This window comes from Ornithinimicrobium carbonis (assembly GCF_050703245.1).
Classification (GTDB): domain Bacteria; phylum Actinomycetota; class Actinomycetes; order Actinomycetales; family Dermatophilaceae; genus Ornithinicoccus.
The window spans coordinates 3,561,344-3,675,890 of sequence record NZ_CP192647.1 but is presented as its reverse complement, the minus strand read 5'-3'; the positions used below and the strand labels follow the sequence as shown (position 1 = coordinate 3,675,890).

At 73.6% G+C, this 114,547-nt stretch carries 92 protein-coding genes and 9 pseudogenes (1 of these 101 only partly in view); 60 read left to right on the top strand and 41 right to left on the bottom strand.

Annotated features, from left to right (window positions below; translation table 11 throughout):
- Both fdhF and ACQ95T_RS18405 read left to right on the top strand, forming a co-directional pair.
- Window positions 1-1,338: the end of a formate dehydrogenase subunit alpha gene (fdhF, locus tag ACQ95T_RS18410; protein ID WP_431473255.1), read on the top strand. It extends 1,590 nt beyond the left edge of the window; the window shows 1,338 of its 2,928 coding nt (coding positions 1,591-2,928); its start codon lies off the left edge, out of view; its stop codon occupies window positions 1,336-1,338.
- The gene (locus ACQ95T_RS18405; RefSeq protein WP_431473254.1) at window positions 1,295-1,690 is read left to right on the top strand and encodes a formate dehydrogenase subunit delta; all 396 of its coding nucleotides are present in this window, start codon (window positions 1,295-1,297) and stop codon (window positions 1,688-1,690) included. Before fdhF ends, ACQ95T_RS18405 begins: the two co-directional genes overlap by 44 nt.
- An 85-nt stretch (window positions 1,691-1,775) precedes the next feature.
- Here the strand turns inward: ACQ95T_RS18405 and ACQ95T_RS18400 are convergent, their stop codons facing one another.
- Together ACQ95T_RS18400 and ACQ95T_RS18395 are read right to left on the bottom strand one after the other, a co-directional pair.
- Window positions 1,776-3,029, bottom strand: coding sequence for a multidrug effflux MFS transporter (locus tag ACQ95T_RS18400; RefSeq protein WP_425942455.1), 1,254 nt, complete (start codon window positions 3,027-3,029; stop codon window positions 1,776-1,778).
- 22 nt (window positions 3,030-3,051) lie between these two features.
- A complete protein-coding gene (locus ACQ95T_RS18395) occupies window positions 3,052-3,741 on the bottom strand; it encodes a YczE/YyaS/YitT family protein (RefSeq protein ID WP_425942453.1) in 690 nt (229 codons plus the stop codon).
- Window positions 3,742-3,928: 187 nt separating this feature from the next.
- Here ACQ95T_RS18395 and ACQ95T_RS18390 point away from each other — a divergent pair, with 187 nt between their 5' ends.
- Genes ACQ95T_RS18390 through ACQ95T_RS18380 form a run of 3 tightly spaced genes read left to right on the top strand, consistent with a single transcriptional unit; the run spans window position 3,929 to window position 5,673 of the window.
- Window positions 3,929-4,990, top strand: a complete 1,062-nt coding sequence (locus ACQ95T_RS18390; protein WP_431473253.1) for an alpha-amylase family glycosyl hydrolase — start codon at window positions 3,929-3,931, stop codon at window positions 4,988-4,990.
- Entirely contained in the window at window positions 4,947-5,381 is a 435-nt protein-coding gene (locus ACQ95T_RS18385) for a hypothetical protein (RefSeq protein WP_431473924.1), read from the top strand. Before ACQ95T_RS18390 ends, ACQ95T_RS18385 begins: the two co-directional genes overlap by 44 nt.
- Window positions 5,287-5,673 (top strand): alpha amylase C-terminal domain-containing protein, encoded by a 387-nt coding sequence (locus ACQ95T_RS18380; protein ID WP_431473858.1) that lies wholly within the window; start codon window positions 5,287-5,289, stop codon window positions 5,671-5,673. The genes ACQ95T_RS18385 and ACQ95T_RS18380 overlap by 95 nt, the downstream gene beginning before the upstream one ends.
- Before the next feature lies 1 nt (window position 5,674).
- Here ACQ95T_RS18380 and ACQ95T_RS18375 read toward each other — a convergent pair whose 3' ends face one another.
- Window positions 5,675-6,406 carry a DNA-binding response regulator gene (locus ACQ95T_RS18375; RefSeq protein ID WP_425942449.1) on the bottom strand — a complete coding sequence of 244 codons (732 nt, stop codon included), beginning with the start codon at window positions 6,404-6,406 and terminating at the stop codon, window positions 5,675-5,677.
- A 92-nt stretch (window positions 6,407-6,498) separates the two neighbouring features.
- Here ACQ95T_RS18375 and ACQ95T_RS18370 point away from each other — a divergent pair, with 92 nt between their 5' ends.
- Window positions 6,499-7,368: a glycosyltransferase family 2 protein gene (locus ACQ95T_RS18370; RefSeq protein WP_425942447.1), complete on the top strand. Its 870-nt coding sequence runs from the start codon at window positions 6,499-6,501 to the stop codon at window positions 7,366-7,368.
- A gap of 197 nt (window positions 7,369-7,565) precedes the next feature.
- Here ACQ95T_RS18370 and ACQ95T_RS18365 read toward each other — a convergent pair whose 3' ends face one another.
- The 3 genes from ACQ95T_RS18365 to ACQ95T_RS18355 form a co-directional block, all read right to left on the bottom strand.
- Window positions 7,566-8,867, bottom strand: a complete 1,302-nt coding sequence (locus ACQ95T_RS18365; RefSeq protein ID WP_431473252.1) for a multicopper oxidase domain-containing protein — start codon at window positions 8,865-8,867, stop codon at window positions 7,566-7,568.
- Window positions 8,807-10,318 (bottom strand): hypothetical protein, encoded by a 1,512-nt coding sequence (locus tag ACQ95T_RS18360; protein WP_431473251.1) that lies wholly within the window; start codon window positions 10,316-10,318, stop codon window positions 8,807-8,809. Before ACQ95T_RS18360 ends, ACQ95T_RS18365 begins: the two co-directional genes overlap by 61 nt.
- Window positions 10,319-10,469: 151 nt before the next feature.
- A complete protein-coding gene (locus tag ACQ95T_RS18355; protein ID WP_431473250.1) occupies window positions 10,470-10,895 on the bottom strand; it encodes a hypothetical protein in 426 nt (141 codons plus the stop codon).
- An 82-nt stretch (window positions 10,896-10,977) separates the two neighbouring features.
- Between ACQ95T_RS18355 and ACQ95T_RS18350 the strand changes: the two genes are divergently transcribed.
- Entirely contained in the window at window positions 10,978-11,490 is a 513-nt protein-coding gene (locus ACQ95T_RS18350) for a hypothetical protein (RefSeq protein WP_431473249.1), read from the top strand.
- A gap of 126 nt (window positions 11,491-11,616) precedes the next feature.
- Here ACQ95T_RS18350 and ACQ95T_RS18345 read toward each other — a convergent pair whose 3' ends face one another.
- The 4 genes from ACQ95T_RS18345 to ACQ95T_RS18330 all read right to left on the bottom strand — a co-directional run bounded on the left by ACQ95T_RS18345 (window position 11,617) and on the right by ACQ95T_RS18330 (window position 15,300).
- The gene (locus ACQ95T_RS18345) at window positions 11,617-12,051 is read right to left on the bottom strand and encodes a hemerythrin domain-containing protein (RefSeq protein ID WP_425942441.1); all 435 of its coding nucleotides are present in this window, start codon (window positions 12,049-12,051) and stop codon (window positions 11,617-11,619) included.
- Window positions 12,051-12,359 carry a DUF2249 domain-containing protein gene (locus ACQ95T_RS18340; protein WP_425942439.1) on the bottom strand — a complete coding sequence of 103 codons (309 nt, stop codon included), beginning with the start codon at window positions 12,357-12,359 and terminating at the stop codon, window positions 12,051-12,053. Before ACQ95T_RS18340 ends, ACQ95T_RS18345 begins: the two co-directional genes overlap by 1 nt.
- A gap of 182 nt (window positions 12,360-12,541) precedes the next feature.
- Entirely contained in the window at window positions 12,542-13,939 is a 1,398-nt protein-coding gene (locus tag ACQ95T_RS18335) for an MFS transporter (RefSeq protein ID WP_431473248.1), read from the bottom strand.
- Window positions 13,936-15,300, bottom strand: a complete 1,365-nt coding sequence (locus ACQ95T_RS18330) for an MFS transporter (protein ID WP_425942435.1) — start codon at window positions 15,298-15,300, stop codon at window positions 13,936-13,938. The genes ACQ95T_RS18335 and ACQ95T_RS18330 overlap by 4 nt, the downstream gene beginning before the upstream one ends.
- Window positions 15,301-15,565: 265 nt before the next feature.
- Between ACQ95T_RS18330 and ACQ95T_RS18325 the strand changes: the two genes are divergently transcribed.
- The 10 genes and pseudogenes from ACQ95T_RS18325 (at window position 15,566) to ACQ95T_RS18280 (ending at window position 27,595) form a co-directional block, all read left to right on the top strand.
- Window positions 15,566-16,555 carry a helix-turn-helix transcriptional regulator gene (locus tag ACQ95T_RS18325; protein ID WP_425942433.1) on the top strand — a complete coding sequence of 330 codons (990 nt, stop codon included), beginning with the start codon at window positions 15,566-15,568 and terminating at the stop codon, window positions 16,553-16,555.
- Window positions 16,552-20,281: pseudogene (locus ACQ95T_RS18320) on the top strand (nitrate reductase subunit alpha). Before ACQ95T_RS18325 ends, ACQ95T_RS18320 begins: the two are co-directional and overlap by 4 nt.
- 73 nt (window positions 20,282-20,354) lie before the next feature.
- Window positions 20,355-22,071, top strand: a pseudogene (gene narH, locus ACQ95T_RS18315) (nitrate reductase subunit beta).
- Window positions 22,071-22,850, top strand: coding sequence for a nitrate reductase molybdenum cofactor assembly chaperone (gene narJ / locus ACQ95T_RS18310; RefSeq protein WP_425942427.1), 780 nt, complete (start codon window positions 22,071-22,073; stop codon window positions 22,848-22,850). Before narH ends, narJ begins: the two are co-directional and overlap by 1 nt.
- Window positions 22,847-23,594 (top strand): annotated as a pseudogene (gene narI / locus ACQ95T_RS18305) (respiratory nitrate reductase subunit gamma). The gene narJ and the pseudogene narI overlap by 4 nt, the downstream one beginning before the upstream one ends.
- Window positions 23,576-24,091 carry a hypothetical protein gene (locus tag ACQ95T_RS18300; protein WP_431473247.1) on the top strand — a complete coding sequence of 172 codons (516 nt, stop codon included), beginning with the start codon at window positions 23,576-23,578 and terminating at the stop codon, window positions 24,089-24,091. The pseudogene narI and the gene ACQ95T_RS18300 overlap by 19 nt, the downstream one beginning before the upstream one ends.
- 10 nt (window positions 24,092-24,101) lie before the next feature.
- A complete protein-coding gene (locus ACQ95T_RS18295) occupies window positions 24,102-25,235 on the top strand; it encodes a ThiF family adenylyltransferase (RefSeq protein ID WP_425942421.1) in 1,134 nt (377 codons plus the stop codon).
- Window positions 25,236-25,311: 76 nt separating this feature from the next.
- Entirely contained in the window at window positions 25,312-25,968 is a 657-nt protein-coding gene (mobA, locus tag ACQ95T_RS18290) for a molybdenum cofactor guanylyltransferase (RefSeq protein ID WP_425942419.1), read from the top strand.
- A 181-nt stretch (window positions 25,969-26,149) separates the two neighbouring features.
- Window positions 26,150-27,304 (top strand): cell wall-binding repeat-containing protein, encoded by a 1,155-nt coding sequence (locus ACQ95T_RS18285; RefSeq protein ID WP_425942417.1) that lies wholly within the window; start codon window positions 26,150-26,152, stop codon window positions 27,302-27,304.
- A gap of 51 nt (window positions 27,305-27,355) precedes the next feature.
- On the top strand, window positions 27,356-27,595 hold the full coding sequence (locus tag ACQ95T_RS18280) for a MoaD/ThiS family protein (protein ID WP_425942415.1): 240 nt from the start codon (window positions 27,356-27,358) through the stop codon (window positions 27,593-27,595).
- Window positions 27,596-27,632: 37 nt separating this feature from the next.
- Here the strand turns inward: ACQ95T_RS18280 and moaA are convergent, their stop codons facing one another.
- The 4 genes and pseudogenes from moaA to ACQ95T_RS18260 all read right to left on the bottom strand — a co-directional run bounded on the left by moaA (window position 27,633) and on the right by ACQ95T_RS18260 (window position 30,242).
- Window positions 27,633-28,631: a GTP 3',8-cyclase MoaA gene (gene moaA / locus ACQ95T_RS18275; RefSeq protein WP_425942413.1), complete on the bottom strand. Its 999-nt coding sequence runs from the start codon at window positions 28,629-28,631 to the stop codon at window positions 27,633-27,635.
- Between the two features lie 213 nt (window positions 28,632-28,844).
- A pseudogene (locus ACQ95T_RS18270) lies at window positions 28,845-29,150 on the bottom strand (MogA/MoaB family molybdenum cofactor biosynthesis protein); the annotation flags it as partial.
- A 106-nt stretch (window positions 29,151-29,256) separates the two neighbouring features.
- A complete protein-coding gene (locus ACQ95T_RS18265; protein ID WP_431473246.1) occupies window positions 29,257-29,694 on the bottom strand; it encodes a MarR family winged helix-turn-helix transcriptional regulator in 438 nt (145 codons plus the stop codon).
- Window positions 29,695-30,059: 365 nt separating this feature from the next.
- Complete coding sequence (locus ACQ95T_RS18260) at window positions 30,060-30,242, bottom strand: hypothetical protein (protein WP_431473245.1); 183 nt, start codon at window positions 30,240-30,242, stop codon at window positions 30,060-30,062.
- Window positions 30,243-30,397: 155 nt separating this feature from the next.
- On the opposite strand from ACQ95T_RS18260, the gene ACQ95T_RS18255 reads away from it, so the two are divergent.
- Window positions 30,398-32,266, top strand: a complete 1,869-nt coding sequence (locus ACQ95T_RS18255) for an MMPL family transporter (RefSeq protein WP_431473244.1) — start codon at window positions 30,398-30,400, stop codon at window positions 32,264-32,266.
- Between the two features lie 217 nt (window positions 32,267-32,483).
- Here the strand turns inward: ACQ95T_RS18255 and ACQ95T_RS18250 are convergent, their stop codons facing one another.
- The 4 genes from ACQ95T_RS18250 to ACQ95T_RS18235 form a co-directional block, all read right to left on the bottom strand.
- Window positions 32,484-33,869: an MFS transporter gene (locus ACQ95T_RS18250; RefSeq protein WP_425942405.1), complete on the bottom strand. Its 1,386-nt coding sequence runs from the start codon at window positions 33,867-33,869 to the stop codon at window positions 32,484-32,486.
- Between the two features lie 67 nt (window positions 33,870-33,936).
- Entirely contained in the window at window positions 33,937-35,226 is a 1,290-nt protein-coding gene (gene ilvA, locus ACQ95T_RS18245; RefSeq protein WP_425942403.1) for a threonine ammonia-lyase IlvA, read from the bottom strand.
- On the bottom strand, window positions 35,223-36,413 hold the full coding sequence (locus ACQ95T_RS18240) for a M20 metallopeptidase family protein (RefSeq protein ID WP_425942402.1): 1,191 nt from the start codon (window positions 36,411-36,413) through the stop codon (window positions 35,223-35,225). Before ACQ95T_RS18240 ends, ilvA begins: the two co-directional genes overlap by 4 nt.
- 100 nt (window positions 36,414-36,513) lie before the next feature.
- Window positions 36,514-37,533, bottom strand: a complete 1,020-nt coding sequence (locus tag ACQ95T_RS18235) for a 6-phosphofructokinase (RefSeq protein ID WP_425942400.1) — start codon at window positions 37,531-37,533, stop codon at window positions 36,514-36,516.
- Between the two features lie 336 nt (window positions 37,534-37,869).
- Between ACQ95T_RS18235 and ACQ95T_RS18230 the strand changes: the two genes are divergently transcribed.
- Complete coding sequence (locus ACQ95T_RS18230) at window positions 37,870-38,484, top strand: biotin transporter BioY (RefSeq protein ID WP_425942398.1); 615 nt, start codon at window positions 37,870-37,872, stop codon at window positions 38,482-38,484.
- A gap of 75 nt (window positions 38,485-38,559) precedes the next feature.
- Here ACQ95T_RS18230 and ACQ95T_RS18225 read toward each other — a convergent pair whose 3' ends face one another.
- Window positions 38,560-39,681, bottom strand: a complete 1,122-nt coding sequence (locus tag ACQ95T_RS18225; protein ID WP_425942396.1) for a hypothetical protein — start codon at window positions 39,679-39,681, stop codon at window positions 38,560-38,562.
- Window positions 39,682-39,990: 309 nt separating this feature from the next.
- On the opposite strand from ACQ95T_RS18225, the gene ACQ95T_RS18220 reads away from it, so the two are divergent.
- From ACQ95T_RS18220 to ACQ95T_RS18185, 8 genes and pseudogenes are all read left to right on the top strand, one after another.
- Window positions 39,991-40,668: a hypothetical protein gene (locus ACQ95T_RS18220; protein WP_431473243.1), complete on the top strand. Its 678-nt coding sequence runs from the start codon at window positions 39,991-39,993 to the stop codon at window positions 40,666-40,668.
- Window positions 40,669-40,694: 26 nt separating this feature from the next.
- Complete coding sequence (locus ACQ95T_RS18215) at window positions 40,695-40,991, top strand: hypothetical protein (protein ID WP_425942392.1); 297 nt, start codon at window positions 40,695-40,697, stop codon at window positions 40,989-40,991.
- Between the two features lie 58 nt (window positions 40,992-41,049).
- Window positions 41,050-43,220: pseudogene (locus ACQ95T_RS18210) on the top strand (cation:proton antiporter).
- A 329-nt stretch (window positions 43,221-43,549) separates the two neighbouring features.
- Window positions 43,550-44,221, top strand: coding sequence for a hypothetical protein (locus tag ACQ95T_RS18205; protein ID WP_425942388.1), 672 nt, complete (start codon window positions 43,550-43,552; stop codon window positions 44,219-44,221).
- A gap of 47 nt (window positions 44,222-44,268) precedes the next feature.
- Entirely contained in the window at window positions 44,269-44,418 is a 150-nt protein-coding gene (locus ACQ95T_RS18200) for a hypothetical protein (protein ID WP_431473242.1), read from the top strand.
- Window positions 44,419-44,505: 87 nt separating this feature from the next.
- Window positions 44,506-44,856 carry a class F sortase gene (locus ACQ95T_RS18195; protein ID WP_431473241.1) on the top strand — a complete coding sequence of 117 codons (351 nt, stop codon included), beginning with the start codon at window positions 44,506-44,508 and terminating at the stop codon, window positions 44,854-44,856.
- A gap of 227 nt (window positions 44,857-45,083) precedes the next feature.
- Complete coding sequence (locus tag ACQ95T_RS18190) at window positions 45,084-46,271, top strand: MFS transporter (RefSeq protein ID WP_431473240.1); 1,188 nt, start codon at window positions 45,084-45,086, stop codon at window positions 46,269-46,271.
- A gap of 34 nt (window positions 46,272-46,305) precedes the next feature.
- Window positions 46,306-47,367, top strand: a complete 1,062-nt coding sequence (locus ACQ95T_RS18185; RefSeq protein ID WP_425942384.1) for a lactonase family protein — start codon at window positions 46,306-46,308, stop codon at window positions 47,365-47,367.
- A 196-nt stretch (window positions 47,368-47,563) separates the two neighbouring features.
- Here ACQ95T_RS18185 and ACQ95T_RS18180 read toward each other — a convergent pair whose 3' ends face one another.
- Window positions 47,564-48,121 (bottom strand): DedA family protein, encoded by a 558-nt coding sequence (locus ACQ95T_RS18180; RefSeq protein ID WP_425942382.1) that lies wholly within the window; start codon window positions 48,119-48,121, stop codon window positions 47,564-47,566.
- A 62-nt stretch (window positions 48,122-48,183) separates the two neighbouring features.
- Here ACQ95T_RS18180 and ACQ95T_RS18175 point away from each other — a divergent pair, with 62 nt between their 5' ends.
- The 3 genes and pseudogenes from ACQ95T_RS18175 (at window position 48,184) to ACQ95T_RS18165 (ending at window position 51,436) form a co-directional block, all read left to right on the top strand.
- Window positions 48,184-49,569 carry a glucose-6-phosphate dehydrogenase gene (locus tag ACQ95T_RS18175; RefSeq protein ID WP_425942380.1) on the top strand — a complete coding sequence of 462 codons (1,386 nt, stop codon included), beginning with the start codon at window positions 48,184-48,186 and terminating at the stop codon, window positions 49,567-49,569.
- Between the two features lie 135 nt (window positions 49,570-49,704).
- Window positions 49,705-50,886, top strand: a pseudogene (locus tag ACQ95T_RS18170) (BCCT family transporter); the annotation flags it as partial.
- Between the two features lie 31 nt (window positions 50,887-50,917).
- Window positions 50,918-51,436, top strand: coding sequence for a BCCT family transporter (locus tag ACQ95T_RS18165; RefSeq protein ID WP_431473857.1), 519 nt, complete (start codon window positions 50,918-50,920; stop codon window positions 51,434-51,436).
- An 89-nt stretch (window positions 51,437-51,525) separates the two neighbouring features.
- Here ACQ95T_RS18165 and ACQ95T_RS18160 read toward each other — a convergent pair whose 3' ends face one another.
- Window positions 51,526-54,846 carry an efflux RND transporter permease subunit gene (locus ACQ95T_RS18160; RefSeq protein ID WP_425942376.1) on the bottom strand — a complete coding sequence of 1,107 codons (3,321 nt, stop codon included), beginning with the start codon at window positions 54,844-54,846 and terminating at the stop codon, window positions 51,526-51,528.
- A gap of 128 nt (window positions 54,847-54,974) precedes the next feature.
- On the opposite strand from ACQ95T_RS18160, the gene ACQ95T_RS18155 reads away from it, so the two are divergent.
- From ACQ95T_RS18155 to ACQ95T_RS18145, 3 genes are all read left to right on the top strand, one after another.
- The gene (locus ACQ95T_RS18155; protein WP_425942374.1) at window positions 54,975-55,490 is read left to right on the top strand and encodes a MarR family winged helix-turn-helix transcriptional regulator; all 516 of its coding nucleotides are present in this window, start codon (window positions 54,975-54,977) and stop codon (window positions 55,488-55,490) included.
- 174 nt (window positions 55,491-55,664) lie between these two features.
- The gene (locus ACQ95T_RS18150) at window positions 55,665-57,038 is read left to right on the top strand and encodes a choice-of-anchor B family protein (protein ID WP_425942372.1); all 1,374 of its coding nucleotides are present in this window, start codon (window positions 55,665-55,667) and stop codon (window positions 57,036-57,038) included.
- A 90-nt stretch (window positions 57,039-57,128) separates the two neighbouring features.
- Complete coding sequence (locus tag ACQ95T_RS18145) at window positions 57,129-59,210, top strand: elongation factor G (protein WP_425942370.1); 2,082 nt, start codon at window positions 57,129-57,131, stop codon at window positions 59,208-59,210.
- Window positions 59,211-59,478: 268 nt separating this feature from the next.
- On the opposite strand, the gene ACQ95T_RS18140 is transcribed toward ACQ95T_RS18145, so the two are convergent.
- The 4 genes from ACQ95T_RS18140 to ACQ95T_RS18125 are packed head-to-tail and all read right to left on the bottom strand — an operon-like array spanning window position 59,479 to window position 65,090.
- The gene (locus ACQ95T_RS18140; protein WP_425942368.1) at window positions 59,479-59,724 is read right to left on the bottom strand and encodes a hypothetical protein; all 246 of its coding nucleotides are present in this window, start codon (window positions 59,722-59,724) and stop codon (window positions 59,479-59,481) included.
- Window positions 59,725-59,755: 31 nt separating this feature from the next.
- Window positions 59,756-59,974, bottom strand: coding sequence for a hypothetical protein (locus ACQ95T_RS18135; RefSeq protein ID WP_425942366.1), 219 nt, complete (start codon window positions 59,972-59,974; stop codon window positions 59,756-59,758).
- Window positions 59,971-62,055, bottom strand: a complete 2,085-nt coding sequence (locus ACQ95T_RS18130; protein ID WP_425942364.1) for a M3 family metallopeptidase — start codon at window positions 62,053-62,055, stop codon at window positions 59,971-59,973. Before ACQ95T_RS18130 ends, ACQ95T_RS18135 begins: the two co-directional genes overlap by 4 nt.
- A 26-nt stretch (window positions 62,056-62,081) precedes the next feature.
- Window positions 62,082-65,090 (bottom strand): lipase maturation factor family protein, encoded by a 3,009-nt coding sequence (locus tag ACQ95T_RS18125; RefSeq protein ID WP_431473239.1) that lies wholly within the window; start codon window positions 65,088-65,090, stop codon window positions 62,082-62,084.
- Between the two features lie 55 nt (window positions 65,091-65,145).
- Between ACQ95T_RS18125 and ACQ95T_RS18120 the strand changes: the two genes are divergently transcribed.
- The 6 genes from ACQ95T_RS18120 (at window position 65,146) to ptsP (ending at window position 72,971) form a co-directional block, all read left to right on the top strand.
- Window positions 65,146-66,687, top strand: coding sequence for a S10 family peptidase (locus tag ACQ95T_RS18120; RefSeq protein WP_425942358.1), 1,542 nt, complete (start codon window positions 65,146-65,148; stop codon window positions 66,685-66,687).
- A gap of 126 nt (window positions 66,688-66,813) precedes the next feature.
- Window positions 66,814-67,584, top strand: coding sequence for a DeoR/GlpR family DNA-binding transcription regulator (locus ACQ95T_RS18115; protein WP_431473238.1), 771 nt, complete (start codon window positions 66,814-66,816; stop codon window positions 67,582-67,584).
- Window positions 67,581-68,528: a 1-phosphofructokinase gene (gene pfkB / locus ACQ95T_RS18110; protein ID WP_425942355.1), complete on the top strand. Its 948-nt coding sequence runs from the start codon at window positions 67,581-67,583 to the stop codon at window positions 68,526-68,528. The genes ACQ95T_RS18115 and pfkB overlap by 4 nt, the downstream gene beginning before the upstream one ends.
- 42 nt (window positions 68,529-68,570) lie before the next feature.
- Complete coding sequence (locus tag ACQ95T_RS18105; RefSeq protein WP_425942353.1) at window positions 68,571-70,742, top strand: PTS fructose transporter subunit IIABC; 2,172 nt, start codon at window positions 68,571-68,573, stop codon at window positions 70,740-70,742.
- A gap of 215 nt (window positions 70,743-70,957) precedes the next feature.
- Window positions 70,958-71,227 carry an HPr family phosphocarrier protein gene (locus ACQ95T_RS18100; RefSeq protein ID WP_425942351.1) on the top strand — a complete coding sequence of 90 codons (270 nt, stop codon included), beginning with the start codon at window positions 70,958-70,960 and terminating at the stop codon, window positions 71,225-71,227.
- A 193-nt stretch (window positions 71,228-71,420) separates the two neighbouring features.
- Entirely contained in the window at window positions 71,421-72,971 is a 1,551-nt protein-coding gene (ptsP, locus tag ACQ95T_RS18095) for a phosphoenolpyruvate--protein phosphotransferase (RefSeq protein WP_431473237.1), read from the top strand.
- A gap of 54 nt (window positions 72,972-73,025) precedes the next feature.
- On the opposite strand, the gene ACQ95T_RS18090 is transcribed toward ptsP, so the two are convergent.
- Together ACQ95T_RS18090 and ACQ95T_RS18085 are read right to left on the bottom strand one after the other, a co-directional pair.
- Window positions 73,026-73,397 carry an EamA family transporter gene (locus tag ACQ95T_RS18090; RefSeq protein ID WP_431473236.1) on the bottom strand — a complete coding sequence of 124 codons (372 nt, stop codon included), beginning with the start codon at window positions 73,395-73,397 and terminating at the stop codon, window positions 73,026-73,028.
- Window positions 73,310-74,161, bottom strand: coding sequence for an EamA family transporter (locus ACQ95T_RS18085; RefSeq protein ID WP_431473235.1), 852 nt, complete (start codon window positions 74,159-74,161; stop codon window positions 73,310-73,312). Before ACQ95T_RS18085 ends, ACQ95T_RS18090 begins: the two co-directional genes overlap by 88 nt.
- Before the next feature lie 83 nt (window positions 74,162-74,244).
- On the opposite strand from ACQ95T_RS18085, the gene ACQ95T_RS18080 reads away from it, so the two are divergent.
- The 3 genes from ACQ95T_RS18080 to ACQ95T_RS18070 are packed head-to-tail and all read left to right on the top strand — an operon-like array spanning window position 74,245 to window position 76,355.
- On the top strand, window positions 74,245-74,793 hold the full coding sequence (locus tag ACQ95T_RS18080; RefSeq protein ID WP_425942345.1) for a CGNR zinc finger domain-containing protein: 549 nt from the start codon (window positions 74,245-74,247) through the stop codon (window positions 74,791-74,793).
- A complete protein-coding gene (locus ACQ95T_RS18075) occupies window positions 74,790-75,965 on the top strand; it encodes a trans-sulfuration enzyme family protein (RefSeq protein WP_431473234.1) in 1,176 nt (391 codons plus the stop codon). Before ACQ95T_RS18080 ends, ACQ95T_RS18075 begins: the two co-directional genes overlap by 4 nt.
- 12 nt (window positions 75,966-75,977) lie before the next feature.
- Window positions 75,978-76,355 (top strand): YciI family protein, encoded by a 378-nt coding sequence (locus tag ACQ95T_RS18070; protein WP_425942341.1) that lies wholly within the window; start codon window positions 75,978-75,980, stop codon window positions 76,353-76,355.
- Window positions 76,356-76,361: 6 nt separating this feature from the next.
- On the opposite strand, the gene ACQ95T_RS18065 is transcribed toward ACQ95T_RS18070, so the two are convergent.
- Window positions 76,362-77,285 carry a carbamate kinase gene (locus ACQ95T_RS18065; protein WP_425942339.1) on the bottom strand — a complete coding sequence of 308 codons (924 nt, stop codon included), beginning with the start codon at window positions 77,283-77,285 and terminating at the stop codon, window positions 76,362-76,364.
- Between the two features lie 157 nt (window positions 77,286-77,442).
- Here ACQ95T_RS18065 and ACQ95T_RS18060 point away from each other — a divergent pair, with 157 nt between their 5' ends.
- The gene (locus ACQ95T_RS18060) at window positions 77,443-78,381 is read left to right on the top strand and encodes a DsbA family protein (protein WP_425942337.1); all 939 of its coding nucleotides are present in this window, start codon (window positions 77,443-77,445) and stop codon (window positions 78,379-78,381) included.
- Between the two features lie 266 nt (window positions 78,382-78,647).
- Complete coding sequence (gene thpR, locus ACQ95T_RS18055) at window positions 78,648-79,238, top strand: RNA 2',3'-cyclic phosphodiesterase (protein ID WP_425942335.1); 591 nt, start codon at window positions 78,648-78,650, stop codon at window positions 79,236-79,238.
- A 3-nt stretch (window positions 79,239-79,241) separates the two neighbouring features.
- Here thpR and ACQ95T_RS18050 read toward each other — a convergent pair whose 3' ends face one another.
- Window positions 79,242-79,475 carry a hypothetical protein gene (locus tag ACQ95T_RS18050; RefSeq protein WP_431473233.1) on the bottom strand — a complete coding sequence of 78 codons (234 nt, stop codon included), beginning with the start codon at window positions 79,473-79,475 and terminating at the stop codon, window positions 79,242-79,244.
- Window positions 79,468-80,685 carry a metallophosphoesterase gene (locus ACQ95T_RS18045; protein ID WP_431473232.1) on the bottom strand — a complete coding sequence of 406 codons (1,218 nt, stop codon included), beginning with the start codon at window positions 80,683-80,685 and terminating at the stop codon, window positions 79,468-79,470. Before ACQ95T_RS18045 ends, ACQ95T_RS18050 begins: the two co-directional genes overlap by 8 nt.
- A gap of 449 nt (window positions 80,686-81,134) precedes the next feature.
- Between ACQ95T_RS18045 and ACQ95T_RS18040 the strand changes: the two genes are divergently transcribed.
- Window positions 81,135-82,931 (top strand): FAD-binding dehydrogenase, encoded by a 1,797-nt coding sequence (locus ACQ95T_RS18040; protein ID WP_431473231.1) that lies wholly within the window; start codon window positions 81,135-81,137, stop codon window positions 82,929-82,931.
- 116 nt (window positions 82,932-83,047) lie between these two features.
- Complete coding sequence (locus ACQ95T_RS18035) at window positions 83,048-83,413, top strand: NUDIX domain-containing protein (protein WP_431473230.1); 366 nt, start codon at window positions 83,048-83,050, stop codon at window positions 83,411-83,413.
- Between the two features lie 300 nt (window positions 83,414-83,713).
- Here the strand turns inward: ACQ95T_RS18035 and ACQ95T_RS18030 are convergent.
- The 3 genes and pseudogenes from ACQ95T_RS18030 to ACQ95T_RS18020 all read right to left on the bottom strand — a co-directional run bounded on the left by ACQ95T_RS18030 (window position 83,714) and on the right by ACQ95T_RS18020 (window position 86,977).
- Window positions 83,714-84,705, bottom strand: a pseudogene (locus ACQ95T_RS18030) (NAD(P)H-quinone oxidoreductase).
- A 121-nt stretch (window positions 84,706-84,826) separates the two neighbouring features.
- Window positions 84,827-86,200, bottom strand: a complete 1,374-nt coding sequence (locus tag ACQ95T_RS18025; RefSeq protein ID WP_425942327.1) for a NupC/NupG family nucleoside CNT transporter — start codon at window positions 86,198-86,200, stop codon at window positions 84,827-84,829.
- Between the two features lie 9 nt (window positions 86,201-86,209).
- Complete coding sequence (locus ACQ95T_RS18020) at window positions 86,210-86,977, bottom strand: IclR family transcriptional regulator (protein ID WP_431473229.1); 768 nt, start codon at window positions 86,975-86,977, stop codon at window positions 86,210-86,212.
- Between the two features lie 158 nt (window positions 86,978-87,135).
- Here ACQ95T_RS18020 and ACQ95T_RS18015 point away from each other — a divergent pair, with 158 nt between their 5' ends.
- From ACQ95T_RS18015 to ACQ95T_RS17990, 6 genes and pseudogenes are all read left to right on the top strand, one after another.
- Complete coding sequence (locus tag ACQ95T_RS18015; protein WP_431473228.1) at window positions 87,136-87,741, top strand: ASCH domain-containing protein; 606 nt, start codon at window positions 87,136-87,138, stop codon at window positions 87,739-87,741.
- A gap of 219 nt (window positions 87,742-87,960) precedes the next feature.
- Window positions 87,961-89,612: pseudogene (gene hutH, locus ACQ95T_RS18010) on the top strand (histidine ammonia-lyase).
- A gap of 181 nt (window positions 89,613-89,793) precedes the next feature.
- On the top strand, window positions 89,794-91,518 hold the full coding sequence (gene hutU, locus ACQ95T_RS18005; protein WP_425942320.1) for a urocanate hydratase: 1,725 nt from the start codon (window positions 89,794-89,796) through the stop codon (window positions 91,516-91,518).
- A 101-nt stretch (window positions 91,519-91,619) separates the two neighbouring features.
- A complete protein-coding gene (locus ACQ95T_RS18000) occupies window positions 91,620-92,894 on the top strand; it encodes a YjiH family protein (RefSeq protein WP_425942318.1) in 1,275 nt (424 codons plus the stop codon).
- A 22-nt stretch (window positions 92,895-92,916) separates the two neighbouring features.
- A complete protein-coding gene (locus tag ACQ95T_RS17995) occupies window positions 92,917-93,927 on the top strand; it encodes a DMT family transporter (RefSeq protein WP_425942316.1) in 1,011 nt (336 codons plus the stop codon).
- A 28-nt stretch (window positions 93,928-93,955) separates the two neighbouring features.
- The gene (locus ACQ95T_RS17990) at window positions 93,956-94,423 is read left to right on the top strand and encodes a hypothetical protein (protein ID WP_425942314.1); all 468 of its coding nucleotides are present in this window, start codon (window positions 93,956-93,958) and stop codon (window positions 94,421-94,423) included.
- 8 nt (window positions 94,424-94,431) lie between these two features.
- Here ACQ95T_RS17990 and ACQ95T_RS17985 read toward each other — a convergent pair whose 3' ends face one another.
- From ACQ95T_RS17985 to ACQ95T_RS17960, 6 genes are all read right to left on the bottom strand, one after another.
- Window positions 94,432-96,552 (bottom strand): copper resistance protein CopC, encoded by a 2,121-nt coding sequence (locus ACQ95T_RS17985; RefSeq protein ID WP_431473227.1) that lies wholly within the window; start codon window positions 96,550-96,552, stop codon window positions 94,432-94,434.
- Window positions 96,512-97,117 (bottom strand): hypothetical protein, encoded by a 606-nt coding sequence (locus ACQ95T_RS17980; RefSeq protein ID WP_425942310.1) that lies wholly within the window; start codon window positions 97,115-97,117, stop codon window positions 96,512-96,514. The genes ACQ95T_RS17985 and ACQ95T_RS17980 overlap by 41 nt, the downstream gene beginning before the upstream one ends.
- Window positions 97,114-98,397 (bottom strand): cell wall-binding repeat-containing protein, encoded by a 1,284-nt coding sequence (locus ACQ95T_RS17975; protein WP_431473856.1) that lies wholly within the window; start codon window positions 98,395-98,397, stop codon window positions 97,114-97,116. Before ACQ95T_RS17975 ends, ACQ95T_RS17980 begins: the two co-directional genes overlap by 4 nt.
- Before the next feature lie 2,126 nt (window positions 98,398-100,523).
- Window positions 100,524-101,801 (bottom strand): hypothetical protein, encoded by a 1,278-nt coding sequence (locus ACQ95T_RS17970; RefSeq protein ID WP_431473226.1) that lies wholly within the window; start codon window positions 101,799-101,801, stop codon window positions 100,524-100,526.
- A gap of 62 nt (window positions 101,802-101,863) precedes the next feature.
- Complete coding sequence (locus tag ACQ95T_RS17965) at window positions 101,864-104,569, bottom strand: multicopper oxidase domain-containing protein (RefSeq protein ID WP_431473225.1); 2,706 nt, start codon at window positions 104,567-104,569, stop codon at window positions 101,864-101,866.
- Between the two features lie 141 nt (window positions 104,570-104,710).
- Window positions 104,711-105,199, bottom strand: a complete 489-nt coding sequence (locus ACQ95T_RS17960; protein ID WP_425942306.1) for an aminoacyl-tRNA deacylase — start codon at window positions 105,197-105,199, stop codon at window positions 104,711-104,713.
- A 167-nt stretch (window positions 105,200-105,366) separates the two neighbouring features.
- Between ACQ95T_RS17960 and ACQ95T_RS17955 the strand changes: the two genes are divergently transcribed.
- From ACQ95T_RS17955 to ACQ95T_RS17930, 6 genes and pseudogenes are all read left to right on the top strand, one after another.
- A complete protein-coding gene (locus ACQ95T_RS17955) occupies window positions 105,367-105,909 on the top strand; it encodes a DUF4395 domain-containing protein (protein WP_425942304.1) in 543 nt (180 codons plus the stop codon).
- 32 nt (window positions 105,910-105,941) lie between these two features.
- A pseudogene (locus tag ACQ95T_RS17950) lies at window positions 105,942-107,233 on the top strand (allantoate amidohydrolase); the annotation flags it as partial.
- Window positions 107,234-107,345: 112 nt separating this feature from the next.
- A complete protein-coding gene (locus ACQ95T_RS17945; protein WP_431473224.1) occupies window positions 107,346-108,764 on the top strand; it encodes a formimidoylglutamate deiminase in 1,419 nt (472 codons plus the stop codon).
- A 1-nt stretch (window position 108,765) separates the two neighbouring features.
- Entirely contained in the window at window positions 108,766-109,971 is a 1,206-nt protein-coding gene (gene hutI, locus ACQ95T_RS17940; RefSeq protein ID WP_425942298.1) for an imidazolonepropionase, read from the top strand.
- A gap of 35 nt (window positions 109,972-110,006) precedes the next feature.
- Window positions 110,007-110,237: a type II toxin-antitoxin system VapB family antitoxin gene (locus ACQ95T_RS17935; protein WP_431473223.1), complete on the top strand. Its 231-nt coding sequence runs from the start codon at window positions 110,007-110,009 to the stop codon at window positions 110,235-110,237.
- Window positions 110,237-110,566 carry a type II toxin-antitoxin system PemK/MazF family toxin gene (locus ACQ95T_RS17930; protein WP_425942511.1) on the top strand — a complete coding sequence of 110 codons (330 nt, stop codon included), beginning with the start codon at window positions 110,237-110,239 and terminating at the stop codon, window positions 110,564-110,566. The genes ACQ95T_RS17935 and ACQ95T_RS17930 overlap by 1 nt, the downstream gene beginning before the upstream one ends.
- Window positions 110,567-110,578: 12 nt before the next feature.
- On the opposite strand, the gene ACQ95T_RS17925 is transcribed toward ACQ95T_RS17930, so the two are convergent.
- Together ACQ95T_RS17925 and ACQ95T_RS17920 are read right to left on the bottom strand one after the other, a co-directional pair.
- Entirely contained in the window at window positions 110,579-111,598 is a 1,020-nt protein-coding gene (locus ACQ95T_RS17925) for an LLM class flavin-dependent oxidoreductase (RefSeq protein WP_425942294.1), read from the bottom strand.
- 42 nt (window positions 111,599-111,640) lie between these two features.
- Entirely contained in the window at window positions 111,641-112,669 is a 1,029-nt protein-coding gene (locus tag ACQ95T_RS17920; RefSeq protein ID WP_431473222.1) for a S66 family peptidase, read from the bottom strand.
- 26 nt (window positions 112,670-112,695) lie between these two features.
- On the opposite strand from ACQ95T_RS17920, the gene ACQ95T_RS17915 reads away from it, so the two are divergent.
- Together ACQ95T_RS17915 and ACQ95T_RS17910 are read left to right on the top strand one after the other, a co-directional pair.
- A complete protein-coding gene (locus ACQ95T_RS17915; RefSeq protein WP_425942290.1) occupies window positions 112,696-113,667 on the top strand; it encodes a DUF308 domain-containing protein in 972 nt (323 codons plus the stop codon).
- Window positions 113,668-113,670: 3 nt separating this feature from the next.
- Entirely contained in the window at window positions 113,671-114,546 is an 876-nt protein-coding gene (locus ACQ95T_RS17910) for an aldo/keto reductase (RefSeq protein ID WP_425942288.1), read from the top strand.
- Window position 114,547: the final 1 nt, after the last annotated feature.

The window sequence follows — 114,547 nt, the reverse complement described above, 5'->3', positions numbered from 1 at the left end:
CGGCCGGAGAACTCCCCGGAGGCCACCGCGGAGGCGACCGGGCTGGACCCCGACCAGCTGCGCGCGGCCGCCCGGCTCTACGCGACGGCGCCGAACGGGTCGATCTACTACGGGCTGGGGGTCACCGAGCACAGCCAGGGCTCGACGATGGTCATGGGCCTGGCCAACCTGGCCATGCTCACCGGCAACATCGGCCGCAAGGGCGTCGGCGTCAACCCGCTGCGCGGGCAGAACAACGTGCAGGGCTCCTGCGACATGGGCTCCTTCCCGCACGAGCTGCCCGGCTATCGGCACATCTCCCGGCCCGAGGTGCGGGCGATCTACGAGGACCTGTGGGGCGTCCACCTCGACCCCGAGCCGGGGCTGCGGATCCCCAACATGTTCGACGCCGCCGTCGGCGGGACCTTCAAGGGCCTCTACGTCCAGGGCGAGGACATCGCCCAGTCCGACCCCAACCTGACGCACGTGCGGGCGGCGCTGACCTCGATGGAGCTGGTCGTCGTCCAGGACCTCTTCCTCAACGAGACGGCCCGCTACGCCCACGTCTTCCTCCCGGGCAGCAGCTTCCTGGAGAAGGACGGCACCTTCACCAACGCCGAACGACGCCTGGGCCGGGTCCGCCCGATCATGCCCTCGACGGTGGGCAAGGACGAGTGGCAGGTCGTCTGCGAGATCGCGACCGCGATGGGCTACCCGATGCACTACGACGACCCGGCCCAGATCATGGACGAGATCGCCGCGACGACCCCCACGTTCGCCGGGGTGAGCTTCGCCCGGCTCGACGCCGAGGGCAGCATGCAGTGGCCGGTGGACGACGCGTCGCCGACCGGGACGCCGACGATGCACGTGGAGACCTTCGTCCGCGGGCGTGGGCGGTTGGTGCCCACGGTGTTCGTGCCGACGACGGAGACGACGAACCGACGCTTCCCGCTGATCCTGACGACGGGGCGGATCCTCACGCAGTACAACGTGGGTGCCCAGACGCGGCGCACGGCCAACAGCACGTGGCACCCCGAGGACGTGCTGGAGATCCATCCCTCCGACGCCGAGCTGCGCGGCATCCGCACCGGCGACCGGGTGGAGCTGTCCAGCCGCGTCGGCACCACCTCCCTGACCGCGCAGGTGTCCGAGCGGATGCAGCCGGGCGTGGTCTACACGACCTTCCACCACCCCGTGACCGGTGCCAACGTGGTGACGACGGAGAACTCGGACTGGGCGACCAACTGCCCGGAGTACAAGGTCACCGCCGTCCAGGTCGCCGTCGCCAACGCCGCGCGGTCCGAGGACGAGCTGGGTGCGGACGCTGCCGGCCGCCAGCCGGCCGGGGCGTCGCGATGAGCGGGCTGCCGACGGGCGGTCCGGACCTGGACGCCCCGACCGACGCCGACCCGGTGCCCGACCAGGGGCCACCGACCGTGAGGACGTCGACGCCGAGGAGCGTCAGCACCAGCCGGCCGACGTGCGGATGGGGCACGACATCGCCCGGGCGATGGCCCACCACCCGCCCGAGCGGGCCGCGGAGGAGATCGCCACCCACCTGCGCAAGTTCTGGGACCCCAGCATGCGGGCCACGATCCTGGCCCGCGTCGACCGCGGCGAGCCGATGGACGACCTGCTCCGGGCAGGGGTCGTGCTGCTGCGCGAGGGTGAGATCGACCCCGCCGAGGTGCGCAAGCCCTCCGGCGGATGACGTGGGCAGGGCCCGCGGGGGGAGTGCCGGCGGGTGACGTGGGGAGTGGCTGGCCGACGGAAGCGGACCCTCGGGGGCCCGGCCCTCACGCGCGCTCCACCGACCGGTGCCACAGCCACATCCCGGCCCCCGCCAGCCCCAGCGCCCCGCTGGCCAGGGCCGTCGTCAGCAGCGAGGCCGTCACCAGCGGGATGATCGCCCCGGCCAGGAGCGCGTTGAACACCAGCGTCGCGAACGAGGCCACCGACGCCGCCGAGCCCCGGTGCCGGGGGAACAGGTCCAGCATCTCCAGCTGCAGCAGGGGGAAGACGACGCCGATGACGACCCCCATGAGCGTGGGGCCCACGACCGCCCAGGGCAGGGAGGGCGCGACGGCCGCGATCAGGACGTTCACGGCGACCGCCAGCACCAGTCCGCCCATCGCCACGTCCACCAGCCGTCGCTCGTGCACCCGCCCGGCCAGTCGGCCGGTCAGCCAGGACCCGAGGACGAACCCGCCGATCTGGGGCACGAACAGCACCCAGAAGTCCTGCTCGCCCAGACCCAGCAGGTCGAGCACGACGATCGGCGCGCCCACGACGTAGACGAAGTAGCCGGACATCGCGAACGCCGCCGCCAGCGCCAGCCGCTGGAAGGCCCACGACCGCGCGACGTGCAGCAGCCCCCCGACGACCGACCCCAGCCGCAGCGGCTGCCGGTCCTGCGGCGGCAGGCTCTCGGGCAGCACGAGCACGACGAGGAGCGCGGCCCCCACCCCGTAGGCCCCCACGAACCAGAAGATCCACGGCCACGGGCCCCACTGCAGGATCCACCCGCCCACGACCGGGGCCAGGGCCGGCGCGGCCGCGAAGATCATCATCACCTGGCTCATCAGGCGCTGCGCCTCGGCACCTTCGAAGAGGTCCCTGATCACCGCCCGGCTGACGATCGTCGCAGCACCGGCGAACAGGCCCTGGACCACGCGGCCCACGAGCAGCCAGCCCAGGGTCGGGGCGAGCGCGCAGGCGGCGGAGGCCACGACATACCCACCCAGACCCACGAGCATGACCGGACGCCGGCCGAGCGCGTCGGAGAGCGGTCCGTGCACGACGCTCATCAGCGCGAACGCCAGCAGGTAGACGCTCGTCACCTGCTGCAACGCCGCCGGGCCGGCCTCGAAGTCCGCCCCCATCTGCGCGAACCCGGGGAAGATCGTGTCGATCGTGAAGGGACCGATCATCGACAGCGTCGCCAGGGTCAGGGTCAGGACCCGCACCGAGGGGGTATGCCGCGCCGCACCGGTCCCGTCGGGCCCACCGGTCCGTCCGGGGCGCGCGTCGTCGCGGCCGGCGGGCCTCACCGTCCCGGTCCCGCGGTGGCCCTCACCGGGCCGGTTCCCGGGCGGGCAGCTCGACGGTGAAGAGCGGCAGGAACAGTTGGGCGAGGGGCCCGATGAGGACGGCGTAGAGCACGGTGCCCACCCCGACGATCCCGCCGAGCAGCCAGCCGACCGCGACGACGGAGACCTCGAGCACGGTGCGGACCAGTCGGATGGACCGCCCGCTCACCCGGGCCAGCCCGGTCATCAGGCCGTCGCGGGGACCGGGGCCGAACTGGGAGCCGATGTACATCCCGGTGGCCACGCCGTTGAGCAGGATGCCGCCCAGCAGCAGGACGGTCCGCCAGCCGAGGTGGTCGGTCTGCGGGACGACGGCGAGCACGAGGTCGGCCGAGGGCCCGATGAGGAAGGCGTTGGCCAGCGTGCCCAGACCGGGCTTCTGCCGCAGCGGGATCCACGCCAGCAGCACGAGCACCGAGGTGCCCACGACGATGGTGCCGAAGGAGAGCGGCACGTGCTGCTGGATCCCCACGTGCAGCACGTCCCAGGGGATGAGGCCCAGGACGCTGCGCACGACCAGCGCCATCGAGGCGCCGTAGAGGAACAGCCCCACCAGCAGCAGGGTCAGGCGGGGGGCCAGCCGGCCCGCCCGCAGCTGCTCGATCGGTCCGATGTCGGCCAGCTCGCGCCGGGGACGGGCGGGTCCACGGGGGGAGCGGGGAAGGTCGCGCACCCCCGCAGTGTGCCCCACGCGCCGCCCCGGGTCGGCCCCGGAGCGGGCGCAGGACCCGCCGTGGAGCGGGCGCGGGACTTCGGCGGAGGGGGCGCAGGACTCCGCCCGAGCGGGGCGCGGGGCGTTCCGCGGGACCCTCACCCCCTACGATGTCGCTGGTCCCTGCCCCTCGCCCTGGAGGTCTTCCGTGAGCTCGTCCCACCCCGGTATGGGTGCCATCGCCGTCGACGGGGGCTTCGCCTTCCGGGTCTGGGCCCCGCACGCGACGGCCGTGGCGGTCGTCGGCGACTTCAACGGCTGGGACGAGCAGGCGCACCCGATGGAGTCCGAGGGCAACGGCAACTGGTACGTCGAGGTGCCCGGCGCCGAGCACGGCCAGGAGTACAAGCTGCTGCTGACCAACGGCGAGCACACCTTCCACCGGATCGACCCCCGCGCCTACGCGGTGACCAACTCGGTCGGCAACGGCATCCTCTACGACCAGGGCCGCTTCGAGTGGGAGGGGGACGAGCAGTTCCAGACCCCCGGCCAGCACGAGCTGGTGCTCTACGAGACGCACATCGGGTCCTTCGTGGACGCGGCCGACGGACCGGCCGACCTGCACGACCTCACCGGCAAGCTGGACTACCTCGTGGGCCTGGGCGTCAACGCGATCGAGCTGATGCCGCTCATGGAGTTCGCGGGCGACTACTCCTGGGGCTACAACCCGGCGCACATCTTCGCCGTGGAGCACACCTACGGCGGGCCGGACGCCCTCAAGACGTTCGTCAAGGAGGCCCACCGCCGCGGGATCGCGGTCCTCGTCGACGTGGTCTACAACCACTTCGGTCCCAGCGACCTGCCCACCTGGCAGTTCGACGGCTGGAGCGAGAACGGCAAGGGCGGGATCTACTTCTACAACGACTGGCGCTCGAACACCCCGTGGGGCGACACCCGCCCCGACTACGGGCGGCAGGAGGTGCGTGACTTCATCCTGGACAACGCCCGGATGTGGCTGCACGACTACCACGTCGACGGCCTGCGGCTGGACATGACGCCCTACATGCGCCACGTGGACGGGTTCTCCGGGGACATCCCGGAAGGCTGGGAGATGATGCGGCGGGTGGGCGAGCTCGTGCGCACGGACTTCCCCGGGCGGATCGTCATCGCCGAGGACCTGCACAACGATCCCCGCGGTCACCTCCACCCAGGAGGGCGGGGCGGCGATGCACGCCCAGTGGGACAACCAGTTCGTGCACCCGGTGCGTGAGGTGCTCACCGCCCCCGGCGACGAGCACCGGTCGATCCCGGCGGTGGCCAAGGCGGTCATGCACCGCTACCACCACGCCTTCGACCGGGTGATCTACACCGAGTCCCACGATGAGGTCGCCAACGGCAAGGCCCGGATCACCTCCGAGGTCCAGGGTGAGAACCCCTCCGGCTGGGACGCGCAGAAGATGGCCACCCTGGGGGCTGCCCTGGTCCTCACGGCGCCGGGGATGCCGATGCTCTTCCAGGGCAGGAGTTCCTCGAGGACGAGTGGTTCCGCGACACCGTGCCGCTGGACTGGGAGCGGGCCTGGTCCTTCCGGGACATCACCCAGCTCTTCCGCGACCTGGTGCGGATGCGCCGCAACCTCGACGGCGAGACGGCCGGGTTGAGGGGGCCCAACACGACGCTGGTCACCCTCGACGCGACGCCAACGTCATCGCCTACGTCCGCTCCTCCGACGACGGCCGGCACGTCCTGGTCGCCCTCAACCTCACCGCGCACGCCGTGCAGCGCGAGGTCAAGCTGCCCGGTGGCCGCTGGCGGGTGCGCTTCAACAGCGACGCACGCCGCTACAGCCAGCTCTTCGGCGACCACGCCACCCCCGACCTGGAGGTCTCCCACGGGACCGGGGTGCTCGACCTGGGCCCCTACTCCTGCGTGATCTACCTGCCGGAGGACTGACCTACGCGCCGGCCCGCTGCGGCACGTCCGGCTGGGTGTCGCGCAGGGTGTCCGGCGCCAGGCCGTTCTGCATCCCCCACCGCACCGCCTGCGAACGCCGGGACACCCCGATCTTGCGGTAGGCGCTGCGGATGTAGGTCTTGACCGAGTTGATCGACAGGAACGCCCTGGCGGCGATGTCGACGTTGGTCATCCCCTGGGTGATGAGCGCGACGACCTCGGCCTCCCGCGGAGACAGCCCGTGGGAGCGGCCGGGCCAGTCGCCCGGCACCAGCTCGACCCGACGGTCCTGCGGGTCCTGGTCGGCCGCGAGACCGGCCTGCGGCCCGATCGGCACCACGTGGGAGCGGGAGGGGGAGACCACTAGCTCGCCCGCGGCGACCCGCTCCACGGCCGTGACGAGCTCCTCGGCCTCCAGCCCCTTGTCGAGATATCCCCGGCAGCCCTTGCTGAGGGCGATCTCGACGAGCCTGGGGTCGGTGTCCCAGGAGTAGACGCAGACCGCGGCGAACTCCTCCGCGGCGACGGCCAGGTCGAAGTCGGCGGAGTCGACCTGCGGGGCCGAGAAGGTGTCGTACAGGACGACGTCGACGGGGCTGCGGACCGGGAGTCCGGCCGCCACCTCGACCACCTGGACCCGGTCGGCGAAGGGCTCGAGCATGGCGTGGACACCCCGCACGACCACCTCGTAGTCGTTGAGGATGGCCACCGTCACGGGCGCGGGCACAGTCACGCACGGAGTGTACGCCCCCGACCTGCACCCGTCGCCGTGAATCACCCCTCAGGGTGTAGTCGCAGGTCAGTGCCGTCACTAGGGTCACAGGTGTGACCCCGACCCTGGCCGTGCTGACGATGACCCGCGGCAACCACGAGCAGCTGCTGGGCCAGGTCGACGGTATCTCCGTCGGATCCAGGCCCACCGACCTGCACGTGGTGGTCTCGATGGGCGACCGCGACCTCACCCGCAACCGGCTGCCGCTGGGCACCGACCGCTGGCGCACCATCGTGCGCCCCGTGCAGACCGACCGCCGCGCGCTGCCCTACGCCGCGGCCCGCAACCTCGCCGCCCGGACCGCGATCGAGGAGGGTGCCGAGGTCCTCGTGTTCCTCAGCGCCTCGGCGATCCCGGGAGGACGGACCCTGCAGAGGTATGCCGATGCCGTCACCGGGAGCGGCGCAGGCGCGGGCGAGAGGCCCGACGTGGACGGCCCTGCGATGTGGTGCGGCCCGGTGCTCGAGCTCCCGCCGCCGGAGAACCCCGTGGTCGGCTACCCCTTTGGCCAGCTGCGCGACGTCGCCGTGCCCACGCCCGGCGTCCCGGCCCTCACGCCGGGGCAGTTCGAGGTGGACCGGCGCTGGGAGCTGTGCTCCGGGTGCTCGTTCGCGATGAGCGCGCAGGACTGGGAGACGGTCGGCGGCTACAGCACGGACTACGTCGGTCACGGCCTGGAGGACGTGGACTTCGCCCGCGCGGTGCACGAGGCGGGCGGTGCCAGGGTCTGGGTGGGCGGGGCGACGGCCTACCAGCAGCTGGTGCCGGACGTCCCCCTCGCCGACGAGGTGCGCGTCGCCCTGCGGCACGCGGCCGTCTGGCGCGAGCGCTGGGGCGCCGAGCCCGACGTCCCGTGGCTGCAGCGGCTGCAGGGCCAGGGCCACGTGCGGCGGGACCCCTCCGGTCGGTTCACCGCGGCGTAGCCGCAGCGCAGCTTCCCTGGGTGCCGTGACCATGGCGGGGACGGCACCGAGGGATCAGGGGGCGGGGGACGGTCGGGGCGTCGTTCGCACGACGCCCCGGCCGGCCGCCGACCTGGCCGCCCGCCGTCCCTCGGCCGCCCGCCGCCCCTCGGCCGGTCGCCAGACCGCCCGCCGTTCCAGCCTGTGTGCTGCCGTCCTCAGTCGGTGACCCGGACGTAGCCGTGCGCGCCCCGCTCGGCGTCGACCATGATGTGCGACACGAGCGGGTAGTGCCCCGCCTCGGGGAAGGTCAGCTCCACGAACCCACCCTGGGCCGCCTGCAGGCCGAGCGTCTGGGCGCCCGCGTCCTGCGCCGGACCGTCGGCGTCGCCCAGGGTCCAGGCCCCCTCGAGGTAGGTCCGGTCGAACTGGCCCCCGACCACGTGGAAGCTGCTCGGTCGGCTGGGTCCGGCGTCCAGGACCCAGATCCGCACGCGCTCACCGACGCGGGCGTCGAGCATCCGGCCGGCGGTGCCGTACTGGTTGGCGATGCCGTTGAAGGTGACGAAGGCCGGCCGCTCGGCGGCGATGGCGTCCATGTCCACCTCGGCCGGCCCGGAGGCGTCAGCGCTGCCGCTGCCGCCCGTGCCCGGCTCCAGGTAGACCTCGGACTGGACCAGCAGGTACTCCCGGTCGACCTCCGGCAGCCCCTCCTCCGGCTCGATGACGACGGCTCCGTGCATGCCGGCCGCGATGTGCGCGCTCATCGGCATCGTGGAGCAGTGGTACATCCAGATCCCGGCCCGCTCGGCGGTGAACCGGTACTCCAGCGACTCGCCCGGTGCGATCGTGCGCATCGGCCGGTCGGGCGCGAGCGCCCCGGCGTGGAAGTCGATCGAGTGGCCCATCGTGCCGTCGTTGACCAGCGTGATCTCGAAGACGTCGCCGACCCGCCCGCGCAATGTCGGCCCCGGCGCCCGACCGTTGAACGTCCACCGGGTCTGGGTGATCCCGGGCGCGACCTCCAGCTCGACCTCCTCGGCGGTGAGGGTGAGCCGGTGGACGCGCTCCTCGGGCAGGGGCGGCAGCACCGGGTCGACCACGTCCTGCACGCGGGCGTCCGGGTCGATCGCCGGCGTGGCCGGAGCGGGGTATGCCGTGCCCGCTCCGGGCGCGCCCCCCGCCGCGTCGCTGCCGTGCGCGGCGGGGCCCTCGCCGGCCTGGGCGCCGTCGGCCGCGCCGTCCGCCCCGCTCGCGACGTTCCCGCCGGCCGCGTCCCCTCCGGTGACCACGACGTCGAGGACCATCCCCATCTGACGGTGGCCCACGATCGTGCACCACCCCTGGGTCGGCCCGGTGACGACGCCGACGTCGAGGGTCGCCGACTCGCCGGTGGCGAGCCGGGGGGTGCGCTCGTCGAAGAGCTGCAGGTCGTGGACGTTGGTGGGGTCGGTGTTGGTCAGCTCGACGACGAGGCGGTCGCCGAGGGGCACCTCGACGGTCGCGGGCTCGAACCGCATGCCGACCGCCTCCACCTGCACGGTCGTCGTGCGCCCGGTGGGGGCGCGACCTGCCCGGCGGCTCCGCCCGACCCTGCGGTCCCGCCCGTGCCCGCCGCCGTCCCGGACGCGGTCGGGCCCAGCCCGGCCGCCGCCGGGTCCACCGCCACGCCGACGGAGACCGCGAGCAGCAGGGCCGACACGGCGGCGACCAGCTGGCCCCCGGACCAGACCGAGGGCAGACGGTCGGCGGCACCGGCGGCCAGGCCCGGCGTCGGGGTGGCACCGGCGGGCCGTTCCCCCCGCGCCCGGGCTCCCTCGACCTCCCGCTTCGCCCGGACGGTGGCCCGGATGGCGCCGACCATGAGCGGCACGAAGACGGCCAGCGCTGCGAGCACGAGCACCGAGACCACGACCCGCACCCAGCTGGGCACCGGCAGCAGGCAGAGCGCCAGCCCGACGTTGATGAGCACGAGGCGGGCCGTGCCCCACCGGTCGAACCACGCCTGTCCCGCGCGGACGACCGTCTTGCCGCCGCCCATGACCGAGGGGATGAGGTAGGACAGCGCTCCCGTCAGCAGCTGCGCGGCGAAGCCGACCACGACCACGGCGCTGACGGTGCCGATGCCCTGGGCGAACTCCGCCCAGGTCGACGTCGTCGCGAGCCGCCACAGCACCAGCCCGATGCCCAGCAGCCACCACAGCAGCGCCAGCCCGACCGAGGCGGGGGCGAACTCCCGGGGCGGGGCCGTGCGCACCGGGGCGAGGGTCGCCGAGGCCCACCACAGCAGGGCGAGCGCGTACCCCGCCAGGGCGGCGAGGGTCACCCAGCGCAGGTCGGCCAGCGAGGCGAGGACCAGCACCCCGAGCGCGCCGGCCAGGCCGGGCAGGGCCTGGCGGGCCCGCTGCTCGGCGCGGGGCCCGATCGGGGTGCGCAGCATCGTGGGCCAGAGGGTGAGCAGGGTGCCGGTGACGGTCAGCCCGACCCAGCCGAGCACGTTGACGGTGATGTGGGCCAGCAGGAACCGTCCGTGCAGCGCGTCACCCAGACCGAGCGCGAGGGTGGCGCCCAGGGCGGCTCCGACGGGCAGGCAGACGGCCGCCGCGAGGTAGTAGCGCACCGTCACCCGGAACCGCCCCGGCAGCGCGGCGCGCAGCCGGCGCCACAGCTGGACGCCGTGCCAGCCGACCGCGACGCTCACCAGCGACGCGCCGACCACGGTCACCTCCCAGGTCGACGTCGGGACGCCGACGAGCGTGACGGTGGTCCCGACGAGCAGCAGGGTCAGCCGTCGGCTCTGGTCGCGCCGGTCGTCCAGGCCGGGCCGCGTCTTCAGCAGCGCCTGGGTGAAGTGGGTGCTCCACACCATGATCGAGTGGGTCAGAGCGCCGAGCAGCACCAGGTGCACCATCAGCCAGCGCGACCCGGGCAGGAAGGGGTGCACGAGCGTGAGCAGCACCGCCAGCGTCATCCACAGCAGCCCCGGGTAGTCCCGCAGCGGCCACCGCCCGCGCGCCCCGCCGGGTCGGCCGGGAGAGGGCGGGGAGGGGTATGCCGCCGCGCCGGCGGGTGCGCGCCCGGCACCGGGCCGGGGCGGGCGGGGTCGGAGCTCTGCGTGGTGGTCATGGTCCTTCGACGGTTCGGGACAGGGTCCGGGCGGGCGGACGGACGGGGCGGCGGGCGGGACGGACGGGGCGGCGGGCGGCCGCCAGCGCCGTGGCCACCGCGGTGAGGACGAAGAGGAGCAGTGCGGCCACGTTGCCACCGGCGGCGCCGGTCCAGGTCGCGACGGTGCCGTCGGGGGCGGACGCGACGCCGGACAGGAGGGCGGCCACCACCCGCACGAGCAGGGTGGCGTGCAGCAGGGCGAGGGGGGCCCACATCCAGGGGGTGTAGGGCAGCCGGACCCGCAGCACCGCCGGCAGGATGACCGGGGCGTGGGCCAGCACCATGGACATGGCGTACCCGAGGAAGACCGAGTGGACGACCACGTCGTAGACCACCCCCTGCGGTCGGCCGGTGGCCAGGAGCAGGAGGCCGGCGACCATCAGCCAGGCGTACCCGGCCCAGCAGCGCGGCGGCGGCGAAGCGCGGCAGTCCGGTGGCGTTGATCGTGCGGCGGGCCACGTCGTGACGCAGCAGCCACAGGGTCAGGGCCAGCAGCAGGACGGCCGTGATCCGACCGGCGGCCGTCGGCCACAGCAGGGTGGCCAGGGCGGCGAGCGAGAGCGGGACCGTCAGGGCCACCAGCCGGCCGCCCGCCCCCGGGGGCATGGCGAGGCGGGCCAGCTCGACCCGCTCGGCGGCGATCGTCAGGACCACGAACCCGACGAGGAGGGCGAGCACGTCGGCCACCGGGACCCGGGTGAGGAGCAGGGCCGCGCCGGTGGCGAGGACCGCTCCCAGGGCCTGCACGGCGACGGTGGGGTCCTCGTTGCGGCGCCAGAGCACGGCATACACGAGCACGAGGACCAGCATCCCCTGGGTCAGCAGCAGGCGGCCGAGCAGCGGGTCGGGCAGGACGACGAGGGCGAGCGCACCCGCGCCGAGCAGGCCGGGGGCGAGCGAGCAGACCCCACGGGCGGCGCAGGGCCACGGCCCGCTCGAGTGCGATCACCGTCCCGAGGAAGCCGAGCACCATGAGGGACCCGTGGATCGAGGCCAGCCGGGCGCTGCCGGCGGGGGCGGGCAGCCCGGCCAGGGTGAGGGCGGCGTCCAGCCCGGCCAGCAGCGCCAGGCCGCCGGGTAGCAGGAGCAGCGGTGCGAACCTCACGGGGCGGGAGTGGCCGCGTCGACCTCGTCCCAGTCCGGGCCGTCCAGGGCGATCGCCGAGGCGGGGAAGAGCCCGTTGTCCTCGCGGTCGATGTGGTGGCGCAGGTCGTCCAGGAACTGCGGGAACCGGCCGTGGTCGCCGGCGCGGACGGCGGCCAGCTGCTCGTCGAGGGTGGTGTGCTCGGCGCAGAGGCTGTCGACGTGCTCGGTGAACTCCTCCTGGCGGCGCATCACCGAGAAGAGGCCGACCTCCTCGGCCTGCGTGTGCGGGGTGAGCAGCGCGGCGACCTCGTCGCACGCGCGCTCCACCTCCGCGTGGTCGCCGCCGTCCACGGCCCGGCGCAGCCGGCCTGCGGCGTTGACGATCTCGGTGTGCTCGGCCATGAACCGGCCGATCACCTCGATCGACTCGCAGCCGCAGTAGGTGCACATCAGGCGTGACGGGTGAAGCGCAGCGCCCACGCCTCCGGGCCGCGCTCGAGGTACTCGTGCGTGAAGGTCTCGCCCTCGCGCTCGGCCAGCTGGGCCAGCAGGGGCCGCGGCTCGTGGTCGGCCACGAGGTCCATCTGCTGCCCGGGGCGCAGGCCGCCGAGGGCGCCGAAGATGGTGGCGTGCCGGATGGCGTGCGGGATCACGCGCACGTCGAGGGCCGGGATGCCCTCGTCGGCGCAGCCGCACGCGCAGCCGCCGTCGCGGACCTGGGTGACGTTCAGCTCGGTGCGGGGCTGGGTCTCGGTCATGGGGAGCTCCTCGGGTCGTCGGACGGTTCGGGTCGTGCGTGCGCGGCCCCATTTAGATGATTCAAGGGGTCGCAATCACCACTATAGGACGTCGGAGCCCGGCGGCGCACCTCGCGCTGCCGGGCTGGACGGCTCGACGGCTCGTCGGCTCGTCGGCTCGTCGGCTCGTCGACGGAGCCGGGTCAGCTCGGCTTCGGCGCGCCCGGACGGGCGTAGCGCCACCAGGTGATGCCCACGCACATCACGGCGAAGACCAGGCCGATGACGTAGAAGATGGTCGGCGTCATCAGCGTCAGGCCGATGCCGAAGAAGAACGGTCCGAAGGCGGCGATGGCCGCCGTCCAGCCGATCACACCACCGGCCTGGCGCCGCTCGAAGATCATCGGCATCTGCTTGAACGTGGAGGCGTTGCCGATGCCCGCGAACAGGAAGATCGCCAGCATGCCCCACAGGAACCGGTCGAAGCCGGCGTCCAGGGTGGCCGCCGAGGTGGTGTCCGGCGTGAGGGCGCTCAGCGTGAAGGAGATCGAGACGATGATGCCCAGACCGGAGATGAGCGTCCAGATCGCGCCGCCCATCTTGTCGGTGAGCGGGGAGAAGAGCACCCGGGCGCCAGCCCCGACGAGCGGGCCGAGGAAGACGAACTTGACGGCCTCGGGGACCTCGTAGTTCTCGATGAGCAGCTGGGCGCTCTCGCCGGCGCCCTGCACGATCTCCGGGTTGCCCGCGCCGTAGAGGTTCTTCATGAGCAGGCCGAACTGCGCCGCCAGCCCCGAGAAGGTGCCGAATGTCATGATGTAGAGCAGCGTCATGTACCAGGTGTCGGGGTTGGAGAAGATGTCGAACTGCTGGCGGACGTTGGCCTTGACCGGCACCGACTTCAGGGCCAGCCACGCCCAAGCGGCCCCGACCAGCACGAAGGGGATCCAGAAGAAGGCGGCGTTCTGGTACCAGACCTCCTGGTTGGCCTGACCGGCCAGCTCCATCATCTGGCTGTTGCCCAGGAAGCCGAGCATCGAGAAGCCGATGAGCCACGGGGTCAGCAACTGGACCAGGGACACGCCGAAGTTGCCCAGCCCCGCCTGCAGACCCAGGGCCGTGCCCTGGAGGCGTTTGGGGAAGAAGTAGGACGTGCTCGGCATGAAGCCGGAGAACGCGCCGCCGCCGATGCCGGCGAGGAAGGCCAGCACCATCAGCTCCCAGTAGGGAGCGGTGGGTTCCTGCACGCGCACGCCCCAGCCCAGGAGCGGGAAGAAGAGCAGCGCCGTGGTCAGCGCGACCATGGTGCGGGTCCCCATGAGCGGCGGCAGCACCATCCAGACGATGCGCAGCAGGCCGGCGGCCAGGCCGGGCATGGCCGCCATCCAGTAGAGCTGGGTCTGGGTGAAGGAGTAGCCGATGTCGTTGAGCTTGGGGACGATCGCGCTGGGCAGGAACCAGGTGACGAAGGCCAGCGTGAGCGTGAACGTGGTGATCCACAGCGTCTGCCAGGCGATCCTGCTGTCCCAGGTCTCCTCGTTCTCGGGGTCCCAGTCCTGCAGCCAGCGGCTGCCGGTGCGGGGGGAGTCGGCGGTGGTCATGCGCGGGCCTCCTGGAGGGGCGTGGCGGGGGCGGGGGCAGGTTCGTCGAGCTTGTCGGCGACCTCGGGGGAGCGCTCGTGCAGCATCCGCACGACCGTCAGGTGCATCCACAGCAGGCAGACGGCCACGAGGAGGAAGAGCACGAAGAAGGTGGACGTGGGGAACCCGGTCCACAGCTTGGTGTAGGCGAAGAGCGGAGGCAGGACGAAGCCGCCCAGGCCGCCGAGCATCCCGACGAGACCGCCGACCGGCCCGACGTTGCCGGGGAAGTACTCCGGGATGTGCTTGTAGACCGCGGCCTTGCCCACGCCCATGGCGCAGCCGAGCAGGAAGAGCAGCGCGGTGAACGGCACGATGTGCATGGCGTAGGCCAGGTGCTCGGTCTCCCGGCCGTCCGCGTGGTTGATGACGATGTAGCCGTTCGGCATCATGAGGATGCCCGTCGTGAGCAGCATGACGAGGAAGGTTCCGTACATCGCCTTGCGGGCGCCCCAGCGGTCGGAGAACCAGCCGCCCACCGGGCGCAGGAGCGAGGCGGGGAAGATGAACAGGGCGGTGAGCAGGCCCGCCGTGGTCAGGGACACCTCGAAGTTGTCCATGTAGTACAGCGGGAGCCAGGCCGAGAGGGCCACGTAGGCGCCGAAGACGGCGACGTAGTAGAGGCTGAAGCGCCACACCCGCAGCTGCTTGAGCGGGACGAGCATCTCGCCGAGCGTCTTGCTGGCTCCCGGCATCCGGTCCACCGAGGGGGTCAGGACCCAGACCGCCACGGCCATGAGCAGGAGCAGGACGCCGTAGACGACGGGGATCAGCCGCCAGCCCCCCTGCACCCCGAGGGCGAAGGTGGTGCCGGCCGTGGCCAGGATGATCGGGGGGCCGATGAACTTGGTCACCGAGGCGCCGACGTTGCCGGCCCCGAAGAGGCCGAGGGCGAAGCCCTGGCGCTCGCGGGGGGCCCAGGCGGCGTTCCAGGCGATGCCGACGCTGAAGGAGTTGCCGGCGAAGCCGACGAGGAAGGCCAGCACGAGCAGCATGGCGTAGCTGTCGGCCCGGCTGACGAGGAAGGCGGGGACGGCGGTGGCCGCGAGCATCGCGGTCATCACCTTGCGACCGCCGATGCGGTCGGCCAGCATGCCGGCCGGCAGCCGCCACATCGACCCGTTGAGCACCGCGACCGCGGAGACCCAGGACAGCTGGGTGTCGGTGAGCCCGAACTCGTCCTTGATCGGCTTGCCGAGGATGCCGAACATCAGCCAGACGGCGAACATGAGGGTGAACGCCACGGTGGACGTCCACATGACCCGGCTGGCTCCGGACCGCTGGGCCGAGGGGGTCCCGGTCGGCGACGCGGTGGTCGTCATCTGGTCTCCTGATTAGAGGAAAGAGTCATCGCAAAGGTGTCGACGCCGACCCTACACCCGCCCCCGACGGCGGCGGTAGCGTTCCGATGTGGCGTTCGCGACACTCCCAGAATTAGCGCATAGAACTGTGCGCTAAACCGTGCCTGGCCTGCACAAAGACCCTCCGCGACCAGGGTGCGTCCCGGGGGTCGGGGGGTCGGTTGCGCGAGGTCCGCGACGTAGGCTTAGATTAGGCGAGCCAACTCCGATAAAAGGGGGCGCCGACATGGGTGCAGCCGAGCACGTCGAACGCGGTGGTGCGTTCCTGCTCACCTCTGCCGTCCGGCGGTCGATCGTCGACCACCTCGTGGGCCTGCCGCGCCTCGCCGTCGAGGGGCGGCCCACCCGGGACGACGGGATGACGGCCGCCGAGCTGGGGACGGTCCTCGGCCTGCACAGCACGACCGTCCGCTTCCACCTCGACCAGCTCGTCTCGGCCGGTCTGGTGGGCAGCAGGTTCGTGCGCAGCGGGGGCGCGGGGCGCCCCGCCAAGCGGTACTTCGTCGTCGAGGGAGAGCTGGGTCCGGTCGCCCGCCCCGGGGTGGAGGGGCCCTACCAGGTGCTCGCCACCCTGCTCGCCGGTGCCCTGGACCCCGCCGACGAGGGTCGCCTCACGCCCGAGGAGGCCGGGGCCGAGTGGGTGCGCCACCGGCTCGAGGAGGGGGACGACCACGGGCTGCGCGAGGACGACGTCCCCCACGCGGCGTCGACGGCCGGAGAGTGGGTGGCCAAGGTCGGCGGGGTGGTCGACCTGCTCCAGGAGTGGGGCTACACGCCCGACCTGTCGGTGAGCGGACGGGAGGGGGACGTCACCCTCACGCTCCGGGACTGCCCCTTCCTCGACCTGGCCCGGATCCACCCCGAGGTCGTCTGCGGCGTCCACCGGGGGCTGCTCAGGGGCGCCCTCGAAGCGGCGGGCGAGCAGGACGCCGGCGTCAGCCTCCGTCCGTTCGTCGGTCCGACCACCTGCCACGCCGTGCTGCTGCGGCACCGCACGCCACCGGGGGAGCCGATCGACCCCGGCCCCGCCCGGTGGTCGACCCCGGGCTCCGGCTCCGCCCCCACCCCTGCGCCCGCCCCGCTCCCCGCTGCTGGCGCCACCCCCACCGGTGCCCCTGCCCCCACCTCCACCGGCGTCGCGACGTCCGCGGACGCCATACCCCCCTCCACCTCGCCCGACCGCCCAGACCGAACCGCACCAGGAGATCCTGCATGAGTGAGCGCACCACGTCCCGGCTCGACGGTCCGTTGAGCGACGCGCTGGTCGGCACCCGCCGCTTCTTCACCCGCGGGGAGGTGTCGGAGGACAAGCGCACGCTGACCCTCGAGGGCGGACGGACCGGCGACTCCTTCTACCGCGACCGGTGGGCCCACGACAAGGTCGTCCGCTCCACCCACGGGGTCAACTGCACCGGGTCCTGCTCCTGGAAGGTCTACGTCAAGGACGGGATCATCACCTGGGAGGCGCAGCAGACCGACTACCCCTCGACCGGGGCGGACAAGCCGGAGTACGAGCCGCGCGGCTGCCCGCGAGGGGCCGCCTTCTCCTGGTACACCTACAGCCCCACCCGGGTCCGCTACCCCTACGTGCGCGGGACGCTCCTGCAGATGTACCGCGAGGCGAAGCAGACCTACGGCGACCCCGTCGTCGCCTGGGCCTCGATCGTGCAGGACGAGGAGAAGACGGCCGTCTACAAGAAGGCCCGCGGCAAGGGCGGCCTGGTGCGCTCCACCTGGGAGGAGGCGGTGGAGATGATCGCCGCCGCGCACGTCTACACGGTCAAGCGCTGGGGCCCGGACCGGATCGCCGGCTTCTCCCCGATCCCCGCGATGTCCCCGGTGAGCTACGCCTCCGGCGCCCGCTTCCACGAGCTCATCGGTGCCCCGATGCTCTCCTTCTACGACTGGTACGCCGACCTGCCCAACGCCTCCCCCCAGATGTTCGGCGACCAGACCGACGTGCCGGAGTCCGGCGACTGGTGGGACGCGGGCTACCTCATCATGTGGGGCTCCAACGTCCCGCTGACCCGCACCCCCGACGCGCACTGGATGACCGAGGCGCGCTACCGCGGCCAGAAGGTCATCGCCGTGGCGCCGGACTACGCCGAGAACGTCAAGTTCGCCGACGAGTGGGTGGCCTCGGCCCCCGGCACCGACGGTGCGCTGGCGATGGGCATGGGCCACGTGGTGCTCAAGGAGTTCTTCGTCGACCGCCAGGTCGACTTCTTCACCGAGTACAACCAGCAGTTCACCGACCTGCCCTACCTGGTGACGCTGGAACCGGCGGACGGCGACGACGGAGCCTCCCGGGTGTTCCGTCCGGGCAAGTTCCTCGTGGCCGGCGACCTCGAGGGCCACCCCGAGCAGTCCAGCGAGAACGCCATGTGGAAGCCGGCGCTCCTCGACGGCGTGACCGGCGAGGTCGCGATCCCCAACGGCTCGATCGGCCATCGCTACGGCGACGAGGGCGTGGGCCGCTGGAACCTGGAGCTGGGCGACATCCGCCCGGTCCTCTCGCTCTACGGCGACACCGGCGAGTCCGTGGAGGTGGAGCTGCCGCGCTTCGACAACGTCGAGGGGCACCAGGTGACCGAGCGTCGCGGCGTGCCCGTGCGCCGGGTCGGCGACCGGCTGGTCACGACCGTGCTCGACCTGCTGCTGGCCCACTACGGCGTCGGTCGGGCGGGGCTGCCGGGCACCTGGCCCCAGGGCTACGAGGACCCCTCGGTCCCGGCCACCCCGGCCTGGGCCGCGGAGATCAGCGGCGCCCCCCTGGAGCAGATCGTGCGGATCGCCCGCGAGTGGGCGCAGAACGCGATCGACACCCAGGGCCGCGGCATGATCCTCATGGGGGCCGGCACCAACCACTGGTACCACTCCGACCAGATCTACCGGGCGATGCTGCTGCTGACGACGATCTGCGGCACCCAGGGCCGCAACGGCGGCGGCTGGGCACACTACGTCGGCCAGGAGAAGATCCGGCCGATCATGGGCTTCCAGCACCTGGCGTTCGCCCTGGACTGGGTCCGCCCGCCGCGGCACATGAACCAGACCGCCTACTGGTACGTGCACACCCTCGCAGTACCGCTACGACACCTTCGGCGCCGACGGCATCAACGGCGCGACCGGGGCGTTCGAGGGCCGGTCCACCATGGACCTGCTCTCCCAGTCGGTCCGGCTGGGCTGGACCCCCTCCTACCCGCAGTTCGACCGCAGCTCCCTGCAGGTGGCCGACGACGCCGCCGCGGCGGGCCTGCCGGCGGCGGAGTATGTCGTGCAGCAGCTCAAGGAGGGCACGCTGAAGTTCGCGGTGGAGGACCCGGAGGCCCCGGACAATTACCCCCGCATCCTGTCGCTGTGGCGGGCCAACCTGCTGGGGTCCTCGGCCAAGGGCAACGAGTACTTCCTCAAGCACCTGCTCGGGACCGACAACGCGGTCAAGGCCCACCAGGCCGCCGAAGGCCAGCGCCCCGACAGCGTCGTCTGGCGCGAGGAGGCCGGCGAGGGCAAGCTCGACCTGCTGCTGACGCTCGACTTCCGGATGACCAGCTCCACGCTGTTCTCCGACGTCGTGCTGCCGGCCGCGACCTGGTACGAGAAGCACGACCTCAACACCACCGACATGCACCCGTTCATCCACTCCTTCAACCCGGCCATCGCCCCGCCCTGGCAGGCCAAGACGGACTGGGACGCGTGGAAGGCCGTGGCCAAGCGGTTCTCCGAGCTCGCGGTGGACCACCTGGGTGTGCGCAAGGACGTGGTCACCAAGCCGCTGTGGCACGACACCCCGGAGGCGATGGCCACCGTCCACGGCCGCGTGCAGGACTGGCGGACCGGCGAGGTCGAGCCGGTGCCCGGCAAGACCCTCCCGGTCATCGCCGAGGTCGAGCGGGACTACACCGCGGTCTACGACCGGATGACCTCGATCGGCCCGCTCCTGGAGAAGGTCGGCATGCTGACCAAGGGCGTCAAGTACGACGTCGGGCGGGAGGTCGGCATCCTGCGCCAGCGCAACGGCGAGGTCCACGGCGGCCCGACCGACGGCCGGCCCAAGCTGGAGACCGACATCCAGTTCGCCGACGACGCGATCATGCACCTGTCCGGGGTGAGCAACGGGCACCTGGCCACCCAGGGCTTCCGCTTCCTGGAGAAGCGCACCGGAACGCAGCTGGCCGACCTGTCCGCCGAGCACGAGGGCAAGCAGATCACCTTCGCCGACACCCAGGCCGCGCCGGTACCGGTCATCACCTCCCCGGAGTGGTCCGGATCGGAGAGCGGCGGGCGGCGCTACAGCCCGTTCACCATCAACATCGAGCGGTCCAAGCCCTTCCACACCCTCACCGGTCGCCAGCAGTTCTACCTGGACCACGACTGGATGCTCGGCATGGGCGAGGGGCTGCCGACCTACCGGCCCCCGCTCAACATGACCACCCTCTTCGGGGAGGCGCCGATCGGCCAGGAGACCGAGGACGCCGGCGGCGCGGTCGCGGTGAGCGTGCGCTACCTGACGCCGCACAACAAGTGGTCGATCCACTCCGAGTACCAGGACAACCTGTTCATGCTCTCCCTCTCCCGGGGCGGGCAGACGATCTGGATGTCCGACCAGGACGCGGCCAAGATCGGGGTGCGGGACAACGACTGGATCGAGGCGGTCAACCGCAACGGAGTCGTCGCCTGCCGCGCGATCGTCAGCCACCGGATGCCCGAGGGCACGGTCTACATGCACCACGCCCAGGACCGGCTCATCGACGTGCCGCTCACCCAGACGGACAGGAAGCGCGGCGGGATCCACAACAGCCTGACCCGGATCCTGCTCAAGCCCAGCCACCTGATCGGCGGCTACGCCCAGCACGCGTACTTCTTCAACTACATCGGCCCGACCGGCAACAACCGCGACGAAGTGACGACCATCCGCAAGCGGACGACGAAGGTGGAGTACTGACACCCGGGGGCTCCGCCCCCGTGCACCCCCGCTGGGGCTCCGCCCCAGACCCCGACGTTGGAGGAGTTTGACGATGAGAGTCATGGCACAGATGGCCATGGTCATGAACCTGGACAAGTGCATCGGGTGCCACACCTGCTCGGTCACCTGCAAGCAGGCGTGGACCAACCGCCAGGGTATGGAGTACGTCTGGTTCAACAACGTGGAGACCCGGCCGGGTCTGGGCTACCCCCGCAGCTACGAGGACCAGGAGGAGTGGAAGGGCGGCTGGGTCCGCGCCGACAACGGGCGCCTGAAGCTGCGTGCGGGTGGACGGCTCACCAAGCTCCTGAGCATCTTCTCCAACCCCAAGATGCCCAAGATCTCCGACTACTACGAGCCGTGGACCTACGACTACGAGACGCTGCTCAACGCCCCCGGCCCAGGACACCTTCCCGGTCGCCAAGCCCTACTCGCTCATCTCGGGCAAGCAGATCAACATCGAGTGGAGCGCCAACTGGGACGACGACCTGGGCGGCTCGGCCGAGCACGCCGCCAAGGACCCGATGCTCAAGGGCATCGAGGACAAGGTGAAGTTCGAGTTCGACCAGACCTTCATGTTCTACCTGCCGCGCATCTGCGAGCACTGCCTCAACCCCAGCTGCGCGGCCTCCTGCCCCTCCGGCGCCATCTACAAGCGCGAGGAGGACGGCATCGTCCTGGTCGACCAGGACAAGTGCCGCGGCTGGCGCATGTGCGTCACCGGCTGCCCCTACAAGAAGGTCTACTTCAACCACAAGACCGGCAAGGCCGAGAAGTGCACCTTCTGCTACCCCCGCGTCGAGGTCGGCATCCCCACGGTGTGCGCCGAGACCTGCGTGGGCCGGCTGCGCTACATCGGCCTCATGCTCTACGACGCGGACAAGGTGCTCGAGGCGGCCTCGGTGCAGGACGAGCACGAGCTGTACGAGGCCCAGCGCTCGGTCTTCCTGGACCCCTTCGACCCGCAGGTGCAGCGGGAGGCGGAGCGGGCCGGCATCCCCGGCGACTGGATCGAGGCGGCCAAGAAGTCCCCGGTCTACGCCCTCATCAACAGGTACAAGGTCGCGCTGCCGCTGCACCCGGAGTACCGCACGATGCCGATGCGATGGTCTGGTACATCCCGCCTGTCGCCGGTCGTGGACGTCATCAAGGAGACCGGGTACGACGCGGAGGACAAGGACAACCTCTTCGCCGCGATCGAGGCCCTGCGCATCCCGGTGGAGTACCTGGCCAACCTCTTCACCGCCGGTGACGTCCGGCCGGTCAACGAGGTCCTGCGCAAGCTCGCGGCGATGCGCTCCTACATGCGCGACATCAACCTGGGGCGCGACCCCCGGGCGGAGATCCCCGAGGCGGTCGGCATGACCGAGGAGGAGATGTACGAGATGTTCCGCCTCCTGGCGATCGCCAAGTACAACGAGCGCTACGTCATCCCGTCCGCGCACGGCGAGGACGCCCACGCCCTCGAGGAGCTGGCCACCGACTGCCCGGTGACCGGGTACGACGACGAGCTGATGGACGAGTCCGGCCCCTTCGGCGAGGGCTCGGGCCGGGGAGCCACCACCCCGGTGGCCGTCGAGAACTTCAAGATGCTCCAGCAGCGCCAGACCCAGGAGTCCCTGGTCTCCGGGGGCTCCAAGCGGGGCCGGGTCAACCTGCTCAACTGGGACGGCAAGGGCGTGCCCGCGGGCATGTTCCCCGACCGGCCCGCCGAGGGCGTCGGCCAGGCGGCCGACGGGTCCGGCGACGGCACCGGCGGGACCCGCTGATGCTGCCCTGGCGGCGCCACCGGCGCAGCGACCCGCGGCTGGAGGCGCAGGCCCAGGCCGACACCTGGCAGCTGGTCTCCCTGCTGCTCGACTACCCCGACGACGCGCTCGTGCAGCGCCTGCCGGCGATGCGCGAGATCGTCGCGGGGCTGCCGGACCGGGTCCGGACGCCCCTGGACCGGTTCCTCGACCACGTCGACGGGAGCGACCTGGCGTCGGTGCAGATCGACTACGTCGACACCTTCGACGTCACCCGCAAGTGCTGCCTGCACCTGACCTACTTCCTGCACGGCGACACCCGCAACCGCGGGGTGGCCCTCGTGCAGTTCAAGCAGGCCTACCGCCGGCACGGCGTGGAGCTGGCCGAGGGCGAGGGCGCGACCGGGGAGCTGCCCGACCACCTCTCGGTCGTGCTGGAGTTCGGGGCCACCGTGGACCCGGACGCCGCCTGGAAGATGCTCAACGACCACCGGGTCGGCATCGAGCTGCTCCACCGGGCGCTCCAGCGGCGCGGCTCGCCCTGGCTCGACGTCGTCGACGCGCTGCGCGCCACCCTGCCCCAGCTGGAGGAGAACGACGAGGCCGCGCTGGCGCGGCTCATCGCCGAGGGTCCGCCCCAGGAGTCCGTCGGTATCGATGACGCGCCCTACTCCATCGACCCCGCCCTGGACCACCTGCGCACCCCGCCCTCCTCGGGCAGCGCCTGCGGCGACGGCGGAGTTCCCGCCGGCACACCCCATACCCTCGGCCCGACCATCCCCGTAGGAGCCCCCCGATGAGCACCTTCCTCTGGGTGATCTTCCCGTACATCTGCCTGGCGGTCTTCGTCGTCGGGCACGTCTGGCGCTACCCGCTACGACAAGTTCGGGTGGACCACCCGCTCCAGCCAGCTCTACGAGGACAGGCTGCTGCGGATCGGCAGCCCGCTGTTCCACTTCGGCATGCTCTTCGTCGCCGTCGGGCACTTCATGGGCCTGATCGTGCCGCAGAGCTGGACCGAGCGGGCGGGGATCAGCCAGGAGCTCTACCACATCGTCGCGCTCGCGGGTGGGCTGCCGGCGGGCATCGCCACCCTCGTCGGCCTGGCCATCCTGGTCTACCGCCGGCGCACGACCGGGCCGGTCTTCCGGGCGACGACCGTCAACGACAAGGTCATGTACGCCCTCATGGCCGTCGTCATCGTGCTCGGCATGTGGAACACCGTGGCGGGCAGCCTGCTCAACCTCGGCATCGCCGGCGACCACTACAACTACCGCGACGGCGTCTCCCCCTGGTTCCGGCAGATCTTCTGGTTCCAGCCCGACGCCTCGCTCATGGAGGGCGCGCCGATCGGCTTCCAGCTGCACGCGCTCGTGGCGTTCCTGCTGTTCGCGATCTGGCCGTTCACCCGTCTGGTGCACGTCTTCTCCGCGCCCATCGGGTACTTCACCCGGCCCTACATCGTCTACCGCAGCCGCGACCAGCGCCCCGGCACCGCGACCGGGTCCCGCGCGCAGAAGCGCGGGTGGGAGCGGGTGCAGTGAGCGACCCCGCAGGTATGCCGCCGGGCTCGGCCGCGGGCGGGGCCGTCGCGGGCGGGGCCGTCGCCGGTGCCGGGGACGGATCAGCCGCGCGGCCGGTCCCCGGGTCCGTCCAGGACCCGTCCCACCCGGTCCTGGGCGACCTTACGCTGGCCCCGGCCGAGGAGGTCGACCCCTACCGCGTCGTCGACCTGCTCGCCGAGGGGCAGCGGCTGCTGGCCAAGGCCCGGGAGTCCGGCCGGGGGCGGGCCGTCCGCTCGGTCGTGCGCCAGCCGGGGCAGAACCTCATCGTCCTCGGCCTGCCCGCCGGCGGCGGCCTGCCCGACCACGACGCGCCCGGCCTCGCTGCTGTGCCTCTCGGGCCGCGTCGTCCTGGGGTCGGAGGGCCGGTCGTGGACCCTGCCCGCGGGGAGCGCGCACGCCATACCCCCCGCCCGGCACGACGTCGTCGCCGAGGAGGACAGCGTCTGCGTGCTGACCGTGTCGGTCGGCTGACGTAGCCTGCCCAGCATGCCGCCCCTGCCTCCCCTCGTCGCGCCCGGTCCGGAGCTGACGCCCGCGCAGGTGTCCCGCTACTCGCGCCACCTGCTGGTGCCGGGGATGGGGATCGAGGCGCAGCGCCGTCTGCTGGCCGCCCGGGTCGCGGTCGTCGGCGCCGGGGGGCTCGGCAGTCCGACGATCTCCTACCTCGCCGCCGCGGGGGTGGGGCACCTGACGATCATCGACGACGACGACGTCGACCCCACCAACCTGCAGCGCCAGGTCATCCACCGGCTGGACGCCGTGGGGCGGTCCAAGGTGGAGTCGGCCGCCGGCTTCGTCGCCGGGCTCAACCCGGACGTCTCGGTACAGGTGCGGCACGAGCGGATCACGCCGGAGAACGCCCGCGAGCTGCTCGAGGGGCACGACGTCGTCCTCGACGGCGCGGACAACTTCCCCACGCGGTATGCCGTGTCCGACGCCGCGACCGCGCTCGGGACCCCCGTCGTCTGGGCGGCGGTGCTGCGCTTCGACGCCCAGCTGTCCACGTTCGTCCCCGGACGGCCCGGCGCGGTGAGCCTGCGCGACCTCTTCCCCCGGCCACCGCGGCCCGAGGACGTGCCCTCGTGCGCGGAGGCCGGTGTGCTCGGGGCCCTCGTCGGCCAGGTGGGTTCGATCATGGCCGCCGAGGTCGTCAAGCTGGTCTGCGGGTTCGGTGAGCCCCTCGTCGACCGGGTGCTGCTCGTGGACGCGCTCACCCAGCGCACGCGCGAGGTGCCGCTGCGACCCGTCGGCGACCTCCTGCCGCCTCCCACGCACGAGCCGGTGCGTGAGCTGGTGCCGCTGCCCGAGCTGTCGGCCGAGGAGGTGCGCTCGGTCCTGCGCGGCACCGACGCCCCGCTGCTGCTCGACGTCCGCGAGCCGGCCGAGCACGCGCTCGGGACCGTGCCGGGCGCTCTGACCGTCCCGGTCGGCGAGGTGCTGACGTGGGAGCACCTGGAGACGCTGCCCGACGGCCCCGTGGTCGTCTACTGCAAGACCGGTCCGCGGGCCCGCCGGGCCGCCGCCCACCTGGTCCGTCTCGGCCATCCCGACGTGTCGGTGATGACCGGCGGGATGCTCGCGTGGATCGAACGGGTCGACCCGGGCCTGCCGAGCTACTAGCAGCGCGGGTCGCCCGACCACCGCGCCGCCGCCCGCAGGTCCGTCCCGGAACCCGCACCCACCCCGAAGGAGCCCCGTGCCGATCGTCGACCTGCTCGTGCTCGCCGGCGGGCGGGGCGAACGCCTCGGCGGGCGGGACAAGGCCGCCCTGATGGTCGGCGGGCGGAGCCTGCTTCACCGCGTCCTCGAGGGGGCGGCCCGGCTCGGCGGCTCGGTCGTCGTCGTGGGGGTCACCTCCGTCCCGGACGGCGTCGCGCGCACGACGGAGGACCCGCCGGGCGGCGGCCCGGTCGCCGGTATCGCGGCGGGGCTCCAGGCGCTGCGTCCCTCCGTCCCGGACCTTCTCGGAGACCTCTCCGTGGGGTCGGCCCCCGGGGACCGGGCGGGCGTTGCCCCCTGGGTCGCCGTCGTGGCCGTCGACCAGCCCGGTGCCGCTCGTGCGCTCGCCGCCCTGCAGGCGGTGCTTCCCAGCGTCCCGGAAGCGGTGGATGCCGTCAGCCACCAGGACGCGGAAGGTCACCGCCAGTGGCTGCTGGCCATCTATCGGCGTTCCGCCCTCGAGGCATCCCTGGCTGCTCTGGGCGAGGTGCGGAACACGTCCGTCCGCAGGCTGGTCGCGGACCTGCGCTGGCATGTCGTCGACCGCGGTGCTGAGCACCTGGGCGACGTCGACACCTGGGAGGACGCCGCCCGTTGGGAGGGTCGACTGGGCGACGGGGCCGACGGCGACTGACTCCGGCACGCGATCCACGGGAGGGCACGCCCAGCAGCGACCGGCTGCCGGCGCGTGAGCCCCCTCCGTCGGGTGTACCGACATGCTGCGTCGATCCGCTAGAGTCCCGCCGTGCAGGGCCGCCGGCTGGGTCGGGATGGTCGTGGCACACCATGGTCGATCCCGTGAGAAGGGCCCCCTCGTGTCGCCTGTCCGTCGCCTGTCCGCGCTGGTGCTGGCTGGGCTGGTCGCCGCCAGCCCTGTGGCACCTGCCGCCACTCCCGCCGCCACGGCCGCCGCCACTCCCGCCGCCGTTCTCGCCGACGGGGAGACCGTCCCGCTCCCGGATGCCGATCAGATCGCAAGGACGCGGGTCCTTCTCGAGGAGGCTCGCGAGTCAGCGACGGCCGGCCATCCTCTGGTCGAGCGGGTCTCCGGGGCGAACCGGTACGAGACGGCCGCCGAGCTCTCCAGGTTCTGGAACGAGGTGGTCTATGTCGACGATCCGCTGGCGCGACGGCTGGTCGTGGTGGCCAGCGGCGAGAACTACGCTGACGCGCTCTCGGGCGGGGCGTTCGCCGGCGCCCTCACCTCGCCCGTCCTCCTGACGAGGAAGGACTCCCTGCCGGGTGCGACCCGGGCCGCGCTCGAGCGGCTCGCGCCCCACACGATCATCCTGCTCGGCGGCCCCGGAGCGGTGAGCGACGAGGTGCAGGCCGCACTCGCCGACTACGCGCCGGGTCGCGACTGGGTGCGTCGCTTCGGTGGGCCCGACCGGTACGTCGTGTCGGCGAGCCTGGCGAACTCGTTGGGCCCCAGCGAGCTCGCGTTCGTCGCCTCCGGAGTGAACTGGCCCGACGGGCTGGCCGGCGGGGCTGCGGCCGCCTGGGAGGGCGCTCCGCTCCTCGTGACCAAACCGACCGGCGTGCCCTCCTCCGTGATGCAGTCGTTGCGGGACGAGGTCCGCCCCCGTCACATCGTCCTGCTCGGGGGTCCGGCCAGCGTCGATGACGCAGTCCTGCGCCAGCTGGAGACCGTCGCCCCGGTCACCCGGGTCGCGGGACGCAGCCGCTACGAGACCGCTGCTGCGCTCGCCCAGGCGTCACCGACCAACTACGGCGCGACCGTGGCCAGCGGGCTCGGCTGGCCGGACGCCCTGGTCGGCGCGGCCTACGCCGGTGTCCTCGGTGACAAGCTCCTGCTCCTGACCCCGACCGGTGTCCCGGCGAGCACGGCGCAGACGGTCACGGACCTGGACCTCGCGTGGATCACGGCTCTCGGCGGGGAGGCCAGCATCCCCGAGCCGGTGCTGGACCAGCTGCGCGCCCTGCCGGTCGAGGTGCCCACGGTTCCGTGATGGCGAGGTGCGGGGCGGGCCTTTTCCCACGGTGTCTGGGAGACTGGACGCATGGCCACGGTGAGATATTTCGCAGCCGCTGCAGAGGCGGCCGGTACCGAGTCCGAACAGGTGGCGGCCGACGACCTGGGCGCGCTGCTCGACCGGCTCGTCGAGCTGCACGGGGCCGAGCTGGAGCGCGTGCTGCGGCTGAGCTCGGTGCTGCACGAGGGTCAGTACGTCAACGACCGGTCCCTGCCGGTGGCGCACGACGCCGTCCTGGACGTGCTGCCGCCGTTCGCCGGCGGCTGAGCCGGGCCCTGCTGCCGCTCGTCGGCAGGCGACCTCGTCAGCCGCCGATCCGGCTCATCGGCCGCGGCGGCTGCAGGAAGCCCGGCTCGTTGATCCCGTGGCCGGGCAGCTTGGCGCCGATCGACTCGCGGAACAGGTCTGCGAGCTCCTCGTCCGAGGCCCCTGCGCGCAGCGGTCCTCGCAGGTCGGTCTCGCCGGTGGCGAACAGGCAGTTGCGGATCATCCCGTCGGCGGTCAACCGGACCCGGTCGCAGGTGCCGCAGAACGGCATCGTCACCGAGGCGATGACGCCGACCGTCGCCGGGCCGCCGTCGACGAGGAAGAGCTCGGCCGGGGCGCTGCCGCGGGTGTCGTCCGGCATGGCCGTCAGCTCGTAGCGCGTCCGCAGCTTCTCCAGGATCTCCTCACCGGTGATCATCTGGGTGCGGTCCCACTGGTGCTGGGCGTCCAGCGGCATCTGCTCGATGAACCGCAGCTGGTAGCCGTGCTCCAGAGCGAAGCCCAGCAGGTCGGGCGCCTCGGAGTCGTTGACACCGCGCATGAGCACGGTGTTGAGCTTGACCGGCACCAGACCGGCCGCGGCGGAGGCCTCGATCCCGGCGAGGGTGTCGCCCAGCCGGTCACGCTTGGCCAGGGCGATGAACGTCTCCCGGTCCAGCGTGTCGATGCTGACGTTGACGCGGGTCAGACCGGCGGCCCGCAGGTCCTCGGCGATCCGCGCCAGGCCGACGCCGTTGGTGGTCATCGAGATCTCGGGGGCCGGGTCCAGGGCCGCCAGGCCGGCGACGACGTCGACGAGGTCGCGGCGCAGCAGCGGCTCCCCGCCGGTGAGGCGGATCTCCTCGATGCCCAGGCCCACGGCCACGTCGGCGAGGCGGACGACCTCCTCGGTGGAGAGCATGGTGTCGCGTGGCAGCCACGGCACCCCCTGCTCGGGCATGCAGTAGGTGCAGCGCAGCGAGCAGCGGTCGGTCACCGAGATGCGCAGGTCGCGGTGCACCCGGCCGTAGCGGTCGACGAGCGGTCCGGCCGTCATCAGTGGTCCCCTCCGCAGATCTGGTCGAGGACGTGCCCCAGCAGCGGGGCGACGACCTCCATCCCCTCGGTCACCGCGGACGGGCGTCCGGGCAGGTTCACCACGAGTGCCGCCGGAGCCCTGCTCGGCCGGCCAGTCCACGACGCCCACGAGGCCGCGGGAGACGGCTGCGAAGGGGGTATGACGCGTCCCCTCCCTGCGGATCAGCTCGGCCAGTCCGGGGTTCTCGCGGGTGATCACCTGCCGGGTGCCCTCGGGGGTGAGGTCCTGGGGACCCATCCCGGTGCCTCCGGTGGTGACGACGAGCCGGTGGCCGGCCGCGACCTTCTCGCGCAGCACGGTGGCGACCGACTCGACGCCGTCCGGGACGACGGTCGGTCCGTCCACCTCGAAACCCGCCTCGCGCAGCGCCTCGGCCAGCAGACGACCGGAGGTGTCCTCGCGCCGCCCGTCGGAGCTGCGGTTGGAGACCGTGATCGCGGCGGCGGTGCGGGGGGGGCGGGACGGGGTGGAGCTCATCGCTCCACCCTACGTCGTGGGCCTGCGGGCGGCCTCATCCCGAGGCCCGGGCAGGCTCTCCGATCGCCGTACCGGGGACCGACGGGGCCGAAGGCGGGCCCGACGTTCAGAGGAGACGGGAGACGGCTCGGTCGGCCGCCCGCAGGAAGCGCAGCACCACCTCGCGCTCGTCCGCCGAGAGGTCCTGGTCGAGCCGGGCCAGGTCGACGAACATCGGCATCAGGTGGCCCAGCATCTCCTCCCGTCCGGAACCGGTGGCCACGACGACGACGACCGTGCGACGGCGGTCGCTTGGATGCGGTTGCCGCTCGACGTGACCCCGGGCCACGAGCCGGTCGACGATGCCGCTGGCCGCGGCCGACGTGACGCCGAGCCGTTGCGCGAGCTCGGTGGGGCCGGTGGGCTCGTCCATGATGTGCTCGAGCACGGCGGCCTCGTTGTGCGAGAGCTCGGCCCGCCGGGCGAGCGCGGGGGTGGCCCGGCGGCTGGTGTCCAGGAGGCTGCGCAGGGCGTCCAGGGTCTCGCTGCGCTCCCACGACCCCACCCACCGGCTGTGCTCTCCGCCCGGGCCGGCTTGAGCGTTGCCGTGCTCCCCGCCCGGGCTCGCATGAGCGTTGCCGTGCTCCCCGCTGCGGCCGTGGTCGCTGCCATCGACCTGCCCCGGGCGGGTCGGTGCGTGGTCTCCGTCGCGAGGTTGGACAAGGGTGTGACGAACACGTCCCTCAGTGCTACGCTCGCTCATGAACTTGCTCACTTAGTTAGACAGTTGCTTGAATGCCAAGCCTACGTTATCCCGGAAGGACCTGCCATGAACGCGAACGCCCTCGTGCGTCTGCTCACCGGCCGACGCAGCTGGATCATCGCGCTCGTCGGACTGATCCTCGGAGGCTGGATGATCGCCGGGCTCGGTCAGGCCGAGCGCACCCCCGACCCGCTCTCCACGCTGCCGGCCGGCTTCGAGAGCACGGAGGGCCAGGCCCTGCTGGGGGAGCTGCCGGACGAGGGGAGCAGCACCGCCATCGTGCTGTTCACCCGCGAGGACGGACAGATCGCCGAGGACCTCCCCGGCCTGGGCGGGGTGATGGCCGGCATCGCCGAGACCTACGACACCGGTGAGGGCGCCCCCGTCGCGGGGGCGCCGGAGGGCGGGGCCGAGGGCGGAGGCGAGGCCGGACCTCCCCCGGGCGTCGAGACCGAGGGTGAGGACGGCGCAGGTCCGCCTCCGGGCGTCGACACCGGGGCCGAGGATGCCGCGGGAGCGCCTCCGGGCGGGCGCCGACACCGGGACCGAGGGCGCGGGTGGCCCCCCGCCCGGGGTGACGGAGGGCGGCATACCCGTGATCCCGTCCGAGGACGGCACCGCGGCCCTGAGCGTGCTCACCCTGGAGGCCCCGTCGGCGAGCGAGGCGCAGGAGGTCGTGACCTCGCTGCGGGCCGACCTGGACGAGGCCGTGCCGGAGGGGGTCACCGCCCAGGTCACCGGGCCCGCCGCGATCCAGGCCGACCTCGCCTCGGTCTTCGACGGAGCCAACATCACCCTGCTCGCCGTGACCGCGTCGGTGGTCGCGCTGCTGCTGATCGTCACCTACCGCAGCCCGATCCTGTGGATCGTCCCCCTCGTGGTCGTCGGGATCGCCGACCAGGTCGCCGCGACCGTGGCGACCCGGGTGCTGGCGTGGGTCGACGTGCCGTGGGACGAGTCGACGATCGGCATCCTCTCGGTCCTGGTCTTCGGTGCCGGGACGAACTACGCGCTGCTGCTCATCTCGCGCTACCGCGACGAGCTGCGCCGCTACGCCGACCGGCACGAAGCCATGGCGGTCGCGCTGCGCCGGGCGTCCGAGGCCGTCATCGCCAGCGCCAGCACCGTGGTCGTGGGCGTGCTGAGCCTGCTGCTGTCGGTCTTCCCGAGCACCCGCGGGCTGGGGCTGGCCTCCGCCGTCGGTGTCGTCGTCGCCGTCCTGGGCGTGCTCCTGCTGCTGCCGGGCGCCCTGGTGGTCTTCGGCCGGTGGATCTTCTGGCCGCAGGTGCCCCGCGAGGGCCAGCAGCTGCTCAGCGAGTCCCGGTCCCTGTGGCGGCGGATCGGTGACACGGTGGCGCGGGCGCCCGGCGTCTCGATCCTGGTGACGCTGGGGGTGCTGGCGGCGATGGCCTTCGGGCTGACCCAGACGGTCAGCGGGCTGGCGCCGGAGGACCAGTTCCTCGAGACGCCCGAGGCCATCACCGCCTCCGAACGGCTCGGTGAGTCCTTCCCGGCCGGCACCTCGGACCCGGTGCTGGTCGTCACGAGGACCGACGACGCGGCCGTGGTCGAGGAGCTGGCCGAGCGGGTCGGGGACGTCGACGGGGTCACCTCTGCCACGGCCGTCGACCCGGTCGAGGGCATCGGTCAGGTCCAGGTCGTCCTCGAGGCCGACCCGGGCAGCGAGGCCTCCACGCGGACGGTGTCCGAGGTGCGGGCCGAACTGGAGGGTGAGGACCAGACCTACGTGACCGGCGGTGCGGCGTCGTCGGCCGACGAGAGCGCGGGCAACGTGCGCGACCGGTGGGTGGTGATGCCGCTGATCCTCGTGCTGGTGCTCGTCGCGCTCATGGGGCTGCTCCGGTCGGTGCTGGCACCGATCATCCTCGTGGCCAGCGTGGTCGCCACGTTCACCGCCGCCCTGGGTGTCTCGTGGTGGTTGTTCACCGGCATCTTCGGCTTCAGCGCGATCGACGCGAGCATGCCGCTGCTGGCGTTCCTCTTCCTCGTCGCGCTGGGGGTGGACTACAACATCTTCCTCATCACCCGGACGCTGGAGGAGGCCAGGGTCCACGGGACCCGCGAGGGAGTCCTGCGGGCGCTGGGGGCCACCGGTGGCGTCATCACGAGCGCCGGCATCCTGCTCGCCGCCGTCTTCGCGGTGCTGGGCGTCCTGCCCCTCGTGGTGCTCGCCCAGATCGGCGTGGTCATCTGCATCGGTGTGCTGATGGACACCCTGGTGGTGCGGACCGTGCTCGTGCCCGCGATCGTGCGGGTGCTGGGCCCCACGTTCTGGTGGCCGCGCAAGGTCGAGCCGGTCGAGCCGGTCGAGCGGTCCGGCGAGGCCCGGGAGCCGGTCACCGTCGGAAGCTGACGGCTGACGGGTTGATGGACTGGTCGGGTTGCCGGGGCTGGCCGGACGACCGGCTGATGGGGCCGACCGGCTGAGTGTGCGCTCGACCTGGTGGCGTCCCCGTTGCTGCGTGTCGCGTGCTGCAGGATCCGTGCTCCAGGCCGGGACACGCCGCAACGCCGTGGCACTGTGCACCACACGCCGCTGCGGACCCCCCAGTCGCTGCCGGCGCCCGCGCTCACCGGCCGCTGACCCGGAAGGCCGCCACCTCCCGGTGGGTCGCCGCCACCCAGGCGGCGAGCGCCAGGCAGGTGAGGGACCCCAGGACCGCGGTGGCCGCCGGGGTCGTGAGACCGGCGACCGCTCCCGCGCGGGCGTTGCCGACGTCCGGACCGGCGAGCCCGATGACGTGCTCGACCGCGGAGACCCGGCCGAGCTGCTCGTCCGGGGTGGCGAGCTGGACCATCGCCGCGCGGGAGGTCACCGAGACGGTGTCCGCCGCCCCCGCCACGGCCAGGAAGCCCAGGACGAGCCAGGCCTGACCGGCCCAGGCAGCGGCACCGAAGCCCAGCAGCGCCAGCCCCCAGGCGGCGACGGCACCCACCTGGATGCGCCCCAGCCGGTCGGCCCTGGTGATCAGGCCCGACGTCGCGCCGGCGGACATGCCACCGACGGCGACCGCGGACAGGAAGAGCCCCAGCGTGCGCGGATCGCCGTCGAAGAGCTCCTGGTTGACCATCGGGAAGAGGGCGACCGGGAAGGCGAGCAGCGTCGCAGCCAGGTCGAGCAGGAACGACCCGCGCAGGACCGGGTCGCCGCGCACCGTCCCGATGCCGTCCGCGAGCATCACCACCCCCCGGCGGGTGCGACGCCATACCCGGGCGGCCGTCCCCTCCGCGGCCGTCCCCTCCGCCGCCGTCCCCTCCGATGCCGCCCCCTCCGGTGCCACGGCCGACGGCGGGGCCGCAGCCGCAGCGTCTCCGGCCTCGTCCGCCACGGACTCCGTCCGGCCCCGCGCCGGGCGGGGCGGCAGCGGCGGCAGCCCCCGGATCGCCCACCACGCGACCGCCAGCGCCACCCCGTTGAACAGGAAGCACACGCCCGCCGACGTCGCACCGAGGATCAGCCCGCCCAGCGCCGGCCCCACGAGCATCGAGGCCTGGAAGGTCAGCATGAGCAGCGCGATGCCGGCCGGCACCAGCGTCCTCGGCAGCAGCCGGACGACGAAGGTCCGTCGCGACGGCGCCCCCACGGCGCTGAACGCCGACTGCACCCCGGCCAGCCCCAGCAGCACCGGCAGGGGATAGGCCCCCAGCACCAGCTGACCGGCCAGGGCCAGCCCCGCCAGCGACTGCCCACCGGTGGACCACAGCGCCACCCGCCTGCGGTCGAGCACGTCCGCCAGGGGACCCCCGACCAGCCCGAAGACGATCAGCGGCACCGCCTGCACCAGACCGATCGCGCCGACCCAGAAGGGGTTGCGGGTCAGGTCCCACACCTGGAAGAGGACCGCGACGGTGGCGACCTGGATGCCCAGCCCGGCCAGCAGCCCGTTGGCCCACACCCGCCGGTAGGTCCCGACCCGCAGCGGGCTGAGGTCGACGAGGGCCCGGCCGGCGCTCACCGGCGTCCCGGACGCAGCGACGGGGGGTGGCCGACGCGGCGGGCGCGGACCCCGCCGGCGACGCGGCTCACAGGATGAAGCGGAACAGCGGGCTGTCGGCCGGGATCGGCTCGACGTCCATCGAGCTGGCCTCCATCCGCTCCAGCAGCGAGGCGAGGTCCTCCCGGCGCCCGAGCTCGATGCCCACGAGCGCGGGGCCGGTCTCGCGGTTGTTGCGCTTGACGTACTCGAACAGCGCGATGTCGTCGTCCGGCCCCAGCACCTCGTCGAGGAACTGCCGCAGCATCCCCGGCTCCTGCGGGAAGTCGACGAGGAAGTAGTGCTTGAGCCCCTCGTGGATGAGCGAGCGCTCCATCACCTCGCCGTAGCGCAGCAGGTCGTTGTTGCCCCCGGAGACCACGACCACGACCTGCTGCCCGGGCGCCAGGTCCAGCTGGTCGAGCGCGGACGCCGCCAGCGCCCCGGCGGGCTCGGCGATGATCCCCTCGGTCTGGTAGAGCGCGATCATCTCGGTGCAGATCGCCCCCTCCGGGACGGACACCAGCTCGGGGGTGTGCCGTGCCACGACCTGATAGGTCCGGTCGCCGGCGCGGGCGACGGCGGCGCCGTCCACGAACCGGTCGATCTCCGGCAGCGTGGTGGGGCCGCCCGCCCAGGTGGCGGCGATCATGCTGGCCGCCCCGGCCGGCTCGACGCCGACGACCCGGACGCCGGGGTGGCGCTCGGAGAGCCAGGTGAGGCAGCCGGCGAGCAGCCCGCCGCCACCGACCGGCACCACGAGGACGTCCGGTGCCCCGGGCAGGTCCTCCACGACCTCCCGGGCGATCGTGCCCTGCCCGGCGATGGTGTGCGGATGGTCGAAGGCCGGGATCAGCGTGGCCCCGGTGCGCTCCACGTCGGCCAGCGCGGCCGCGGCGGCCTCGTCGTAGGTCTGACCGCCGACGACGACCTCGACCCAGTCGCCGCCGAGCGCGGCGACCCGCTCCCGCTTCTGCCGCGGGGTGTTGGCCGGCAGGTAGATCCGGGCACTGACGCCCAGCGTGGCGCAGGCGTGCGCGACGCCCTGGGCGTGGTTGCCCGCGCTCGCGCAGACGACGCCCGCCCAGATCTGCTCGCTGTCCAGCTGGGCGATGAGGTTGGCCGCGCCGCGCCCCTTGTAGGAGCGGACCGGCTGCAGGTCCTCCCGCTTGAGCCAGACCGTCGCGCCGGTCGCCGCCGAGAGGCGCTCGCTGCGCTGCAGGGGGGTGCGGGCCACCTTGCCGAGGATCCGGTCGGCCGCGGCGTCGACCTCGTCCGCCGCGGGCAGGGGTATGTCGTGCGCGCCCGCCGCGTGCGGGTGGGTGCCGGGCTGCGTCATACCTCCTCCCGGGCGAGCCGGCCCATCGCCAGCATCGCCAGGGCGGCCGCCTGGTCGCCCAGGAGCGAGTCGTCGAAGAGCACCTCGGCGGAGTGGTTGTACGGCGCGGTGGCCGGGTCGACCTCCGGCGGGCTGCACTGGAGGAAGAAGAACGTGCCGGGCACCTGCGCCAGCACGAAGGAGAAGTCCTCCGAGCCCATGTGGGGGGAGGGCCGCTCCTCCACGCGGTCCTGCCCGAAGGCCTCGACCAGCCGCTCGGCCACCCAGGCGGTCTCGTCGTGGTCGTTGACCGTGACGGGGTACTGGACCTGCAGGGACACCTCCGCGGTGCAGGCGTGCGCGGCCGCGATCCCCTCGGCCACGCGGGTGACCTCCGCGCGCACGGCGTCGACCTTGGCGTCGGAGAGCGTCCGCACGGTCGCGCCCAGGGTCGCCGAACCGGGGATCACGTTGACCGCCTCGCCCGCCCGCAGGCGGGTCACCGAGAGCACGACCGGGTCGCTGGCGTCGAAGCGGCGGGTGACCATCGTCTGCAGGGCGGTGCCGACCGCCATCAGGGCGGCGACCGGGTCGGCCGCCTTGTGCGGCTGGGATCCGTGGCCGCCGCGTCCGTGGACGGTGATCTCCAGGACGTTCGACCCCGCCATGACGGGGCCGGAGCGCTGCCAGAAGACGCCGCGCGGGCCGGGGGAGACGTGGATGGCGTAGGCGGCGACCGGCTGCTGGTCGCTGGCCTGCAGCAGCCCCTCGTCGAGCATGACCTTGGCCCCGCCGTAGCCCTCCTCGCCCGGCTGGAACATGAACAGCACCGACCCGGCGAGCTCCTCGCGGTGGGCGCTGAGCAGCCGCGCGGCGCCGACGAGGCCGGTGGTGTGCAGGTCGTGGCCGCAGGCGTGCATGGTGCCGGTGGTGGCGGCGAAGTCGAGGCCGGTGTTCTCGGTGACCGGGAGGCCGTCCATGTCGCCCCGGAGCAGGACGGTCGGGCCCGGCCGCGCGCCGCGCAGCACCGCGACCACGGAGGTCGTTCCCTCGCCGGTGGTGATCTCCAGGGGGAGCCCCTCCAGCGCCTCGAGCACCCGCTGCTGGGTGCGGGGCAGGTCCAGGCCGACCTCGGGGTCGCGGTGCAGCTCGCGGCGCAGCGCCACCAGGTCGTCCAGCAGCGCGCGTCCCTCGTCGATCAGGCTCATGCCGACCAGCCTACGACCGGGACGGCCACGGCATACCCCGTCGCGGACCCGACTCCACCCGGGGCGGACACGGCATCCCCCGCCGCGAGCGCCACACCCCTCACCCGAAGAGGATCGCGGCCTCGTCCCACTGGTCGCGCGGGACCGTCTTGAGGTGGCTGGTGGCGTCGCTGAGGTTGACGTGGGAGATGTCGATCCCGGAGAGCGCCACCATCGTGCCCCACAGCTTGTTGCTGACCGCGTCGACCGCGGCGGTGCCGAAGCGCGTCGCCAGGACCCGGTCGTACGAGCTGGGCACGCCTCCGCGCTGCAGGTGGCCGAGCGTGGTGTTGCGCGTCTCGATGCCGGTGCGCTCCTCGATCAGCCGGGTGACCTGGTCGCCGACGCCGCCGAGCAGCGGCCGGCCGAAGCTGTCCCTCTGGTCGCTCTCGACCCGGGCCTGGCCGGCGAAGGTGAACCCCTCGGCGACGACCACGGTGGGCGCGCGGCCACGGTCGTGCGCGTGCTGCACCCACTCGCACACCTGCTCGGGGGTGACGGGCACCTCGGGGATGAGGATGACGTGGGCGCCTGAGGCCATGCCGGCGTGCAGGGCGATCCAGCCGACGTGCCGGCCCATGACCTCCACGACCATGCAGCGGCTGTGCGCCTCGCCGGTGGTCCGGAGCCGGTCGATCGACTCCGTCGCCACCGACACCGCCGTGTCGAAGCCGAAGGTGCGGTCGGTGGCGGACAGGTCGTTGTCGATGGTCTTCGGCACGCCGACGACGTTGATGCCGTCGTCGTGGAACATCCGGGCCACGGTCAGCGTGCCCTCGCCGCCGATGGCGATCAGGGCCTCGATCTCGTGCTTGTCCATGACCTCCTTGACCCGCGCCGTGCCGCCGTTGGTGATCGGGCTGACCCGCGAGGTGCCCAGGATGGTGCCGCCGACCTTGGACAGGCCGCGCACGCGCTGGCGGGGGAGCGGGACGATGTCGTCCTCGACCAGCCCGCGGAAGCCGTCCTTCACGCCGACGAACTCGTGGTCGTAGATCCGGTCACCCTTGAGCACGACGCCCCGGATGACGGCGTTGAGGCCGGGGCAGTCTCCACCGGCGGTGAGCAGGGCGATCTTCATGGGGGTCCATCCTCGGCGCCGGGCGGGCGCGGGGTCGGGGGCTGGGACGGGAGACGCCGACCACCCTGGAGGGTGACCGGCGTCGGTGCACCTCCCAGGGTATGCCGTGCACGGTCGCCTCCGCGACCGCCCCGCGACCGCCCCGCGACCGCTCCGCGACCGCTCCGCGACCGCTCCGCGGCCGGCCAGCGACCGCTCCGCGGCCGTCTGCGGGGGTTACCGGCGGGTCGTGCGGGGGGTGTGGCAGGCTGTCCGCCAGACCGCGCCCGCACGGGCCGGAACGGCACCGTCCCGCACGGGCCGACGCCGCCCGCCGCACCTTCCGGAGGAATCCTCGTGACGACCGCCGCCGTGAGCACCCGCCCGGGTGCCGGAGTTCTCGCCGACCGCATCCTGCCCCGCAGCTCCACCATGACGGACGTCGCGCTGGTCGCCACCGGCGCGGCCGTCGTCGGTGTGCTGGCCCAGCTGACGGTGCCCATGTGGCCGGTGCCGATCACCGGGCAGACGCTGGCCGTGATGCTCGTCGGCGCCGCGCTGGGCATGCGCCGCGGGGCGGCCGCCCTCACCACCTACCTGGTCGTCGGACTGGCGGGGGTGCCGTGGTTCGCGGAGGGTCGTGGCGGACCGGCGATGGTGCTGGCCCCGTCGTTCGGCTACATCGTCGGGTTCATCCTCGCGGCCGCGGTCGCGGGCTGGTGCGCCGAGCGGGCCTGGGACCGTCGCCCCCTGCTGGCGATGGCCGGCTTCTGCGCCGCGACGGTCATGCCCTTCCTCGTGGGAGTGCCCTACCTGGCCGGCGTGCTGGGGCTGACCGACCTGGCGACGGTCGCCGCCTACGGCATCACGCCCTTCATCGTCCCCGGGCTGATCAAGGCGGGCATGGCCGCAGCGGCCCTCCCGCTGGCCTGGAAGCTGGTGCAGCTGCTCGACAGCCGCACCGGCCGCTGAAGCTCGCCGCACGTCACTGACGACCCGCCGGTGCCACCTTTCGTGCGCCGCGGCGGTTGACCGCGCGCAGGTTCGTCAGGCGTCCTCGGCCTCCTCGAGCGCGACCCGCGCCTCGTCCCTCCGCCGACGGGCCGCCTGCAGGGCCTCCTCCGCCTCGACGCGTCCCTGCTGCGCCTGCGTCAGCCCGTCCTGGGCGCGGGCGTGGGACTCCTCGGCGGCGGTGAGCTCCGCGCGCGCCTCCCGCAGGGCCTCCTCGGCCTGCGCGACCACCTCGGCCGCCGTCCGCACCTCGTCCTCGGCCTCCGTCTCGGCCGCAGCGGCCCGGCGGCGTTCGGCCCTGGCGGCGGCCACGACCTTCTCGGCCTCGTCCAGCTCCATCTCGAGGGCGTCGACGTCGGGGTCCGGCGGCTCATCGGCCTCGTCGTCCTGCTGCTCGTCGTCCTCCTGATCCTCCTCGACCTCGTCCTCGCCGTCCTCGCCGTCCTCGTCGCCGTCCTCGGCCCCGTCCTCGTCACCGTCGCCGTCCTCGGCCCCGTCCTCGGCGCCGTCGAGATCCTCGCCGTCGCCGTCGCCGTCGTCGGCCTCGGCCTCGGCCGCCCCGTCCTGCCCCTCCGCGTCCCCGACGCCGTCCTCCTCGTCGACCCGGCCACCCTCGATCCGGGTCAGCACCACGCCCGTGCTCGTACGGGCGACGGCGTCGGCCAGGTCGACCTCGCCGAACCCGCTGTAGGACAGGGCCCGGGTCAGGTGCCCGCTCGTGACGACCTCGGTGGCGGCGGCGTCGGCCAGCGCGGCCACGGCCGTGTCCCGGACCTCCGCCTCGACCGCGGCCGTGAGCGGTCCCTCGGCGTGCTCGGCCGCGGCCCGCACCCAGTCGCGCAGCAGCTCGTCGCGGTCGGAGCGCAGCGCGGCCAGCGCCCTCCCGTCGAAGGCGGAGGTGGCGTGCCGCATCGCCCCGCCCAGGTCGACCAGCCGGTCGACCACCGCGTCCTCGGCGCGGACGAGAGTGTTGACCGCTGCGGCGGAGACGCTCGGCTTGCGCATGGCGCCGAGCTCCTTGGCGACCTCCCGGTGCTTGGCCGCGCGCAGCTCCTTGGCCAGGGCGGTCCGGGTCGTGACGAACTCGGCCGCGGGGGCGGCATACAGCTCCTGGACGGCGTGCGCCAGGGCCTGCTGGGGGTCGGCGGGCACGTCCACACCGCGAGAGTAGCCCCGGCCTCTCGCCTACGCTGGCCCCGTGGAGGCCAGCCCGTCGGACGTCGAGCCGCCGGCCGGCCCGTCCGAACAGCCATCCTTTGTCGTGCCCCTGCACGCGCTGGGGACCGACGTCGACCTGCACGTCACCGGCCACGCCGCCCCGGAGCTCGCGGCCCAGCTGCGCGACCGGTGGCACCTCGCCCTGCGCCCGGCCGCTGCCGACGCCGCGCGCCCGACGCCGCTGCCGATGCAACCGACGCCGCCCCAGATGTCACACCCGACGCCGCGTCCGGCCCTGCGCCGGAGACCGTGGTCGTCCGCGCCCACCGGCTCGCCCCGGAGGAGACCCCGCCGCCGTGGACCCGCGGCGCGCGCACCGTCGCCGACAGCGACCCCCGCCGGCTGCTGCAGCACCTGACCCAGGCCGTGACCCATGCGGTCATCACCGCCCGGACCGGGGACCTGCTGATGCTGCACGCCGCCGCCCTGGCCGACCCGGTCACCGGCGCGACCGCCGTCTTCGTGGCCCCCGGGAACACCGGCAAGACCACGCTGTGCCGCACGCTCGGGCCGACCCGCACCTACGTCAGCGACGAGACGGTGGGCATCCGCCGCGACGGGGGCGTGACGCCATACCTGAAGCCGTTGTCCACCCGGCGCCCCGACTGGGCGGGCGTCAAGGACGAGCAGGCGCCCGGGCAGGTGGGGCTGCGAGCGCCGGTCGCCGAGCCCTGGGTGGCCGGGATCGTCGTGCTGCGCCGCGACGCCGAGCACGCGGGCCCGGTCGAGCTCGAGCCCCTCGACACCCTCGACGCGGTCGTCGCGTTGACCCCCGAGTCCTCCGGCTTCATGCGCACCGACGGGCCGCTGCGCTGGCTGGCGGACGTGCTCGAGCGCACCGGCGGCGCGCGGCGCGCGACGTACGCCGAGGTGAGCGGGCTGGAGCCCCTCGCCGCCGAGATCTGCGCCCGGAGGTCGCCGTGGTGACGCCGGCCCGGGGGACACCGCGGGGTGTGCCGTCCCCCTTCACCCGGGTGCGCACCGTCGTCGCCCACGACGAGCTGCACCGCGAGGGGGAGTCGCTCGTGCTGCTCGACGGACAGGTGCAGCGGGTCTCGGCGCTGGGGACGGTCGTCCGGGAGAGCGCCCGGGTGGCCCTGACCGTGGCCGAGCTGGCCGAGGTGCTGGAGGAGGTGTTCGGACCTCCGCCGGAGGGCGAGACCCTGGTCACGACCCTGGAGGTGGTGGCCACGCTGCTCGGCGTGGGGCTGCTGGAGCCGGTCCACGAGGAGGGCACGACCGGCGCCTGAGACCGACCGACGCACAGACCTGTGCGCCGCAGGAGGGTCATGCAGCACACTGGCACCCGTGTCTGTCGCCCCCTACCTGGCCCTGGTGCTCGGCCTGGCCTCGGCGTTCCAGCTGATCGCCTACAAGCTGAAGGTCCCCTCCATCCTGCTGCTGCTGGTCGGGGGCTTCCTGCTGGGCCAGCTGGTCTCGCCCGAGGCGGTGCTGGGACGCGACCTGCTCTTCGCCGGGGTCAACATCGCCGTCGGCATCATCCTCTTCGAGGGGTCGCTGTCGCTGCGCTTCCGGGAGCTGCGGGGCCTGGGGCAGACCGTGCTGCGGCTGTGCACCGTCACGGTCCTGCTCGCCTGGCTGCTCATCACGGCGGCCGGGATCGTGGTCGGCGTGGGGTGGCAGCTGGCGCTGCTCATCGGGGCCCTGCTCGTGTCACCGGCCCCACCGTCATCGCGCCCATCGTGCGGCAGCTGCGGCCCACCCGCCGGGTCTCCTCGATGCTGCGCTGGGAGGGGATCATCGTCGACCCGATCGGGGCGATCCTGGCGGTGCTGGTCTTCCAGGCGGTCATCATCAGCGGGCCGGAGCCGGCGCTGGGGACGGCGCTGTGGACCCTCGGTCGCACGATCCTCGTCGCGACGGTGATCACCCTCGTCCTGGGCGTCGCGCTGGAGGTGGCCCTGCGCCGCCACTGGATCCCCGACTTCCTGGAGGGGACGGTCTTCCTGGCGGTCTCCGTCGCGGCGCTGGTGATCTCCAACGAGATGCAGACCGAGAGCGGGCTGCTCACCGTCACGATGCTGGGCATCTTCCTGGCCAACCGGCCCGGGCTGCGCCTGGACCACGTCCGGGAGTTCAAGGAGCACCTGCAGGTGCTCATCGTCGGCACGCTCTTCGTCCTGCTCGCGGGCCGGCTCTCGCCCGCCGAGGTCCTGGGCGTGCTGCCCACGGCCCTCGTCTTCGTGACGATCCTCATCCTCGTGGTGCGGCCGGCCTCGATCTGGCTGGGGCTGATGGGCACGTCGGCCACCCGCGAGGAGCGCACCCTGCTGTCCTTCATGGCGCCGCGGGGCATCGTCGCGGCGGCGGTCACGAGCATCTTCGCCCTCGAGCTGGAGCACGCCTCGGAGGAGGCGCTGCTCGCCAGCCGGGAGGGCGGTCTGGACCCGACCGACCTGCTGCGCCTGGAGGCCCAGGCCGAGCGGCTGGAAGCCCTCGTCCTCGCCTCGGCGGACCTCGTCCCGCTCGTCTTCATGACGATCGTCATCACCGTGGCGGTCTACGGCCTGGGGGTGGGCCGGCTGGCGGAGCGTCTCGGCCTGGCGACCACCACCCCGCACGGGGTGCTCTTCGCCGGTGCCCCGACCTGGGCGCGGCAGTCGGCGGCCGTGCTGGAGAAGCTGAAGGTCCCGACGCTGCTGGTCTCGCTCTCCCCGGCCGAGGTGATGCAGGCCCGGCTGTCCGGCCTGCGTGTCGAGCGGACGCACATCCTGTCGGAGTACGCCGTGGAGGACATGGAGCTGGCCGGTATCGGGTCCCTGGTGGCGGGCACGTTCGACGACGAGACCAACTCGACCGCCGCCCGGGAGTTCGCCCACACGCTGGGGTCCCAGCGCACCTTCACCGTGCGGCGCCAGGCCGACCCGCTCCCCGAGGGGAGCAGCCCGCAGGAGAAGCAGCGGGCGCAGGCGGAGAAGCAGGCGGCGAAGAAGCACGGGGACCGTCGGCACGGCCAGCGGGGCAGCGCGAACCGGGGGAGCGGGAGCGGGAGCGAGCGCGACGGGGCCGGGAACGGACGGCGCCGGTCCATGGACAAGGCCCCCGTCCAGAAGGGGTCGGCGCAGGCGAAACGCCGCACGGCCACGAAGCTGAGCACCAACGTGGCCTTCTGGCCGCCGCTGTCCTCGCCCGAGCTGGAGGACCGCATCCGCGAGGGCATGCAGGTGCGCCAGACCAAGCTCACCGAGCAGCACCCTCTGGACGCCTTCCTGGAGCGGGAGCCGGACGCCGTGCTGATGTTCGTCGTCGAGGACGGGGTGGCCCGCGTGGTCACCGCGGACACGACGGTGCCGCAGACCGGTGTCGCGCTGGTCGCGCTCGTCAAGGCCCGCGGCGCCGCGACGCACCAGGTCAGGGAGCTGACCGAACGTCCGGGCGACGACGACCCGGAGCCGGAGCCGGAGCCGGAGGTGGCCGAGAGCGAAGGTGGGAGCGAGGCGCCGGACGCCGACCGCTGAGCGCACCGGGGCCGGGGCCAGGGGCGGGCCGGCCGCGAGCTGGACCCGGGGACGGGCCGACCGGGGCCGGGGGCGGGGAGGTGGCCGGGCCATCAGGGCGGAGCAGGGCCTCCGTCAGGCGGATCCGGGTGCAGGCCTGTCGTTGCATGACGGTCCCCGCGGGGCCCTCCGACGACACGCCGGACCCGGGCGTGCACGGTGGGGCGATCTCCGGCTATGGTGCCTGTGCGCCTGAAGTTACATGTGTGTTGTTTGTGACTCATGTGACTACCGAGATCAGCAGCAGGACGAGTGGGGCCCGCCCACGCGTCGCCGTGGAAAGGAACGTCATGAGCACCAGGACCCTTCGAGGGCTGGCCGCCGGTGCTGGGGCCGCCGCCGTCCTCTTCGCCGGCGCTGCCGGCGCCTCCGCCATCCCGGGCCAGCCGCAGGCCGACTTCTGGGAGGAGTACTTCGAGAACCAGAACTTCTCGAGCGTCAGCTGCCACGTATCCACCCAACCCGGCGGCTTCGACTCCAGCGACATCGAGATCTTCGAAGAGGGAGAGGGCGGCTGGGGGCCACTCCTGGAGGACGACAACGAGTGGATCGCCGTCGTGCTCAAGGTCGCTGAGGACTACCAGGTGCTCAACTGGAACGGCTACGGGGCCTATTCCTACGACGACGAGCTGCCCGGATCCTCGCCCGGCAACGTGACCCACGCCATCGTCTGCCAGGCTGTCGCCGACGACGACAACGGCGTGACCCCGGGCGACGGCGACGAGACCGACGAGCCCACCGAGACCGACGACCCGACGACCGACCCCGAGGAGCCCACCGACCCGGGCAAGGACGACGACAAGGACAAGGACGACGACAAGCCGACCGGTCCCCCCGTCGAGACCGACGGTCCTGCCACCCCCGCCGGCCCGAACATGGGCCTGATGGGTGGAGCCGCTCTCCTCCTGGGTGGCGCCGGCGCCGCGGGCTGGGCGATGCGTCGCCGGGCCGGCGAGCACTGAACCGACCCTGAACCGCCAGGTGCACCGCATACCCGGAAAGCAGTGACGTGACCCGAGGTCCCTCGTTCCTGGTCCCCACCGCCCTGCTCGTCAGCACGCTCGGTCTGAGCACGCTGACGGTGCAGGCGGTGGGGGCGCTGGCGGGGACCTCTGGCCGTGTCACGGCCGAGGGGGCGGACGCGCCGGCGCGTGGGTGAGCCCTGGCCGACGCGAACCTCGACGAGGAGCCGATCAAGCCCGAGGGGCTCACCGCGCAGGGCACGATCAACCCCGACCAGGGGGACATGATCTGGTACACCGGCACCGGCCGCGTCGTCCCCGGCCAGGTCGGCACCGCCGTCATCGCGGCGCACATGATCTACCACGACGAGCCGGACGTCTTCTACGACCTGGGGGAGGTCGAGGAGGGTGACGTCGTGGAGGTGGGCTACGCCGACGGCGACGTCCGTGAGTTCGTCGTCACGCACACCACACAGGTGTCCAAGGAGGGCCTCCAGACCAACGCGGACGTCTGGGGCGACCAGGACGACGTGGCCCGCATCGCGCTGATCACCTGCGACGACTCGCTGGGTGAGCGCTACGACGGGCACCGCAAGGCCAACTTCGTGGCCATCGCCGAGGCTGTCGAGGACTGACCGCCCCGGGGCTCGGGCGGCCCCCACCTGCGGCCGAGGGCCGACCCACCTGCGGCCGAGGGCCGACCCCCCCACCTGCGGCCGAGGGCACCCCCACCCGCGCTCAGGGCCGCCCCCACCCGCGCCCCTGAGCGCGGGGCGACCGCCGGCGGCAGGACGCGTACCCTGGAGGGGTCCCAGCCGGGACTCCCCCACCGTCGTGCTCCCCCTGGAGGGGTCCCTTGACCATGCCCGCGATCGACGCCCGCGCCCGGACGCTGGCCTTCCTGGCCCTCGTCACCGGCGGCGTCGGCATCGGCATCACCGAGTTCGTCACGATGGGCCTGCTCCCGCAGATCGCCGAGGGGGCCGGGGTCAGCATCCCCATGGCCGGGCACACCATCTCCGCGTACGCGCTGGGGGTGGTCGTCGGCTCGCCGCTCATCGCCCTCGGGACCGCCCGGATGCCGCGGCGCGCGGTGCTCATCGTCCTCATGGTCGTGTTCACCGTCGGCAACGCCCTCACCGCGCTGGCCCCGACCTACGAGCTGCTCATCGTCGCCCGCTTCCTCGCCGGCCTGCCGCACGGCGGCTTCTTCGGCCTGGCCGCCCTCGTCGCGGTCGCGCTCGCGCCGCCCGGGCAGGGAGGGCGCGCCGTGGGTACCGTGATGCTCGGCATCCCGATCGCCATGGTGCTGGGCGTCCCGCTCGGCACCCTCGCCGGCCAGGAGCTCGGCTGGCGCGCCACCTACTGGGCCGTCGCCGCCCTCGGCGCGCTCACGGCATACCTCGTGCGGGTCTGGGTGCCCTGGACCCCGGGGCGGCCGGAGCAGTCCTACCGCACCGAGCTCGCCGCGTTCGGCAACCTGCAGTTCTGGCTGTCGCTGCTCGTCGGGGCGATCGGCTTCGGCGGCATGTTCGCGATGTACTCCTACATCGCGCCCACCGTCACCGAGGTCGCCGGCTTGGACCAGCGCTGGGTGCCGGTGTTCCTCCTCGTGCACGGCGCGGTCTCGCTGCTCGGCACCTGGCTCGGCGGGCGCCTCAGCGACTGGTCGGTGCTGCGCACGCTGGTCATCAGGGGGCTGGGCTCGGCGGTCTCGCTGCTGGCCTTCTGGCAGACCTCCCGCTGGCTGGTGCCGGCGCTGCTCACGCTCGCCGTCATCGGCGTCTCCGGCTCCGCGTGGGTGGTCGCGCTCCAGCTGCGCCTGATGGCCGTCGCCGGCTCCGCGCGCACCCTCGGCGCCGCGATGAACCACTCCTCGCTCAACCTGGCCAACGCCCTCGGCGCGTGGGTGGGTGGCCTCGTCATCGCGGGCGGGTACGGCTACCGCGCGCCCTCGCTCGTCGGCGCCGCGCTCTCGGTCGGCGGGCTGGCCGTGCTGGGCGTCTCCCTGCTCGTGCACCGGCGCGGTCGCGCTGCCACGATGGGGTAGCGCGACCACCAGACCCGAGCGAGAAGGAGCCGCGATGACCCTCCACCTGGGTGGATACACGCAGGACCAGCCCACGGACCGGTCCGGCTGGGGCAGGGTCGACTACGACCCCACCACCGGCTTCGGGGACGCGGTCGCCCTCCCGGGCCCGGCCGCGCCCTCCTGGCTCGTGCGCATCGCGGGGACCGAGGAGGGGTATGCCGTCAGCGAGGCCGACGGGGGGTCCGTGGTCCGGGTGCACCCCGAGGAGGGCGTGGTCTCGTCGGTGGACAGCGGAGGGATGGGACCGGCCCACCTGGCGCTCTCGCCCGACGGCCGGTGGCTCGTCGCGAGCAACTACGTCAGCGGCAGCCTGGGGCTGGTCGCGGCGGGGGAGGAGCTGGAGCTGGTCGACGAGCTGCAGCTGGAGGGGGATGGGCCGCACGATCGGCAGGATTCGTCGCACGCCCACCAGGCCGTCTTCGTGGGGGAGGACCGGCTGCTCGTCTGCGACCTGGGCGCCGACCGGGTGCCCGAGCTGGAGGTCGTCGACGGGGCGCTGCGGCACGTGGGGGAGATCGTGCTGCCGACCGGGAGCGGGCCGCGGCACCTCGCGCTCGCCCCGGACCGGGACGACCTGCTGTGGGTGGTCGGCGAGCTGGACCAGACGGTGCACGTGGTCCGGCGGAAGGGTGGCGGCGGGGACGGCGCTGACGGGGACGGCGCTGAGCGGGGTGGCGCGGACGGGGACGGCGCTCGCCGGAGCTGGGAGGTCGTGCAGACGATGACCACCGCGCCCGAGGGTCCGGGTCCGGGGGAGACGACGACGGGCGGCATCGTCGTGTCACCGGACGGGCGGCACCTCTACGTCTCGACCCGGGGCACCGACACCGTCTCGGTCTACGCCGTGGACGACGATGGGCTGCTGGAGCTGCGCCAGCAGGTCGTGACGGGCCACTGGCCACGGTTCATCGGCTGGGTTCCCGGCCACGAGGGCGACCTGCTCCTCGTCGCCGCCGAGCGCGAGGGGTCGGTGGACGTCTGGTCCACCGACGAGGGCCTCTTGGAGAAGACCGGCCACTCGCTGGCCTGGTCGGCGCCCACCTGGGTGGGCTAGCGGGGGCTGGGAGGACCGCCCTCCGTCGATGCGACGAAGCTCGTCCCGATGCGACGAGACCTCGTCGCGGTGCGACGTCTCGTCTCGATGCGACGAAACTCGTGGCGGTCGGTGGAAAGATCCTCCGAACGCAGGGACCTCCGCTGTCTTGACGCGGCAGTCCCGTGACACACCGGTCGTCCGGACGACCGGCGTGTCACGACAGCGGTGTCCGCCGGTCCTCGGCGACCGCAGGGGTGGCGTCCCGGCGCCGTCGCCGCACGGCCAGGGTCGTTCCGACGACCACCACCAGGGCGAGCAGGGCCGCCAGGGCGAGGGGCTGACCGGCCATGGCGGCGATCGTGGCACCCCACAGCGCGAACCCGATGGTGCTGTAGATCCCCGCCCAGGCCAGCGCCCCCGGGACCTGGACGAGGGTGAACACGGGCCAGGCGATCCGCAGCATGCCGGCGGCGGCCAGGACCATCGTCTGGAACCCCACGGTCAGGTACGCCAGCGGGATCGTGACCAGCCCCCACCGCTGGATGGAGCTGCGTCCCCGCGCCACGCCGTCGCCCCGGAGCCAGCGGTGCACCCCGGCCTTCCAGCCCTCCGTGGGGCGGGTGCGCCGCAGGGTCTGCTCGGTGACGACGCGCGCCAGCCAGTAGGTGGCCTGCCCGCGCAGCATGGCGACCGCGAAAAGGAAGAGGTAGGCGACGAGGAAGCCGTGCCCCTCCCAGAAGAACTGGCCCTGGCTAGCCGTCACGGTGCCCATCGCACCTCCCAGGATATCGGCCGACGCGCCGTCCCCCGTTCCTCGGTGCCACACTGTGCGCCATGGCAGACGCACCCACGACCCTCGTCATCCTCGGCGCCTCCGGAGACCTGACCCGCCGGCTCCTCCTGCCCGGCCTGGGTTCGTTGCTGCGGATCGAGCCCGACCGCCACGTCGTCGTCCTGGGCGCCGACCGCGCCGAGATGAGCCAGGAGGAGTGGAAGCAGCGCGTGTCCGACTCCCTGCAGGAGGCCGACGTTCAGGAGGAGGTGGCCGAGCGCGTGGTGGGTGCTGCGCGCTACCAGCAGACCGACGCCCTGGACCCGCAGCAGCTGACGGAGCTGGTCGCGGACGTGCCCGGGGGCCTGGTCATCTACTTCGCCCTCCCGCCCCAGGTCACCGTCGGGGTGTGCGCGCTGCTGGCCGAGATGGACCTGCCCGAGGGTACCCGGCTGGCCATGGAGAAGCCGTTCGGCCACGACCTGGAGACCGCCATCCAGCTCAACGAGCAGGCGAGGAAGGTCGTGCCCGAGGACCAGATCTTCCGGATCGACCACTTCCTCGGCGTCAACACCGTGCTCAACCTGCTCGGGCTGCGCTTCGCCAACCGGATCTTCCAGCCGTTGTGGACCGCCGAGCACATCGAGCGGGTCGACATCTGCTACGACGAGTCGCTCGCGCTCGAGGGCCGGGCCGGCTACTACGACAAGGCCGGCGCCCTCACCGACATGACCCAGTCCCACCTCCTGCAGGTGCTGGCGATGTTCGCGATGGAGTCGCCGGCCAGCATGGACCCCGACGAGATCCGCTCGCTCAAGGCCCAGGTGCTGCGGGCGACCGCACTGTGGGGCGGCGACCCCGTGACGGCCTCGCGCCGGGCCCGCTACACCGCCGGCACCATCGAGGGCCGTGAGGTGCCCGACTACACCGCGGAGGAGGGTGTCGACCCGGAGCGGGGGACAGAGACCCTGTCCCAGCTCATCGTCCACGTGCGCAACCAGCGTTGGGCGGGCGTGCCGTTCGTGCTCCGCAGCGGCAAGGCCCTCGGGGACGACAACAAGCAGATCACCGTGACCTTCCGTGCCCCGGCGCACATCCCGGACGGCCTGACCGAGAGCGGTGCTCCCGACCGGCTCAAGCTCGAGCTGCGCCCGGGCGCGGTGGCCCTCGACATCTCGGTCAACGCCGAGGGCGACCCGTTCGACCTGGAGCAGAAGGAGCTGGGCACGCCGCTCGGCCAGCCTCGCATGAAGCCCTACGGCGAGGTCCTCGGCGGGATCCTCGACAGCAACCCGCTGCTGTCGATCCGCGGAGACACGGCCGAGCAGATGTGGCGGATCGTCGAGCCGGTCCTGGACGCCTGGCGCGCGGACGAGGTGCCGATGGAGGAGTACGCGGCCGGGACGGCGGGGCCGGACGGCTGGTACGAGATCCCCGCCACGGACTGAGCCGGACCACCGGCTCGGTCCGTGGCGCGCCCGTGCCGAGACTGAAGGCAGCGGTGACGCTCGTCGAGGTCGACGGGTCGGCCGCTCCGATCGGACGGTGGACAAGGGGCGGCGCGTACGCAAAGGTGGTTTGGCATGGACGAACTCGCGCGCAGGCTCGGCCTCCGGACCAACCCGCAGATCTTCTTCTGGTCCGCCGGACTGATGATCGTCATCCTCATCCTGCTGCTGGCCTTCCCCGGCCCGCTGGGGGAGATCTTCGGCCAGGGTCGCGACTGGGTCGTGACCCACCTCGGCTGGTTCTTCATCCTCGGGGTGACCAGCTGGGTCGTCTTCCTCATCTGGGTCGCCTTCAGCCGCTACGGGTCGTTGCGGCTCGGCGACGACGACGACCGGCCGGCCTACACGAACCTGTCCTGGTTCGCGATGCTCTTCGCCGGCGGCATCGGCACCGTCCTGATGTTCTGGGGCGTGGCCGAGCCGATGTCGCACTTCGCCAGCCCGCCGTTCACCGGTGTCGAGCCCTACTCGGTCGAGGCCGCGCGCAGCGCGATGAGCATCTCGCTCTACCACCTGAGCATCCACACCTGGGCCATCTTCACCCTCCCGGGGCTGGCGTTCGGGTACTTCGTCTACCGCAAGGGTCTGCCCCTGCGCTTCTCCTCCGCGTTCTACCCCCTGCTCAAGGAGCGCATCCACGGGCCGGCCGGCAAGACCATCGACGTCTTCGCGGTTCTCGGCACGATCTTCGGCCTGGCGGTGTCGCTGGGTCTGGGAACCTCTCAGATCAGCGCCGGCCTGAGCTCCCTCACCGGCCTGGAGGACGCCGTCTGGCTGCGGGTCGTCATCATCTCGGTCCTGACCCTGGTGGCCACCGCCTCCATCGTCGCCGGGCTGGACAAGGGTGTGAAGCGCCTGTCGAACCTCAACATCCTCACCGCGGTCGGCCTCATGCTGTTCGTGCTCTTCGCCGGGGAGACGGTCTTCCTGCTGCGGCAGATCATCGAGAGCCTGGGCTACTACCTGCAGGACGTGGTCCGGCTGAGCTTCTGGAACGACGCCACGGCCGACTTCTCCAAGGAGGGCGGCTGGGGCTGGCAGGGCGGCTGGACCGTCTTCTACTGGGCGTGGACCGTCACGTGGTCGCCGTTCATGGGCATCTTCCTGGCCCGCATCTCCCGGGGCCGCACCATCCGTGAGTTCATCGGCGGCGTCATGGTGGCCCCGTCCCTCTTCACCCTGGTGTGGTTCGTGATCTTCGGCTGGTCGGCGATGGAGCTCGACGGCATCGGCGGCAGCGGCGGCGACCTCTCGGCGGCGGTGGCCGAGAGCGTGCGTGCCGCTGGCGATGTTCGCCTTCTTCGACAACTTCCCGCTCGCCACCCTGACCTCAGGCATCGCGATCGTCGTGGTCGCGCTGTTCTTCGCCACCTCCTCCGACTCCGCCTCGCTCGTCGTGGACATGCTCTGCTCCGGCGAGGCCGAGGGTGGCCCGACCCGGCAGCGGGTGTTCTGGGGCGTCTCGGAGGGGGCGGTGGCGGCGAGCCTCATCGTCCTCGGCGGCGACGAGGCGCTCGCCTCGCTGCAGCAGGTCATCACCGTCATGGGTCTGCCGGTCTTCGTCCTGGTCTTCGCCATGGTCCCGATGCTGGTCATGGCCTTCCGGGAGGAACCGTTCGTCGTCCGCAAGGGCGTCGTGCCGGCGAGCGAGAGCGCGATCATGCCGAAGGAGGACGCCGGCGACGGCGCGACCGCGCCCACGGTGGGTGCGGGCACGACCACGCCCCCGCCCGCGCAGGGCCCGGCCGACAACTCGACGGCGTCCACCCAGGACGTGCGCGAGGGCGAGGGGGCGCGACCGTGGTGACGGAGGACCCGGGCGGCCCCGACGACCGGCGTGCCGGGAGCCCACCCGCGCCCTGACGGCATACCCCGGGTATGCCGTGACCGGCCCCCTCAGGCCTGCCGCGGGTCCCGCGACTGCCGGGCTCCGCCGATCCGGGCGGCGCCCCGCTCGACCAGCTCGTAGAGCACGGGCACGAGGATCAGCGTCAGCAGCGTGGAGCTGATCAGGCCGCCGATCACCACCAGCGCCAGCGGCTGGGACAGGAAGGCCCCGCCCCCGGTGACCGCCAGCGCCAGCGGGGTGAGCGCCAGGATCGTCGCGGCGGCGGTCATGACGATCGGCCGCAGGCGGTGCCGGGCCCCCTCCACGACGGCCTGGTGGCGGTCCATCCCCCGGTCGCGGTACTGGTTGACCAGGTCGATGAGCACGATGGCGTTGGTGACCACGATCCCGATGAGCATGAGCAGCCCGATCAGCGAGGCCACGTCCAGCGGGAACCCGGTGACGAGCAGCAGGGCGATCGACCCGGTCGCCGCGAACGGTACCGACACGAGCAGGATCAGCGGCTGCACCAGCGAGTTGAACGTGGCCACCATGACCAGGTAGACGATCGCGATCGCGGCGAGCAGCGCCAGGCCCAGCGACCGGAACGCCGAGGCCTGCTCGGCGCTCACGCCGCCGACCTCGACCTGGACGCCCTCCGGCAGGTCCAGCCCCTCCAGCGCGGTGGTCAGCCGGGCGCTCGTGGCGCCCAGGTCGTCACCGGTCGGCCGGCCCTCGACCGTCGCCGCCCGCAGCCCGTCGATCCGGGTGATGGACACCGCCTCCTCGACGGTCTCCAGCGCGGCGACGTCCCCGAGCACCACCGCCTCGCCGTCGGTGTCGGTCGCGACCTCGAGCGCGGCGAGCGCCTCGACGTCCGGAGCCTGACCCTGTCGCAGGAGCACGTCGATCTGCTGGGCGTCCAGCTCGACCCGGCCCACCCGCGCCCCGTCGGTGGCCGCCTGGACGACCTGCCCCAGCTGGGACTCGACCACCCCGACCTCGGCCGCGGCCGCCCGGTCCACCTCCACCCGCAGGGCGGGCACGGTGTCGGTGAGGTTGTTCGTCACGTCGGTGGCGCCCACGTCACCCATGACCTCGGTGACCTGGCCGGCGGCGGCCCGCAGGTCGTCCTCGTCCTGGGCCTGGACGACGACCTCCAGGTTGGAGGTGCCCATCTGCTGGCCGGCGGCGGCGACGAGCGAGGCTCCCTCGGGCAGGTCCTCCTCGAACCGGGCGGCCATCGTCGCCCCGAAGGCCTCACCCTCGACCCCCTCGGCCAGGGTCAGCGCGAAGGTGGCGGTGTTGGCCCCGCTGCCCAGGAAGACCGCCTCGATCCCGCCCGGGCTGCCCGCGACGACCTGGTATGACTCCACCTCCTCCTGCTCGGCCAGCCACTGCTCCACGCGCGCGGCCTCCTCGTCGGTCTGGTCCAGCTGGGTGCCGGTCGGCAGCGTGAGCGTGGCCTGCAGGGTGTTCTCCCCGGAGCTGCCGATGAAGTCGGTCTTGAGCTGGGTGGCGGTGTAGGCGGTGCCGGCCAGCAGCAGCCCGGCCAGGCCGAGGGTCAGCCACGGCCGTGCCAGGGCGGTGCGCAGCACCGGCAGGTAGGCCCGCTGCAGCACGTCGGGGGAGTCGTCGGCGTCGGTGTCGTCGGCGTCGCCGACCCGCTCGCGCCCGCCGTGCCGGCCCCGGCCGCCCAGGAACCAGAAGCCCAGGACCGGGACGATCGTCAGGGCCACCAGGAGCGAGGCGAGCATGGCCAGTGCCACGGTCACCGCGAAGGGCCGGAAGAGCTCGCCGACCTGTCCGGTGACGAAGCCCAGCGGCAGGAACACCGCCACGGTGGCCACCGTGGCGGAGGTGATCGCGCCGGCGACCTCGCGGGTGGCCTCCACGACGGCGGTGCGCCGCTCGTCGCCCCGGGAGATGTGGCGCTTGATGTTCTCGACGACCACGATCGAGTCGTCCACCACCCGGCCCACGGAGATGGTCAGCGCCCCCAGCGTCAGGATGTTGAGGCTGTAGCCCAGCGCCTGGAGCCCGATGAGCGCCAGCAGCAGCGACAGCGGGATCGACACCGCGGTGACCAGCGTCAGGCGGACCGAGAGCAGGAAGACGAGCACGACGAGGACGGCGAAGCCCAGGCCCAGCAGGCCCTCGGTCGCCAGGTCCTCGATCGACTTCTCGATGAAGGGCGCACCGTCGAAGACGGTGATCAGCTCCCCGCCGTCGAGCGCCGTGCCCACCTCCTCCTCGAGGTCGGCCAGGGCGCGCGAGACGTCCACGGCGTTGCCGTCCGGGGTCTTGGTGATCGCCAGACCCACGCTCGGCTCCCCGTTCGTGCGCGTGTATGCCGTCGCCTCCCGCGACTCCAGCGTCACCTCAGCGACGTCCCCGAGGGTGGGGACCTCCACCTCCTCGGCGTCGTCGGCGGCGGCCCGGGCCTGCTCGGCGCCTGCGCCGGCCTGCTCCGCGGCGGCCGCCGCGGCGGCGGCCTGCTGGGCCAGGGCCGGGTCGGTGGGGTCTGCCTGCGCGGCGGCCGCGGCCTCCTCGGCCGCGGTGCCCGCCTCCTCGGCCGCGCTCTCGGCCTCGGCGGCGGCAGCCTCCTGCTGGGCGGCGGCCTGCCGGGCGCCGGCGGTCTGCTGGGTCAGCAGCGGCAGGGCCGCGATGTGCTCGACCGAGGTCAGCCGGGAGCCGACCTGGACGGGCAGCTCGCGCTCACCGTCCAGGACCGTGCCCCCGGGGAGCACCACGCCGTTGGCCTGGAGCAGCTGGGCCACCGCGGCCACGTCGGCACCGACCTCGACCGCCTCCTCCTCGTCGAGGTCGATCGTGACGACCCGGTCGGCGACGCCGGAGAGGGTGACCGCGCGGACGCCGTCGATGTCCTCGATCTCCGGGAGGACCAGGCGCTCGAGGCGGTCGACGAGGTCCTGGGGGTCGCTGTCCTGCCCGCCGACGGCGGCCAGCTGGATGATGGGGAAGTCGTCGAGGTTCCCCGCGAAGATCTGCGGCTCGGCGCCCTCCGGCAGTCCGGTCGAGGCGGCCAGCACCGTCCGCTGGAGGGAGGTCTGGGCGGCACCCAGGTCGGTGCCGTAGTCCAGCTCGACGACCACGGAGGAGAAGCCGTCGGTGCTCGTCGAGGTGACCTCCACGACGTTCTGCAGGCCCTGCGCCACGACCTCGAGCGGTTCGGTGACCTGCTCCTCGACGACCGAGCTGCCCGAACCGGGCACGGCGGTCGTGATCGCCAGCACCGGGAACTGCAGGGAGGGGAAGAGCTCGCGGGGGAGCGTCGCCGTCGACCACAGGCCGGCCAGCACGGCGAAGAGGGTGGTCAGCGCGATGAGGGCCCGGTTGCGGACGCTGAACAGCGTGAGGCGTGACATAGGATGCCAAGCCTACGGCCAACGGTTAGCCTCCCCCTAAACGTTGGACAGAGGTCTCAGTCCCCCGTCCACCGCCCGTCCAGCGCCCGGCGACCCGCCAGGCCCCGCCCCGCAGGAGGTGCTCCGGCATGACAACAGCCAGGGCCCAGAGCCCGGCGTCCCCGGTGGCGACCTCGGAGGAGCGACGACTCCTGTGCGAGCGGATCGCCGCCGCCGAGGTCGAGCTGCACGCCGTCGCCATGCGGTGGGTCGACCCGGTGGCCACCTCCGCCGACCTCACCCTGCGCCAGCTGCAGGTCCTCGCCCTGCTGCGCGCCCTGCCCGGTGCCACCGGGCAGCAGCTGGCCGAGTCGGTGGGCGTGTCCACCCCCACGATGAGCGGCATCGTCGACCGGATCGCCTCCAAGGGCTGGCTCGAGCGCGAGCACGACCCCCAGGACCGCCGCCGGGTGCTGCTGCGCCTCACCACGTCGGCCGAGGCGGTGCTGGCCGAGCTGGAGGTGCCCGTCCACCGGATGAGGTCGCTCATCCTCGACCGGTTGGACGAGAGCGACCTTCGCGACCTCGCCCGCCTCACCGACCGCATGCGTGACGCCGCGCGGGAGGTCGAGGTCGAGCGGTCCGGTGACACGGCGAGCGCCTGACGAGGGCCGCTCGGGCGTGGGGCCCCGGCGTCGCACAGGTGCCGCGGGCAAGACGGGTGCGCCCGGGCGGTAAGGCCGCGGTCAAGGTTGCGTTCGGATCTGGTCAAGCTGCTCCTGCGGGCGTGACCCGCGCCATACCGTCGTCCTCCTCACCCCCTCCCGGAAGGAACGACGATGACGATGCACCGGAACGGACGCGCGGCCCTCGCCCTGGCGGCGGTCGGCACCCTCACCCTCGGCCTGGCGGCGGGCACGGCGACCGCCCACCCCGACCACGACGGCTCCGGCAAGGAGTCCGGCTTCGACCGGGTGGTCGAGGACGTCAGCCCGGGCGGGGTCCCCATGGAGCGGATGACCGACGTGCGCTGCGAGGACCAGATGGCCGGCATCTTCCCCTGCCACAAGGTCGACCTGTCCTCCTTCCTGCCGCTCACCGAGATGGGGTCCGTCTGGGCCAACGACGTCTGGGGGTGGACCGACCCCGAGACCGGGCGCGACTACGCGCTCGTCGGCCTCTTCGAGGGCACCGGCTTCGTCGACGTCACCGTGGCGAACGATCCGGTGTGGCTGGGCCTGCTGCCGTCGCACACCTCGGTCGGCAGCGGCGGGGTCTGGCGGGACGTCAAGGTCCACGCCGACCACGCCTACGTCGTGTCCGAGAACAGCGGCCACGGCATGCAGGTCTTCGACCTGACCCGGCTGCGCGGCGTCGATGAGGCCCGGACGTGGGACGACGACGGCTGGCTCGGCGGGTTCGGGCAGGCGCACAACCTGGCGATCAACGAGGACTCGGCGACGGCGTACGTGGTGGGGGCGACCCGCGGGGTCACCGTGGCGGGTTGTAAGGATGTGAACGGTGGGCCGATCGCGATCGACCTGTCCGACCCGGCAGCCCCGGAGGTCGCCGGATGCTTCGGGGACGACGGCTACACGCACGACATCCAGTGCGTCGACTACCAGGGGCCCGACGCGGAGCATGTCGGCCGGGAGGTGTGCGTGGCCTCCAACGAGGACACCGTGACCGTGCTCGACGCCACCGACCCCGCGGGCATCGAGCTGATCGCCCGCATCCCCTACGAGACGTCCGCCTACACCCACCAGGGCTGGTTCACCGAGGACCAGCGCTACTTCCTGCTGGGGGACGAGCTGGACGAGGCCTTCGGCACGGTGGCTGAGACGACCACCTACATCTTCGACATGCACGACCTCGACGACCCCCAGCTGACCGGGACAGCTTCGAGCGGGCTGTCGTCGATCGACCACAACATCTTCATCAAGGACGACCTGGCCTTCGAGTCCAACTACACCTCCGGCCTGCGCATCTTCGACACCTACAAGCTGGACCAGGGCCGGATGAAGGAGGCCGGCTGGTTCGACGTCTACCCGGCCGACGACGACACCTCCTTCGCCGGAACCTGGAGCAACTACCCCTGGTTCGACGACGGCAAGGTGGTCGTGACCGGCACCGAAGAAGGCCTGTTCGTGCTGGAGTCCCGGGTGAAGAGCTCCAAGCCCGCCAAGGGTCCGCGCGCCACCGGAGGTCGCTGAGCGGCGTCGTCGACGACCCTGCGGCAGGGGTCCCGGGAGGGCGCCGCACCCCTCGTGCCACCCTCCCGGGCCCCGGCGTAGGTTGGCCCCATGAACCGCACCGGCGCCCGTTCCTTCACGCCTCCCGCCTCTCCGGCTCACTTGCGCAACGTGGTCCTGGTCGGACCGCAGGGGACCGGGAAGAGCGCCCTGCTGGAGCAGCTGACGACCGGTCAGCTGGGCCACGTCAAGGAGGCCGAGGAGGCCTCGACCGTGCTCGGTGTCGCGAGCACCGTGCACGAGGCCACCGGCACCGTGATCACCGTCGTCGACACGCCCGGTCGTCCCGACTTCGTGGGTGACGTGCGGGCGGGCCTGCGCGCGGCGGACGCCGTCGTCTTCGTCGTGGCCGCCGGCAGCGGGATCGACGAGGCCACCCGGATGCTGTGGCGGGAGTGCGAGGGTGCGCGCATCCCCCGGCTCGTCGCCGTTACCCAGCTCGAGCTGGCCCGGGCCGACTACGACCAGGTGGTCGCGGAGTGCCGCCGCCTGCTGGGGGACGCTGTCCCGCTGGCCCTGCCGGTGCTCGAGGGGCAGGAGCTGTCCGGGATCGTCGACCTGCTGGACCAGGTCCGGGTGGACGCCGGGGGAGCCAGCCGCGAGCTCACCGAGGACGAGGCCGCCGAGGTGGCGGAGCGCCGGGCCACCCTCATCGAGTCGGTCATCGAGACCTCCGAGGACGAGACGCTGCTGGACCGCTACCTCTCCGGGGAGGAGCTGGACCTGGAGGGCCTGCGGACCGACCTGCGCGCGGCCGTGTCCACCGCCCGCTTCTTCCCGATCGTGCCGGTCAACCCGCCGACCGGCACCGGTGTGCCCTGGCTCCTCGACCTCGTCGTGGCCGCCTTCCCCTCGCCCGACCAGTCCTGGGTGCCGACGGTGACCACCCCCGACGCGCAGACGATCCTCGACGTTCCGGCCGACCCCGACGCACCGCTGGTGGCGCAGGTGGTCCGCACCATGACCGACCCCTACGTCGGCCGCCTCTCGCTGGTCCGCATCTTCGCCGGCACCCTGCGCTCCGGCGACCGGTTGCACGTCAGCGGCCACCTGGAGTGGGTGGTGGGCCACGAGGTCCCCGGCCACCCGGGCCACGACGAGGACGACGAGCGCGTCGGACAGATCAGCAGCCCGGTCCCCGGCGGCGCCGAGCCGCGGGACGCCGCGATCGCGGGCGAGCTGGTCCTGGTGAGCAAGCTGGCCTCGGCCGAGACCTCCGACACCCTCTCCTCGGGGGACCGTCCGGCGCTCGTCGAGCCGTGGCTGCTGCCCGACCCGCTCCTGCCCGTGGCCATCAAGGCGGTCAAGAGCAAGGACGAGGACAAGCTCGCCGGCGCCCTGCAGCGGCTGGTCAGCGAGGACCTCACCCTGCGCCTGGAGCACAACCCGGAGACGCACCAGGTGGTCCTGTGGACCCTGGGGCCGGCCCAGCAGGAGGAGGTGCTGCAGCTCCTCGCCGAACGGCACCACGTCGAGGTGGAGACCGAGCCGGTGCGGACCTCCCTGCGGGAGACCTTCGTCCGCCCGGTGCAGGTCCAGGGTCGCCTGGTCAAGCAGTCCGGCGGGCACGGGCAGTATGCCGTCGTCCAGCTGGAGATCGAGCCCCTGGAGCGGGGCGCGGGCTTCGAGTTCGTCGACAAGGTCGTCGGCGGGGCGGTCCCGCGCCAGTTCATCCCCTCGGTCGAGAAGGGCCTGCGCACCCAGCTCGCCGAGGGCGTGCTCGCCGGCTACCCCTGCGTCGACGTCCGGGTGCGCCTCGTCGACGGCAAGGCCCACTCCGTCGACTCCTCCGACATGGCCTTCCAGAACGCCGCCGGCACGGCGCTGCGGGAGGCGGCCAACAGCTCCACGGTCTCCCTCCTCGAACCGGTCGACCTGGTCGAGATCACCGTCGCCGACGAGTTCGTCGGTCCGGTGATGGCCGACCTTCGGGGCCGACGGGCCCAGGTCCAGGGCACCGAGCCGGCCGCGGTCGAGGGGCACATCGTGGTGCGGGCCGAGGTGCCCCAGCACGAGCTGGCCCGCTACCCGATCGACCTGCGCTCGGTCTCGCACGGCTCCGGCAGCTTCACCCGGGAGTTCGTCCGCTACGACTACATGCCCGCGTCGCTGGCCCGGGACATCACCGGCTGACCGACGGACGTCGGTGCCTCTTTCCCACCGGCGGGTGGACGCCGGTGCGTCCTCACCACGACGGGCGCCGGACGTTCTGCGCGCGGCATGCGAGTGCCGACCCTCGGTCGCCGGGAGCGCCGGGAGCGCCGGGAGTGCCGGGAGCGCCGGGTGAGGCGGAGGCAGCGAGGTCGGGTCGCAGCGACCACCATCGCCCTGCAAGCCGATGGTGGTCGCTGCGACCCGACCTCAGTGAAGAGCGACCCGCCCGGGGGTGAACCGGCGGCCGTCACATCCGCGGCAGCGTGGGGTCCCGGGGGAACGACCGGCGCACGCCCGCCTCGACCCGCTCCTGGCCGTAGGCGACCGAGCCGGCCCGGCTGCTCCAGAAGACGTAGCCCACGGCCACCGCCATGACCAGCACCAGACCGAGCGCCACGGGGAGCAGCGACCCGGTGGTGGCCCACCAGACCACGAGGGCGACGAGCGAGACGGCCCCCCCGGCCGCGAGCAGCTTCCTCGGTGACGCCTCCATGCCGGTCCTCCCTGCTCAGGTGCTGCCGACCCTAGCGGTGGGGGTCCTGCCCCGCCACCCCTCGGTCACCCGGCCCGGCCCCCCGGCGCCGGTGGCCCAGACCCCGCGTGCGGACGAGGACGTGCAGCGTGCCGGTAGTCACGACCGCACCGAAGAAGATCACGGACCACAGCCCGTCGTCGCTCACCCACCACACCAGGCCCAGCGCTGCGAGCGCGGCGTAGACGGTGACCAGCGACCGGAGGGTCACGCGGCGGGCTCCTCGTCCAGCCCGAGCCGCGCCAGCAGGTGGCGCAGGTCCGGCTCGGCCCCCCGGAAGCGCCGGTAGGTCTCCATCGCCTCGATCGACCCGCCCCGCCCGAGGAGCTCGCGGCGGAAACGCTCGCCGGCGGCGCGCGTCATACCTCCGGGCTCCTGCTCCGTTCCCTGCTGGGTGAACCAGGCCACGGTGTCGGCGTCCATGACCTCGGACCACAGGTAGGAGTAGTAGCCGGCTGCGTAGCCCCCGCCGAAGACGTGGTGGAAGTAGGCCGACCGGTAGCGCGGGGGCACCAACGGGAAGGCGACCCCGGCCCGCTCCAGCGCGGCGGCCTCGAACTCCTCCACACCCGACCCGTCGGCGGGCAGCTCCGCCAGCGGGGTCTGGTGCCACGCCTGGTCCAGCAGCATCGCCTTGAGCAGCTCCAGGGTGCGGTACGCCGTCTCCTGACGCTGGGCGACGAGTGCGTCCACCCACTCCTCGGGGAGGGTCTCGCCGGTGGCGTGGTGCACGGCGTAGCGCCGGATCAGCGAGGGCTGAAAGGCCCAGATCTCGTTGACCTGGGAGGGGAACTCGACGAAGTCGCGCGGGACCGAGGTGCCCGAGCGCGAGGGGTAGCGCACGTCGGAGAGCAGGCCGTGCAGGTCGTGGCCGAACTCGTGGAAGAGCGTGATGACGTTGTCCCAGGTCATCAGGCTCGGCGAACCCGGAGCGGGCGGCGGGACGTTGCAGGTGTTGGTGACCAGCGGCTGGTCGCCGAGCAGGTGGCTCTGGTCCACGATCGAGGTCATCCAGGCGCCGCCCTTCTTGGTCGGCCGCGTGTAGGGGTCGATCACGACGGCGCCCAGCGTGCTGCCGTCCTCCTGACGCACCTCGAAGACGCGCGCCTGGTCGGTGTAGCCGACGAGCTCGGGCCGCTCGGCGAAGGTGATGCCGTAGAGCGCGGTCGCGGCGGCGAAGACGCCTTCGTGCAGGACCCGCTCGAACTCCAGGTAGGGGCGCAGCTTCTCCGGGTCGAGGGCGGACTCGGCGGCCTCCCGGGCGGCGAGGAACTGCCAGTCCCAGGGCTCCAGCTGCGCCTCCGGCTCGAGGGTGTGCAGTCGCTCGCGCAGGGCGTCGGCCTCCCGCTCCGCCAGCGGGACGACCCCGGTGGCGAGGCGGGCGAGGATCTCGTTGACCGCGTCGGTGCCCCCCGCGCAGCTGGTCTCGTGGACGTAGGCCGCGTGGTGGGGGTAGCCGAGCAGGGTGGCCCGCTCGGCGCGCAGCCGGGCGATCCGCACGAGCACGTCGCGGGTGTCGTGGTCGGCCTGCGCGCCCCGGCCGAGCCCCCGCTCCACCGAGGCGCGGAAGACCTCCTCGCGCAGCCCGCGGTCCTCCATCGCGTCGAGCAGCGGCTGCCCGGTCGTGTTGACGATCGGCACCACCCAGCCCTCCAGGCCACGGTCCTGGGCGGCCTCGCGCAGCCCGGCCCGCTCGTCCTCGCCCAGGCCGGCCAGCCGGGCCTCGTCGGTCACGTGGACGGCGGCGGCGTTGCGGCCCTCGACGAGGATCTGGTCGAACCGCGTGGTCAGCCCGGCCAGGTCGGCGTTGAGCTCGCGCAGGCGGGCCTGGTCGTCCGACCCGAGGGTGATGCCGCCGCGCTCGTAGGCGCGCAGGGACTCGGTGAGCCAGAACCGGTCCTGCTCGTCGGCCTCGACCTCGCCGGCGTCGATGCGGTCGCGCAGGCCGGTGAGCCGGGCGTAGAGGGCGGCGTCCATGAGGATGGCGTCCTGGTGGGCGGCCAGCCGCGGGGAGAACTCGGCCATGATCGCGTCCCGCTCGGGGGTGGTGTCGGCCGACCGGGCGACCCAGAACGCCGAGAGCGTGCGGTCCAGGGTGGCGCCGCTGCGCTCCCAGGCGTGCACGACGTTCTCCAGGGTGGGCGGCTCGGTGTCCTCGGCGACCGCCCGAAGGGCGGCCAGCTGCTCGGTCATCCCGACCTCGAGCGCCTCGCGCACGTGGTCCTCGGTCATCGTGGCGTAGTCGGGCAGCTGGAAGGGCAGGGTCGAGGGAGCGAGGAGCGGGTTGGTCATGGTGCCCATCCCAGCACAGGGGTTCCTCAGCGCCCCGCCGAGGGCACGGGGTGCGCGTCGTCGGTGCCGCGCCGACGGAGGCGACCTGCCGCGACGCCGACCAGCACGGCCAGGGTCGCCAGGGCCAGCAGCAGCACGAGGGCGATCGAGACCGCCAGGTCGGGGGCGTGCAGCCACCACTGCGTGTCCAGCAGCCCCGCCTCGAGCCGGGCGGGAACCACCTCCAGGGCCAGCAGCGACGCGACCGCGGTCAGCAGGCCTGCGACCACCACGGTCGCCCGACCGGTCCTCCCGGAGGAGCGACCCGGACGGACGGAGCGCGTGCGGACGAGCCACACCAGGCTCCCGGTCTGTGCGAGCGGGAGCAGGACCATGAGGACGGGCGTGGCCGCCAGGAGCAGGTCCTGGTCCCGCTCCGGAGCCGGAGTGCCGACCAGGGTGTGCAGCAGCTCCTCCCACAGGCGCGGCTGCAGGGTCTGGTGCGTGCCCCGGCCGGTGTTCGCCAGCACCACGACCCCGAGACCGTGGTCCGGCACCATCGCGATCGTGCTCATCGACCGGGTGGTGTCGCCGTGGTGCTCCAGCACCGTCGGCAGCTGCGCCTCGTCCCGGGCCTCGGGGTCCTCCGCGAGCTCCCAGAACGGGAGCATGAACCAGCCGCTGCCGTAGTCGACCTGGTCGACCACCTCCCCCAGCGGTTCCCGGGCGGCGGCCAGGACCGCCTCGTCCAGGCCGCTCCCGCCGTCGAGGTGGGCCTGCAGCAGCCGCGTCAGGTCGCGTGCCGTGGAGGTGACGAAGCCCGAGGGGGCCGCACCCGGCGGCAGCGGGCCAGGCACCTCGACGTTCCAGCGCCGCAGCACCGTGTAGTGGCCGGCGGCCAGGCCACGCTCCCGCGCCAGGTCGAGGTCGGTCGTGGTGGCCTCCAGCCCCAGCGGGGCGGCCACGAGCTCCTGCAGCGCGCTCTCGAAGCTCTGGCCGGTCACGCGTTCGACGACGGCCCCGAGCAGGTCGTAGTTGGCGTTGGAGTACTCGAAGCGCTCGCCCGGTCCCGCGGCCGGGGTCACCTCCGCCAGGCGTCCCACCTCCTCCTGGATCGAGCCGGGCACCTCGCCCAGGCCCCACTGCCCCAGCCCGTCCTCCTCCGTCAGCCCGGAGCGGTGGGCGAGCAGGTGCCGGACGGTGACCCCCGACCAGGCACCGCCGCCCAGCTCGGGCAGCACGGTCCGCACCGGGGTGTCGAGGGCCAGGCGGCCGTCGGCGACCAGCTGCTGCACCGCAAGTCCGGTGAACTGCTTGGAGGTCGACCCCAGCACGAAGGGTGTGTCCGGAGTGACCGGCGGTCCGCCCGGCGCGGCCTCACCGTAGGTCGCCTCGAGGTACACCTCGCCGTCGAGCAGGACCGTGACCGCGAGGCCGGGCAGGTGCAGCTCCCGGTGCTGCTCCTGCAGGAAGGCGTCCAGCTCCGCGGGCGAGGCCCAGGCCGGGAACGGCGTGGTTCCGGCAGAGGAGGCGGCCGGCACCGCGACCAGGGCCAGCAGCAGGACGGCGACGAGGGCGTGCCGGACCCGGCCGACGTGCTCGACCAGCCGGTGCGCCACGATCTGCTCCTCAGCCTCGCGCCACCGGTGGAAGGAACTCGCCGACGAGCTCTCGGTGCCAGCAGTTCCCGGTCGCGCGGAGCTCTCCGTCCACGTGGTGTACCGATAACGGTAGAGCACCGCCCTGACCGCCCCTGGGGGTCGACCGCCGAACGGGTCGTGCGCGAGCAGCCGCAGCGTCGGCGGGTCGGCCTCGAGCAGCCGCCGCTGCAGCCGGGGCAGCCACGGGTGGGCGTAGCGGCGGGACAGGGCGGCGAACCACATCAGCCAGTCCAACCGCAGGTGGTAGGGCGCGTACTGCCGCGGCCAGCGCCCCGGGAGGCCGGGCTTGCCCCGGAACCCGTACTCGCGCCATACCCCGTCCTCTGACAGGCCTTCGAGCACGATCTCGTGGCGCACCTTCGTCACGCTGCCGAACGCGCCGTAGGTGTTGACCAGCCGCAGCGGCTCGAACGAGGCGTTCATCGCCTGCCCCGGCGAGAGCAGGTTGACCACCGGCCGCCAGCTGAGCACCGCCACCAGGACGGTGAGCAGGACCACCGCGACCACCCAGGGGTATAACGTCGCGCCGCCCTGCGTGGGCACGAGCCAGTCCTGCACGGGGCCGGGGAGGAGCCAAGTCCAGAAGGCGTCCGGCAGGACGGACGCCGCCAGCACGACCGCCAGCCAGTTCAGCCAGGCGAAGTTGCCGCTGGCCACCAGCCACAGCTGGGTGACCAGCATGATCCCGGCGGCCCACCCCGCGACCGGCTGCGGCAGGAACAGCCCGAACGGCACGACGAGCTGGGTGACGTGGTTGGCGGCGACCTCGACCTTGTGCAGCGGGCCGGGCAGGTGGTGGAAGAACCAGGACAGCGGCCCGGGCATCGGCTGGGTCTCGTGGTGGTGGTGCAGGCAGGTCAGGTCGCGCCAGCAGGGGTCGCCGCGCAGCTTGATCAGCCCGGCGCCGAGCTCGAGCCGGAAGAGCAGCCAGCGCAGCAGGAGCAGCACGAGCAGCGGCGGCGCGACGGCCGCGTTGCCCAGGAAGATGGCCAGGAAGCCGACCTCGCACAGCAGGGTCTCCCACCCGAAGGAGTACCAGAGCTGGCCGACGTTGACGATCGAGAGGTAGAGCGCCCACAGCAGCGCCCACACCGCCATGGAGGCGGGCAGCGGCAGCCGTGCCGTTCCCCCGACGATGGTGAGCAGGGCCAGTGCCGCGCCCGCCCAGCAGACCGCGAGGAAGAAGCGGTCCGACCACCACCGGTGGAAGATGCTCGGGGCCTGCCGGAAGCCCACCCGCCGCAGGAAGGTCGGCACCGGCGTCAGCCCGCGCGTCCCCAGCAGGGCCGGCCCCTGCCGGGCCGCCGCGACGAACGCGACCAGGTAGAGCGCGGCCAGCCCGTGCAGGAGCACCGCGCGCCCCAGCCATCCGTCGTCGGCGACGAACCACTCCATCCCTCGACGGTATGCCTGCCGCGCGCCCACGTCACGCCTCGTACAGTCGGTGCCCATGAGCGATGACGCCACGACCCCGACCGTCGACGGGACGACCGAGGACACCACCAAGGACGCCGGCAAGGACGCCGGCAAGGACCCGGAGCCGCGCGACCTGCTGGTCGAGACCCACCACACCCTGGTCACCGACGACGGCGAGCTGGCCTACACCGCCCGGACCGGGCGGATCGTGCTGCGCGAGGAGGAGGTCAAGGACGACGTCTTCCAGGGGTGGACGCCGCGCGCCGAGCTGGCGGTCACGGCATACACCCTCGACCTGCCCGAGGGCGCCGACCGCAACGACCGGCCGGTGACCTTCGTCTTCAACGGCGGCCCCGGGTCCAGCTCGGTCTGGCTGCACCTGGGCGTGCTCGGGCCGAGGATCGTCGACGCCGGTGAGGTGGACGCCCCGACCCCGCCGCCGTACGCGCTGGTGGACAACCCGCAGACCCCGCTGCGCGCCACGGACCTGGTCTTCATCGACCCGATGTCGACCGGCCAGTCGCGCGCTGTCAAGGGCGGCAAGGCCAAGGACTACCACGGCTTCGGCAAGGACGTGGAGCAGGTCGCCGAGCTGATCCGGCTGTGGTGCACCCGCGAGGACCGGTGGATGAGCCCCAAGCTCCTCTGCGGCGAGTCCTACGGCACCACCCGGGCCGTCGCGGTCGCCGAGCACCTGTTCAGCCGGTTCGGGATGCAGCTCAACGGGCTGGTGCTGATCTCCAGCGTGCTCGACTTCGCCGCGCAGGACTTCCGCTACCTGCGCCACGACGAGGCCTGCCTCTCCTACCTGCCGACGTACGCGGCGGTCGCGCACTTCCACGGCCGGCACCCCGGCCGGTCGCTGGGCGAGGTGGTCGCCGAGGCGCAGGAGCTCTCCGCCGGCCACTACCGCTGGGCTCTGGCGCGCGGCAACCGGCTCACCGAGGAGGAGCGGTCCTCGGTGGCCGCCGACCTCGCCCGGCTGACCGGCCTGTCGCAGGACTACCTGCTCCGGTGCGACCTGCGTCCGGAGCACTGGCGCTTCTGCACCGAGCTGCTGCGGGAGGAAGGCCGCACGGTCGGCCGGATCGACGGGCGCATCACCGGGGTGCTGCACTCGGGCATCGCCGAGAACATGGACGCCGACCCCTCGATCGACGCCATCATGGGCCCCTACGCCGCCGCGATCCACCACTACCTGCGGGGCGAGCTGGAGTCCGAGCTCGACCTGCCCTACGCGGTCTTCTCCGACGCCATCGAGCACTGGTCCTACAAGGAGTTCGAGGGCCGCCCGATCACCGTCACCGACAAGCTGGAGCGGGTGATGAGGGCCAACCCGCACCTGCGCGTGCGGATCGAGTACGGCTACTACGACCTGGCCACGCCCTTCGGTGCGGCCCAGGACACGGTCGCCCACCTCCGGCTGCCGGACCAGGCGCTGGACCGCATCGAGCACGCCTGGTTCGAGACCGGACACATGCCCTACGTCGGCGCGGCCACCCGGGTGAAGGAGGCCGAGGGGATCACCGACTTCGTCCGGCGGGCCAGCGGGGTGGGCGAAGAACCACAAAAATAAATGTGGTTTTGCTCTTGACCGTGTGGATTTGTGTGGGGCACACTCGGAGGTAGCCGGTGACTCCCCGTCGCCGGACCCACCGTCCCGGACGATCCGGGGCGGGCCGACGAGGAGGTCGCAGGTCCCATGTACGCGCAGGAGAGGCAGCAGCACATCGCCCAGCTGGCCCGCGCCCAGGGTCGGGTCGAGGTCCTGGCGCTGGCCCAGGAGGAGCTGGGGGTCACCACCGAGACGGTGCGGCGCGACCTGACGGCGCTGGAGCGTCGTGGGTCGGTGCGCCGGGTGCACGGAGGGGCCCTGCCCTCCGACCGGTTGGAGCTGGAGCCGACGGTGCAGGCCAGGCAGTCGCACCTGGCTGCGGAGAAGCGCCGGATCGCGGCGAGGGCGCTGGACGAGCTGCCCTCCGACGGGACGGTCCTGCTCGACACCGGGACGACCACGGGGGCGCTGGCCGAGCTGCTTCCGACCTCCACCCGCCTGACCGTGCTCACCAACTCCTTCGCCCACGCGGGTGTCCTGGGCCAGCTGCCCCAGGTCGACGTGCTCCTGCTCGGCGGCCGGGTCCGTCGGCTCACCGGCGCCGCCGTCGGACCCTGGGCCCGGGCCGCGCTGCAGGACGTCTGCGTCGACGTCGCCTTCCTCGGGGCCAACGGGGTCACCCCCGAGCGGGGGTTCACCACGCCCGACCAGGCGGAGGCCGAGGTGAAGGCCGCCATGGTCGCGGCGGCCCGCCGGGTCGTCGTGCTGGCCGACGCCAGCAAGGTCGGCGAGGTCCACCTGCACCGGTTCGCCGAGCTCGGACAGGTGGACCTGCTCGTCACCGACACCACCCTCGACGACGAGCACGCCCAGGAGCTGCGCGCCGCCGACGACGCCCCGGAGGTCGCCCGCGCATGATCGTCACCCTCACCCCCAACCCGAGCATCGACCGCTCGATCAGCGTGCCGGACCTGCAGCGCGGGGAGGTCAACCGCGCCACCGACAGCCGGATCGACCCCGGCGGCAAGGGCATCAACGTCTCCCGTGCCCTCAGGGCGCAGGGGTCACCCACCGTGGCGGTCCTCCCCTCCGGCGGCCCGGAGGGCCACCTCATGGAGGAGCTGCTCACCGCCGCGGACGTGCCGCACGCCCCGGTTCCGGTCGCCGGCACCCTGCGCATGAACGTCGCGCTCCTGGAGCCGGGCGGCACCACGACCAAGGTCAACGAGCCCGGCCCGGTCCTCGGGCCGGACGACGTCGAGGCGCTCCTGGCCACCGCCCTCCCCCTCATCGAGGGCCCTCGCGGATGGCTCGTCGGCTGCGGCAGCCTGCCCCCGGGCGCCCCGGAGGACTTCTTCGCCCAGCTGGTCCGGCGCGGTCACGAGGCGGGCGCGCTCGTGGCCGTCGACACCTCCGGTGCCCCGCTGCACCCGGCCGTGGCCGCGGGCCCGGACCTCATCAAGCCCAACCTCGAGGAGCTCGAGGAGCTGGTCGGCCACGCGCTGCCCACCCTCGGGGACGTGCGCGACGCCGCGCGCGGCCTCGTGGACGGGGGCGTCGGCACGGTCGTCGTCTCCCTCGGAGGCGACGGCGCCCTGCTCGTCGACGCCACCACCGTCGTGCACGCCGCGGCCCCGGTCCTCGCGCCGCTGTCCACGGTCGGCGCCGGCGACTGCCTGCTGGCCGGCTGTCTCGACGCGCTCAGCCGGGGCCTGTCCGCCGCCGACGTCGTCGGCGCCGGCGTGCGCTGGGGCAGCGCGGCCGTCGCACTTCCCGGCAGCGCCGTCCCCACCCCCGCCGACCTGGCAGGCGTCCAGGCCGTCCTCACCCCCGACCCGGACCTCACCCGCACCCTCAGCTGACGGCATACCCCCCTGCCGCAACACCCGAAGGAGAACCTCCCGATGTCACTCATCACCACCGACCAGGTCGTCCTCGACCTCGTCGCCCCCGATCGCCATGCGGCGACCCGGACCCTGGGCGAGACGCTCGTCCGCTCGGGCCGGTGCACCGACCTGGAGCAGTTCCTGGCCGACGTGCGCAGCCGCGAGGAGACGATGGCCACCGGTCTGCCCGGCGGCATCGGCATCCCGCACGCGCGCAGCGCCGCGATCACCGAGCCGTCGCTGGTCTTCGGCCGTGCGGACGAGGGCATCGACTGGGGTGCCAAGGACGGCCCCGCCGACCTCGTGTTCCTCATCGCCGCGCCCGAGGGCGGTGGCGAGGCGCACATGCAGGTGCTGCCCAAGCTGGCCCGTGCGCTGATGAAGAAGGAGTTCCGGGCCGCCCTCAAGGCGGCCACCACCCGCGAGGAGGTCGTGCGCATCGTCGGCGACGAGGTCGCCCTCGACCCGGCACCCGCCGCGGAGCCCGCCGACAGCGGCACCACCACGGTCGACCGGCCCGCCGAGGGCGGCACCACCACCGGTGCGACGACCCCTGCGGCCGCAGCGGCGTCCACCTCCATTCCGGCTGGCGCGTCGAGCACCTCGTCGACCACCTCCTCGTCGATGACCGAGCCGTCGTCCGCGCCCGAGCAGGCCACCCGTCCGCTGCGCCTGGTCGCCGTCACCTCCTGCCCCACCGGGATCGCGCACACCTACATGGCCGCCGAGGCCCTGGAGCGTGCGGCGCGGGACGCCGGTCACGAGATCACCGTGGAGACCCAGGGGTCGGCCGGCTCGACCCCCATCCCGCAGGCGCAGATCGACCAGGCCGACGCCGTGATCTTCGCCCACGACCTCGAGGTCAAGGACAAGGGCCGGTTCGCCGGCAAGCCCACCGTCGACGTCGGCGTCAAGGCCGCCATCTCCGACGGTCCGGGTCTGGTGTCCCGGGCCGAGCGCCTGTCGCAGGAGTGGAGCAGCGACCCGGCGCGCGCCGAGCAGGCGGCCGCCGCCGTCGCCGCCCGGCCCTCCGGCGCCGACGAGGAGCGCAAGGTCGGGACCGGCACCAAGATCCGCCAGTGGCTGATGACCGGTGTCTCCTACATGATCCCGTTCGTCGCGGCCGGTGGCATCCTCATCGCCCTGGGCTTCATGCTCGCCCAGCTCGCCGTCGGCGAGCAGGGCGCGATCGAGGTGACCCAGTACAACCTCACCGCCGACGACGACACCAACATCGGCACCAGCTTCAGCCCGTTCAGCCTCATGTCCTGGGCGGCCCTGCTCTTCGTCATCGGCGGGGCGGCGTTCGGCTTCCTCGTCCCGATCCTGTCCGGTTTCATCGCGTTCGGCATCGCCGACCGACCCGGCCTGGTGCCGGGCATCGTCGCCGGCGCCGTCGCGGTCCAGATGGACGCAGGCTTCCTCGGCGGGATCGCCACCGGCTTCCTCGCCGGCTTCATCGCCCGCTGGATCTCCAGCTGGAAGGTGCACAAGGGCGTCCGGGGCGTCATGCCGGTCGTCGTCACCCCGCTCCTGTCGACCCTCCTCACCGCCGGCATCTTCATCACCATCCTCGGCCGCCCGATCGCGGCCATGATGAACGGCCTCGACAGCTGGCTCGAGGGTCTGGCCGGCGGCAGCGCCATCGTCCTGGGCCTCATCCTCGGCGCGATGATGGGCTTCGACCTCGGCGGGCCGGTCAACAAGGTGGCCTACTTCTTCGCCACGGCGGGCCTGGCCGGGGTGGGGGCCGCCACCGACGCCCCCCAGCTGACCATCATGGCCGCGGTCATGGCGGCCGGCATGGTCGCCCCGCTGGCCTGCGCACTGGCCACCGCGGTCCGTCCGGGCCTGTTCACCGAGCCCGAGCGGGAGAACGGCAAGGCTGCCTGGCTGCTGGGCGCCTCGTTCATCTCCGAGGGTGCCATCCCGTTCGCCGCGGCCGACCCCGTGCGCATCATGGCGTCCTCCCTCGTCGGCTCGGCCGTCACCGGTGGTCTGGCGATGGCCTTCGGGTCCACCCTGCGGGCCCCGCACGGTGGCATCTGGGTGCTGCCCCTGATCGGCAACTTCCTGGGCTTCCTGGTCGCCCTCGCCGCCGGCGTCGCGGTGACCGCCACGCTCATCGTCCTGCTCAAGAGCCGCGACCGCAGCCGCGAGGCGGTGCAGAGCGTGACCGCCACCGCCTGAGACACGGCCGTGCCCGCCCGGGCCTCCGCGGCCCGGGCGGGCACGGCACACCCTTAAGACCCGTACCGCTCGCCCCCTCCACGACCGGAGCGCCGGCCGCGGCACGACCGCACGACCTGCACGACCGCACCCGCACGACCGCACGACCCGCACGACCGCACGCACGCCCGCACGACCCGCACCTAGGATCGACCGAACCCACCAAGGAGACCCTCATGGCTCAGCGCACCGTCACCATCGCCAGCTCCGTCGGGCTGCACGCCCGCCCCGCGGCCCTCTTCGTCGAGAAGGCGTCGGCCACCGGGCTGGACGTCGAGATCGCCCGTCCGGGCGAGGACCCGGTGGACGCCACGAGCATCCTCGGCGTCATGGCGCTGGGCGCCAAGCACGGCGAGGAGGTCGTGCTCACCGCCGAGGGCGAGGGGGCCGACGCCGCCCTCGACGGCCTCGTCGAGCTGCTCGCCACCGACCTCGACGCGGAGTGATCCACGATGGCTGACCCGAACGTCGCCGACGGACCCGCCGCCGCGCCGGCCTCCGGACCAGGCGCGGGAACCGTCCGGCGCGGCATCGGCGTCAGCCCGGGCACGGCGTCCGGGCCGGTGGTGCAGGTCGCCCCGCCCGTCCGGCCGCCGGCCGACGAGCCGCCGACGACCGACGACGCCCGACGCCGCACTCGTGGAGGTCAAGCAGGCCTTCGAGGCGGTGGCCGCCGACCTGGAGGAGCGGGCCGCCCGGGCCGACGACACCGCCCAGCAGATCCTCAAGGCCACCGTCCTCATCGCGCGCGACCGCTCGTTGCACAAGGCGGTCGGCAAGCACCTGGCCAAGGGGGTCGGCCAGGCCGCCGCGGTCCACGCGGGCATCGAGGAGTTCGCGGCGCAGTTCGAGGCGCTCGGGGGATACTTCGCCGAACGGGTGACCGACCTGCGCGACGTCGGGTCGCGGGCCCTGGCCCAGGTGCTGGGCGTGCCCGCCCCGGGCGTGCCCGAGCTCACCGGTCCTTCCGTCGTGGTGGCGCACGACCTGGCGCCCGCCGAGACCGCGACGCTCGACCGGGCCATGGTGGTGGCCATCGTCACCGAGGCGGGTGGTCGCACCAGCCACACCGCGATCCTCGCCGCGCAGATGGGCATCCCCGCGGTCGTGCAGGTGCCCGGGGCCACCGAGCTCCCGGCCGGCACGCTGGTGGCCGTGGACGGCGACGCGGGCGAGGTCGTCGTCGACCCGAGCGAGGAGGTCGTCGCCGCCCTGCACCGTCGGCGCCAGCGGCTGACCGCAGCCCTGGCCGGCAGCGCCGGGCCAGGGGTCACCCGCGACGGTCACCACGTCGCGCTCCTCGCCAACATCGGCGGGGTCGCGGACGCGGTGGAGGCCGGAGCCCAGGATCTTGAGGGCGTGGGCCTGTTCCGCACCGAGTTCGTCTTCCTCTCCGCCGACACCGCTCCGACCCTGGCCGAGCAGACGGAGATCTACCGCCAGGTGTTCGCCCCCTTCGAGGGGCGGCGGGTGGTGGTGCGCACGCTCGACGCCGGTGCCGACAAGCCGCTGGCGTTCGCGGATTTGGGCCCGGAGGAGAACCCGGCCCTCGGCCGTCGCGGACTCCGCCTGTCGGCCGAGCGGCCCGACCTGCTCGACACCCAGCTGGAGGCGCTCGCGGTGGCCGCACGGGAGACCGGCGCCGACGTGCGCGTCATGGCCCCGATGGTCGCCACCGCCGAGGAGGCCGACTGGTTCGCCCGGCGCGTCCGGGAGAACGGTCTGCCCAAGGCAGGCGTGATGATCGAGGTCCCCGGGGCCGCCCTCCGGGCCGACCACGTGCTCGCCGACTGCGACTTCGGCAGCCTGGGTACCAACGACCTCGCGCAGTACACGATGGCCGCCGACCGCATGCAGGGTGAGCTGTCGGACCTGCTCGACCCATGGCAGCCGGCGGTTCTCTCCCTCATCGGGACGGCATGCCGGGGAGCCGCACGCGTCGGCAGGCCGATGGGGGTGTGCGGCGAGGCCGGTGGCGACCCGCTCCTGGCCCTGGTGCTCGTCGGCATGGGGGTCTCCAGCCTCTCGATGGCGCCGAGCAAGGTGCCCCTGGTCCGGCTGGCGCTGTCGCTGCACTCGCTGCCGGAGTGCCAGCACCTCGCCAGCATCGCCACCTCCGCGCGGACGGCGACGGACGCCCTCACCGCGGTGCGGGAGGCGGCCCGGCCGCAGCTGACCGAGCTGGTCTGAGCCGGCGACGAGGTCGTCGGGCAGGGTCGGCTACCGGGTCGGCCACCGGGTCGGCTACCGGGTCGGACGGTCTCCTGCCACGGCCGCGGAACGGTCAGCGTCCACGTCCGGGATCGGCTCCACCTCGAGGGGCTCGTGCTCCCCGTCGCGGTCACTGGGCTGCTCGTCCAGCTTGACCAGGACGACACCGGCGAGGATGAACAGGCCGCCGAGGAGCTGGACGACGGCGGGCAGCTCGCCGAGCAGCACCCAGGCCCACAGCACGGCGAACATCACTTCGGTGAGGCCGACGAAGGAAGCGACCTTGGCGCCCAGGGCGCGGGCCGCGACGACGCCGGTTAGGTAGGCGATCGCGGCGGCCACGAGGCCCAGCCAGAGCACCGGCACCCACCAGGTGACGGCATACCCGGAGACGGTGACGTCCACCGTGTCCAGTGCATCGGGACCAGCCCGACCGCCCCGGCGAGCAGAAGCGTGGCGGCTCCGACGAGCAGACCCAGGCAGGCGAACGCCAGGGGCGGCAGGCCGGTGGCGTCGTCGGCACCGACGACGAAGAAGGCGGCCAGGCCGACGGCGGCGAACAGGCCCCACATGACGCCGATCCCGCTGAGCCGGGCGTCCCCCAGGACGTCGAGGACGAGGAGCAGGCCGAGCATCGCCACGCCGATCCCCACGACGGTCAGCGGACGGGGCCGCTGCCCGCGGACGAGCCACAGCCAACCGACGACGAGGATGGGGCCGAGGTACTCCAGCATGAGCGCGACGCCCACGGAGAGCCGCTCGACGGCCAGGAAGTAGAAGAGCTGGGCACCGGCGACCGCCAGGATGCCGAACGTCGTCACGTGCGCCCAGGTCACCGGACGGCGCAGCAGGTGCCAGTGGCCCCGCATGGACAGCGCCGCCGGGACCGCGAGGATCACCGCGCCCAGGACGATGCGGGCCGTCACGGCGGCGCCGGGCGACCAGCCCTGGACGAGCAGGCTCTTGGCGACCGCCCCCGAGCTGCCGAAGGTCAGGGCCGAGAAGACGGCGACGAGCAGGCCGAGGACGAGCAGGCGAAGAGGGGTGGGCGAGGCGGCCCGCCCCGGGGCGGGAGCGCTGGTCGGCGTCACCGTCGGGGCGTCGGCCGTCAGCGGGGTGGCCGGGGTGGCCGGGCCGGTGGGTGCGGCGTGCCGGTCGTGGATCGTCACGGGGAGGACCCCCTCTCATCTGTCATCATGGGTGTCAAGAAGTGATGACCATGACGATACGACTGGCTGCGTCAGGAGTCAAGATGCGTTTCACCCATGACACCGAGATCGCCCTGCAGAGCGCGGCCGCGCTGGTGAACACGATGGGTCCGCCCGACACCCTGACGACCGGGGACGAGCTCGAGGGCTTCGTGCGCGACCAGGGCTGGTCCGGGGCGCTGACCGGTGAGCCCGCGGAGCTGGAGGCCGTCCGGGCGCTGCGGCCCCGCCTGGCCCGGCTGTGGGAGCTGGACGAGGACGCGGTCGTGCCGCTGGTCAACACGCTCCTCGCGGACGCTCGCGCCCTCCCGCAGCTGGTCGACCACGACGACTGGGGGTGGCACCTGCACGCGGTCTCCGACGACGCCCCGATCTCGACCCGGATGGCGGTCGAGGCGGCGATGGCGATGGTCGACGTGGTCCGCGCCGGTGAGCTCGGCCGGCTGCGCACCTGCGAGGCCGACGGCTGCGAGGCGGTGCACGTCGACCTCTCGCGCAACCGCTCGCGACGCTTCTGCAGCACGGCGTGCGGCAACCGGATGGCCGCGGCGGCCTATCGTGAGCGCCAGGCCACCCAGGAGGATCCCGCATGAACGCGTTCGACAACGACAACGACAGCGGCAACGGCAACGACAGCGGCTACGACAACGGCAACGACCACGCCCACCGGTCCGGCGACCACGCCCGGCTCGCCTCCGCGCGACCGCGCGCCGTCGCCCTGGGTCGCCCGCCGCGCGACCCCGGTGCTCCGGTCAACGTGCCGGTCACCTTCACCTCCACGTTCATCGCCGACGGCGCCGTCGACTACGCCAGGGTGTCCAACCCGACCTGGCAGGCGCTGGAGGAGGTGCTCGGCTCCCTCGAGGGCGGTCGGGCGCTGACCTTCGCCTCCGGGCTGGCCGCGATCTCGGCCGTCGTCTCCCTGGTCCCGGTGGGCGGTGTCGTCGTCGCCCCGCGGCACGCCTACAGCGGCACCACTGCGCAGCTGGCCGAGCGCGCGGGCGCCGGGGCGCTCACCGTCCGGACGGTCCAGGCCGAGGACACCGCCGGGATCGTCGACGCCTGCGAGGGTGCCGACCTGCTCATGCTGGAGTCCCCGACCAACCCGATGATGGAGCTCACCGACGTGCGCGGGGTGCTGCGGGGGCTCGGCCAGCGGTACGGCGACGCCCGCCCGGTCGTCGCCTGCGACAACACCTTCGCCACGCCGGTCGCCCAGCAGCCGCTGGGCTGGGGGGCGGACGTGGTCGTGCACTCGGCGACGAAGTACCTCGCCGGGCACTCCGACACCCTCCTCGGGGCCCTGGTCACCTCGCCGCGACGGGAGGACCTGGCCGAGCGGCTGCACACCCACCGTTCCCTGCACGGCGCGGTCCCCGGCCCGATGGAGGCCTGGCTCGTGCTGCGAGGGGTCCGGACGCTGCACGTGCGCCTGGAGCGGGCGAGCGCGACGGCCGAGCTGCTCGTCAGCCGGCTCCTGGACCACCCGACGGTGGAGGCGGTGCGCTACCCGGGGTTCGGGGCGATGGTCTCGATCGAGGTCGCCGGCGGCCCCGAGGCGGCGGAGCGGGTGTCCGCGGCGACCCGGCTGTGGACCCACTCCACGAGCCTCGGCGGGGTCGAGTCCCAGATCGAGCGCCGACGACGCCACCCGCTCGAGGTGACCAGCGTGCCCGACTCCCTCCTGCGGTTGTCGGTCGGCGTCGAGGACCCCGAGGACCTGTGGGCCGACCTCGAGCAGGCCCTGGAGGCGGCCGCGGGCTGAGCAGGTCTGCCCATGAGCCGCGTGACGGGGCTCGGCGCGGCGGCGAGCGCCCAGCGGGCCTACGATCGGCCCATGGCCATCTTCGCCGTCCACTACACCTACTCCGACGACACCGAGGCGCGCGACGAGCACCGCTCGGCGCACCGGGAGTTCCTCGGCGCCCTCGCCTCGGAGGGTGTCGTGCTGATCTCGGGCCCCTACGCCGAGGTCGACGAGGCCCCCGACGCCGCGCTCATCCTGCTCCGCGGCGACAGTGCCGCCGAGCTGGTCGAGCTGATGCGCGAGGACCCGTTCCAGCAGCAGGGCCTCGTCGAGCAGGTGGCCGTGCGCGAGTGGACCCCGGTGCTCGGCGCCTGGTTCGAGGGCCCGCTGGCCGACGACCTGCGGTGAGGGACGCTACCCCTCGGCGGTGACGAACGTCCCCGCCCGACCGTCCAGCAGCTCGCGGGCCTCCTCGAGGTTGCCGATCGCCGCGGCGACCCGATGCTGCTGCCCCCCGACCTCGACGAAACGGCATACCGCCTCGACCTTGGGACCCATCGACCCCGCGGGGAGGTCCAGCGCCCGCAGCCGCTCCGGCGTGGTCCGCCGGATCTCCCGCGCCTCGGCGGTTCCGAAGCCCTCCATGACGGCCGGCACGTCGGTGAGCACCAGGAGCCGGTCCGCCTTGAGCCGGTGCGCGAGGACCGCCGCGGACAGGTCCTTGTCGATGACCGCCTCCACGCCGCGCAGGTCCCCGGTCGCGGTGCGCACGACCGGCACGCCCCCGCCGCCGGCGCAGACGACGATGATCGACTCGTCGAGCAGGTGGTCGATGAGCTGGGTCTCGATGATCTCCCGCGGACGGGGCGAGGGGACGACGCGCCGCCAGTGCTCGCCGTCGCGGCGCACCTGCCAGCCGTTCCGCTCCGCCAGCACGCGTGCCGTCTCCTCGTCGTAGACCTCGCCCACGAACTTCGTCGGGTCTTCGAACGCGGGGTCGTCCGCGTCGACGAGCGTCTGGTTCAGCACGGCAGCGAGCTGGCGGTAGGGCCGCTCGTTGCCGATCGCCTGCAGGATCCAGTAGCCGATCAGCCCCTGCGTCATTGCCCCCAGCGCGTCGAAGGGGTACGGCTGCGTCAGCCGCGCGTCGTTGGCCGACTCGATCGCCAGGACGCCCACCTGCGGACCGTTGCCGTGGGTGATGACGACCTCGTGGTCGTCGGTCAGGGGTGCCAGCTCCTTCATCGCCCGCCGGATGTTCTCCACCTGCGCGTCGGCGTCCGGCACCTGGCCCCGCCGCAGCAGGGCGTTCCCCCCGAGGGCGACGACGATCCTCATGGGGGGAGTATGCCGTGCCGGCGCGGGGGTGCGGGAGGCGCGGGGTTTCGGCCGGCGCGGGGGTGCGGCCGTGGTGCGGCGCACGGTCGGGGTGCGAGGGGTGCGAGGGGTGCGGCCGGGTGCCGTCCCCCCGCGCGGGCTGTGCGACGCTGGGCCGGTGAGCAGCGCCGCCTCTTCTCCTCCTCCGGCCGACGACCGCCGGACCGCGTCCATCGCCTGGGCGGTCGCGGTCATCGTCGTCGCCCTGGTCAGCGCCTTCATCGCCTGGCTGGCGCTGAGCGACGGGGGCCGGGACGGTGATGCCGCCGGCAGCGCCCCCTCGGTGAGCGCGCCGGCGACGAGCGAAGACGCCACCGAGGACGCCGCCGGGAACGACGCCGAGGCTGACGACGGCGAGGGCACCGACGCCGCCGACACCGGAGGGGCCGCCGAGGGGTCGACGGACGGCTCCGGGGACGGGTCGGCCGACGCGACCGGCGACGCTGGTGACGACGCTGCGGCCACCGGCCCCTCGCCGGAGGTCGCCGAGCTGATGATGAGCCTGCAGCGGCGGGACGCCGACGACCCGCTCGCCGTCGGTGACGTGGACGCGCCGGTCGTCATGATCGAGTACGCCGACTACCGCTGCCCCTTCTGCGCCCGGTTCGCCCTCGAGACGCTGCCCGAGCTGCAGGACCTGGTGGACGACGGGACGCTGCGCATCGAGTTCCGTGACTTCGTCATCTTCGGCGATGAGTCCCACGCGGTCGCCGTCGCCGCCCGGGCCGCCGCGGAGCAGGGGCCCGAGCACGGGCTGGCCTACCAGGAGGCGGCCTTCGCGCGCTCGACCGCCGGCCAGGCCACGCTCACCGAGGACGACCTGGTCGCCATCGCCGAGGAGGTCGGCGTCCCCGACGTCGACGCCTTCACGGAATCCCTCGACGACCCCCAGCTCGCCGCCGCCGTGGACGCCGACACGGCCGAGGCCCGGTCGCTGGGGCTCAGCTCGACCCCGACCTTCCTGGTCAACACCGCCGTCGTCCAGGGTGCCGAGACGGCCGAGCACTTCCGCGGCGTCGTCTCCGAGCAGCTGGAGAAGGCCGCCACCGAAGGCTGAGCCCCGTGGCCGCCCACCCCCGGGATGGTCATCGTCTCCCACGTCGGTCGTCGTACGCCCACCGCTGGGCATCGGTCATCGCCCCCCACGTTGGTCGTCACCCGCCCAGCGTCGGGCATCGGTCACCGCCCCCACGTTGCTCGTCACCCGCCCAGCGTCGGGCACCAGAAAGACTCGTGACCGATCGGTGTCGTCATGGGGACAGCGATCGGTCACACTCCTGCGGGCACTTCCCGGACACGCCCCCGTCAGCCATCATGGGGGCCGTGCGTGTCTTCGTCGCCGTCGTCCCGCCCGCCCCGGTCGTCGAGGCCGTCGAGGAGTTCCTGCAGCCCCGCCGGGACGCGCTCGCGACGCAGGGCAGGTGGCGCTGGACCCGGGCCGAGCACCTCCACCTCACGCTGGCGTTCGTGCCCGACCTCGACGCCTGGCGCGAGGAGAAGCTGATCGGCGCCGGGGCGGAGTATGCCGCCCGCCAGCGTCCCCTCAACCTCCGGCTCCGTCGGGCCGGCGCCTTCCCCGACCCGGGGGCCGCGCGGGTGCTGTGGGCAGGGGTCGAGGAGGAGCACCCGGACACCCTGGCGGGGTGGGCGGCCGGCATCCGCCGGGTCCTCTCGCACGCCGGCGCCCGGCTGGAGGGCACCCGGTTCACGCCCCACGTCACGCTCGCCCGCTCGGTCGGCGGCCGGCACCCCGCCGGGCACCTGCTGCAGTCTCTGGACACCCTCCTCACCCCGGTCTGGACGGTGCCCGAGCTGGTCCTGGTCGCCTCGTGGCTGGGGGAGGGGCCGAACGGGACCCCGCGGCACGAGGTGCGTCATCGCTGGCCCCTGGGAAGGGAGGGCACCGACGGGTGACGGCTACGGCGCCGTGGTCACCGCGTCGTCCACCGCCCCGGTGACGGCCGCGTCGCCCACCGCGTCGTCCATCGCCCCGGTGACGGCCGCGTCGCCCGGCCCGTCGCCCGGCCCGTCACCCGCCCCGTCGTCCACCGCCCCGGTGACGACCGCCCCCCCATCGTCCACCTCGCCGTCGTCCACCTCGCCGTCCCCCTCGTCCGCGGGGCGCCCCTCCGCCGGGACGAACTCACCCACCGGCCCGGTCACCACCCCCCCCAGCTCGGGACCGCAGGTGCGACCCGGTGGCGGGTCCGGCTGCAGGGTCCGGCCGTTGACCAGGCGGACGTCGTCGAACTGCGGCCTGCCGGACACCAGGTTGCGGTAGCTGTACCGCGTCAGGCTCACGACCGAGCAGTCCTGCCCGACGGTGAGGATGTCGAAGCTGTAGGGCTGGCTGACGAGCTCGCCGGCGGTCTCCGGGTCCTCCTCCGCAGCCTCCCTGGCCTCCTCGGTCAGCGGCGGCAGCCGGAACTGGTTGACCAGCCCGCCCCCGGTGAACGACCCCACCTGCAGGTGCTGGCCGTCCAGTGCCGGGGCGTGCATGTGGCCGTTGACCGTCAGCGTCCCGGCCCGCACCCGGTGCGCGGCGAAGGGCTGGTGGGTCACGACGAGGTCCGTGGGCTCCAGCGTCGGTCGCCTCCCGGAACTGCGCGGCCGCCTCCAGCTGCTCGCCGCCGAAGTCGTCCGAGCGCTGGTTGAAGAAGCGCACGTCGTTGAACCCCGACACCGAGACCCCGTGCACGTCGACGCGCAGGTACTCGCCGTCCGTCGGCTCCAGCAGGACGACGTTCGGGATCTGGGCCAGCCGCTGCAGCAGGGCCTCGTCGGTGGCCGAGACGGCGTCGTGGTTGCCCCGGACGAACACGTAGGGCACGCCCAGCGACTCGATCCCGGCGAAGATGCCGGTCAGCTCGCCCTCGCGGACCCGACCGAAGTTGACCAGGTCGCCGCTGTCGACGACCGCGTCGATGCGCTCGGTGGCCACGATCTGCCGCATGAGCGGGTACTGGTCCATCCCGTGGATGTCGCTGACGAGCAGGAACCGCGCCGCCACCGGCGCCTCGACCCCCTCCGGCGTGAACTCCTCGCGCAGGGCGTCGGACAGGGCCAGCAGGTTGGTCACGTAGACGGCACCCTGGTCGGCCTTGCTGGCCAGCGAGTCCAGGATCCCGGCGTTGGTCTGCACCAGCGACAGCATGGACGTGGCCCGGAACTCGGCGACCTTGCCGGTGCGGTAGGTCAGGTAGGCGGAGGCCCCCGGCAGCGCCAGCGCCAGGACCGTCGCGCCCGCCGCCGCCGCGACGACGTGGCCGGCGTGGCGCGGGCGGGACACACCGTAGGCCAGCAGGACGAGCAGGGAGGTGACGAGCGCACCCGCGGCGAACTTCCAGGCCACCTCGCGCACGCCGGTGTCGATGGCCTCGCGCAGCTCCTCCTGGCTGGGCTGCAGGCTGGTGGCGTCCAGCCGGCCCGGAACGGATGAGGTCGGTCACCTCGTCGCGCACCTGGACCTGGGCCGTCAGCCCGGGGGCCGGCAACGGGCCCTCGAAGGTCATCACGACGTCGCCGATCACCGTCGGCACCTGGATGGTGGAGTCCAGCCGGGGCTCCACGGCCACGTCCGCGGTGAAGTACCCCGTCTCCATGTGCACCGGCCACAGCTGGGTGGTGGCCACCCCGCCGACCACGGCCACGAGCGTGAGCAGCATGACGACCAGGGCTCGCCACAGGCCGGCGGCCATCCCACGGGTGATGCGCTCACGGGTGCTCATCGCAGGGTCAGCGTAGTCGTGGGGCGTTGGATACCGTGGGGCCGCGCGCCCGTCGGGCCCGCCGGAGGGTCGAGGAGGACGCATGGACGCTGACGTCGTGGTGGTCGGGGCCGGGCTGGCCGGCCTGGTCGCGACCGCGGAGCTGGTCGCCGCGGGGAGGAGGGTCGCCCTGGTCGACCAGGAGTCCACCCGGCATCTCGGCGGGCAGGCCTGGTGGAGCTTCGGCGGGCTGTTCCTCGTCGACACCCCCGAGCAGCGGCGGATGGGGATCGCCGACACCCGGGACCTGGCCTGGCAGGACTGGACGGGGACCGCGGGCTTCGACCGGTTCGGCGCGGGCCGCCCGGGCACGGGCACCGCTGGAGGAGGCGGCGGGGCACCGCATACCTCCGGATCCCCGGGTGAGGACGACTGGGGCCGGCGGTGGGCGCGGGCGTACGTCGACTGGGCCTCCGGGGAGAAGCGGTCCTGGCTGCGCGAGCGGGGGATCCGCTTCTTCCCGGTCGTCGGCTGGGCCGAGCGGGGCGACGGGACCGCGACCGGCCACGGCAACTCGGTGCCGCGCTTCCACATCGTCTGGGGCACCGGCCCGGCGATCGTCGCGCCGTTCGAGCAGCGGGTGCGCGCCGCGGTCGACGCCGGGCTGGTCACGCTGCACGGGCGGCACCGGGTGACCGATATCGTGGTCACCGGCGGGGCGGTCACCGGGGTGCGCTGCGACGTGCTGCGCGAGGACGGGGTCGAGCGGGGTATGCCGTCCACGCGCGAGGTGGTGGGTCAGGCCGAGCTGACCGCCCAGGCGGTGGTGGTCACCAGCGGCGGCATCGGGGCGAACACCGACCTGGTGCGCCGGTTCTGGCCGGACCGGCTGGGGACGCCGCCGACGGAGCTGGTCACCGGGGTGCCGGCCTACGTCGACGGGTCGATGCTCGACCCGGTCGCCGCGGCCGGGGCGCGGCTGGTCAACCGGGACCGGATGTGGCACTACACCGAGGGGCTGGCCAACCACGCGCCCGTGTGGCCGGGCCACGGCATCCGCATCCTGCCCGGCCCGAGCTCGCTGTGGCTGGACGGGTCCGGCCGGCGGCTGCCGGCGCCGTTCTTCCCCGGCTTCGACACGCTCGGGACGCTGACCCACCTGCGGACGGCCGAGGGTGCGCGGGAGCACGACCACTCCTGGTTCGTCGCCACCCGCACGATCCTGGGCAAGGAGTACGCCCTGTCCGGCTCGGAGCAGAACCCCGACCTCACGGGCCGCTCCGTGCGCGGGGTGCTCGGGCGGGTGACGACCGACGTGCCGGCGCCGCTGAAGGCGTTCGTCGACCACGGTGCCGACGTGGTGGAGGCCGACACGCCGGAGAAGCTGGCCGCGGCGATGAACGCGCTGGTCGCGGGGGGTGGCGGTCCCGGAGGTGGTGGGCAGGGCGACCCGGCGGGTCCCGGTGCGGACGGGCTGGACGGGCTGGTCGACGGCGGGCGGCTGCGGGCGCTGCTCGAGGCGCACGACCGCGAGCTCGACAACGACTACGGCAAGGACCTGCAGACGGCGCTCGTGCGGGCGGCCCGCCGCTCGCGCGGGGACCGGCTGGTGCGGACGGCCGCGCCGCACCGCTTCCTGGACCCCGACCACGGGCCTCTGGTCGCCCTGCGGCTGCGGGTGCTCACCCGCAAGACCCTCGGCGGCGTGCAGACCGACCTGGACTCCCGGGCGCTGGACGCCGACGGGACCCCGGTGCCCGGTCTCTACGCCGCGGGCGAGGTGGCCGGCTTCGGCGGAGGCGGCGTGCACGGCTACCGGTCGCTGGAGGGCACGTTCCTGGGTGGCTGCCTGTTCAGCGGCCGGGCCGCCGCCGGGAGGGCGCTCGCGCGCGACCTGTGACGGGGGGGTCCGGCCGGTCGGGACCGGGCGGCCGGGAGGCCGGGCGCGACCTGTGACGGGGTCGGGCTGGTCGGGACCGGCAGGCCGGGTGGTCGGGCGTGTGGTTGGCTGCATCCATGGACATGGGGACGCTCCGCCGCAAGGCCGGGACCGCGGCGCTGGTCGGGTTCCGGGTCCTGCCCGGACCCCTGAAGCGGGCGGCGGTGCGGGTCGGGGCGCCCAGCTACACCGTCGGGGCGGTCTGCGTGCTGGAGCACGACGGCCACGTGTTGTTCCTGTGGCAGCCGCACCGGAAGGGGTGGAGCCTGCCGGGGGGCCTCCTCGGCAAGGGCGAGGAGCCGGAGGCCGCGGTGCGGCGAGAGGTGGCCGAGGAGGTCGGGGTGGACATCGACCCCGGCGACCCGGTGTTCATCCGCGTCGACGCGGTGGACCAGGGGATCGACGTCGTCTTCCGGGTGCGGCTGGACCACCGCCCGAGCTGACGCTGGCGACCGAGGCCCGCAAGGCGCAGTGGTTGACCCCCGAGGAGCTGGACGACGCCGACCGCGACACCCGGGGCATCCTGGAGCTGCTGGCCGGCCACGGCCGGGCGCCGCGCGAGGGCCGCCTGCTGCACGACTGATGACGGGCGCGCGGTCCGCCCCGGGCGGGCAGCTGTGACCGCGAGGTCGGGCCACGCCCGGCCCTGTCGACCTCATCAGGTCACGTGAACCCTCGGGGTCGACGGCGCCGGGCGTGTCGCGACCTGCGTTCGCCCGAGTCCCCCCGACCGGACCTGACCGTCAACCGGGCCGGACCTCCAGCAGGATCTTGCCGACGTGGTCGGAACGCTCCATCTCCTCGTGGGCCCTGGCGGCCTCGGCGAGCGGGTGGCGCGACTGGATCACCGTGCGGATCCGACCGTCCGCCACCATCGGCCAGACGTGCTCGCGCACCGCGGCGACGATCTCGGCCTTGCCCTCGACCGGCCGGGATCGCAGCGAGGTCGCGATGACCCGGGCGCGCTTGGACAGCAGCGCCCCCAGGTCCAGCTCGCCGCGGCGTCCGCCCTGCAGCCCGATGACCACCAGCCGGCCGTCGGTGGCCAGCAGCTCCACGTTGCGCTCGAGGTACTTGGCCCCGACCACGTCGAGGATGACGTCCGCACCCCGGCCGTCGGTCGCCGCCCGCACCTCCTCCACGAAGTCCTGGGTCCGGTAGTTGACCAGCACGTCCGCCCCCAGCTCCCGGCACGCGTCGAGCTTCTCCTGGGTGGAGGCGGTCACCGCCACCGTGGCCCCCAGCGCCCGGGCCACCTGGATCCCCATCGTGCCGATCCCGCTGGACCCGCCGTGCAGCAGCACGGTCTCGCCCTCGCCGAGCGCGGCCTCCAGCACCAGGTTGCTCCACACCGTGCAGGCCACCTCGGGCAGCGCCGCGGCGTCGGCCACCGGCACCACCGCGGGGACGGGCAGGAGCTGTCCGACGGGGACGCGACGTGCTCGGCATACCCTCCTCCGGACAGCAGCGCACACACCTCGTCGCCCACGCTCCAGCCCGCGTCCTCACAGCCGGGGCCGAGCTCGGCGATCCGGCCGCTGACCTCCAGCCCGGGCAGCTCCGAGGCGCCGGGCGGCGGTGGGTAGAGGCCCTTGCGCTGCATGACGTCGGCGCGGTTGACCCCGGCGGCGACGACCTCCACGAGAACCTCGTACCGCCCGGGCACGGGGACGTCCACCTGGGCGGGGACCAGGACGTCGGCCTCGCCGGGGCCGGTGATCGTGACGGCGTTCATCTGCGGCATGGGCGGCAATCTACCGACCGGACCCTGGTATGCCGTCACCCGGCGGTGCGTCGGCGTGCACCGGGGCCGGCGACCCGGCCGGCCGCGCCCCGGTGGGCACCGCGCGTGGCGGCTACCCGATGAGGATCCCGGCGATCGCGGCGCTCATGAGGTTGGCCAGGGTGGCCGCCGCGATGGCCCGCAGTCCGAGCGTGGCGATCTCGCGGCGACGGTCCTTGACCAGGCTCCCGAGACCGCCGAGCAGGATGCCCAGCGAGCCCAGGTTGGCGAACCCGGTGAGGGCGAACGTGATGATCGCCGCGGTCTTGGGGCTGTAGTCCTCGATGGTGGGCGCGAAGTTGGCGAAGGCGACGAACTCGTTGACGATCACCTTCTGCCCGACGAAGCTGCCGGCGTTGGTCGCCTCCGCCCACGGGACGCCGATGACCAGCATGATCGGTGCGAAGAGGTAGCCCAGGATCTGCTCGAACGTCAGCTCCGGGTTGCCGAACCAGCCGCCGACCACGCCCAGCAGCAGGTTGACCAGGGCGATGAGGGAGATGAAGGCCAGCAGCATCGCGCCGATGTTGAGGGCGAGCTTCAGGCCGTCCCCGGCCCCGGAGGCCGCGGCGTCGATGACGTTGCGGTACTTCATCTCGTCGAGATCGTCCTCGTCCTCGTCGTCGTCGTCGTGGGCCGCGGCGCGCTCGTCCCCGTCCCCGTCACGTGCCCCGTCGCCTGCCCTGGTCCCGTCGCCTGCCCTGGTCCCGTCGCCGTCCTCGACCTCGTCCCGCTGCGCGTCCTCGGCCGCCTCCTCACGGGCCAGCTGCTTCTCCGGCGGGGCGTCGGGGTCTTCGGGTTCGAGCAGCTTGGCCATCATCAGCGCCCCGGGCGCCGCCATGAACGAGGCGGCGATGAGGTACTCCAGCGGCGCGCCCAGCAGGGAGTAGCCCACGAGCACCGACCCGGCGACCGTCGAGAGGCCACCCACCATGACCGCGAACAACCCCGAGGAGGTCAGCCCGCGCAGGTAGGGCCGGATGACCAGCGGCGCCTCGGTCTGGCCGACGAAGATGTTGGCGGCCGCGTTGACCGACTCGGCCTTGCGGGTGCCCAGCGCCTTGCCCAGCGCCGCGCCGAGCTTCTCCACGACGAACTGTAGGATCTTGTAGTGGTAGAGCACCGCGGTCAGCGAGGCGAAGAAGATGATGACCGGCAGCACCTGGAAGGCGAACACCACGCCGGCGTCCTCGCCCTGGGGCAGCACCGGCCCGAAGAGGAAGGCGATCCCGGCGTTGGCGGAGTTGATGACCGCCTGCACGCCCTCCGTCACCGCCTGCAGCACGGCCCGCCCCGTGGACCAGTAGAGGACGAGCACACCGAAGAGCACCTGCAGGCCGAGGGCGGCCAGGACCGTGCGCCAGCGCACCGCCTTGCGGTTGGAGGAGAGCAGCAGCCCGATCGCGACGAGGGCGGTCATCCCGCCGATACCCCAGAGGACGTCCATGCGGGGACGTTACCGGGAACGGTGGCCCATCCGCCGGGAAATCTCCTGCGCGGCCCGTCGGACCGCCCCGGCGAGCGACTCCCGCAGGTCCTCGGTCAGCTCCTCGGTGGGCACGGTGAGCGCGACCGCCGCCACCGGGTGGCCGGCGTGGTCGGTCACCGGAGCCGCGACCGAGTCCAGCCCGCGCGTGACGTAACCCTGCTCCACGGCATACCCCCGGGTGCGGGTCTGGCTGAGCAGGGGGCGCAGCGTGGACGGCGAGGTGGGGCCGGCGTCGGTGCGGCGCACGAAGGCGTCCCGGCCGGGGAAGAGCGCGCGCACCTGGGCGGCGGGGAGGGCGGCGAGGACGGCCAGGCCGGTCGCCGTCAGCGACGCGGGCAGGCGCACGCCGACGTCGGAGACGAGCGAGGGTCGGCCGGCCACGCGCTCCTCCACGACGTAGACCACGTCGCGCCCGTGCAGCACCCCGAGGTGGGCGTTGTGCCCGGTGGTGTCAGCGAGCCGGGTGAGGACCGGGCGGGCCAGACGCTGGAGCGGCGCGTGCCGGGTGTACGCGGAGCCCAGCTCGAAGGCGGCCACCCCCAGGCCGTAGCGGCGCTCCTCCGGCAGGTGCACGACGAAGCCGCGCTCGACGAGGGCGGCGAGCAGGTGGTAGGTCGAGGACCGCGGCAGGCCCAGCTCGCGGGCGACCGCAGCCGCCGCCGGCTGGGGGGTCGCGTGCCGGGCCAGGAACGTCAGCACGTCGAGCGCGTGCCCGGCGGCGGGTGCGTTGGCCACCGCGCCAGTATGGCGTGGGCGTGGCCGGGTGCGTCGGCCACCGCGCCAGCATGGCGTGGGCGTGGGCGTGGGCGGGGGGGGGGCGTGGGCTGGTGCGGGCGCCTCCCGGGCGTCCTCGGGTGTCGTGGGCAACGAGGGAGGGGCCGTACGGTGGCGCCATGGACGACGCCGAGATCAAGGCCTTCTGGGCCGACGCGCGGGTGCGCGGCGGCCTGAACCCCGCGGAGTCCTACATCGGCGTGACCGCCGCCGACCTGCTGCCGCCGCCGGCCTGGTCGTTCGGCTCGACGCCGGAGGAGGCCGACCGGCTCCTGGCCCTGGTGCTCGAGGGTCGCAAGACGGCGTCCGCCTCGGCGCGGTGGGAGTACGAGGTCGGTGCCCAGGACGATCAGCACCCCGACGGCCGGGACGGTGGCGGTGGTCCTCCTGGCCGTGGCGACACCCTGGTCCGCACGCGGGTCGACGTCGAGCTGCCCGCGCCGGGGTCGCTGTCCATCGTGCTCGACGGGGCCGACCATCCCCGCGCCCTCATCCGGACGACCCATGTGGAGGTCGTCCGGTTTGGCGACGTCGACGAGGACCACGCCCGCCGAGAGGGGGAGGGGTCCCTGGAGCGGTGGCGGGCCGAGCACCGACGGTTCTTCGACGAGCACGCGCCGGCCGGGCAGTGGGTCGACGAGGACACCAGGGTCGTGCTGGAACGGTTCGTCGTCGTGGTGCCGGCGCAGGCCCGACGCTCTGCCCGCAGGGCCGGGCTGCTGTAGCGGCGCCGGTCCCCCCGCCGTCGGGCGCCGTCTCCGCCGATCGCGCGAGTCCCCGCCGGGTGTCGGTCGCCTGGGGGTGCCGCCCGGTGTCGGTCGCCTGAGTGTGCCGCCCGGTGTCGGTCGCCTGAGTGTGCCGCCCGGTGCTGGACGTCTGGCATGCGAGACGCTGGCCCTCCGCGTGGCCTGTCCCTCAGCCGGTGACGACGGTGGAATGGAGCCATGAGCCGCCTCCCCGCCTCCGACAGCCCTGCCGAGGTCGTCGTCGACGTCGGTCCCCTCGCTCCGGCCGAGGTCGTGGCCGTCGCCCGTCACGGGGCGCGCGTCCGGCTCTCCGAGGCCGCGCTGGAGGGGATCGCGGCGACCCGCCGGATCATCGACGACCTCGCCGGCGACGACCAGCCGCACTACGGCATCTCGACGGGCTTCGGCGCGCTGGCGACCACGAGCATCCCGCCGCAGAAGCGGGCCCAGCTGCAGCGCAGCCTCGTCCGCAGCCACGCGGCCGGGTCCGGGCCGGAGGTCGAGCACGAGGTCGTCCGCGCGCTCATGCTGCTGCGCCTCTCGACCCTGGCCACCGGCCGCACGGGTGTGCGGGTGGCCACCGCCCAGGCCTACGCCGACCTGCTCAACGCCGGGATCACCCCGGTGGTGCACGAGCACGGCTCGGGCTGGGCTGCTCCGGTGACCTCGCCCCGCTGGCCTCCTGCGCGCTCGCGGTGACGGGCGAGGGCATGGTGCGGGTCCGCAGGCCGCACCCGGGGGCCCGCGGCCGCGACGCCCGGGCTGCCGACGGCAGCGCGGCGCGCGGTCACCGACCGGCGCCGCGTCCGGAGGAGCCCGTCCCCGCTGCCGAGGCCCTGGCCGACGCCGGTCTCGCGCCCGTCCAGCTCGCCGAGAAGGAGGGCCTGGCGCTCATCAACGGCACCGACGGCATGCTGGGCATGCTGCTCCTGGCGCTGCACGACCTGGACACCCTGCTGACGACCGCCGACGTGGCCGCCGCGATGAGCGTGGAGGGGCAGCTCGGCACCGACGACGTCTTCGCAGCCGACCTGCAGGCGCTGCGGCCGCACCCCGGCCAGGGCTCCTCCGCCGCCAACCTGCGGGCCCTCATGGCCGGAAGCGCCATCCGGGAGAGCCACCGCACCGAGGCGTGCACGCGGGTGCAGGACGCCTACTCCCTGCGCTGCTCGCCCCAGGTGCACGGCTCCGCCCGGGACACCTGCGACCACGCCGCGCTGGTCGCCTCCCGCGAGCTGGCCGCCGCCGTCGACAACCCGGTCGTCACCCTCGACGGGCGGGTGGAGTCCAACGGCAACTTCCACGGCGCACCGGTCGCCCACGTCCTCGACTTCCTCGCGGTCGTCGTCGCCGACGTCGCCGGCATCAGCGAGCGCCGCACCGACCGCTTCCTCGACGTGGCGCGCAGCCACGGCCTGCCGCCCTTCCTGGCCGACGACCCCGGCACCGACAGCGGGCTCATGATCGCGCAGTACACCCAGGCGGCGGTCGTCTCCGAGCTCAAGCGTCTGGCGGCCCCGGCGAGCGTGGACTCCATCCCCTCCTCGGCCATGCAGGAGGACCACGTGAGCATGGGGTGGGGCGCGGCCCGCAAGCTGCGCCGGGCCGTCGACGGACTGGCCCGGGTGCTGGCCGTCGAGGTCCTCACCGCCGCCCGGGCGCTGGACCTGCGCGCCCCGCTGACCCCCGCCCCGGCGACCGCCGCCGTCGTCGCGCTCCTCCGCGGAGCCGGAGTGCAGGGGCCGGGCCCCGACCGCCACCTCTCGCCGGAGATCGAGACCGTCGTCGACCTCGTCCTGGACGGCCGGGTGCGCTCGGCCGCCGAGGAGCATGCCGGCCCGCTGACCTGAGGCCAGGTCTCGTGCAGTCGATGGGAGCCCCGGAAAGGGCCAGGATCGTCTGCACGGGACGAGGGCCGCCTGGCACGAACCGGCCACCCTCACCACGCCCACCCGCACCACGCCCCACCCGCACCACAGCACGCACGCTTCCCACCGCACCGCACGCCGTACCGAGTCGAAGGAGACCACCATGGAAGGCGCCCGCCCCGTCCGTGCCGCCCGCGGCACGCAGCTGACCGCCCGCAGCTGGGCCACCGAGGCCCCCCTGCGGATGCTCATGAACAACCTCGACCCCGACGTGGCCGAGCGGCCCGACGACCTGGTGGTCTACGGGGGCACCGGCCGCGCCGCCCGGGACTGGAAGAGCTTCGACGCGATGGTCCGGACGCTGACCGACCTGCGCGAGGACGAGACGATGCTGGTCCAGTCCGGTCGCCCGGTCGGCGTCTTCCAGACCCACGAGTGGGCGCCGCGGGTGCTCATCGCCAACTCCAACCTCGTGCCCGACTGGGCCAACTGGCCGGAGTTCCGGCGCCTGGAGCACCTCGGCCTGACGATGTACGGCCAGATGACCGCCGGCTCCTGGATCTACATCGGCACCCAGGGCATCCTGCAGGGCACCTACGAGACCTTCGCCGCGGTCGCGGCCAAGCGCTTCGGCGGCACCCTGGCCGGCACGCTGACCCTGACCGGTGGCTGCGGCGGCATGGGCGGGGCCCAGCCGCTGGCCGTCACGCTCAACGGCGGCACCTGCCTCATCGTCGACGTCGACGAGGCCCGGCTGCGACGCCGGGTCAGGAGCCGCTACCTCGACGAGGTGGCCGACAGCCTCGACGCGGCCGTCGAGCGCGTGCTCGCGGCCAAGGCCACCCAGGAGGCCGTGTCCGTGGGTGTCGTCGGCAACGCCGCCGAGGTCTTCCCCGAGCTGCTGCGCCGCGGGGTCGAGATCGACATCGTCACCGACCAGACGTCGGCGCACGACCCGCTGTCCTACCTGCCCGAGGGCATCGACCTGGGCGACTGGCACGACTACGCCGAGAAGAAGCCCGAGGAGTTCACCGACCGGGCGCAGGCCTCGATGGCCCACCACGTCGAGGCGATGGTCGGCTTCCTGGACGCCGGTGCCGAGGTTTTCGACTACGGCAACAGCATCCGCGACGAGGCCCGCCAGGGCGGTTTCGACCGGGCCTTCGACTTCCCGGGCTTCGTCCCGGCCTACATCCGGCCGCTCTTCTGCGAGGGCAAGGGCCCCTTCCGCTGGGCCGCGCTGTCCGGCGACGAGAAGGACATCTACGCCACCGACAAGGCCGTGATGGACCTCTTCCCCGACAACGACCACCTGCAGCGCTGGATCCGCGGGGCGCGCGAGCGGGTCGCCTTCGAGGGCCTGCCGGCCCGGATCTGCTGGCTCGGCTACGGCGAGCGGGACAAGGCCGGCGTCCGGTTCAACGAGATGGTCGCCTCCGGGGAGGTGTCCGCCCCGATCGTCATCGGCCGCGACCACCTGGACGCCGGGTCGGTCGCCAGCCCCTACCGCGAGACCGAGGCGATGGCTGACGGATCCGACGCGATCGCCGACTGGCCGCTGCTCAACGCCCTGGTCAACACCGCCTCCGGCGCGAGCTGGGTCTCCCTGCACCACGGCGGCGGCGTCGGCATCGGCCGTTCGATGCACGCCGGGCAGGTCTCGCTCGCCGACGGCACCGACCTGGCCCGGCAGAAGCTGGAGCGGGTCCTCACCAACGACCCCGGCATGGGCGTCGTCCGGCACGTGGACGCGGGGTATGCCGAGGCCGAGCAGGTCGCGCAGGAGCGTGGCGTGCGGGTGCCGATGCGGGAGGGCGTGAACGACGCCGACGCCGACGCCGACGCCGACGGCGCCGGGACCGTCCAGGACACGGAGGGCGGCCGGTGAGCACCGCGGCGACCCCTGGTGCCGGACCGGGTCCGGACCCCGCCCGGGCAACCGCCCCGGGGTCCGCGGAGCCGGGCGCGGTCGATCCCGACCGGGCACCCATGTGGAAGTTCTTCGTCCTCTCGGCGATCGGCATCCTCATGTTCTTCGTGCCGGTCACGATCGGGGAGCGCAGCACCATCCCCCTGGACCACATCGTGTCCTGGCTGCGGGCCAGCGTCCCCGCCGTGCTGCCCTACTACGCGCTCGCGCTCATCGCCGCGGGCGCGGCATACCCCTTCCTCACCCGCACGTGGCGGCGGGACACGACCACGCTCGTGTTCTCCCTAGCCCGCGTGGTGGGTCTGGTCGTGGGGATCATGCTGGTCTTCGGCATCGGCCCGGCGTGGCTGTTCGCCGAGGGCATGGGTCCCTTCCTCCTCAACGCCCTGGTCATCCCGGTCGGGCTGCTCGTGCCGATCGGCGCGGTCTTCCTGGCGTTGCTCGTGGGCTACGGCCTGATGGAATTCATCGGGGTGCTCGTGCGCCCGTTCATGCGGCCGGTGTTCCGCACGCCGGGCCGGTCGGCCATCGACGCGGTCGCCAGCTTCGTCGGCTCCTACAGCCTGGCGCTGCTCATCACCAACCGGGTCTACCTGGAGGGCAAGTACCACCGGCGCGAGGCGATGATCATCGCGACCGGGTTCTCCACGGTGTCGGCGACCTTCATGATCGTCGTGGCCACCGCGCTGGACCTCATGGAGCACTGGACGCTGTACTTTTGGTCGACCCTGCTCATCACCTTCCTCGTCACGGCCGTCACCGTGCGGATCCCGCCGCTGTCCCGGGAGCCGGAGGACTACGCCCCCGGGGCGGTCCCGCGCCCCGAGCAGGACCACGCCGGCAACCGGTTCGCAGCCGCCTGGCGCGAGGCGCGCGCCACCGTCGCCGCCGACCCCGGGGTGGGCCGGACGGTCCTGACCAACCTCAAGGACGGCTTCGTCATGGCGATGGCGATCCTGCCCTCGATCCTCTCGATCGGGCTGCTTGGGCTGGTGCTCGCGGAGTTCACCCCCGTCTTCGACTGGCTGGGCTACCTCTTCTACCCGATCACCTGGGCGCTGCAGATCCCCGAGCCGATGCTCGTGGCCAAGGCCGCCGCGCTCGGGGTCTCGGAGATGTTCCTGCCGGCGGCGCTGGTGACGGAGTCGGCGATGTCGGTGAAGTTCGTCGTGGCGGTGGTCAGCGTCAGCCAGATCATCTTCTTCTCGGCGATGGTGCCCAGCCTCGTCGGGACGCAGATCCCGGTCTCGATCCCGCGGCTGCTCGTCGTGTGGTTCCTCCGGGTGGCGATCAGCCTCGTCCTGACGATCCCGTTGGCGCTGCTGCTCTTCTGACCCGGCGGCATACCCTGACCGCGTGCCCGCCGTCCTGCTCCTCGTCCTCGCGACGCTGTTCTGGGCGGGCAACTACCTCGTCGCCGAGCGTGCGGTCGAGACCCTGGACCCGCTGTCGCTGACCTGGTGGCGGTGGGTCCTGGCCGCGGTGCCCCTGCTGGTCGTGGCCCAGGTGGTCGAGCGGCCGGACTGGCGCCGGCTGATGGCGCGGTGGCGCATCCTGCTGCTCGCGGGCGTGCTCGGGGTGGGCGGCTACGGCCTCCTCCTCTACGCCGCCCTCGAGCGGACGAGCGCGGTCAACGCCTCGATCGTCAACGCGCTCAACCCGGCGGCGATCGTCGTGGCGGCCGTCCTGCTGGGCCAGGCGACGGCCGGGTGGCGCACCTGGGTCGGGGTGGGGGCAGGGCTGCTCGGGGTGCTCCTGGTGCTCACCCGCGGAGACCTCGGCCGCGTGCTGACGCTGACCTTCAACTCCGGCGACCTCATCATGCTCGGGGCGGTCGCGGTCTGGACGGCGTACACGCTCATCGGCCGTCGGCTCGGCCTGCCCGTGCTGGCCGCCACCGCGGTCCAGGTCGTGCTGACGACGGTGGTGCTGACCCCCGTGGTGCTGCTCACCGGCCTGTCCGCGCCACCGGACCGCGGCTCGTGGGCCGCGGTCCTGTTCATCGTCGTCTTCCCCTCCGTGGGCTCCTACCTGTGCTGGAACCTGGCGATCGGCCGGGTCCCCGCCGGTGTGGCGGGCACCTCGATGAACCTCATCACCGTCTTCACCGTGGCCATCGCGGCGATCCTGGGCCGGCCACCGACGGCCGTCCAGCTGCTCGGCGGCGTCCTCGTCGTCGGTGGCGTGCTGCTCGCGTCGCGCGGAGGACGGGGCGTCGCCCGTGCCGCGGAGACGTCCGGCCGTGCCGCCGAGACGTCAGCCCCTGCCGCCGAGACGTCAGCCCGTCCCGCCCGAGCAGCACCACCTCCTGCCGGAGGCGGGCACGGGGGCGCGACGCCGAGCGACCGCATACCCCCTGGGGTATGATCGTGCGTACCGACGGAAGGACCCCGGCATGACCACCCCCACCCGGCCGAGCCCGCAGGACGAGGCCGCCCTGGCGCGCGTCCGGGCGCTGACGCAGGCCCCCGTGACACCGGTCGTGCAGACCCCCACCTCGGTGCTGGGGACGCTGCGCGACACGTGGGCCGGCCATCGGCTGGCCGCCGCCGCCGTGATCGCCGCCGTCCTGGTCGTGGGCCTGGTGCTCCTGGCTCCGGGTGCCTCGTGGGGGGTGGTGCTCCTCGTGGGGGCCGGCACGGGGCTGGCGCTGGCGACCTACCTGCCCGCCGCCGGCCAGTCCCTGGGCCAGGCGTTCGGGGGCACGTGCGGGATCGCCGGCCTCTGCCTGCCGCTCCTCGGGGTCTCCCAGCTGGCCCAGGGGGCCGCCGGCACCGCCCAGGGGTATGCCGTCGCGCTCGTCGTCGTCGGCCTGGCCCAGCGGGTGCTCACCGCCGGGTCCTGCGGGACGCCTGCGCGCTGAGGGACCGCTCAGCCGGGCGCCTCGGCCACCGTGACGTCCACGGTGAAGCCACCCTCCAGGGAGCGGCCGAGCGTCGTCACCTCGACCGTCCAGGTGCCGGGGGCCGGCAGCGTCACCTCGGGAGCGACCCAGTAGCTGCCGGTCAGGGGCTGCAGGGCCAGCTCGCGCGGGGGCTGGCCGGGAGCGGCCACCGTCGCCGTGGCGGCGTCGACGGTCCTGGGGGAGCCGACCTGGTCGTAGAAGGTGAGGTGGAGGGCGTTGCCGCCCGCCCGGGCGGGGGTGAGGATGACGTCGACCGCCCCGTTCCCGTCGTCGACGGTGCTGGCGAACGAGCGGGCCTGCAGCGCCTCGCGGGCAGGCGGGGTGTTGACGAGCATGGCGGTCACGCCCAGGACGAGCGCGAGGACGACCAGCTCCACGCGGGCCGTGCGGAAGACGGCCTTTGAGGTGGTGACCGCGGCCACCAGCCGGGTCCGCTGCCAGAACCCCAGTCCCAGGAGCACGGCCACGAGGACGAGCTTGACCATGAGCGTGGCGCCGTAGCGGGTCGTCAGCAGGGTGCCGGGGTCCCCTCCGCTCTGCTGCGCGGCCGAGGCGACACCGGTGATCGCGACGACCACCACGGCTGAGAGCGCCACGGTGGAGAAGCGGCGGACCGCCCCGGCGGTCGCCTCGTCGGCACCGGTGCCGGCGGGTGCCAGGACGATGCCGAGGGCCGCCAGGCCGCCGATCCAGGTGGCCGCCGCCGCGTGGTGGACGACGTCGGAGGCGACGGCCAGCGCGGGGGCCCCGGCGGAGGCGGGGTGCCCGCTGAGGGCGAGCGAGACCATGACGAGCAGGACCGCTCCGCCCGCCACCAGCGGGACCACCGGTCCCGCCCTGCGCCAGAGCAGGGCGGCGACGAGGGCCAGGGCCCCCGCCAGGATCCGGAGGGCGTCGTGGAGTCCGGCCTCGGTGCCCCGCACGGCGTCGTCCAGCAGGGGGGAGGGCCTCCAGCAGAGAGCTGCCGGAGGCTTCGGCCACGTGGGACAGCAGCCGGCCCACGGACCCGAGCAGGACCGCCGCCGCCGCCCCCGTCGCGACCTGCGCCGCCCGGCGGCTGCGGAGCGTGGCCGTCGGGGCGACGACGCTCCGGAAAAGCACCAGCCCGCCCAGGACGGTGGTCCCGGCGAGCAGGACCCACCGGGAGACCCACCGGACGGCGGCCACGGTGGTGGAGGTCGTGAAGGTCGCGCCGGACACCGCGGACGACGGGTCGCCGGGGCCGGCGCTGCCGGGGCCGGGGTCGACCGGGGGGGCGGGGACGGAGGTCGGGGGAGGCGTCGGGGCCGGGGAGGTCGTGGTGGCGGCCGGGTCGGTCCCCGTCGAGGCGGCGCCGTCGGCGGTCGCGCCGTCCCCGGTGGTGCTGCCGCCGGTGCCGGCAGGGTCGTCGGCCGGCGATCCGGTGCCGGTGGGGGGACCGCCGGCGCCCGTCCCGTCGCCCCCCCGGCGGTGGGTGCGCCCGGGGCGTCTTCGGGGTCGTCACCCCCGTCGTCCCGCGCGTCCTCGAGCTCGTCCTGGGCGTCCTCCCTGGCGTCCTCGAGGTCGTCGCGCGCGTCCTCGAGGTCGTCGCGGGCGTCCTCGAGGTCGTCCGCGGCGTCGTCCCGGGCGTCGGACCCGCCGTCGTCCGGCTCCTCCTGGACGTGGAAGACGAAGCTGCCCGAGATGACGTGGGAGTCGGTCGAGACGACCGACCAGGACACCGCGTAGCTGCCCGCCTCGTCCGCGTCGACCTCGGCGGTGACCGTCGTCCCGCCGTCCCCGGTCGTCGTGTCGTCGTCGACCCGGTCCCCGTCGGGACCGACCACGCGCAGGCCGCCGAGCTCGACGTCCACCGGCGCGCTGAACTGCAGCGTCACGCTCTCGGGGGGCAGCGTGCGGACGGAGTCGGCGACCGGGTCGGTGGAGAGCAGCGTGGTGTGCGCGGCGGCCGGGGCCGCGACCAGCAGCAGGGGCAGCAGCAGCCCCAGGAGGCCCAGCAGGGCGTGGAGCAGGCGCGGACGGGGCGCCCGGGACCCCGACCGGCCCCCGGGCCTGCCGGTCCGCTCCTCAGTGCTCCGTACCGTGGCCGCCCCCACCACCTCCGCCACCGGGTCCGCCGGACACGTCCACGTGCACCGGCTGCGTGTCCGGCCCCAGGCGGAACTGCGCGGCCGCGGCGCCGCTGGGCACCTGGAAGACGACCACCCCGTTGATCCGGGCCCCCGGCGTCAGCGACTCGTCGCCGAGCAGGGCCAGGTAGGGGGGGTGTTCCTGGCCGTCCACCGTCAGCGTGACGTCCCTGGCAGGGAACTGCGTCCCCTCCTCCCCGCCGGAGAGGACCATCTCCACGGCGACCCGCTTGGACCCCTCAGGCACCGCGTCGGAGATCATCGACGAGCTCATCTGCATCCCCAGGGCGGCGAACCGGTCGGCGTCCTCGGGGTGCATGAGCATCATCGGGTCCTGGATCGTCCAGGCGCCGGTGACCACCACCTGCCCGCCGTCGTGCTCGACCTCGCTGCCCACCAGGGCGCGGCCGTCCTCGGCGAGCCGCCCCCAGACCGTGAGGGCCAGGAGCAGCACCGCGCCGAGGGCCACCAGCCCCCAGGCCTGGCTGCGGCGAAGGGGTCGGGGAGCCGGTGCCTCGTCGACCTCGGCGGGCGCGGTGGTCATTGGAGCAGCGCCTCCACCGCGGTGGGCACGGCCCCGCCCACCGCGGCCGGACCACCGAGCACGGTCACCCGCAGCGGGTCGAGCCGGACCAGCTCGTCCTGGACCACCTGGGGCAGCGCGGTCGGGGTGGTCAGCAGGACGGGCGCCCCGTCGAGCCCGGCCACCGGACCGGCCGCCAGGGCGTCCGGGAAGTCCAGGCCCGTGGCCAGGAAGGCCCGGTCGGCGCGCGGGTAGAACGCCTCGGCGACGGCCGCCGCGGTGGCGTACCGGTTCGCACCGGCCACGCGTTCCGGCTGCACGCCGGCCGCGGTCGCGATCTGATCCAGGACGGCGTCCCCGACCGCGGCCGACCCGCCGAGCACGACGACGCGTGCCGGCTGCAGCCGGGCGAGCTCGGCGGCCGTGTCGGAGGGCAGACCGTCGACCTGGGTCAGCAGCATGGGTGATCCGTCCCGCGCGGCCGGGGCGCTGCCCGCCAGGGCGTCCGGGAAGCCCGCCCCGCTGGCGAGGACCACCGTGTCGACGCCGGGGGCGAAGGTGGCAGCGCTGATGGCCGCCGCCGTCGCGTACCGGTTGGCCCCGGCCAGCCGGGTCACCGTGCCCGTCCCCTCGGGGACGAACGCCCGCAGCTCCTCGAGCACCGCCCCGTCGACCGCGGCCGTGCCGCCCAGGACGACGATGTGCTGCGGCGCGAGACGGCTGAGCTCGGCCGTGGTGGCCGCCGGCACCGTGGACGGGGTCGTCAGCAGCAGCGGGGCCTGGGCCCGGGCCGCGGCCGGACCACCGGCCAGGGCGTCCGGGAAGGTGGTGCCGCTGGCCACGAACACGGTCTCCACGCCCGGCTCGAACCGCGAGGCGCTGACCGCCGCGGCGGTGCCGTAGCGGTTCGGGCCCTCGAGCCGGTCGACCACCACGCCCGCGGTCGTGAACACGCTGCTGAACGGGGTCCCGGCGGCGTTCCCGCGCAGGTCGGTCACCGACGCGTCCACCTCGACCCGGTAGCCGCTCGTCCGGGCCAGCCTGTCCTCCGGGTCGAGCACCACCGTGGAGACGGCGACGTCGAGGCTGTGGTCCTCGACCACCGTCGCGGGCACGGGGTCGCCGGAGTCCACGTCGACCAGGCGCACCTGGTCGGCGAGGCCGCCGAGCTCGACCCGCTCGGAGAAGGTCAGGATCACCGCACCGTTGCGGGGCACGTCCTCGGCCCCGTCGGCCGGCTCGACCGCGGTCACGGTGGGCCCGGTCACGTCGTCGGCGTCCAGGACGAGCACCTGGGCCATGTCCGCGAGGGGGTGGGTCACCGTGCCTCCGTCGGGGTCGGACATCGTGACCGTGGACGTCGCCGAGATCTCCAGCACGCCCCGGCCCGGGTATGCCGTCACCGGCACCGTGACCTCCACGGTGCCGTCGCCGCCCGTGGTCACGGTCGTGCTGAAGGCGTTGGGCTCGGGGGCGGTCAGGCTGACCTGGTGCCCCGACCCCAGGGGTCGGCCGTCGACGGACAACGCCGCCGTGACGGTCACCTCGTCGGGCAGGGACTCCACCACGAGCGGGTCCGGCGTCAGCTCCATCACGGGGGCGCCGGGCACCGGTGTGAGGGCCTCGTTGATGACCCGTAGCGGCGAGCAGCTCATGTACGGGCTGGGGCACCGTTCGAGCGGGACCGGGAAGCGCTCGGTCCCCGGGGCCGGCTGCTGGTGCACCCGCAGCACGCCCCAGCTGCCGGAGGACAGGCCCATCGTCCCGTTCGCGACGCCGTAGCGGAAGTCGCCGACCGACCGACTGCAGGAGCCGCCGGCGGCCTCCACGTGCAGGGTCGCCGACCCGCCCGTCGCCAGCGACCCGGCCACGCCCTGCCGGACCGAGTCCGCGTCGAAGGCGTGCTCGAGCCAGCTGTGGCCGCCCAGGGAGTAGGCCACGGTCCGGGCGCGGTCGGCCGCGTGCAGGACGTGGATCCGCAGGGGGTCCCCCTGGTGGGCCCGGATGATCGGGGTGTCCGGATCGCCGATCGGTTCCCCGTCGACCGGGTAGGTGGTGCTGAAGACGTTCGCGAGCCGCGCCCCGAAGTCGGGGTCGGTGAACGGCGCGCCCTGCGGGTCGCGCGGCGGGTCGGCGACCTCGTCCGTCACCGGGCCGGGCAGCCCCAGCCGGTGGTGGAGGGGGGCGTTGCGGTAGCTGACCGCCCGCTCACCGGCGTCCGGCCAGTCGTCCGGGATGGGGTCGTGCAGGACGGTCCCGTCGGCCGAGCGCAGGTTGAGCCCGTTGTGGTGGATCAGGACGGCGTCGCGGTAGCCCGCGCCCTCCCGTCCGGGCAGGACGTCGACCTGGGCCCCGGAGGTCACCCGCTCGCCCGTCATCGGGTCGCGGTAGACCGCGTTCGGCGGTCCCACGACGAGCCCGGCCAGGAGCCCGTGGTGTCGGTGCCCGCGGACGTCGCCGAAGGCCGTCAGGGGCACGGCGCCCAGCTCCCCGTCGGTGAGCGCGGGCTCACGGGCAGGGTCCTGGTAGGTGACCTGGTCGGCGTACCAGACGTACTGCACGGTGTCTCCCGGGCCGGCGGTCTGGTCGAAGTTGTAGCCCACGGTCGTGCCGTCGCTGGTGCGCACGTCGTAGCGCACGAGCGAGGGGTGCAGGGAGACCCGGGTGCCGGCATACCAGGGCCTGCCGGGTGTGAACTCCCCGTCCCCCTCGTCGTCGGGCGGGACCGGGAAGGCGGGCTCGAGGGTGATCGGCGCGTCCCCGTCGAGCGTGCCCCTGAGCCCGTGCTCGTCGAAGCGCTCCCAGTCGACCTCGTTGGTCAGGCTGACGATGACGCAGTCGCCCTCGTTGGCGCGCAGCACCAGCGGTTCGAGCTCCTTCTCCCCGGACCGGACGGCCGCGACGTCGGCGGACAGCACGTAGGCCAGCCCGTAGGGGTCGTGGTCGCCGTAGCGGTTGTAGACGATCTCGCTGTCGATGGCCGAGACCTGGAAGTACTTCTGCGGGGCTCCCGTCGGGCACGCCGGCGGCAGGGGCTGCTGGGCGCGGGGGATGTGCGCCGCCGGGTCCGGCGCGGGCAGGGGGTAGCCGGTGACCAGGCCGACCGGGTTGTCGGGCAGCGGGGTCAGGGGGTTGGCGGTGGTCTGGTCGAAGACCCGCATGACGCCCCAGGCGCCCAGCCAGAGGTCCTCCAGCCCGGTCCCGCCGTAGAGGAAGTCGGAGACGCGGGGCTGGTTGCCCAGCGGCGGCGTCGGGCAGACCACGTCGCCGCCCAGGCCGCAGTCCACGCCGACATCGCTGATGTTGAACGCCTCGGAGACCCCGATGTGGCGGGCGTTGATGTAGGGGGAGGCGGGGTCGAGCGCGTCGCGGCGCCAGCGCACCCCGTGCACGGTGAAGTTGTGCATCTCCTCGTGCGAGCCCTGGATCAGGCGGAAGCGCACGTTGTCGCCACGGTTGGCCATGAGGACGGGAGTCTCCGGGTCGCCCCAGATCCGCGAGCTGAAGGTGTAGGCGGGGTCGACCCAGCCGGCCGCCCGCAGCTCGGCCCGCGTCGGCGGCGGAGCCTGCGGGTCGGTGACCGGACCGGGACCGGGACCGGCGAACTGGCGCAGCAGCATGGGTGCGCTGCGGTAGTTGATGCCCATCCCGCCCTGGTCGTTGCGCGCGGCCTCCAGCGGCACCAGGGGCGGCTCGACGGCGTTGGCGCGGTCGAGGATGTCGGCGTGCGTGGCCGAGCGCTGGAAGACCGGGATGAAGTCGGCGATGGCGACGCCGAACTCGCGGAAGTCGTCCTGTCCCGCGGGGCCGATGGGTCCATGGCCGAGCCGTGGGCGGTGCCGACGCAGGACGTCCCGCAGACGGGCACGCCCCGACCCTCGGTGTTCACCGGCTGGAGGAACTCCCCGGTGAGGGGATCGCGGCTGTCGTAGCCCTGACCCTCGACGACGAGGGCGGAGAACAGCCCGCGGTTCTGCAGGGTGCCGGCGAAGTGGTGGTCGTGCATGAACGCGGTCCGCAGCTCGTAGTCGGCGTACCAGCGCTCCTTGATGGTCTGTCCCTCCGACAGCCAGCTGGCCCGGGCGTCCTCTGCCTGCTGGACCGGGTCGCGGTCGGTCGGTGCCACGGGCACGCAGGACGCGCCCTCGGGGCAGGGGATCTCCCCGTCGAGGACGCCCTGGGTGAACGCGGCCTGCTCCTCGGTGAAGGCGGCCTGCTGGTAGTTCCAGCCGTTGGAGGAGCCGTCGGAGGCCAGGACGTCGAAGTTCACCAGGTGGATGTGGGCGCCGACCATGTTGGTCGCGACCAGCTCCTGGTAGGCGTCGTCGCCGATCCAGTTGGGCGTGCGGTTGGTCAGCTCGAAGTTGATGCAGTCGCCGGCGTTGACCCGGAAGAAGAAGGGCTCCGGTTCGATCTCCCCTGCGAGCACCGCGTCGACGTCGGCGTCGGCCACGATGATGCGGCCCTGGACGTCGCGCCAGCCCTGCGGGTTGGCCTGGTCGCCGTCGACGTAGGTCAGCGGCAGCTGGATGACCGAGGCCCGGTAGGTGACCTCCCGGGCTCCGGGGACGCAGGGGTCGACGACGGGGGCCCCGGGCAGCGGCTGGGCGTCCGGGTCCAGCTCGGCGCCGAAGACGTAGTCCGGGTCGTGGTAGGCCCGGGTGACCTGCTGCTCCAGCGCCAGCCGGTGGGCCGTGCGGGCCACGACCGGGTCGGCCGGGTCGAAGCCCTCGCTGGCCGTGACGGCGACGTTGGTACCGCCCAGGGTCAGGTCGGGGGTGGCGGTCCACAGCCCGAGCTGGACCGTCCACGACCGCCGGCCTCGCCGGTGACGGCGACGGCCTGCACGGTCTCGAGCGCCTCCAGCGCGGCCCGTACCTCCTCGGCGCTCGCGTCCGGCGCGAGCGGCGGCGACTCCGACCCGGCGAAGCCGAGGGTCAGGTCCGCACCGGGGTCGACGACGGCGACCTCCTGGGTCGCCTCCAGCAGGGCGGGGTCGAGCGGGGTGGTGCCCACGCTGCGCACGACCGGGGCGTCCACCGGGTCACCGGCCTCGTCGAGCACGACGCTGCCGTCCTCGGTGAACTCGCGCTGCCAGACGCCGAGCGGGGGCTGGGGCGCGCGGGAGCCGTACTCGCCCGGGATGAAGCGCGGGTAGCCCGGGTTCTCGGGCGTGGGGGCGTTCTTGGCCGGGGGCACGCGGGGGTGGGCCGGCTGGTCCGGGGAGATCTCGGCCAGGGCCAGCCACCGGGTGACGCGGGTGCCGTCCGGCAGGGCCCCGGTGCCGTCCTCGTAGGTGTCGTGGACGCGCATGAGGGCCCAGAAGCCCCACGAGAAGTGGGTGTAGAGGTGGCAGTGGTAGATCGAGTCGCCGACGGTGCCGGCCCTGGCCCCGGCGCCGTAGTTGAGGTCCGCGGTGAACGCGGTCCAGGGGGAGTAGGTCTGGGAGTCGATCGTGGTGGCGCGCGGCTGGGCCGCGGAGGTCGGGCGCGGGGGGTTGCTCTGCGCCGGGCCCAGCTCGTCCGGTTCGGCGGGCCAGGTATGCGCGTGCAGGTGGAAGACGTGGGTCTCGTAGACCCCGGCCTGCCCGAAGCGCAGCTTGATCGGGTCGCCCTGGTAGGCGCGGGTGACGTTGGCCACGTAGCAGGACGTCGGGGTGTCGTCGTCGGTGGCCAGGGTCAGGCCGCAGTCCTCGATGTTCTCCGCGGGCAGCCCGCCGGCGACGGTCGCGGGGTCGACGTCCTCCCACTCCGGCTCGGTGGGCAGCCAGGGGCCGGTGCCCGAGGCCAGCTTGACCAGGCCCGGGTCCCCGTAGACCCAGGAGGACAGGACGGTCTCCTCCGAGACGCACTCCTCGCACCACACGTCCCCCTCCTTGTTCCACGTGGCGCGCTTGATCTCCGGCTCCGAGCCGTAGTTGATGCTGAACCGTTCGAACAGCGGCTCGGCCTCCGGACCTGGCCGTCGCATGGGCAGCAGGTCCTGGCTGACCAGCACGCTCTCCCGGTAGCGCAGGAAGCTGCCCTCGGTGGGGACGGTGATCACGGCGTCGACGTAGAGGTCGCCGTTCTGCCGGGCCACGGAGGCGTACTGCTGGTCGGGGGTGGTGGAGGACAGCTCGGCCCCGCTCACCGGGTCGAACCAGCGGGCCCCGGCGGGTTGGACCGCCAGCCCGCCGTACAGGCCGTGCTCGGCGCCACCGCCGTCGGCGTCCGCCCCCGCGGGCATGCCCTGGTCGCGGAAGAGGTAGAGGCCCGAGCTCTGCGGGGCGACCCAGTAGTAGGTGTGCGTCTGACCGGGGGCGACGGTGCTGTCGGCGTTGTGCCCGAGGCTGCTGCCCTCGCTGGTCTGGGGGTTGTAGGAGACGCCGAAGGCCTGCAGGGAGACGTGCGGGTCGACCTGGGGCAGCCACGGGCCCATGCCTGCCCCGGGGGTGTCCAGCAGGCCGTTGCGCAGGGTGATCTCCAGGCAGTCGCCGACATTGGCGCGCAGGACGAGGGGCCGCGGGCGCAGCCGCCGGTTGCCGGCCGGGTCGTCGGCCGGGTCCGCGGCGAGCGGGACGTGCCAGTGCTGGACGGCGGCGACGTCCTGCTCCAGCGCGAAGAGCATCCCGTCGGCGTCCCCGTCGGTGAGCTGCTGCGTCCCGGTGACCGGGTCGACGGCGGCCTCGCCGCTGTCGTTGGCCCAGCGGCTGAAGGGGATGAAGGCCCGCACGGCCGCGACGTCGTAGGAGCGGACGGCCGTCTCGGCCGTGCACGCGGGGACCGCGGGCACGATGGCGGCGGACCCGGAGGTGGCCGGGAGGGCGACCAGCATGCCTCCGGCCAGCAGCGAGAAGGTGGAGGCCCACCCGACCGAGAGCCGGCCGAACCGGGCGGGACCGGCGCGGAGCGCACGCCGGAGGGTGTCCGTCGACGCTCGCCCGGCGGCTCCCGCCACCTGGACCGTCACGGCCGCGAGCACGACGAGCGGGGCGAGGTCGGCCCCGACGTGCAGCGCGTGCTCCAGCACCCCCATCCCGGCCATCGCCGGGTGTGCGCCCGGGGTGGCGTGCGCGTGTCCGCCGTCGGCCAGCAGGCCCCCGAGGAGCGACAGCACGACGCCGGCCGCCACGACGGTGACGGCCAGCAGGGTGAGTCCGAGGGCGGCCCGGACGGCCGGAGCCGTGGGCAGACGACGCCCGAGAGCTCTTCGGGCAGCGGCCCGGGCGGCGGTCCCGGCCAGCACAGCCGGCAGGAGCGCGGCGCCGGCGGCGGCCACCGCGCCGGGGGCGAGGACGGTCGCGGGGTCCGCCCCGACCTGCAGGACGGCCACCCCGAGCGTGACCGCGAGGGCGCCACCGACGTACGTGAGCAGGTGGCGATGCGTGAGCAGGTGGTGGTTCGCGCGCTCCGGCGGCCCCCCGGTCCTGCGCGCCCGGAAGCGTTCGCTGGTCCGAGGACGAACCCGTCCCCGGACGACGGATACGTCCATCGTCAAAGCCCTTCCCCGAGCGACACGCGGCATCGCCGCATGACGTTCGTCACACCGTAGACCCGCGAGGACGGTGTTGGGAAGACGTTTTCTTGACCTTTTCCTTACCTGGACTTTGCCAAGCGCTCGGCGTGCCCGGCGTCAGCGGGCCTCGGGGCCCTCCGGCTCGGTGACGTCGGCGACCCGGGCGTCCAGGCTGGCCAGGACGGCCTCGGCGTTGACCGTCACGGCGACCCCGTGCGCGCCGGCGCCCAGCGAGATGGTCCGGTCCCGGTCCCCGGTGAGGGTGTCGTCGGCGACCACCGGCCAGGCGGTGGTCGAGCCGAACGGGGTGATCGTCCCCCGGGCGTAGCCGGTGGCCTCCCGGGCGCCCTCGGCGTCCGGCATCGAGAGCCGGCTCACCCCGAGCAGGGCCCGCAGCTTGGGCCAGGAGATCTGCCGGTCGCCGGGGACGAGGACGAAGAGGTGGTCGCCCTCGCCGCGACGCACGACCATCGTCTTGACGACGTCCCGCGGTCGCACGCCCCGCGCCTCGGCGGCCTCCTGCAGGCTGCCCACCCGCCCGTGCCGGGTGACGGTGTGCTCCAGGCCGCTGGCTGCGACGGCGTCCAGGGCGCGCTGCTCGCTCATGACCAGGACGGTACTCCGGAGTGACAGACCCGGTGGCGTTGCGCGACCGGCACGACGTCTGGCGCGACCGGCGCGACACCCTGGCGCGACCGGCACGGTGACTGGACATGGCTGCCCGGCCCGCCGGCGATTTCATAATCCAGGGTTGGTATCCGCATAATCGATGCATGCCGAACAATCGCTTCCCCTCCGTGGTCGACGACGTCACCGTGCGCCTGGTCGCCGGCGTGGTCCTCCTCGTCACGCTCAGCACGCTGGTTCTGCAGCAGTGGTGGTTGCTCGTGCCCCTCGCGCTCGACTTCGTCCTGCGCGCGACGCTGGGTCCGCAGGCCAGCCCCGTGTCCCGGTCCGTGGGCCGGTGGGTGCGCCCCCGGGTCGCCGCGGTCCCGCACCCCACGGCCGGCACCCCCAAGAGGTTCGCCGCGGCCATCGGAGCCGTGCTGACGTCCGTCGCCGTGCTGCTCTGGGCGACCCACCTGCTCACCGGCTCGGCCGTCGCCCTCGCGGTCGTCGCCGGGATCACCGCGGTCATGGTCGTCTTCCCCGCGCTGGAGGCCGTCCTCGGCCTGTGCGTGGGCTGCCGCCTGTTCGCGGTCCTCATGCGGACGGGGCTGGTGCCGGAGGACGTCTGCGTGGAGTGCTCCGACATCACCGGCCGGCTCCGGGCCTCGGGTCTCGCATCCGGGACGCACCCCGCGCCGACCTCCTGATCGCCCGGGCCGCCCCGCCCTAGAGTCGGGGTGTGCCCAGCTCCACCTTCGACAGCCTGTGGTCCGACCTGGAACCGGTCGGACGTGCCCGCAGCGGCGGCTACCGGCGCTTCGCCTGGACCGCCGAGGACCACACCCTGCGCGAGTGGTTCGCCGGCGAGTGCCGTCGCCGGGGTCTGGACCTGACGACCGACAGGGTGGGCAACCAGTGGGGCTGGTGGTGGGACGGGCCGGGGACCGTGGACGACGCGGTCACGGCCGGCCGTCCCGGCGTGGCGATCGGCTCCCACCTGGACTCGGTGCCCGACGGTGGCGCGTTCGACGGTCCGCTGGGGGTCGTGTCGGCCCTCGCCGCGGTCGACCGGCTGCGCGAGGCCGGCCTGACCCCCGACGTGCCCCTGGCGGTCGTGAACTTCGTCGACGAGGAGGGTGCCCGGTTCGGCATCGCGTGCGCCGGCTCCAGGGTCCTCACCGGTCAGCTGTCCCCCGAGCGGGCCCTGCGCTGACCGATGCCGACGGCACCACGTACGCCGAGGCCCTGCGCGCCGCCGGCCGCGACCCGGCCGACCTCGGTCCGGACGAGGAGACGCTGCGCCGCGTCGGCACCTTCGTCGAGCTGCACGTCGAGCAGGGCCGGGCGCTCGTCGACCTCGGCGCCCCGGTCGCTGTCGCCAGCGACATCTGGCCGCACGGTCGCTGGCGCTTCGACTTCCCCGGCGAGGCCAACCACGCCGGCACCACCCGGCTGGAGGACCGCCGCGACGCCATGCTCGGGTATGCCGACCTCGTCCTGGGCGCGCGCCACGTCGCCGCGCAGCGGGGGTGCGTGGCGACGGTCGGCAAGGTGGCCGTCACGCCCGGCGGGGTCAACGCCATTCCCTCGCACGTCACCGGCTGGCTCGACGCCCGCGGCCCGCAGGAGGACCAGGTCGAGGCGCTCGTCGACGAGCTGAGCGGCCGCGCCGCCGAGCTGGGGGCCGAGGTCGTCCGGGAGAGCTGGACGCCCACGACCCGGTTCGACACCGACCTCTCCGAGCGGCTCAGGGGGGTGCTCAGAGGAGCGGCGGGCACGGCGGTCCCCCGCGGAGCGGGGGACGGGGGAATGGTCCGCGGAGCAGGGGGGATCGACGCACCGCTGTCGGTCCCCGTCCTGGGCACCGGCGCCGGTCACGACGCCGGCATCCTGGCGACCGCCGGTGTCCCCTCCGCCATGCTCTTCGTCCGCAACCCGACCGGCGTCTCGCACAGCCCGGCCGAGCACGCGGAGCGCGACGACTGCCACGCCGGGGTCCAGGCGCTGGCCGCGTGCGTCCGCGAGCTGACCGTCCGCGCCACCGACCCTCGCGCCGCCCGGCCCGCCGGGGGCAGGACGCACCCGCCGCCCGGCCCGCCGGGCAGGACGCACCCGACACCCCGTCCCACCCGGACTCCGACGCATGAGCACGACCTACGCGGCGGCATACGCCTCCCTGCCCGACGGGCTCGCCCGGGACGTGCGCCTCACGGTCGAGGACGGCCGGTTCCTCGCCGTCACGAGCGGCACCGCCGCCGAGCCCGGCGACCACCGCCTGCCCGGGGTGGTCCTGCCGGGACTGGCGAACGCGCACAGCCACGCCTTCCACCGGGCGCTGCGGGGACGCACCCACGACCGCGGCGGCACCTTCTGGACGTGGCGGGAGCGGATGTATGCCGTCGCCGCCCGCCTCGACCCCGACAGCTACCTGGCCCTGGCGCGGGCGGTCTACGCCGAGATGGCGCTCGCCGGGGTCTCGGCGGTGGGGGAGTTCCACTACCTGCACCACGGGCCGGGCGGGCGTCGTTACCTGGAGCCCAACGCCATGGGGCAGGCCCTCGTCGAGGCGGCCGCGCAGGCCGGGATCCGGCTGACGCTGCTGGACACCTGCTACCTGGCCGGCGGACTCTCGGGGGAGGGGCACGCGCCGCTGGAAGGGACCCAGCTGCGGTTCGGGGACGGCGACGCCGACGCGTGGGCGCTGGTGGCGGACCTGCGGGACGCCACCGACGGCGGCCCGGCCCACGTGCGGGTCGGCGGGGCGATCCACTCGGTGCGCGCGGTGCCGCGGGAGCAGCTGTCCGTCGTCGCGGCCGCGGTGCGGACGAACTTCGGCGGGCGGCCGTTCGCGTACCGGGCGGTCGGCGGCGACGGGGGAGGGGCCCGCCCCGCCGCCGACGGCGTGACCGGTAGGCCCCTGCACGTCCACCTGTCCGAGCAGCCGGCCGAGAACCAGGCGTGCCTCGACGCGCACGGCCTGACGCCCACCGGGCTGCTGGCCGCCGAGGGCGTGCTCGGCCCCGACCTGACCGCCGTGCACGCCACCCACCTGACCGGCGAGGACATCGGCCTGCTCGGGGAGCATCGCGCGTGGGCCTGCTTCTGCCCCACCACCGAACGGGACCTCGCCGACGGCATCGGACCGGCGTCGGCGCTGCGCCGCTCCGGGGCCAGGCTGTGCCTCGGCTCCGACCAGCACGCCGTGATCGACCTGCTCGAGGAGGCGCGGGCGCTGGAGATGCACGAGCGGCTCGACAGCCTCGAGCGCGGCCGGCTCACGCCCGAGCAGCTGGTCGCGGCGGCCACCGCCCAGGAGAGCATCGGCTGGGCCGACGCCGGTCGGCTCGAGGCCGGCGCCCGGGCCGACCTGGTGGCGGTCCGCGACGACACCGTGCGCACCGCCGGCTCCGACCCCGCCCAGATCCTGCTGTCCGCCGCCGCGGCCGACGTGGACACCCTCGTCGTCGACGGCCGGGTCGCCGTCCAGGACGGCCGCCACCGGCTCGGCGACGTCGGGCGACTGCTGCGCGAGGCCATCGACCCCCTCTGGAAGGACTCCTGACGTGAGCATGCTCATCACCGGCATCGGCGAGCTCGTCACCAACGACGAGACGGTCGACGCTGCCGTCGACGACCCGTTGCACGCAGGCCTGGGGGTCGTCCGGGACGCCGCCGTCGTCATCAGCGGAGGTGGTGAGGACAGCGCGCCGACCGTCGAGTGGGTCGGGCCGGCCGACCGGGCGCCGGCGGCCGACTGGTCGATCAGCCTCGAGGGCCGCGCCGTCGTGCCCGGCTTCGTCGACAGCCACAGCCACCTGGTCTTCGACGGCGACCGCTCGGCCGAGTTCGCCGCGCGGATGTCCGGCACCCCCTACGACGGCGGCGGGATCGCGGTGACGGTGGACGCTACCCGGGCCGCCGACCGGCCACGGCTGCGCGAGCTGCTGCAGCGGCGGGTCTCGGAGATGCGCTCCCAGGGCACCACGACCGTGGAGGTCAAGAGTGGCTACGGCCTGACCGTGAAGGACGAGGTCGAGGCCCTCCGGCTGGCCCGCGAGGTGACGGCGGAGGTCACCTTCCTCGGCGCCCACGTCGTCCCGCCCGAGGCGAGGGGGTCGGCGGCCGAGCGGGCGGCATACCTGGACCTGGTGGTCGGCGAGATGCTCACAGCCTGCGCGCCCCACGCCCGCTGGATCGACGTCTTCTGCGAGCCCGCCAGCCCGCACGCCTTCGACGGCCAGGAGTCGCGGCGGGTGCTGGAGGCCGGGCGGGCCGCCGGCCTGGAGCTGCGCGTCCACGGCAACCAGCTCGGCCACGGCCCCGGCGTGCAGCTGGCCGTCGAGCTGGGCGCGGCGAGCGTGGACCACTGCACCTACCTGTCCGACGAGGACGTCGAGGCGCTCGCGGGCAGCGACACCGTCGCGACGCTGCTGCCGGGGGTGGAGTTCTCGACCCGGCAGCCCTACCCGGACGCCCGCCGGCTGCTCGACGCCGGGGTGCAGGTCGCCATCGCCACCGACTGCAACCCGGGGACCTGCTACTCCTCCTCGATGCCGCTGATGATCGCCCTCGCCGTCCGCGAGATGGGGATGACGCCCGCCGAGGCGCTGCGTGCGGCGACGATCACCGCCGCGACCGCGTTGCGCCGCACCGACATCGGCCGGGTCGCCGTGGGCCAGCGGGCCGACCTGGCGCTCGTCGACGCACCCAGCTGGCTGCACATCCCCTACCGCGTGGGGGTGCCGGTGGTGCGGGCGCTGGAGGTGTAGTGCCACTTCTGTGGCATGATGGTGGCATGGTCAGGGTGAGGATCAGCACGACCGTCGACCAGGACCTGCTTGCACGGGCCCGGGCGCTGGCACCCGGGACCACGGACGCCTCCGTCGTCGAGGCTGCGCTCGAGTCGCTTCTCCGGTCTCACCGGGAGGCGGAGGTGGACGCCGCTTACGAGGCGGCCTATGTCAGGACGCCCCTGCCGACGACGGACGAGTGGGGCGACCTGGAGACGTTCCTGGACGCGGCGTCCCGCACGTGATGATCACCAACCTGCCTGGACGGGGAGAGCTGTGGTGGGCCGATCTGGAGGACCAGGGGAGCCGGCCGGTTGTTGTGCTCAGTCGGGATGCGGCTGTGCGGGGCCGTCGTCGGGCCATGATCGCCGCCTGCAGCACGGTGCGCCGAGGCCTGCCCAGCGAGGTGGTTCTCGATCCGGCAGAGGGTGACCCGGTCGTCAGACCGAGCGTGGTGCAGCTCGACGCCGTCGTCGACGTCGACGTCCGCGTCCTCACCCGCCGACTGGGGCGGCTCGGTGACCTCCGGATGCGCGAGGTGTGTCAGGCGCTCGCCACGGCGACAGGGTGCTGAGCGAGGACCCCTTCACCGCCAGCCCAGCGAGGGCGCGACCTCCTCGACGACCGTCCGCAGCACGTGGGCGCAGTAGTCCACGCCCAGCTGGTTGGGCAGGGTGAGCAGCAGCGTGTCCGCCTCGGCGACCGCGGTGTCCTGCTCCAGCTGACGCACCAGCTCGTCGGGCTCGGCGGCGTAGGTCCGCCCGAACGTGGCCCGGCCGCCCTCGAGCATCCCGACCTGGTCGGTGCTGCGCCGCTCCAGGCCGAAGTAGGCGTGGTCCTCCGCCGACACCAGCGGGAAGATGCTGCGGGACACCGACACCCGCGGCGTCCGGTCGTGCCCGGCCGCCTGCCACGCGTCGCGGAACCGTCGGATCTGGTCGGCCTGCAGCTCGTGGAAGGGCACGCCGCCGTCCTCGGTCAGCAGGGTCGAGCTCATCAGGTGCATCCCCTGCGCCGCAGCCCATTCGGCGGTCGCCCGGGTGCCGGCGCCCCACCAGATCCGCTCCCGCAGCCCCTCGGAGTGCGGCTCGATCCGCAGCAGACCCGGCGGGTTGGGGAACATCGGGCGCGGGCTGGGCTCGGCGAAGCCCTCGCCCGAGAGCACCTCCAGAAACCGTGCGGTATGCCGCCGCGCCATGTCCGCGTCGGTCTCGCCCTCACGCGGGTGGTGGTCGAACTGGCGGTAGCCCTCGACGACCTGCTCGGGCGACCCGCGGCTGATCCCCAGCTGCAGCCGGCCGCCGGAGACGAGGTCGGCGGCGCCCGCGTCCTCGGCCATGTAGAGAGGGTTTTCGTAGCGCATGTCGATCACCCCGGTGCCGATCTCGATCCGCTCCGTCCGGGCTCCGACCGCGGCCAGCAGCGGGAACGGCGAGGCCAGCTGGCGGGCGAAGTGGTGCACCCGGAAGTACGCCCCGTCGGCCCCCACCTCCTCCGCCGCGACCGCCAGGTCGATCGACTGGAGCAGCACGTCGGACGCGGACCGCGTCGCCGACTGCGGGTGCGGGGTCCAGTGGCCGAAGGAGAGAAAGCCGATGCGCTTCATACCCGTGGTCAACGTCGGGGGCGGGCTGGCATTCCGGCCGCCTCAGACAAGCCGCTGCGTGAGCACCCCGCGGCCCGGCGTCCACTCCGCGGTCGCCAGTGCCCCGCTCATCATCGGCATCCGCGGCGCCACGTGCCCGCACTCGACACCGGCGACCAGCGGCACGCCCAGCGGTCCCAGCGCGTCCAGGACCGCGTCCTGCTGGGTGTAGCCGTCCGCGTCGGGCGCCGACGTCCGCCCCACGAGCACCCCCACCGCGCGGTCGAAGAAGCCCGCCAGCCGCAGGCCGTGCAGGTGCCGGGCGACGACCGTCAGCGCGTCCGCCTCGGCCGCCTCGAGGTGGACGAGCACACCCTCGGGAGCGTGCACGTCGGCCCAGGCGCCCACGTCCAGGTAGGGCGTCCCGGTGAGGTTGGTCAGGGTCTCCACGCAGCCGCCCAGCAGCCGGCCCGTCAGCGTGACCGGCTCGGTGGAGTCCAGCCGCTGCCACGACCCCGTCCCGTCGAGCTCCAGCTCGGTGGCCCCCGGGTGCAGGGCGTAGTCGACGAAGACCCCGTCCTGGTACCGCCCCGGCGAGGACTGCCGCACGTCCTCGCCCGGCGCCGCCACGCACAGGTCCCACCAGGGGAGCAGGCCCGCGGGCTGCCGGAAGGGCGTGTCCATGAGGTTGGCCCCGTGCACGCTGGCCCAGCCCGTGAGCAGCGTCAGCGGCGTGAGCACCGTCGAGATGTCGGAGTAGCCGACCGTCCAGGTCGGCTCGGCCCCCGCGACCCGGTCCCAGTCCACGAGGTGCAGCAGGTCGATGGCCAGCTCGCCGCCCCACGGCGGCACCACCGCCCGGACCTCGGGGTCGCAGAGCATCTCTTCCAGCTCGGCGGCCCGCTCCGTCGCCGGGGCCGAGACCACCCCACCGCCGTCGAGGCACCGGCCCGGCCGCACGGCATACCCCTCGCCCCGCAGGGCGTCGAACGCCACCTCCAGGCGCGGTCGCAGCGCGGGGCCAACGCCGCTGCTCGGCGCGGTCACCCCGACGACGTCCCCGGGGCGCAGCGGGGCGGGATAGAGGGTCACGGCGTCCTCCTTGAGAGGATGGGGGCATGAGCTACGACATCCTCCTCTACCCCCGGCAGCCCGGCCAGACCTGGGAGCAGGTGGTCGAGGCCGACGAGCAGGACGGGCCCGAGGGCACCCAGGCCGACCTGGACGCCGGCCTCGCGGTCTTCCGGCGGATCGAGGCGCGGTTGCGCGAGCAGCTGACCGAGCCGGTCGACACGTGGGTGGCCGAGGAGCTGGGGGGCGACGTCTACGGCGAGCTGACCGGCCTGGACAGCGGCCTGCAGGTCGAGCTGTACGACCGCTCCGCCTCGGTGGCCTTCCCCTACGGCGGCGACACCGAGCGCGGCGAGCTGCACGAGTCGGCCCGCCACGCGGTGCGCATCGTGGCCGAGGAGACGGGGTACGAGGCCTACGACCCCCAGCGCGGACGCACCTTCGACGGCCTCTTCGACGACGAGGCCGGGCACGCCGAGGCGGACCGGCTCGCGGCGGAGGGTGGGAGCGACCCCGCCGGGACAGGCCCCGAGGACGACGAGGGGTATGGCGCCGCCTCCGCGGGCGCGACCGTCGCGGGTGCGGGTGCGGGTGCGGGTGCGGGTGCGGGTGTTGGTGCGGGCGCGGATGGGGGTGGGGGCACCGCCGGCCGGGACCTGGCTGACCATATGGACGCCGACGCCGACATCAACGCCGCCGACGACGCCGGTGCCCAGGACCCGGACGGGACGCCTGCCCGCCCCGACCCCCGGCAGAACCCGAAGACGCTGCGGCGACGGGCCTACCTCTACCTGGGGATCGGCGCGCTCCTCACCGTCCTCGGCGTCTTCCGGATGACGTCGGGCGACGGCGGGCTGCTGACCTGGTTCATCCTGGGCATCGGCGTGATCGACCTCCTCGGCGGAGTGATGATGCTCTCGCTCGCCAAGCAGATGGAGCAGGGTGCCGACCTGCGGCTGCCCGGCGGGTTGCGACCCTCGGGCGAGGGCGGGGACGACGCCGGCGGACCGAGGGGCTGACCGGTGCGCACCCGAGCTCTCGGCCCGTTCACCGTCTCGGCGGTCGGTCTCGGCGCCATGCCGCTGTCGATGGGCGCCAACGAGCGGCCGGACCGCGACCGCGCCGTCGCCACCGTCCACGCCGCCCTCGACGCGGGGGTCACCCTCGTCGACACGGCCGACATCTACGCCCCGTCCTGGGACACGATGGGGCACAACGAGGAGATCGTCGCCGAGGCCCTGCGCTCCTACGGGGACACCAGCCACGTCGTGGTCGCCACCAAGGGCGGCATCACCCGCGGAGAGGGGGAGACGTGGGGCCGGGACGGCTCGCCGGCCTACCTGCGCCGGGCGGTGGAGGCCTCCCTGCGCGCGCTGGACCGGGACGTCATCGACCTCTACCAGTGGCACCGGCCGGACCGCTGGCGGGTCTACGGGGAGGTCGTGCAGACGTTCAAGGACCTGCAGGACGAGGGCAAGATCCGGGCCGTGGGCATCTCCAACGCCAACGTCGAGGAGATCGACGTGGCGCTGGGGGTGCTGGGCGAGGGCGGGCTGGCCAGCGTGCAGAACGAGTTCTCCCCCCGGTTCCGCTGCTCGCGCGACACGCTCGAGCACTGCGGCGAGCACGGGGTGACCTTCCTGCCGTGGAGCCCGCTCGGTGGCACCGGGGCGGCCAGCAAGGAGGTCGGCCGGACCTACCCGGTCTTCCACGAGATCGCCGAGGCGCGAGGGGTCAGCCCCCAGCAGGTGGTCCTCGCCTGGGAGCTGGCCCTCGGCGACCACGTGGTCCCCATCCCCGGGGCGAGCCGGCCGGAGTCGATCAGCGACTCGGCCCGGGCGGCCGAGCTGGACCTGACGGCGGAAGAGCTCGACCGGATCGAGGGTCAGTTCGTCTGAT

What these genes read in the sequence shown, in the direction of transcription:
- ACQ95T_RS18385 (WP_431473924.1), top strand. Translation starts at nt 4,947, where the DNA reads ATGCACGCCCAGTGGGACAACCAGTTCGTGCACCCGGTGCGTGAGGTG.
- ACQ95T_RS18365 (WP_431473252.1), bottom strand. Translation starts at nt 8,867, where the DNA reads ATGCGGTTCGAGCCCGCGACCGTCGAGGTGCCCCTCGGCGACCGCCTC.
- ACQ95T_RS18360 (WP_431473251.1), bottom strand. Translation starts at nt 10,318, where the DNA reads ATGACGCTGGCGGTGCTGCTCACGCTCGTGCACCCCTTCCTGCCCGGG.
- ACQ95T_RS18355 (WP_431473250.1), bottom strand. Translation starts at nt 10,895, where the DNA reads ATGGTCGCCGGCCTCCTGCTCCTGGCCACCGGCCGACCGCAGGGGGTG.
- ACQ95T_RS18345 (WP_425942441.1), bottom strand. Translation starts at nt 12,051, where the DNA reads ATGTGCACCTACTGCGGCTGCGAGTCGATCGAGGTGATCGGCCGGTTC.
- ACQ95T_RS18340 (WP_425942439.1), bottom strand. Translation starts at nt 12,359, where the DNA reads ATGACCGAGACCCAGCCCCGCACCGAGCTGAACGTCACCCAGGTCCGC.
- ACQ95T_RS18335 (WP_431473248.1), bottom strand. Translation starts at nt 13,939, where the DNA reads ATGACCACCGCCGACTCCCCCCGCACCGGCAGCCGCTGGCTGCAGGAC.
- ACQ95T_RS18330 (WP_425942435.1), bottom strand. Translation starts at nt 15,300, where the DNA reads ATGACGACCACCGCGTCGCCGACCGGGACCCCCTCGGCCCAGCGGTCC.
- ACQ95T_RS18325 (WP_425942433.1), top strand. Translation starts at nt 15,566, where the DNA reads ATGGGTGCAGCCGAGCACGTCGAACGCGGTGGTGCGTTCCTGCTCACC.
- narJ (WP_425942427.1), top strand. Translation starts at nt 22,071, where the DNA reads ATGCTGCCCTGGCGGCGCCACCGGCGCAGCGACCCGCGGCTGGAGGCG.
- ACQ95T_RS18295 (WP_425942421.1), top strand. Translation starts at nt 24,102, where the DNA reads ATGCCGCCCCTGCCTCCCCTCGTCGCGCCCGGTCCGGAGCTGACGCCC.
- ACQ95T_RS18280 (WP_425942415.1), top strand. Translation starts at nt 27,356, where the DNA reads ATGGCCACGGTGAGATATTTCGCAGCCGCTGCAGAGGCGGCCGGTACC.
- moaA (WP_425942413.1), bottom strand. Translation starts at nt 28,631, where the DNA reads ATGACGGCCGGACCGCTCGTCGACCGCTACGGCCGGGTGCACCGCGAC.
- ACQ95T_RS18260 (WP_431473245.1), bottom strand. Translation starts at nt 30,242, where the DNA reads ATGCCGGCCATCACCCCGCCCAGGCCGGGGAGGTCCTCGGCGATCTGT.
- ACQ95T_RS18255 (WP_431473244.1), top strand. Translation starts at nt 30,398, where the DNA reads ATGCCGCGGGAGCGCCTCCGGGCGGGCGCCGACACCGGGACCGAGGGC.
- ilvA (WP_425942403.1), bottom strand. Translation starts at nt 35,226, where the DNA reads ATGACGCAGCCCGGCACCCACCCGCACGCGGCGGGCGCGCACGACATA.
- ACQ95T_RS18240 (WP_425942402.1), bottom strand. Translation starts at nt 36,413, where the DNA reads ATGAGCCTGATCGACGAGGGACGCGCGCTGCTGGACGACCTGGTGGCG.
- ACQ95T_RS18235 (WP_425942400.1), bottom strand. Translation starts at nt 37,533, where the DNA reads ATGAAGATCGCCCTGCTCACCGCCGGTGGAGACTGCCCCGGCCTCAAC.
- ACQ95T_RS18205 (WP_425942388.1), top strand. Translation starts at nt 43,550, where the DNA reads ATGAGCACCAGGACCCTTCGAGGGCTGGCCGCCGGTGCTGGGGCCGCC.
- ACQ95T_RS18195 (WP_431473241.1), top strand. Translation starts at nt 44,506, where the DNA reads ATGATCTGGTACACCGGCACCGGCCGCGTCGTCCCCGGCCAGGTCGGC.
- ACQ95T_RS18190 (WP_431473240.1), top strand. Translation starts at nt 45,084, where the DNA reads ATGCCCGCGATCGACGCCCGCGCCCGGACGCTGGCCTTCCTGGCCCTC.
- ACQ95T_RS18185 (WP_425942384.1), top strand. Translation starts at nt 46,306, where the DNA reads ATGACCCTCCACCTGGGTGGATACACGCAGGACCAGCCCACGGACCGG.
- ACQ95T_RS18180 (WP_425942382.1), bottom strand. Translation starts at nt 48,121, where the DNA reads ATGGGCACCGTGACGGCTAGCCAGGGCCAGTTCTTCTGGGAGGGGCAC.
- ACQ95T_RS18175 (WP_425942380.1), top strand. Translation starts at nt 48,184, where the DNA reads ATGGCAGACGCACCCACGACCCTCGTCATCCTCGGCGCCTCCGGAGAC.
- ACQ95T_RS18165 (WP_431473857.1), top strand. Translation starts at nt 50,918, where the DNA reads ATGTTCGCCTTCTTCGACAACTTCCCGCTCGCCACCCTGACCTCAGGC.
- ACQ95T_RS18160 (WP_425942376.1), bottom strand. Translation starts at nt 54,846, where the DNA reads ATGTCACGCCTCACGCTGTTCAGCGTCCGCAACCGGGCCCTCATCGCG.
- ACQ95T_RS18155 (WP_425942374.1), top strand. Translation starts at nt 54,975, where the DNA reads ATGACAACAGCCAGGGCCCAGAGCCCGGCGTCCCCGGTGGCGACCTCG.
- ACQ95T_RS18150 (WP_425942372.1), top strand. Translation starts at nt 55,665, where the DNA reads ATGACGATGCACCGGAACGGACGCGCGGCCCTCGCCCTGGCGGCGGTC.
- ACQ95T_RS18145 (WP_425942370.1), top strand. Translation starts at nt 57,129, where the DNA reads ATGAACCGCACCGGCGCCCGTTCCTTCACGCCTCCCGCCTCTCCGGCT.
- ACQ95T_RS18140 (WP_425942368.1), bottom strand. Translation starts at nt 59,724, where the DNA reads ATGGAGGCGTCACCGAGGAAGCTGCTCGCGGCCGGGGGGGCCGTCTCG.
- ACQ95T_RS18130 (WP_425942364.1), bottom strand. Translation starts at nt 62,055, where the DNA reads ATGACCAACCCGCTCCTCGCTCCCTCGACCCTGCCCTTCCAGCTGCCC.
- ACQ95T_RS18125 (WP_431473239.1), bottom strand. Translation starts at nt 65,090, where the DNA reads ATGGAGTGGTTCGTCGCCGACGACGGATGGCTGGGGCGCGCGGTGCTC.
- ACQ95T_RS18120 (WP_425942358.1), top strand. Translation starts at nt 65,146, where the DNA reads ATGAGCGATGACGCCACGACCCCGACCGTCGACGGGACGACCGAGGAC.
- ACQ95T_RS18115 (WP_431473238.1), top strand. Translation starts at nt 66,814, where the DNA reads ATGTACGCGCAGGAGAGGCAGCAGCACATCGCCCAGCTGGCCCGCGCC.
- pfkB (WP_425942355.1), top strand. Translation starts at nt 67,581, where the DNA reads ATGATCGTCACCCTCACCCCCAACCCGAGCATCGACCGCTCGATCAGC.
- ACQ95T_RS18105 (WP_425942353.1), top strand. Translation starts at nt 68,571, where the DNA reads ATGTCACTCATCACCACCGACCAGGTCGTCCTCGACCTCGTCGCCCCC.
- ACQ95T_RS18100 (WP_425942351.1), top strand. Translation starts at nt 70,958, where the DNA reads ATGGCTCAGCGCACCGTCACCATCGCCAGCTCCGTCGGGCTGCACGCC.
- ACQ95T_RS18080 (WP_425942345.1), top strand. Translation starts at nt 74,245, where the DNA reads ATGCGTTTCACCCATGACACCGAGATCGCCCTGCAGAGCGCGGCCGCG.
- ACQ95T_RS18075 (WP_431473234.1), top strand. Translation starts at nt 74,790, where the DNA reads ATGAACGCGTTCGACAACGACAACGACAGCGGCAACGGCAACGACAGC.
- ACQ95T_RS18070 (WP_425942341.1), top strand. Translation starts at nt 75,978, where the DNA reads ATGAGCCGCGTGACGGGGCTCGGCGCGGCGGCGAGCGCCCAGCGGGCC.
- ACQ95T_RS18065 (WP_425942339.1), bottom strand. Translation starts at nt 77,285, where the DNA reads ATGAGGATCGTCGTCGCCCTCGGGGGGAACGCCCTGCTGCGGCGGGGC.
- ACQ95T_RS18040 (WP_431473231.1), top strand. Translation starts at nt 81,135, where the DNA reads ATGGACGCTGACGTCGTGGTGGTCGGGGCCGGGCTGGCCGGCCTGGTC.
- ACQ95T_RS18035 (WP_431473230.1), top strand. Translation starts at nt 83,048, where the DNA reads ATGGACATGGGGACGCTCCGCCGCAAGGCCGGGACCGCGGCGCTGGTC.
- ACQ95T_RS18025 (WP_425942327.1), bottom strand. Translation starts at nt 86,200, where the DNA reads ATGGACGTCCTCTGGGGTATCGGCGGGATGACCGCCCTCGTCGCGATC.
- ACQ95T_RS18015 (WP_431473228.1), top strand. Translation starts at nt 87,136, where the DNA reads ATGGACGACGCCGAGATCAAGGCCTTCTGGGCCGACGCGCGGGTGCGC.
- hutU (WP_425942320.1), top strand. Translation starts at nt 89,794, where the DNA reads ATGGAAGGCGCCCGCCCCGTCCGTGCCGCCCGCGGCACGCAGCTGACC.
- ACQ95T_RS18000 (WP_425942318.1), top strand. Translation starts at nt 91,620, where the DNA reads ATGTGGAAGTTCTTCGTCCTCTCGGCGATCGGCATCCTCATGTTCTTC.
- ACQ95T_RS17990 (WP_425942314.1), top strand. Translation starts at nt 93,956, where the DNA reads ATGACCACCCCCACCCGGCCGAGCCCGCAGGACGAGGCCGCCCTGGCG.
- ACQ95T_RS17980 (WP_425942310.1), bottom strand. Translation starts at nt 97,117, where the DNA reads ATGACCACCGCGCCCGCCGAGGTCGACGAGGCACCGGCTCCCCGACCC.
- ACQ95T_RS17975 (WP_431473856.1), bottom strand. Translation starts at nt 98,397, where the DNA reads ATGGCCCAGGTGCTCGTCCTGGACGCCGACGACGTGACCGGGCCCACC.
- ACQ95T_RS17965 (WP_431473225.1), bottom strand. Translation starts at nt 104,569, where the DNA reads ATGGACGTATCCGTCGTCCGGGGACGGGTTCGTCCTCGGACCAGCGAA.
- ACQ95T_RS17960 (WP_425942306.1), bottom strand. Translation starts at nt 105,199, where the DNA reads ATGAGCGAGCAGCGCGCCCTGGACGCCGTCGCAGCCAGCGGCCTGGAG.
- ACQ95T_RS17955 (WP_425942304.1), top strand. Translation starts at nt 105,367, where the DNA reads ATGCCGAACAATCGCTTCCCCTCCGTGGTCGACGACGTCACCGTGCGC.
- ACQ95T_RS17945 (WP_431473224.1), top strand. Translation starts at nt 107,346, where the DNA reads ATGAGCACGACCTACGCGGCGGCATACGCCTCCCTGCCCGACGGGCTC.
- ACQ95T_RS17930 (WP_425942511.1), top strand. Translation starts at nt 110,237, where the DNA reads ATGATCACCAACCTGCCTGGACGGGGAGAGCTGTGGTGGGCCGATCTG.
- ACQ95T_RS17925 (WP_425942294.1), bottom strand. Translation starts at nt 111,598, where the DNA reads ATGAAGCGCATCGGCTTTCTCTCCTTCGGCCACTGGACCCCGCACCCG.
- ACQ95T_RS17915 (WP_425942290.1), top strand. Translation starts at nt 112,696, where the DNA reads ATGAGCTACGACATCCTCCTCTACCCCCGGCAGCCCGGCCAGACCTGG.